This window comes from Pseudomonas sp. I2, from assembly GCF_040984075.1.
GTDB lineage: Bacteria > Pseudomonadota > Gammaproteobacteria > Pseudomonadales > Pseudomonadaceae > Aquipseudomonas > Aquipseudomonas guariconensis_B.
Genome location: NZ_JBCGFQ010000024.1, coordinates 1 through 92592, shown reverse-complemented (window position 1 = coordinate 92592; position 92592 = coordinate 1). Strand labels below are relative to the sequence as shown.

Here is a 92592-nt window from a genome sequence, read left to right as displayed (position 1 = left end):
GGGCAGTGCGTCATGGTAGCAGCTAGCGGCAAGCTGCAAGCTGCAAGCTGCAAGAAAAAGCATGCCTGCGCAGATTTTGATTTTTGCTTTTACTTACAGATCCCCGCTGTGCTTACCCCGGGTTACCGAGGCCCTGCCAATGCCGCGCGCCGACGAAGATGAAACGCAGCTGCTGGGTGATCTTTTCCTGGGGCGTAAGCGCTTGCGGGTCGTCGGGGCCTGGGCTGTCGATCAGTTCCGGCAGGGTGGCGAACACCGTCTTGACCACCAGGTCGGCCATCACCGCCAGGGCGGCGGCATCCAGGTGCTGCCAGCGGGGCATGCGGGCGAGGTCGGTGGCCAGGTCGGCGCTGATGTCCTGGCGCAAGCGGGCGATGGCCTGGCGCACCGCCTGGGAGCCGCCGTACTGCTCGCGGGCGAGGAACAGGAACTGGGCGCGGTGGGCGGCGACCACATCGAGGAAGATGCGCACCGAGGCGTCGGTGATGCCGCCCAGCTCGAATTCGTTTTGCCGCACCAGACGGATGGTTTGGCGGAAGGTCGCGTCGACCTCGGCGACCAGGGCAAGGCCCAGCGCGTCCATGTCGGGGAAGTGTCGGTAGAAACCGGTGGGCACGATGCCGGCGGCCTTGGCCACTTCGCGCAGGCTGATGCTGCCGAAGCCACGGCCGCTCTCCATGAGCTGGCAGGCGGCATCCAGCAGGGCCTGGCGTGTCTGTAGCTTCTGTTCGGCGCGCGGCAGCATGGGGCGGGCTTCTGTGGTTGTACGGCTGGGCATTCTGGATAAAAAAACGAAGCCCGGTCAATGGACCGGGCTTGGGGGAGAGCAGGCACTGCGCGGCGGGTTGTTGTTCTTGGCCATGGCGATCAGCTCATGCGGCTGATTTCGATCAGGCGGTCGGAGCCCCCTTCGGCGACACGGTTGTTGCGCTCGATCAGGCGGTCGGAGCCACCCTCGGCGACACGGTTGTTGCGCTCGATCAGGCGATCGGAGCCCCCTTCGGCGACACGGTTGTTGCGCTCGATCAGGCGGTCGGAGCCCCCCTCGGCGACGCGGTTGTTGCGTTCGATCAGGCGGTCGGAACCCCCTTCGGCGACGCGGGCGGCACGTTCCTGCAGACGATCAGCGCCACCCTCGGCCAAGGTCTTCAGCGGTTGGGCGATTTCGGCCGAGCTGGTACGGGACTCGGCGCTCAGGTGCTGTTCTTCGGCTGGCAGGGCGAAGGCATTGGCGGCCAGGATGGACAGGGTCAGGCTCAGCAGCAGGTGGCGTTTCATGATATCGGTGCTCCTCTGGGGGCTGGAAAGTGGGTACGAAGCCAATGCTACGCTCGGTAACGCCAGAGAAAAGTTCATACGGATAATGGTGACAATCGACCGCGTTGATACAGGGTCGTGAAGGCTCTAAGGCAACGCTTTCAGAGGATTTGAAGGCAATGTGCTAGCAGGTTTTTCAGCTGACGCCGGATCTGTTTCTCGGCCAGAAACTGAGAAAAGGGTCAGGAAAGTCGTCATTCCAGGGGTGGTGAATTAAACCCAGCGGACTTTCATCAGTCCGACATAATGTGTGCCATCGTCACGCCCGCTTTGTGCCATGTCGTCGTCAGGAGAATCACGCAATGATGCGTCCCGTCAGAATCCTCACCTGGAGCCTCGCCAGCCTGTTGACCCTGTTGGCGATACTGGTGGTGGTGATCGCCACGTTCGACTGGAACCGCATCAAGCCGCTGCTCAACGAGAAAGTCTCCGAGGCCCTGCACCGGCCGTTCGCGATCAACGGCAACCTCGCCGTGCAGTGGCGTACCGAGCCGCAGGAGGGTGGTTGGCGGGCCTGGGTGCCCTGGCCGCACTTCATCGCCGAAGACCTGACCCTGGGCAATCCAGACTGGCTGAAGACGCCGCAGATGGTCGGCCTGGAGCGCGTGGAGTTCCGCCTGTCGCCCGTGCCTCTGGCGTTCCAGCAGATCGTCATCCCGCGCATCGACCTGACCAAGCCCACCGCCAGCCTTACCCGCCTGGCCGATGGCCGGGCCAACTGGACCTTCGACTTCGGGCCCGAGGACGAAAATGCCGAGCCGTCCAAGTGGGTGCTGGACATCGGCGCCATCGGCTTCGACCAGGGCAACGTCAGCTTCGACGACCAGATCCTGAAAACCAGCATGAAGGTGCAGATCGACCCGCTGGGCAAGCCGATCCCGTTCAGCGAGATCGTCGGCAAGGCCAGCGCCGAGAAGGCCGGGGGCGCCCAGGACTATGCCTTCGGCCTCAAGGCCCAGGGCCGCTACAAAGGCCAGGCGGTGTCCGGCACCGGCAAGATCGGTGGCCTGCTGGCGCTGCAGGATGCCAGCCAGCCGTTCCCGCTGCAGGCCGACGTGCGCATCGGCGACACCCGGGCGGCCCTTGCCGGTACCCTGACCGACCCACGCAACCTCGGCGCGCTCGACCTGCGCCTGCGCCTGTCCGGCAGCAGCCTGGGCAACCTGTATCCCCTGACTGGCGTGACCTTGCCGGACACGCCGGCCTATTCCACCGACGGCCACCTCACCGCCAACCTGCAGGATCCGGACGGCGCGCGGTTCCGCTACGAAGGCTTCAACGGCAAGATCGGCGACAGCGACATCCATGGCGACCTGGCCTTCGTCGCCAGCCAGCCGCGGCCGAAGCTCGCCGGCAACCTGGTGTCCAACCAACTGCTGTTCAAGGACCTGGCCCCGTTGATCGGCGCCGACTCCAACGTCGAGCAGAAGGCCCGTGGTGGCGCCAGCAAGCAGCCGGCAGGCAAGGTCTTGCCGGTGGAGGAGTTTCGCACCGAGCGCTGGCGGGCGATGGATGCCGACGTTACCTTCAGCGGCAAGCGCATCGTGCACAGCGAGCAACTGCCGTTCAACGACCTGTCCGCCCGTGTCTTGCTCGAGGACGGCCTGTTGCGCCTGGAGCCGCTGCGCTTCGGCGTCGCCGGGGGCAACCTCAATGCCAACATCCGCCTGGACGGTCGCACGGTGCCGATGCAAGGCCGCGCCCGGCTGACCGCCCGGGGCTTCAAGCTCAAGCAACTGTTCCCCAGCTTCGCGCCCATGCAGACCAGCTTCGGCGAGCTCAACGGTGATGCCGACCTGGGTGGGCGCGGTAATTCGGTGGCGGCCCTGCTCGGCACCTCCAATGGCGACCTGCGCCTGCTCATCAACGATGGCGCCATCAGCCGGGGCCTGATGGAAATCGCCGGGCTCAACGTGGGCAACTATGTGATCGGCAAGTTGTTCGGCGACGAGGAGGTGAAGATCAACTGCGCGGCGGCCGACGTGGGCATCAAGGATGGCCTGGCGACCACGCGGTTGTTCGTCTTCGATACCGAGAACGCGATCATCCATGTCGACGGTACGGCCAACTTCGCCAGCGAGCAGTTGGACTTGAAGATCACCCCCGAATCGAAGGGCGTGCGCTTGTTCTCGCTGCGTTCGCCGTTGTACGTGCGTGGGCCGTTCGCCAAGCCCAGCGCCGGGGTGCAGGCGGTGCCGCTGGCCCGGCGAGGCGCCGGGATGGTGGCGCTGGGCGTGGCGATCGGCCCTGCGGCGGGGCTACTGGCACTGATCGCGCCGAGTGGCGACGAGCCGAACCAGTGCACGCCGTTGCTCGAACAGATGCGGGCCGGCAAGGCGCCGGCGGCGGTGAAGGGGCGCAAGTAGGTTCGGGCAGGGGGCTGGCAAACGCTGGGGCCGCACAGCGGCCCCAGTGGATCACAAGCCTTTGAGCAGGTCCGCCATGTCGTCGGCGTGCTCTTCTTCCTGGGCCAGGATGTCTTCGAAGATGCGCCGGGTGGTCGGGTCTTTCTCGCCGATGTAATGGATGATCTCGCGGTAGCTGTCGATGGCGATGCGCTCGGCCACCAGGTCCTCCAGGACCATCTCTTTCAAGGTACTGCCCGCGACGTACTGGGCGTGGGCGTTCTTGCTCAGGTTGTCCGGGTTGAAATCCGGCTCGCCACCGAGCTGGACGATGCGCTCGGCCAGCTTGTCGGCGTGCTCGGCCTCCTGGTTGGCATGCTCGAGGAACTCCTCGGCGGCGACGCTGGCCTTGATGCCGCTGGCCATGAAGTAGTGGCGCTTGTAGCGCAGGGTGCAGACCAGCTCGGTGGCCAGCGATTCATTGAGCAGGCGCAGGATCCTGTCGCGATCGGCACTGTAGCCCTCGGTCACGGCGCCTTGCTCGACATGCTGGCGGGCGCGCTCGCGCAGGGTCTGCACATCGGTCAGTTCGGTAGCGTTCATGTTCATCTCCGAAAGGATCAGGGTGGTCACGGGGTGTCAGGGAGGGCTCACGCGCCGGGTACGGCCTCGCGGTCCTCTTCTCGTTGCTGGCAGGTCTTGAAGCCCTTGGCATCGACATGGCCGGTGGCGTCGAAGCGTACGTAGTAGGGCTGCTGGTGGCCGTCGCGGTTGAGGATGTAGTCGTTGCAGGTGCCGCCATGGGGCAGGTCGCTCACCTTCGACGGGCTGCCGCCGATGGCGATGACCTTCTGCATGGTCATGCCGTTCTCGACCTGCTTGACCAGCGGCTCGTCGCGGTAGGTGACGTAGTCCACCGGGTTTTCCGGGCGGCTGCCGCAGGCGGCCAGGGTCGCGCCCGCCAGAAGGATTGCCAGGGTCTGCTTGTACATGGTCCCGCTCCTTGCTCAGGGTCTGTTCTGGTTGGAGCCGCATGGCGCGCCAGGAGTTCGATTGCGATGCCTGGCCCCGGCCCTGTAGTGTTGGCCGACTGACCAAGGAGAGGGAGAGGGAGAGGGAGAGGCCATGAACCAGGACCTGGCCACGCGCTACCCACTGGTGCTGGTACCGGGCATGCTCGGTTTCGTGCGGGTGCTGCTCTATCCGTACTGGTATGGCATCGTTCCGGCGCTGCGCCGGGGTGGAGCGCAGGTATTCCCGGTGCAGGTGTCGCCGCTGCATGCCAGCGAAGTCCGTGGCGAACAGCTGCTGGCGATCATCGAGGACATCTGCCGGCGGACCGGGGCCGAACGGGTCAACCTTATCGGCCACAGCCAGGGGGCCCTCAGCGCCCGCTACGCGGCGGCGAAGAGGCCCGACCGGGTGGCGTCGGTGACCTCGGTGGCCGGGCCCAACCAGGGCTCGGAGCTGGCCGACTACTTGGCGCACAAGGCCCCGGGCGACTCACCCCAGGGGCGGATACTCAAGGCTGTGCTGCATGGCCTTGCGGTGTTGCTGGTATGGCTGGAAACCGGCTGGCGGCGCGAGCCGCTGCCGATCGACGTGCACGCCTCGCACCAGTCCCTCACTAGCGCCGGCGTGGCCCTGTTCAACCAGGCTTATCCACAGGGCCTGCCGACCTCCTGGGGGGGCGAGGGCCCGGCCGAGGTCGATGGCGTGCGCTATTACTCGTGGTCCGGCACCCTGCAACCGGGGCGTACCGACCAGGGGCGCAACCGCTTCGACGGCAGCAACCGCTTCTGCCGGTTGTTCGCCCGCACCTTCACGCGCGAGAAGGGCCAATGCGACGGCATGGTCGGGCGCTACAGCTCGCACCTGGGCCAGGTCATCGGCGACGACTATCCGCTCGACCACCTGGACATCGTCAACCAGTCCCTCGGCGCGGTGGGCAAGGGCGCCGACCCGGTGCGGCTGTTCACCGAGCACGCTGCACGGCTCAAGGCCGCAGGCTTGTAGGGAGATGTAAAAATTCTTGTCTACACTCTGCACGACGACCGTGCAGCGGGCACGGAGACAAGGAGACCACTCCATGAAAGTGCTGCAAGTGCCGTTGTTGGTGTTGGGTGTGTTGATCAGCGCGCAGGGATTCGCCGCCACCGCCCAGCAGGAAAAGATGAAGACCTGCAATGCCGAAGCCACCGAACAGGCCCTGAAAGGGGATGAACGCAAGGCGTTCATGAGCAAGTGCCTCAAGGTCACCCAGCAGGAGAAGATGAAGACCTGCAACGCCAACGCCACTGCCAAGGCCCTCAAGGGCGATGAGCGCAAGGCGTTCATGAGCGACTGCCTGAAGAAGAAGTGAGCTGCGCCGAGTCACTATGTTTGTAGGACGAAGGCTGGCAGACTGCGGGTCTTTTCTGTTGTCTGCCGTTGAGGCTGTATGACCTTCACCCCTCGCCAGATCACCCTGGCCAGTTGGATCATCGTGCTTGCCGGCCTGCTGCTGGCGCTCCCCCTGAAGTTGCTGCCCAGCCTGCTGGCCGGCCTGCTGGTGTTCGAGCTGGTCAACATGCTCACCCCCAGGCTGCAGCCGTTGATCGCCGGCCAGCGTGCGCGCTGGCTGGCCGTGGCCCTGCTCGGCACGCTGGTGGTCAGTACCCTGACCTTGGTGTTCGCCGGGGCCTTCAGTTTCCTCCTGCACGAGGCCGAGAACCCCGGTGCTTCGCTGGACAAGTTCATGGCCCTGGTGGAGCGGGCGCGCGCCCAGTTGCCGCCGTTCATCGACGGCTACCTGCCGGCCAGCGCTGCGGAGTTCAAGGTGGCCATCGGCGACTGGCTCAAGAGCCACCTGGGCGAGCTGCAACTGGTGGGCAAGGGCATGGCGCACATGTTCGTCACCCTGCTGATCGGCATGATCCTCGGTGCCATCGTCGCCTTGCAGCGCATTCCCGACATATCCCGGCGCAAGCCCCTGGCCGCGGCGCTGTTCGAGCGCCTGAGCCTGCTGGTGCAGGCGTTTCGCAACATCGTCTTCGCCCAGATCAAGATTTCCCTGCTCAACACCTTCTTCACCGGCATCTTCCTGGCGGTGGTGTTCCCGTTGTTCGGGGTGCACCTGCCGCTGACCAAGACCTTGATCGTGCTGACTTTCCTGCTGGGCCTGTTGCCGGTGATCGGCAACCTGATGTCCAACACCCTGATCACCATCGTCGGGCTGTCCCTGTCGATCTGGGTGGCGGTGGCCGCCCTGGGCTACTTGATCGTGATCCACAAGGTCGAGTACTTCCTCAATGCGCGGATCGTCGGCGGGCAGATCAGTGCCAAGTCGTGGGAGTTGCTGTTGGCGATGCTGGTGTTCGAGGCGGCATTCGGCTTGCCGGGCGTGGTGGCGGGGCCGATCTACTATGCCTACCTCAAGAGCGAGCTCAAGCGTGCCGAGCTGGTCTGAAGTGGCGACTCCACCGGCCTAATGTTGTTCACTTAAGCCATTGGGGCCGCCTTGCGGCCCTTCGCGGGCAAGCCCGCTCCCACAAGTACGCTGCAAATGCACGATACTGTGGGAGCGGGCTTGCCCGCGAAGGGCTGCAAGGCAGCCCCAATCGATGTCACATCAGACTTAAGTGAACAGCATTACCCCACCGGCCTGCTTTTACTTGCAGCTTGTGGCTTGTAGCTAGAAGCTTCAGAGCGCGCCGTAGCGTTTGCGGGCTTCGATCGCCAGGCCGCTGCCGATGCTGCCGAAGATATTGCCTTCCACGTGGCGGGCGTTGGGTAGCATCGCCGCGACGCTGTTGCGCAAGGCCGGGATGCCGCTGGAGCCGCCGGTGAAGAACACCGTGTCCACCTGGCTTTCGCGCACGCCGGCCTTGGTCAGCAGTTCGCCGACGCTGCCACGCACACGCCCCAGCAGCCCCTCGATGGCATCCTCGAACAGCGCACGGGTCAGGTCCACACCCAGCGCCGGTTCGATGCGGCCCAGGTCGATGTGCCGGCGCTCCTGTTCGGTCAGCTCGATCTTGCTGGCCTCCACTTCCATGGCCAGCCAGTGCCCGGCACGCTGCTCGATCAGCTTGAACAGGCGATCGATACCCAGGGTGTCCTCGATGTCGTAGCGCATGCTGCCCAGGGCCAACTGGGATTTTTGCGAATACAGCGCGTTGATGGTGTGCCAGGTGGCCAGGTTCAGGTGGTAGCTGGTGGGCATCAACGCCTGGCTTTTCATCCGGCTGCCGTAACCGAACAGCGGCATCACGCCTTGCAGGCTCAACTGCTTGTCGAAGTCGGTACCGCCGATGTGCACGCCGCCAGTGGCGAGGATGTCGCTGTGGCGCTCATCGAGCAGGTGACGCTCGGGCGACAGGCGGATCAGCGAGAAGTCCGAGGTACCGCCGCCGATGTCGACGATCAGCACCAGTTCCTCACGGTCGATGCCCGACTCGTAGTCGAACGCCGCGGCGATCGGCTCGTACTGGAACGAAACCTCCTTGAAGCCGACCTTGCGCGCCACCTCGGCCAGGGTATCCTCGGCCTCCTGGTCGGCGGCCGGGTCTTCGTCGACGAAGAACACCGGGCGGCCCAGCACCACCTCGTCGAAGCTGCGGCCGGCATTGGCCTCGGCGCGTTTCTTCAGCTCGCCGATGAACATGCCCAGCAAGTCCTTGAACGGCAGGGCGGTGCCCAGCACGCTGGTGTCGTGCTTGATCAGCTTGGAGCCGAGCAGGCTCTTGAGCGAGCGCATCAGGCGTCCTTCGTAGCCCTCCAGGTATTCGTGCAGGGCCAGGCGGCCGTATACCGGACGGCGTTCCTCGATATTGAAGAAGACCACCGAGGGCAGGGTGATCTTGCCGTCTTCCAGGGCGATCAGCGATTGCACGCCGGGGCGGTGCCAGCCGACCGTGGAGTTGGAGGTGCCGAAGTCGATGCCCAAGGCACGGGCCGGGGATACGTCAGACATGGGGGGGAAGGCTTCCGGAGGCAAAACGGCCGCGCAGTTTATGCCAGTGGCCAGCAGAATCAAGACCGATCGTCTGCTCTGGAGCAACCCCAAGCGGGCCTTGAAAGGCTATGCTTGACCCTTATCTTCAGATGCAACGCACACATTCTGAACGGTGATCCCCTAGATGGACTTCAAAGACTACTACAAGATACTCGGCGTCGAGCCGACGGCGGACGAGAAGGCGATCAAGACCGCCTACCGCAAGCTCGCGCGCAAGTATCACCCCGACGTCAGCAAGGAGCGCGACGCCGAGGAGAAATTCAAGGAGGCCAACGAGGCCTACGAAGTGCTGGGCGATACACAAAAGCGCGCCGAGTACGACGAGATCCGCAAGTACGGCGGCCAGCACGGCCGGCCCTTCCAGGCACCGCCGGGCTGGGAGGCCCGTGGGGCTGAGGGTGGCTTCGAGGCAGGGGATTTCTCGGAATTCTTCAGTTCGATCTTCGGTGCCCGGGGCGGCAACCCCTTCGGCCGTGGTCAGCAACGCAGCGCGGGCAGGCGAGGGCAGGACGTGGAACTGGAGCTGGCGATCTTCCTCGAGGAAACCCTGAGCAAGGAGTCCAAGCAGATCAGTTTCCAGGTGCCGCAGACCAACGCCGCTGGCCAGCGTACCGGCTTCACCACCAAGACCCTCAACGTGCGTATCCCTGCCGGGGTCACCGATGGCGAGCGTATCCGCCTCAAGGGCCAGGGGGCGCCGGGCGTCGCTGGCGGGGCCAACGGCGACCTGTTCCTGACCATCCGCATGGCACCGCACCCGCTGTTCGATGTCGAAGGTCATGACCTGATCATCACCGTGCCCCTGGCGCCTTGGGAGGCTGCCCTGGGCGCCAAGGTGGAGGTGCCGACCCTCACCGGCAAGATCAACCTGACCATCCGCCCCGACAGCCAGAGCGGCCAGCGCCTGCGGGTCAAGGGCATGGGCCTGGCCAACAAGCAGGGCCAGCGTGGCGACCTCTATGCCCAGCTCAAGGTGGTCATGCCCAGCCAGTCGGATGCGGCCGCCCGCGAACTCTGGAGCAAGCTCGCCGAGAAGGCTGCGTTCAATCCGAGGACACAATGGAGTAGTTGATCATGAGCAGCACCCTGATCGTTCAACTGGACATGCGAACCCTCTGTCAGGAGGCCGACCTCACGGCCGACTGCGTGATCGAAATCGTCGAGCACGGCATCGTTGAACCTTCGGGGCGAACGCCGGAGGACTGGTTGTTCGACGACCAGGCACCCTGGCTCGCCAAGCGTGCGGCCAAGCTGCACGAGGAGCTGGAGCTGGAATGGGAAGGCGTGGCGCTGGCGCTGGAGCTGCTGGAAGAGGTGCAGCAACTGCGCAGCGAGAACAGCATGCTGCGCCAGCGGTTGGGCAGGTTCATCCAGATGTGAGCGGATTGGGGCCGCCTTGCGGCCCTCGCCTCAGCGCTTGGGTTCGGCCCCCGGGTCGAGCATCAGTTGCATGAAGGTCAGGTCCAGCCACTTGCCGAACTTCACCCCTACCTGTGGCATCTGCCCTGTCACCACGAACCCCAGCCGCTCATGCAGGCGGATCGACGCCGCGTTGCCGCTCTCGATGGCGGCGACCATCACATGCTTGCCACATGCCCGCGCCCGCTCCACCAGCGCCTGCATCAGCAGCGGCCCCAGGCCCTTGCCGCGCTGGTCATCGCGGATGTAGACCGAGTGCTCCACGGTATGCCGAAAACCCTCGAACGGCCGCCAGTCGCCGAACGAGGCGTAGCCCAGCACGCCACTGTCATCCACCGCCACCAGGATCGGGTAGCCCTGCTGCGCCCGGGCCTCGAACCAGGCCTGGCGGTTGGCCAAATCGACCGGCGTTTCGTTCCAGATCGCCGTGGTGTTGCGCACGGCGTCGTTGTAGATGTCGAGGATCCCCGGCACGTCGTCGGGCAGGGCGTCGCGGATTACGTGGTTCATGACAGCGTCTCGCAGGGTGGATCGGTGCAGATTAAATGGTTACCAGGCCGCGCACACCTTCAGCTTGCATGTTTTCGCCACGGCCACGCTGGACGATCTCACCCCGGGCCATCACCAGGTACTGGTCGGCCAGGGCCTCGGCGAAGTCGTAGAACTGCTCCACCAGCAGGATGGCCAGGTCGCCGCGATCGGCCAGTTGGCGGATCACCGCGCCGATCTCCTTGATCACCGACGGCTGGATGCCTTCGGTGGGTTCGTCGAGGATCAGCAGGCGTGGGCGGCTGGCCAGGGCACGGCCGATGGCCAGTTGCTGCTGCTGGCCCCCGGACAGGTCGCCGCCACGGCGTTGCTTCATCTGCTCCAGCACCGGGAACAGTTCGTAGATGAAGGCCGGTACCTCGCGCGCCTCGCGGGCGGGGAAGCGCGACAGGCCCATCAGCAGGTTTTCCTCGACGGTGAGCCGCGGGAAGATCTCGCGGCCCTGCGGCACATAGGCGATGCCAGCCTGGACCCGCTGCTGGGGCTTGAAGCGAGTGATGTCCTGCTGCTCCCAGTGCACGCTGCCCTCGCGTGCCGGCACCAGCCCCATCAGGCAGCGCAGCAGGGTGGTCTTGCCCACGCCGTTGCGGCCGAGCAGGCAGGTGACTTCGCCGACCTTGGCCTCGAAGGACAGGCCGCGCAGGATGTGGCTGCCGCCGTAGTACTGATGCAATTCACTGATTTGGAGCACTTCGACATTCCTCGTTACTGGCAGATCCGAGCGGCAAGCTGCAAGTAAAAGCCGCTCGGGACATCTTGCCGCTTGGCGCTTGAGGGCGCGTCAGCGCCCGAGATAAACCTCGACTACCCGTTCATCCGCCTGCACCTGCTCCAGCGAGCCTTCGGCCAGTACGCTGCCCTGGTGCAGCACCGTGACATGGTCGGCAATGCTGCCGACGAACCCCATGTCATGCTCCACCACCATCAGCGAATGCCGGCCGGCCAGGCCCTTGAACAGTTCGGCGGTGAACTCGGTCTCGGCATCGGTCATGCCCGCCACCGGTTCGTCGAGCAACAGCAACTGCGGCTCCTGCACCAGCAGCATGCCGATCTCCAGGAACTGCTTCTGCCCATGGGACAACAGGCCCGCCTGGCGCTGCGCCAGTGGCAGCAGGCGCAGGGTCGCCAGCACCTGCTCGATGCGCTGGCGCTGTTCGCCCGACAACCGCGTGACCAGGCTGGCCCATACCGACTTGTCCGTCTTGAGTGCCAGCTCCAGGTTCTCGTAGACGCTCAGGGCTTCGAATACCGTGGGCTTCTGGAACTTGCGGCCAATGCCGGCCTGGGCGATCTGGTACTCGCTCAGGTGCGTCAGGTCGAGGGTGTCGCCGAAGAACGCGCTGCCGGTGTCCGGGCGGGTCTTGCCGGTGATCACGTCCATCAGCGTGGTCTTGCCGGCGCCATTGGGGCCGATGATGCAGCGCAGCTCGCCAACGCCGATGTACAGGTTCAGCGCGTTGAGCGCCTTGAAGCCATCGAAGCTGACACTGATGTCCTCCAGGCTCAGCACCGTGCCATGGCGCGCATCGAGGCCGGCGCTGCGGCGCTGGCCGAGGCCGATGGCGTCGCGGCCGGCACCGAGCTGATCGAACACCGGTTCGAGCATGAATTCCGGATGCACCGGGGGCACGCCTTTCATGGCTGGCTCCTTTTCTTCAGCAGGCCGACCACGCCCTTGGGCAGGTACAGCGTGACCAGGATGAACAGGGCGCCGAGGAAGAACAGCCAGAACTCCGGGAAGGCCACGGTGAACCAGCTCTTCATGCCATTGACCAGGCCTGCGCCGAGCAACGGGCCGAGCAGCGTGCCACGCCCGCCCAGGGCGACCCACACGGCGGCTTCGATAGAGTTGGTCGGCGACATCTCGCTGGGGTTGATGATGCCCACCTGCGGCACGTACAGGGCTCCGGCCAGGCCGCACAACACGGCGCTGAGCACCCACACCAGCAGCTTGAAGCCGCGTGGGTCGTAGCCGCAGAACATCAGGCGGTTCTCGGCATCGCGCAGCGCGGTGAGCAGGCGGCCGAACTTGCTTTGGGTCAGGCGCCAGCACAGGTACAGACTGCCCAGCAACAGGGCCACGGTGAGCAGGAACAGCACTGCCCGGGTGCCCGGGGCGGCGATGTCGAAGCCCAGCAGGGTGCGGAAGCTGGTGAAGCCGTTGTTGCCACCGAAGCCCGTCTCGTTGCGGAAGAACAGCAGCATGGCGGCGAAGGTCAGGGCCTGGGTCATGATCGAGAAGTACACGCCCTTGATCCGCGAACGGAAGGCGAACCAGCCGAACACCAGGGCCAGCAGCCCAGGGGCGAGCACCACCAGGCACAGGGCCCAGGCAAAGTGCTGGGTGCCGGCCCAGTACCAGGGCAGCTCGCTCCACGACAGGAAGGTCATGAACCCGGGCAGGCCGTCGCCCGCCGCCTGGCGCATCAGGTACATGCCCATGGCGTAGCCGCCGAGGGCGAAGAATAGGCCGTGGCCCAGGGACAGCAACCCGGCATAGCCCCAGACCAGGTCCAGCGCCAGGGCGACGATGGCGTAGCAGAGGATCTTGCCGACCAGGGTCAGGGTGTAGGCCGAGACCTGCAGCGGGTGCGTCGCCGGTAGTAGCGACAACAGCGGCAGGGCCAGCAGCACCAGGACGACGACGGCGCCGATGGCCAGTGCCAGGCGTGGCCCGGCCTTTTGCGTGGCAGTGACAAGCAGTGGCTGGTTCATCAGTCGATTACCCGTCCCTTGAGGGCGAACAGGCCTTGCGGACGCTTCTGGATGAACAGGATGATCAGCGCAAGGATGAGGATCTTGCCGAGCACCGCACCGATCTGCGGCTCCAGCAGCTTGTTGGCGATCCCTAGGCCGAAGGCGGCCCAGAGGCTGCCGGCGAGCTGGCCGACACCGCCGAGCACCACCACCAGGAACGAGTCGATGATGTAGCCCTGGCCAAGGTCGGGGCCGACGTTGCCCACCTGGCTCAGGGCCACGCCGCCCAGCCCGGCGATGCCCGAGCCAAGGCCGAAGGCGAGCATGTCCACCCGGCCGGTGGCGACGCCGCAGCAGGCAGCCATGTTGCGGTTCTGGGTCACGGCGCGTACGTGCAGGCCCAACCGTGTGCGGTTGAGCAGCAGCCAGGTGAGCAGCACCACGGCCAGGGCGAAGCCGATGATCACCAGGCGGTTGTAGGGCAGCACCAGGTTCGGCAGCACCTGGATGCCGCCGGACAGCCAGGCCGGGTTGCCCACTTCGACGTTCTGCGCGCCGAACAGCAGGCGGATGGCCTGGATCAGGATCAGGCTGATGCCCCAGGTCGCCAGCAGGGTTTCCAACGGCCGGCCGTACAAGTGACGGATCACCGTGCGCTCCAGCGCCATGCCGACCCCGGCGCTGACGGCGAAGGCCACCGGCAGGGCGATCAACGGGTAGAACTCGATGGCCCCGGGGGCGTGGCGCTGCACCAGTACCTGGACCAGGTAGGTGGTGTAGGCGCCCAGCATGAGCATCTCGCCATGGGCCATGTTGATCACCCCCAGCAGGCCGAAGGTGATCGCCAGGCCCAGGGCCGCCAGCAGCAGGACCGAGCCCAGGGACAGGCCGCTGAAGGCCTGGCCGAGCAGCTCGCCGACCAGCAACTTGCGCTTGACCTGGGCCAGGCTGGTTTCGGCGGCGGTACGTACGGCCGGGTCGCTTTCCGCGTCCGGTTGCAGCAGGGCCTCCAGGCGCGTGCGGGCCAGCGGGTCACCGGTTTCGCCGAGCAGGCGCACGGCCGCCAGGCGTACCGCAGGCTCGCTGGCGCCCAACTGCAGGTTGGCCAGGGCCAGGCCGAGGGCGGCATGCACGGCGGCGTCCGGCTCGCTGGCCAAGCGCCGGTCGAGGAAGGCCACCTGCGCCGGCTGCGCGCTCTTTTGCAATTGACGGGCAGCGGCCAGGCGCAGGTCGCTGTCGTCGCTGAACAACTGGTGGCTGGCCAGGGCGTTGTCGATCAGCCCGCGCAGTCGGTTGTTCAGGCGCACCTTGCGGGTGTCGCCTTCGGCGATGCGGCCCTGCTTGAGCGCGCTCAGCAGCGCCAGCCGCGAGGGCTCGGGTTGCGCTGCCCAGCCCAGGAGCAGGCGGGCCTGTTCGTTGGCTTTGGCGGCGAGGAAGAATTCGCCCTCGCTGGCCTGGGTTGCCAGGGGCAGCAGGAGCAAGAGCGTGAGCAGGAGTCGGTACATGAGGGTATCCCGGATCAGCGGTGAATTCATCGCCGGCAAGCCCACCACGACGCCGCAGCGCTTGAGGGCAGTGGGCGCGGGCTTGCCGGTGACTGGGCCGCAGAGCGGCCCCTGGGCACTCAGTTGCCTTTCACTGCATAGTCAGGCCGCTTTTCGTTGCCCGGAATGAACGGGCTCCAGGGCTGCGCCCGCAACGGCTGTTCGGTTTCCCAGACCACGCTGAACTGCCCGTCGTCCTGGATTTCGCCGATCATCACTGGCTTGTGCAGGTGGTGGTTGCTCTTGTCCATGGTCAGGGTGTAACCCGACGGTGCCTGGAAGCTCTGCCCGGCCAGGGCCTCGCGGACCTTGGCGACCTCGGTGCTGCCGGCCTTCTCCACGGCCTGTGCCCACATATGGATGCCCACGTAGGTGGCCTCCATCGGGTCGTTGGTCACCGCCTTGTCGGCGCCCGGCAGGTTCTTGGCCTTGGCATAGGCCTTCCAGTCGGCGACGAAGCGTTGGTTGACCGGGTTGTCCACCGACTCGAAGTAGTTCCACGCCGCCAGGTGGCCCACCAGTGGCTTGGTGTCGATGCCACGCAGCTCCTCCTCGCCCACCGAGAACGCCACCACCGGTACCTCGGTGGCCTTCAGGCCCTGGTTGGCCAGCTCCTTGTAGAAGGGCACGTTGGAATCGCCGTTGACCGTGGAGATCACCGCCGTCTTGCCGCCGGCGGCGAATTTCTTGATGTTGGCGACGATGGTCTGGTAGTCGCTGTGGCCGAACGGTGTGTACACCTCTTCGATGTCCTTGTCGGCCACGCCCTTGCTGTGCAGGAAGGCGCGCAGGATCTTGTTGGTGGTGCGCGGGTAGACGTAGTCGGTGCCGAGCAGGAAGAAGCGCTTGGCTTCGCCGCCGTCTTCGCTCATCAGGTATTCCACCGCCGGGATGGCCTGCTGGTTCGGTGCCGCGCCGGTATAGAAGACGTTGGGCGACATCTCCTCGCCCTCGTACTGCACCGGGTAGAACAGCAGGCCGTCGAGCTCCTCGAATACCGGCAGCACCGACTTGCGCGACACCGAGGTCCAGCAGCCGAACACCACCGCGACCTTGTCCTGGGTCAGCAACTGGCGGCTCTTCTCGGCGAACAGCGGCCAGTTCGAGGCCGGGTCCACCACCACGGGCTCCAGCAGCTTGCCGTTCACCCCGCCCTTGGCGTTGATCTGCTCGATGGTCATCAGGGCCATGTCCTTGAGCGACGTCTCGGAGATCGCCATGGTCCCGGACAGCGAATGCAGGATACCGACCTTGATGGTCTCGGCGGCCTGGAGGGTCCAGCTCAGACCCATGGCGGCCAGGCTGGCGCTGAGGGTGACGGCCTTGATCAGACTGCGACGCTTCATGTGCTCTCTCCGTTGAGTTCGGTGGGGTGTGGCGACTCGGGGAGGGCGATTGCAAGGGCTGTGCCGAAGGCGCAAAGGCTTGAGGCAGGCGGGGTTGGCGACGATCTGGGGCACCGGGGCGGTCCAGCTTGGTGCCTGCAGGGCAGGTGTGCACGGCATTGGGGCCGCGAGGCGGCCCCAAATGGGCCTCAGTTGTCCTGCACACCGCCCACCGTTCTACGCAGCTGGCGTTTGCTGCGCACGAACTGGTAGGTGACCGCCAGGATCACGAACCACAGCGGCGTGACCACCAGGGCCGCACGGGTGTCGTCTTCCAGGCTCAGCAGCACCAGGATGAAGGCGAAGAACGCCAGGCACACGTAGCACATCACGCGCCCGCCAGGCATCTTGTACTTCGACGACTCATGCAGGGCGGCGCGCTGCTTGCGGTAGGTCAGGTACGACAGCAGGATCAGCGTCCAGACGAACATGAACAACAGCGCCGAGACGGTAGTGACCAGGGTGAAGGCCTCGACCAGGTCGGGGATCACGTAGATCAGCACGGCACCGAGCAGCAGGCAGGTGCAGGAGAAGTACAGGCCGTTGGCCGGCACGGCGCGGCGCGACAGTTTCTCGAAGGCCTTGGGCGCGTCGCCCTCCTGGGCCAGGCCATAGAGCATGCGGCTGGTGGAGAACACGCCGCTGTTGGCCGAGGACGCGGCCGAGGTCAGCACCACGAAGTTGATGATGCTCGCCGCCGCCGGCAGGCCAGCCAGGACGAACAACTCCACGAACGGGCTCTTGCCCGGCACCACGTCGCGCCACGGGGTGACGGCCATGATGGCGATCAGCGCCAGCACATAGAACACGATGATGCGGACCGGGATCGAGTTGATCGCCCGTGGCAAGGTGCGCTCGGGGTTCTTCGCCTCGGCGGCGGTGGTGCCCACCAGCTCGATGCCGACGAAGGCGAACACGGCGATCTGAAAGCCCGCGAAGAAGCCCATCAGGCCATGAGGGAACATGCCGTCGTCGTTCCACAGGTTGGCCAGGCTCGCGGTGCGGCCAGCCGGCGACTCGAAGCCGCTGACGACCATGTACAGGCCGGTGGCGACCAGGCCGAGGATGGCGACGATCTTGATCATGGCGAACCAGAACTCGATCTCGCCGAACATCTTCACGGTGATCAGGTTCAGCGACAGCAGCACGCCGACGCAGGCCAGCGCCGGTACCCACTGGGGCAGGTCGGGAAACCAGAACTGCGAGTAGGCGGCGATGGCGATCACGTCGGCGATGCCGGTGATGACCCAGCAGAACCAGTAGGTCCAGCCGGTGAAATAGCCGGCCCAGGGGCCGAGCAGGTCGGAGGAGAAGTCGATGAACGACTTGTAGTTCAGGTTCGACAGCAGCAGTTCGCCCATGGCGCGCATGACGAAGAACAGCATGAAGCCGATGATCATGTAGACGAAGATGATCGACGGCCCCGCCAGGCTGATGGTCTTGCCCGAGCCCATGAACAGGCCGGTGCCGATGGCGCCACCGATGGCGATCAGCTGGATGTGGCGGTTGGTCAGGTTGCGTTGCAGGTGCTGGTCATCTGCTGGTGTGGGAGAGGTCCGTGTCATGGGCTTGTATTCCATCGAGGGTCGGTCTTGTTGTCGGGAAGCCGGGTAGGCTAACACGCGTGTTCCGGTCGGGGGACGCGGCAGATCGACTCCAGCGGGGATCGCGCAAGGGGCTGCTGCGCAGCCCAATCGCGGGCAAGCCCGCGCCCACAGGGGCGGCGCCGCTCTCGAGGGCAGCGGTTACCTGTAGGCGCGAGCTTGCCCGCAATGGGCCGCAAAGCGGTCCGGGGCTCAAGCCCTGGCAAGCACCTTGCGGCGCACCGCCAGGCTGTCGACCAACCACATCACCAGCATCGACACCCCTACCAGCGGGAAGGCGAGGCCCAGCACCAGCATCACCCCCACGGCGGTCTTCCAGCGCGGCAGGTCATGCCGCAGCGGTGGCACTCCCAGCCCACCGACCGGCCGGCGCTTCCACCACATCACCAGGCCACTGACCGAGCCCAGCAGGATCATCAGGCACACCACCAGGATGATGAACTGGTTCAACGGCCCGAACATCCGCCCCTCATGCAGCATCACCCCGAGTTCGGTGGCACGGGCGACCGGGCCGTAGTCCTGCCAGCGCACATCGGCCAAGACCTTGCCAGTGTACTGGTCCACATGCAGGGTGGCGTCGTTGCGCGGATCGTCGGCGAACACCGCGACAGTGAACACCCCATCCGCCGTGGTCGGCAGGGTGATGCTGTAGCCGGGCTCGACCTGGCGTGCGCTGGCGATGTCCTCGACCTGCTGCAGGCTCACCTGCGGCGCGGCCGGTGCGCTGGCCATGGCGTGGTGCCTGGCATGCTCGGCATGGGCGCCGGAGACCGGCATCGGCGTGTTCTCCAGGGCCCAGGGCACGGTCTGGCGGTGGGCCTGGTTGAGCGCGCCGGCCTGCTGGTCGGAGGTGGGTACGTCGTTCCACATGGCGGCGGGAAAGCGGTTCCACAATTCGGCGTACTGCTTGCCCCACAGGCCGGTCCAGGTCATGCCGCTGAGCAGCATCAGCAACAGCAGGGCCGAGCCCCAGAAACCGCTGACTGCATGCAGGTCGCGCCACAGCACACGGCCGCGTGCCGACAGGCGGGGCCACAGCACGCCGGCGCCGTTGCGCCCGCGCGGCCACCACAGGTACAGGCCAGACACCACCAGCACGATGCCCCAGCCGGCGGCCAGTTCCACCAGGCGATCGCCCAGTGTGCCGACCATCAGCTCGCCATGCAGGGCGCGGGCGATCGCCTGCAGGTTGTTCTTGCCGTCCTGTTCGCCGAGTACCTTGCCGCTGTAAGGGTCGACGAACACGTTCAGCTCGCGCCCGCCGTCGTGCACCACGAACTGTGCGCTGCGCTCGGCATTGAGCGGCGGCAGGTACTGCCCCACATGCCCTTGTGGATAAGCCTGGCGCACCTCGGCCAGCAAGGTGTCGGCGCCTTGCCGGTGATGGCCGGCCTCGACCACCATCAGGTCGCGGTACATCAGCGGGTCGAGCTGCGGCTTGAACAGGTAGACGATCCCGGTGATCGCCAGCAGGATCATGAACGGCGCGACGAACAGCCCGGCGTAGAAATGCCAGCGCCAGGCCAGGTTGTAGAAGGAGATGCGTGGTGTGCTCATGGGAACCTCCCCATATGACCAGGTTGGGGCGCGGTGCTGGCCGCGCCCGGTTCGTTGTTGTCAGAAGCTGATGTCGACCTTGGTCCAGAAGGTCCTGCCTGGCTCGTTCACCGGCCGCGGGTCCGTGGCCGGGTAGCCGAACCCGGCGTTCCCGGCCAGGTTCAGGTGCTCGGCGTAGGCCTTGTCGAACAGGTTGTCGACGCCGGCGCTGAGCTTGAGGTTGCGGCTGACCTTGTAGGCGCCGTTGAGCGAGAACACGCCGAAGCCGGCGCTCTTCTCATAGTCCTTGCCGACCACGTTGCCCTGGTTCTCGGCGATACGGTTCTGCGCCGCCACCAGCCGCCACAAGGCACCGACGCTCCAGGTATCGCGGCTGTAGGTCAGGCCCAGCCGGCTTTCCAGGGGAGGCATCTGCGGCAGCGCCTTGCCATCGCTGCTGTTCTTGCCCCAGGCGTAGGCCAGGGTGGCGTCGGCCTTCCAGCGCTCGGTCAGCTTGTAGGCCGCGCCCAGTTCGCCACCCATGATGCGGGCGTCGATGTTCTGGGCTTGGGAGCTGAGCATGCCCATCATGCCGGGACGGTAGTCGAACAGAATGTAGTCGCGGACCTGCCCGATATAACCCGAGGCCCAGGCTTCCAGGCGCTCGTCGCGGTACTGCAGGCCGAAGTCGAGCTGGGTGGTCTTTTCTGGCTTGATGCCGTCGAAGGCGTTGGCCGCGCCGTCCGGAGCCAGCTTGGGCGAGAACAGCTCCCAATAGTCAGGGAAACGCTGGGCATGGCCGAGGCCGATGTAGGTGGTCGCCGGGATCGAGGCCAGGTCGTGCTCGTAGCGCACGAAACCGCTGGGCAGGGTGTCGGCGCGGGTGTCGCCTTCGGTGGCGCTGCCTTCACGCAAGTCCCTGGCCGAGGCTCGGTCGAGGCGCACGCCAGTGACCAGGCGGTCCTCGCCGGTGGCGTACCAGGTCAGCTCGCCGAACGCACCGTAGTTGTGGAAGTCGGCGTCCTTGGTCCAAGGCTGGCCCTTGTGCGCATCCACCCCCATGCCACCGCGCGCGCGGTGTTCGTTGGTCTGTGCGTCGATGCCGCTGACCAGTTGCACGTCGGCCCAGCGCCAGGTGGCCTTGATGCGCGCGCCCAGGGTGCGACGGTCGACGTTGCTGACCATGGGCATGCCCATCATGCCGCTGCCCGACGGGGTGCGCAGGCTGTAGTTGTCCATCACGTGGTCGGCGTAGTTGTAGTAGACCTGCGCCTCGACCTTGTCGAGCACCTCGCCGAGGTTGGACTTCTCGAAGCGCAGGCCCAGGCTCTCGCGCTTGAACTGCGAGCCGTCCATGCCGCGCCCGGCGTAGCGGGCCTCGCCGTCGCCCTTGCCGGCGGTCAGCTCCAGCAGGGTGTCGGCGTCTGGCGTCCAGCCGAGGGTGACATCGCCGTTCCATTTGTCCCAGCGCGACGGCACGGTGTCGCCATTGCCGTCCTCGTAGTCGTCCGAGCGCGACTGGTTGCCGACGAAGCGCGCATAGGCCTGGCTGTTGCCGGCGGCGGCGTCCAGCACCTTGTCGAAGCGGCCATTGGAACCGGCCAGCAGGCTCGCGTCGACGCGGCTGCCCAGTTCGCCGAAGCGTTCTGGTTCGCGCTCGAAGAGAATGGTCCCGGCCGAACCGCCGGGGCCCCAGATCACGCTTTGCGGGCCCTTGATCACGGTGAGGCGGTCGTAGGTTTCCGGCGAGATGTAGGAGGTCGGGGCGTCCATCCGGTTGGGGCAGGCGCCGAGCATCACGCCGCCGTTGGTGAGGATGTTCAGGCGCGAGCCGAACATGCCGCGCAGCACCGGGTCGCCGTTGGTGCCGCCGGAGCGGATCGCCGAGAAGCCGGGGATGGTCTTGAGGTAGTCGGCGCCGTCGCTGGCCGGCACGGGCTGGCGTGGGTCCTTGGGGTTGGTGACCACGGTCAGCGGCGAACTGGGCGCGATGGCGGTGATGACCGTGGGGCTCAGTTCGGCCGGGTCGTGCTCGTGGCCTTCGTGGCCGGTTTCGGTGGCCAGGGCCTGGGGCGCGAGCAGCGAGCCGCAGAGCAAGGCGATGGTCCCACGCAGGGACAAGGCGAAAGCAGGGGTACAGCCGGACATGGAATTTTCCGTCGATCAGTCGTGAGTGGGCGCGAAGCCTCCTGGCTCCGTGCGACAAAAAAGTGTTCAGACGCTGATCGGGAGGGGCGGCGCGCGGCTGCGCGCACCGGGGAACACGGCCTGCCGGGCATGGCCCTGGCGCGTTGGGGTGAAGAGGTGCGTGGAGGGAATGACGAGGCCGACGCTGAGCGGGCTGAGGGCTTGGGGCAGGGCTGGGCAGTTGAACAGCAGGCTGCAGTAGCCGCACTTTTCCCAAAGGGCATGCTGGTGGCCGTCGCCGTGATGCGCGTCATCGCCATGGTGATGGCCGGCGGACATGGACATGTCCATCGGCATGGGCATGCTGGCGTGGTGCTCCATCGGCATCGACTGGGAGACCAGTGGGCCGATGAAGATCATCCACATGGCGAACAGGCTCAGCCAGCCGCCACCGACGCGCCTGCGAACAGGGCGGGTGGAGCGGGTGATCCGGTTGCGCGGCAGGCTCATGGCGAGCGCCCGTCAGCGGTCAGTGCGCGTGGTCGTGCCCTGGCTGATCGGCCGGCGGCTGCTGTTGCACGGCGACCTCGACGGTGATGTCGCCGGCCTTCTCGAAGTGCAAGGTCAGCGGGAAGCGCTTGCCATCGACGAGCAGGCTGCGGTCCTTCGGTTGCATCAGCATCACGTGGTAGGCGCCGGGGGAGAAGGTCAGGTCCTTGCCGGCGGGGACGAGCACGTTGGGCACCTGTTGCATCTTCATGGCGCCGCTGGCGGCCTTGGCGTGTTCGTGCAGTTGCACGTCATCGCTCAGCGGGCTGTCGGCGCCCAGCAGGCGGTCATCGGCCTTGCCGTTGTTGTGCACGATGAAGTACGCGGCCACGTTGGGGGCGTTCGGTGGCAGCTGCAACGACCAGGGGTGGGCGATGTGCAGGTCGCCCTGGGTGTATTCATGGGCGTTGGCGAAGGCGCCGGGCAGCAGCAGGGCGGCCAGGACGAGGGCGTGCTTGAACATGGTTGAGATCTCCGGTCTGTTCGGGTTCAGGGCGACGGTGCGGTGAACTCAAGCCAGGGGAGAGGCGCGGGGATTGAGCGCGGGCCATTGCTGGCGCGGTGTGGGCTGGTAGGCGGCAAGTTGGGGGGCATGGCCCAAGAACTGCGCCGCAGGACTGCGCAACTGCGGGGCATGGCCCGGCAGGGCCAGCAGCGGCGCGGTGCCGGAGCAGCACCAGCAGTGCTGCATGGCCGAATGATCGTCGCCTTGCTGGCCAAGGTCGATCTTGGCCAGGGCCTGTACATCGACCTTGGCCTTGCCGGCGACGCTGGAACAGAAGGCACCCCACAGCAACTGCTCGGCCGGCCCCTTGGGCGCGGCCGAGGACAGCGGCATGGCCAGCAGGTTGAACAGCACTGCCAAGCAGGCTATCCAGGCGATGTGCCGACGTGAGGTCATGGAGAGATCCGGTCAGGAATCAGGTGGTCATTGTAAGGCCGAGTATAGGAAAAAATGCCGGGGTGCGGTGAAGTGCCGCAGGCTGGGCGTGCCGTATAAGGTCGGGGTGTTGTGCACAGAGCGGTCGATGGGCAGAGGGGCCTGTGGGGCTTGCCCCCATGATGGTCAGTTCACTGCCATTTTGGGGCTGCAAAGCAGCCCCAATGCCGCACCGGTGTCTGGCAAGGGCTTGCCCGCGAAGAACGTTGCTCGATCAGACCGCCTTGTTGCGCCCCAGCAGCCCGCGCACGGTCTCCTGCAGGTCGGCGGGCAGCACCACGACCTTGGCATTGTCGCTGCTCGCCAGGTTCTCCATGGCGCCGATGTAGCGCTCGCCCAGCAGGTACATGGCCGGCACGGTCTCGCTGCCGACCGCTTCCTTGACCAGCGAGATGGCCCGGGCCGAGGCCTCGGCCAGGTTGATCTGCGCCTCGGCGTCCAGCTTGGCCGCCTGCAGGCGCGCCTCGGCCTCGAGGATCGCGGCCTGCTTGGCGCCTTCGGCGCGGGTCACGTCGGCCTTGCGCTCACGCTCGGCCGCCGCCTGGCGCTCCATGGCGACCTGCATGTTCTCCGACGGCTTGATGTCCTGGATCTCCACGGAGCGCACGGTCACGCCCCAGTCCTCGGTCTGCTCGGACATGGCTTCGCGCAGGCGCGCCTTGATCTGCTCGCGGCTGGACAGCGCTTCGTCCAGGTCCATGGCGCCGACGATGGCCCGCAGCGAGGTCATGGTCAGGCTGGTGACGGCGAAGGAGAAGTTCTGCACGCCATAGGAGGCCTTCTGCGGGTCCACCACCTTGGCGAAGCACAGGGCGTTGGCGACGATCACCGCGTTGTCGCGGGTGATGATCTCCTGCTCCTGCACGTCGAGGATGATGTCCTTGGTCGGCAGGCGGTAGGCGACCACGTCCATGTAGGGGATGACGATGTTCAGGCCGGGCTTGAGCGTGTTGTGGTAGCGGCCCAGGCGCTCGACGATCCATTCCTCGCCCTGGGGCACGATACGTACCCCCTTGAACACGGTGACGAGGACGAACAGGGCCAGGGCGGCGACGACGATGAGGCTGGTCATGGGGTGAACTTCCTTTTAATGCGGGTTCAGGCCCGGGTGACCCGGGCGGTGTTGCCTTCGATGGCGGCCAGGCGCACGCGCTCGCCGGCGGGGATCTCGCTGTCGGCGATGCACACCCATTCCTCGTTGCCGAGCACAGGCTTCTGGAAACGCACGCGGCCTTTCTGGAACTCCGAGACGCCCAGGGTCAGCAGGCCGACCTCGCCGATCACGCTGTCGGCGGTCCAGCGTACGTCCGGCTTCTTGCGCCGGAACAGCTTGAACCACAAGGCGGTGGTGACGGAGGAGAGCAGCACCCAGAGCAACACCTGCATGTCCAGCTGCAGGCTGGGCGCGAGCAGGGCGATCAACGCCACCAGCACGGCACCGATGCCGAACCAGAGGATGAAGAACGTCGGCAGGACCAGTTCCAGCAGGATCAACGCCACGCCGAAGACGAGCCAGATCCACCATTGCATTTCCATATGGGCAAGGCCTTCCAAGAGAGGGGGAAAGAGTTTAAGGCATGGGGGCGGCAAACGGCCATCCGATGCCGCCCGCTGTGCAGGGAAGGTTTTCCGTTTTCGCTGTCAGGGGATTCGCTGGAGCGGGTCAGTTGGCTGACGCCAGTCAGGCTCCCACGCGCAAGATGGCGAGCTTCCCTGGCAATGAACGTCCGTTCTATGCCGAGGTGCACATACATCAATGGAATCTATGTTACACCCGAGCGGATACGAAGCAGCCAATGGCCTCCCGCAACAGGCGAACATCCGAGAACTCGCGATCCACGCCAGGCAGCACCGGCCGCTTCAGCACCAGTACCGGCACGCCCCGTTCCCGGGCCACCTCCAGCTTCGGTTCGGTGGCGGCGCTGCCGCTGTTCTTGCTCACCAGCACATCGATCCGCCGTCGTTCGAACAGCGCGCGCTCGTCCTCGAGGCGAAACGGTCCACGGGCGCCGATCACCTCGCAGCGTGCGTTGCCCGGGCAGGCCTCCAGAGCACGCAGGGTCCAGAACTGCCGTGGCGGGATCTCGTCCAGGTGCTGCAGGGGTTCGCGGCCGAGCGTGAACAGCGGGCGCTGGAAGGGCGCGAGGGCTTCGATCAGCTCGGCCCAGCCCGCCACCTCGCGCCAGTCGTCACCGGGTTGCGCCTGCCAGGCCGGACGGCGCAGGGCCCAGCAGGGGATGCCCACGGCTTGCGCGGCCTGCGCGGCATTGCGGCTGATCTGCGCGGCGTAGGGGTGGGTGGCGTCGAGCAACAGGTCGATGCCGCCCTGGCGCAGGTAGGTCGCCAGCCCTTCGGCGCCGCCATAGCCGCCGACCCGCACCTGGCAGGCCAGGTCCTGGGGGACGCGGCCGATGCCGGCCAGGCTGTAGACATGCTCAGGGCCCAACTGGCGAGCGATGGCCAGCGCCTCGCTGATGCCGCCCAACAGCAGGATGCGCCTGCTCATTGCACGCCCGCCTGGCCGACGATGCCGCCTTGGCGGTCGATGGCGAACACCTCGACCTGCACCTGGGCGGGCACCACGCTGCGGGCGAAGGCCAGAGCATGGGTGCACACCGCATCGCCCAGGGGCACGCCTGCCGCATGGGCCAGGGCCAGGGCCTGCTGGCTGGTGTTGGCGCCGACGATCGCCGCCTGCAGGGCCGCGTCGGCGCCGATGTGTGCCGCCCAGCCGGCCAGTTGCGGCAGGTCGATGCTCGAACTGCGGCTGTGCAGGTCCATGTGCCCGGCGGCCAGCTTGCTGATCTTGCCGAAGCCGCCGCACAGGCTCAGGCGCGCCACTGGCACCTTGCGCAGGTGCTTGAGCACCGCGCCGACGAAGTCGCCCATCTCGATCAAGGCGATTTCCGGCAGGCCGTAGACCCGGCGCATGGTGTCCTCGCTGGCATTGCCGGTGCACGCGGCGATATGCGTGTAGCCATTGGTATGGGCGACATCGATGCCCTGCTGGATCGAGGCGATGTAGGCCGAGCAGGAGAACGGCCGGACGATGCCGCTGGTGCCCAGGATCGACAGCCCACCGAGGATGCCCAGGCGCGGGTTCATGGTCTTCAGGGCGAGCTGCTCGCCGTCGCGCACGTTGACCGTCACTTCGAAGCCGCCATCGTAGGCGCAGGCATCGGCCAGTTGTTGCAGGTGCTCGCTGATCATCCGCCGTGGTACCGGGTTGATGGCGGGCTCGCCCACCGGCAGGACCAAGCCTGGGCGCGTGACGGTGCCCACCCCCTTGCCGGCGACGAAGCGGATGCCGGGCTCGGCGAGCAGGCGCACCTGGCTGTAGAGCAGGGCGCCGTGGGTCACGTCCGGGTCGTCGCCGGCGTCTTTCAAGGTGCCGGCCTCGGCGCTTTCGCCCTCGCGGCGGCAGAACTCCAGGCGCATCTGCACCTGCCTGCCCTTGGGCAGGGTGATGCGCACGGCATCGTCGCACTGGCCGGTCAGCAGCAGGCGCGCCGCGGCCAGGCTGGTGGCGGTGGCGCAGCTGCCAGTGGTCAGGCCGCTGCGCAGGGGCGCGGGCCGTTCGCGGGTTTCTTCACGCATCGGCGGGCTTCACCACCTCGAGCAGGGTGATCGGCAAGGCCTGGCGCCAGGTGTCGAAGGCACCCAGCGGCTGGGCCTGGGCCACATGGATACGGGTCAGCTCGCCGCCATGGGCCTGGCGAAAATGCGCCAGGGCCAGTTCGCTCTGCAGGGTCACGGCGTTGGCCACCAGCCGTCCGCCGGGGCGCAGCCGTTCCCAGCACAGGGGCAGCACGCCTTCACGGGTGACTCCGCCGCCGATGAAGATCGCATCGGGCCGTTCCAGGCCGACCAGGGCTTCGGGCGCCTTGCCTCGGACCAGTTGCAGGCCGGGCACGCCGAGCTCATCGCGGTTGTACTCGATGAACGCCTGGCGGCCTTCGTCGGCCTCGATGGCCAGGGCACGGCAACTGGGGTGGGCGCGCATCCACTCGATGCCGATGGAGCCACAGCCTGCGCCCACGTCCCAGAGCAGTTCGCCTGGGGTGGGCGCCAGGCGGGCCAGGGTGATGGCGCGTACGTCGCGCTTGGTCAGTTGGCCATCGTGGCGCAAGGCGCTGTCCGGCAGGCCGGCGGTGCAAGGCAGGCGAGGTGCGTCGGGTGCGGCGAGGCATTCGAGGGCCACCAGGTTGAGGGCGGCGACTTGCGTATGCGGCCAGTCCTCGGCGGTACCGGACAGCTGACGCTCCTGTGGCCCGCCGAGGTGTTCCAGGACATGCATCCGGCTCGGCCCGAAACCGCGCTCGCGTAGCAACGCGGCGATCGCGGCCGGGCTGTCGCCGTCATTGCTCAGGACGAACAGGCGCACGCCGCTGTGGAGCTGGGCGTTGAGCGTGGCCAGGGGGCGGGCGACGATCGACAGCACCTGCACCTCCTGCAGGGGCCAGCCCAGGCGGGCGGCGGCCAGGGCGCAGGAGGACGGCATCGACAGCACCTGCATTTCCCCGGCGGGGAGCTGCCGCGCCAGGCTGGCGCCGACGCCATAGAACATCGGATCGCCGCTGGCCAGCACGCAGACCGGCTCGCCGCGCAGGGCCAGCAGCGGGGCCAGCGCGAAGGGGCTGGGCCAGTGGTTGCGCTCGCCGACCACGCAGCGTGGGAGCAGCGCCAACTGGCGCGGGCTGCCGAAGATCCGCGAGGCCGAGAGCAGGGCGCGGCGGGCCTGTTTGCCCAGGCCGCTGAAGCCGTCTTCGCCGATGCCTACTACTGTCAGCCAGGGGGTCATTGTTTGCTTGCTCATCCATCAATCGGGGGCGCGAAGCGGTCCCGGAATCATCACGCTCGACCGCCGGTTTTTCATGCCGTCGAGCAAAGCAGGCATAATACCGCGCCTTCTACACTCAAGCGCACTTTCACGATTGCCGGATGCCCCTTTGACGCAGGTCCTCGCCCCCGACGTTTCGCCCCGCCCCTCGGCCTGCCCGGGGTTGTGGCGCATCGTCACGGCCCGTGACGGCGGGATCTGTCGGATCAAGCTGCCCGGTGGCGTGCTGCTGGCCGACCAGGCCGACGCCGTGGCCGATGCCGCCGAGCGTTTCGCCGGCGGTGTGATCGAGGCGACCAACCGTGGCAACCTGCAGGTCCGTGGCATCGGCGCCGACCACCACGGCCTGCTCGACGCCTTGCTGGCCGCCGGCCTGGGCCCACGCGAGGCGGCTGGCGACGATGTGCGCAACCTGATGCTCAGCCCCCTGGCCGGCCTCGACCCCCTCATGCTGCTCGATGTTCGCCCGCTGGCGGCGCAGCTCCTGCGGATGCTGGAAACCACCCCGCGCCTGCACGAGCTGTCGGCCAAGTTCGCCGTGCAGCTCGATGGCGGCGAAGGCCTGGCGATGCTCGAACACCCCCATGACCTATGGCTGTCGGCCGTGCGGCTGGAGCAGCGTACCTGGCTGGCCTTCGGCCTGGCGGGTTGCCCGGCGCAGCAGCGGGCATTGGGCGCCGTGCCGGTGGAGCAGGGCCTGGCCCTGGTTCGCGCGGTGCTGGAGCGCTTCCTCGACCTGGCGAGGCCGGAGCAGTCGCGGATGCGCCATCTGCTCGATACGTGCCCGGCCGACGCCTTCGTCGCGGGGCTGGGGCTGGCTATCCGGCGTGATGCGGCCGTGCTCGCTTGGCGGCGCCCGGCATCCCGGGCCAAATGGCTGGGTGTTTTGCCCCAGCGCCAGGGCCTTGCCCTGGGCGTCGCCCCGCCCTTGGGGCGCCTGACCCCGGCCATGCTGCGCGGCGCTGCCCGGCTGGCGCGCGAGGCCGGCGATGGCAGCCTGCGCCTGAGCCCCTGGCAAAGCCTGCTGCTGCCCGGCTTCGACTCTGCGCGTGCCCACGAGGGCCTGGCCGAACTGGCGGCGCTGGGCCTGCTGTGCAGCGCCGGGCAACCGTTGGCGCGCCTGGTCGCCTGCACCGGCAGCCGTGGCTGCGCCAAGGCCCAGGCCGATACCAAGGCCGATGCCGTCGTGCTCGCCGGCCTGCTGCACCAGGGCGGCCCGGGCAGCGTGCACCTGTCTGGCTGCCCCCGTTCCTGCGCCGTGGCCCATGTCGCCCCGGCCACCCTGCTGGCCCGTGCACCGGGCCGTTACGACCTGTATTTGCGTGATGCGCGCCTGCCGGGATTCGGTGTGCTGCGCGCGACCGACCTCACCCCAGAAGAAGCAGGCGCCCTGCTCGACCTGCCCACGGAGCACCTTGATGATTGACTACATCCGCGATGGTCAGGAGATCTATCGCAATTCCTTCCGGATCATCCGCGAGCAAGCCCGTCTCGAGCGGATTCCCGCCGACCTGGAGAAGCTCGCCGTGCGGGTGATCCATGCCTGCGGCATGGTCGAGGCCATCGATGGCCTGCAGTTCTCCGAGGGCGCTGGCCGTGCCGGGCGCGAAGCCCTGGCCAAGGGCGCGCCGGTCCTCTGCGACGCGCACATGGTCGCCGAAGGCATCACTCGCGCACGCCTGCCGGCCCACAACGAGGTGATCTGCACCCTGCGCGACCCGAGCGTGCCGGACCTGGCCCGCGAGCTGGGCAACACCCGTTCGGCGGTGGCCCTGGAACTGTGGCGCCCGCACCTGGAGGGCAGCGTGGTAGTGATCGGCAATGCCCCGACCGCGCTGTTCTACCTGCTGGAGATGCTCGACGCCGGCGCACCCAGGCCGGCACTGATCCTCGGCTTCCCGGTGGGCTTCGTCGGTGCGGCCGAATCCAAGGCCATGCTCGCTGCCGACAGCCGTGGCGTGCCGTTCGTGATCATGCAAGGCCGCCTGGGCGGCAGCGCCATGGCCGCCGCCGCCGTCAACGCCCTGGCCACGGAGGTGGAGTGATGCAGCCACGTGGACGTCTGCTCGGCCTGGGCGTCGGCCCCGGCGACCCGGAGTTGATCACGGTCAAGGCCCTGCGCCTGCTGCGCGAAGCGCCGGTGGTGGCCTACTTCGTGGCCAAAGGCAAGCGCGGCAATGCCTTCGGCATCATCGAGGCGCACCTGCAACCGGCGCAAACCCTGCTGGCGTTGGTCTACCCGGTGACCACCGAGGTGCTGCCGGCACCGTTGTCCTACGAGCAGGTGATCAGCGACTTCTACGACGAAGCCAGCCTGCAGGTGGCGGCGCACCTGGATGCTGGCCGCGACGTGGCGGTGATCTGCGAGGGCGACCCGTTCTTCTATGGCTCCTATATGTACCTGCACGACCGCCTTGCCCAGCGCTACCCGGCCGAGGTGGTGCCGGGCGTCTGCTCGATGCTCGGTGGCGCCTCGGTGCTGGGCGCGCCGCTGGTGTATCGCAACCAGAGCCTGTCGGTGTTGTCGGGCGTGCTGCCCCACGACGAGCTCAAGCGTCGCCTGGCCGATGCCGATGCGGCGGTGATCATGAAGCTGGGGCGCAACTTCCCCAAGGTGCGCCAGGTGCTGGGCGAGCTGGGGCTGGAGCGGCGTGCGCTGTACGTCGAGCGGGCGACCATGGCCAACCAGAAGATCGTCCCGCTGGACGAGGTGGACCCGCAGTCGTCGCCGTACTTCTCGCTGATCGTCGTGCCGGGTGAAAAATGGCAGGGATGAACATGCACAAGGCACCCGCCATCGTCGTGCTCGGCCCCGGCAGCCTGGCCACGGCGCGGCGTATCCAGCAGTGTTATCCACAGGCGTTGATCCATGGCCTGCAGGGCCGTGTCGAGGGCGTCGACGTGCAGTACCTGCGCTTCGGCGACACCCTGCGCCAGCTCTACCAGCAGGACACCCCGATCATCGCCCTGTGCGCGGCGGGCATCGTCATCCGTAGCCTGGCCCCGCTGCTGGACGCAAAGGGCGCCGAGCCGCCGGTGCTGGCGGTGGCCGAGGACGGCAGCGCCGTGGTGCCGCTGCTCGGTGGCCTGGGCGGGGTCAACGCCATGGCCCGGGTGCTCGGCGAGGCGCTGGGCGTGGCAGCGGCGATCACCACCAGTGGCGAGCTGCGCTTCGGCACGTGCCTGCTCGATCCGCCCGAGGGTTATGCCCTGGCGGATCTGGAGCAGGGCAAGCGTTTCGTCTGCGACCTGCTCGCGGGCGAGGCGGTACGTATCGAGGGCGATGCGCCCTGGCTCGAGCAGGCGCAGTTGCCGGCAAGCGACAGCGCCCAGCGCATCATTCATGTGGGCTGCGCCGCGCGCCCGGCCAGCCGTGACGAACTGCTGATCCATTCGCGCTGTGTCGTGGTGGCTGTCGCTGCCGGTGTCGCTGACCTGACGCAGCGCGTGCGGGCCGCGCTGCAAGCGGCGGGCATCGCCGAACCTGCGTTGGCCTGCCTGTTGGCGAGCGAAGCCGACATGGCCGAGCCTGCCTTGCACGAGGCTGCGCAAGCGCTGGGCGTTGCCCTGCGTTTCGCCCCCGCTGCGGCGAGCCCGGCGCAGATGCTCGCCGAGGCGCTGCCCCAGGCACGCCTGGAGAGCGCCGGCGCTCTGGCCTTGGCCATCGCCGCTGCGCCGGTGGCGATCGAACGGATCGGCCGCCGGCGTGGTCGCCTGGCCGTGATCGGCCTGGGCCCAGGCGCCGCCGAGCTGATGGTGCCGGCGGTCAAGGCCGAACTGGCCCGCGCCCAGGACGTGCTCGGCTACGAGACCTACGTGCGCATGGCCGGCCCGTTCCGCGACGACCAAGTGCTGCACTGCACCGACAACCGCGAGGAGATGCAACGCGCTCGCCATGCGTTCGCGCTGGCGGCCCAGGGGCGCTCGGTGGTGGTGGTGTCATCGGGTGATCCAGGCGTGTTCGCCATGGCCGCCGCGGTGCTTGAGGCGCTGCACATGTCCACCGACCCAGCCTGGCACCGGGTCGAGCTGCAGGTCCTGCCGGGGGTATCCGCCTCCCTGGCCACGGCTGCCCAGGCTGGCGCACCGCTGGGCCACGATTTCTGCGTGATGTCGCTGTCGGACAACCTCAAGCCTTGGTCGATCATCGAGCAACGCCTGGACCTGGCGGCCCAGGCCGACCTGGTGCTGGCGTTCTACAACCCGATCTCCCGGGCCCGGCCGTGGCAGCTAGGGCAGGCGCTGGACATCGTGCGTCGGCACCGCGCTGCGCACACGCCCGTGGTGCTCGGCCGCGACATCGGCCGGCCGGGGCAATCCCTGCGGGTCGTCACCCTGGGCGAGCTGGTGCCCGAGATGGTCGACATGCGCACCCTGGTGCTGGTCGGCTCGTCCACCACGTGCGTGTTCGAGACTGCCGGGGGCGGCCAGTGGGTGTACACGCCGCGCTGGTACCCTACGGCACCAGGTAACCCTTGATCCCGGTGAAGATGATCTGCGCCGCCAGGGCGCAGACGAACAGCCCCATCAGGCGGCTGACGATCTGCAGGCCCTGGTCGCCGAGCAGGCGTTCGATGCGGTGCGAGAGGTAGAGCACCAGGCCCACGGTGAAACTGGCCAGGGCGATGCTGACGATGGCCAGCAGCTTGTCGTCCCAGTGCGGCTGGCTCACCCCCATCACCAGCAGCGCACCGATGGTGCCGGGGCCGACGGTCAGGGGGATGGTCAGCGGCACGATGGTCACGTCCTGCTGCACGTTGTCGGCCTGCACCGCCGACTTGCCCTGGGCCATGCCCAGGGCGGAGATGAACAGCACGCTGCCGGCGCCGATGCGGAAGGCGTCGGCGGTGATGCCGAACACGCCGAAGATCACCCGCCCGAACAGGTAGAGCAGCACGCTGGCGATCAGCACGGCGATGGCCACGCGCCAGGCCAGTTGCTTGCGCTCCTTGCTGGAGTGGCCGCGGGTCAGGCTGATGAAGCACGACAGCACGAAGAATGGGCTGTAGAGCACGAGCATCTTCAGGTAGACGCTGAACAACTCATGGAACATGGTCCGGATCCATGGCGGGGAGGGTGTGGGCAAGTGTATCAGCAGTCGCAGCGGCGGCGCGGCAATCGCGGGGAGCGCCCCTGAATCTCAGGATGTCTGCAACGGGTCCGAGGTGGCGGCCCGCTGGCTCGCCCAGAACTGGATCAGCTCGCGCAGTTGCGACAGCTCCACCGGCTTGGCCATGTGCCCGTCCATGCCGGCCAAGCGCGCACGCTCCTTGTGCTCGCTGAGAATGTGCGCGGTCAGCGCCACCACCGGGGTGCGCTGGCGCTGGTTGGCGGTTTCCCAGGCGCGCAGTTGCTGGGTGGCCGAAAAACCGTCGAGCACCGGCATCTCGCAGTCCATCAGCACTAGGTCATAGCGCCGCGCCTTCATTGCCTGCAAGGCTTCCTCGCCGTTGCTGGCGGTATCCGGCTCGAGGTTGAGCTTGCCGAGCATGCCACGGATGACCTTGGTCGAGATGCTGTTGTCCTCGGCGACCAGCACGCGGAAATCGCTGGGCAGGTCCAGCGGTGGTGGCGTGCCGGCCAGGGAGGGTGGGGCGGCTTGCTCGCGGCCTCGCTGGGCCAGCTCTTCGGCCAGGGTGGTCTTGAGGGTATAGCCGGCCACCGGCTTGGCCAGGATGCGCTTGACCCCGGCGTTGCGCGCGATGATCTTGCTTGGCGCATTGCTGATGCCGGTGAGCATCACCACCAGGATGTCGTGGTTCAGGCTCGGGTCTTCCTTGATCTTGGCCGCCAGTTGCATGCCGGTCATGCCGGGCATGTTCTGGTCCAGCAGCACGGCATCGAAGTAGTCGCGCAGGTGCGCCTTGGTGCGCAGCAGGGCCAGGGCCTCCTTGCCCGAGGGCACGGCGCTGACGTTCATGCCCCAGGCACTGCACTGCTGCACCAGGACCTTGCGGCAGGTGTCGTTGTCGTCCACCACCAGCACCCGCGCATCGCGCAGCGGGCCGTCCAGGTCGGCAGGCGGCTGCTCCAGGCGCAGCGGGTCGAGGGGCAAGGTCAGCCAGAGGGTGTTGCCCATGCTGGTGCTGCTCTTGATGCCGAACTCGCCCTGCATCAGGCCGATCAGTTGCTTGGCGATGATCAGCCCCAGGTGCCCGCCGAGCTTGCTGCTGGAGAGGAACTGGTGGCTGTGCAGCTCGGCTTGCAACAGGGCGTCGCGCTCGGCCGAGGGCATCGGTTCGCCGCTGTCCTGTACGGCGATGCGCAGGCGCGGGACATCGCCGCGCTGGTCCAGGGCCACCACCAGCAGGATCTCGCCTTGCACGGTGTTCTTCAGGGCGTTCTCCAGCAGGCTCGACAGGGCCTGGCGCAGGCGCGTCGGGTCGCCGCTGACGACCCGCGGCACCTGGGGCTGGGTGAAGCTGATCAGCTCGATGTTCTGCTGCTCGGCCTTGGCCCGGAAGATGTTGAGGCAGTCCTCGATCAGCGCGTTGAGGTCGAACTGCACATCATCGAGCTCGATCTGCCGGGACTCGAGCTTGGAAATGTCGAGAATCTCGTTGATCAGGGTCAGCAGCTCGTTGCCCGCGCTGTGGATGGTCTGCACGTAGTCGCGCTGCTTGACCGACAGCGGCGTGCCGAGCAGCAGCTCGGTCATGCCCAGCACACCGTTCATCGGCGTGCGGATCTCGTGGCTGATCTTGGCCAGGAACTCGGCCTTGGCGTTGATCTCGGCATCGCTGGCGGCCAGGGCGCGGCTGGCGCGGTAACGCTCGTCGCTGATCTTGCGCAGGCGTTCGCTGACCGCCAGGTTGAGCAGCAGGCCGCTGGCCACGGTCAGGCCCATGAGGATGCACAGCAGCCAGGGCGTCGAGGTGCGGGTGAGCCCCAGCAAGGCCGGCAGCAGCACCAGGCCGCCGAGGTTGAACACCAGCATGGCGACGGTGAACAGGCGCGCCGGCCCGTAGCCCTTGTACCAGTGGTAGGCGCTGGCCAGCAGCATGCTCACGCTGCCGAGGGCGAGCAGGGCGTAGGTCATCAGGTTGAGCGGCAGGGTGTCGACGAACAGCAGCACCAGGCCGCTGACCGCGACGACCAGCATTTCGCCATGCAGCAGGCGGTTGAGCCTGGGCGAGCTGCAGGGGCCGAAGAAACGCAGGGTGAAGTACAGCCCGGCAAGTCCCGCCAGCACCAGGGTGAGGTAGGCGGCGGGCGTCTGGGCACTGTGCCACAGCTGCCACCAGGGGCCGCTGAGGTTGAGCAGGATCAGGGCGCTGAGCAGCATCAGGCCGTGGTAGAGGGCCAGGACCAGGGTCGTGCTGGAGCGCGTGTACAGAAAACGGATCAGGTTGTGCAGGATGAGCATGGCCAGCCCGCCGAACAGCAGGCCGAACAGCAGCGGTTGGCTCTGGTCGGTGGCGGCCGAGGCCGCATCCTCCAGGCTGATGGCTGGGCGCAGCTGATGCTCCGAGACCAGGCGCACGTAGATGTCCAGCGCATGGGGGCTGTTGGGCAGGGGCAGCACATGGTCGCTGCCGCGCAGGGTGGGGCTGGCATTGCCGCCCTGGCGCCCGTGGTGCAGCTGGCGCAGCAGTTTTTCGCCATCCAGGGCGTAGAGGTCCAGGCGTGACAGGTCGGGGGCGAAGATGCGCAGCAGGCGCTCCTGCTCCCGGGGCTCGAGCCGGTAGTGCAGCCACAGGGCCTGGTCGGCAGAGGCGGCGTTGAGCTCGAACAGTTGCAGGGGGCTGAACTGGTTGCGGTAGCGGTCGGAGCGCACGTCGCTCAATTGCAGGTTGGCCTGCTCGTCGAGCAGAACGGACCAGCCACCACCTGGTTCGGCCGAGGCCGGAGGAAGGCAGAGCAGGGTCAGCAGGCTGACGAACAGGGCAATGGCAATCCGAAGCCGACGCAAGACGAAGTCCCTTCTTAGCTGATGTGCCGGATAACAACTATGCGCGGCGCGCCAATGCGAAGGCAAGGCCCCCCGGGGGCCCTGTCGACGAGCCGGAGGCCGTGCGCCCAAGGCGGCACGGCGATCCGGTGCAGGTTACTGCTGGTGCTCACCACGCTCGCGGGCGATGGCCCGGTAGCCGATGTCGGTACGGTAGAAGCTGCCGTCCCACTGGATCTGCTCGGCCAGGCGGTAGGCCTGGCGCTGGGCAGCCTCGACGGTGTCGCCCAGGGCGGTGGCGCAGAGTACGCGCCCGCCGTTGGCCACGACCTGGCCGTCCTTCAGCGCGGTGCCAGCGTGGAATACCTTGCCGTCCAGCTGGGCGGCGGCGTCCAGGCCGCTGATCGCCGCGCCTTTCTGGTAGTCGCCCGGGTAGCCGCCGGCGGCCAGGACCACGCCCAGGCTCGGCTGCGGGTTCCACTGGGCCTCGACCTTGTCCAGGGCCTTGGCGAAGGCCGCCTCGACCAGCAGCACCAGGCTCGACTCCAGGCGCAGCATGACCGGCTGGGTCTCCGGGTCGCCGAAGCGGCAGTTGAACTCGATGACCTTGGGGTTGCCCGCCTTGTCGATCATCAGGCCGGCATAGAGGAAGCCGGTGTAGACGTTGCCTTCCTCGGCCATGCCGCGCACGGTCGGCCAGATCACCTGGTCCATCACGCGCTGGTGCACGTCCGGGGTCACCACCGGGGCCGGGGAGTAGGCGCCCATGCCGCCGGTGTTCGGGCCGGTGTCGGCGTTGCCGACGCGCTTGTGGTCCTGGCTGGTGGCCATGGGCAGCACGTTGTGGCCGTCGACCATGACGATGAAGCTGGCTTCCTCGCCGTCGAGGAACTCCTCGATCACCACGCGCGAACCGGCGTCGCCGAAGGCGTTGCCGGCGAGCATGTCACGCACCGCGGCTTCGGCTTCTTCCAGGGTCATGGCGACGATCACGCCCTTGCCCGCGGCCAGGCCGTCGGCCTTGATGACGATCGGCGCTCCCTTTTCCTTCAGGTAGGCCAGGGCCGGCTCGATCTCGGTGAAGTTCTGGTAGTCGGCGGTGGGGATCTTGTGGCGTGCCAGGAAGTCCTTGGTGAAGGCCTTGGAGCCTTCCAACTGGGCCGCGCCCTTGGTTGGGCCGAAGCAGTCCAGGCCACGGCTGCGGAACAGGTCGACGACACCGGCGACCAGCGGCGCCTCGGGGCCGACGATGGTCATCTGCACGTTCTTCTCGGCGAAGTCGGCCAGTTGCTCCAGGGCGGTGACGTCGATGGCGACGTTCTCGCACTTGGCTTCGGTGGCGGTACCGGCGTTGCCCGGGGCAACGTAGACCTTCTCGACCCGAGGGTCCTGGGCGACTTTCCAGGCCAGGGCGTGCTCACGGCCGCCGCTGCCGATGATCAAAACTTTCATGTCAAAACCTCGATGACGCTGAATTCAGGGGATCTTCGGGCTGGTGGTGGAGCTTGTGGGAGCGGGCTTGCCCGCGAATGCGGTGGTGAAGGTACCATCGTATTCGCGGGCAAGCCCGCTCCCACAGAGATCCCCGCCAGCACGGAGATCCGCGTAACAACTTAGTGGCGGAAGTGGCGCATGCCGGTGAACACCATGGCGATACCGGCTTCGTCGGCCGCGGCGATCACCTCGGCATCACGCATCGAGCCACCTGGCTGGATGACAGCGCTGATACCCACTTTAGCCGCATTGTCGATGCCGTCACGGAACGGGAAGAAGGCGTCCGAGGCCATGACCGCGCCCTGTACCTGCAGGCCGGCGTGCTCGGCCTTGATGGCGGCGATGCGGGCGGAGTTGACGCGGCTCATCTGGCCGGCGCCGACGCCGATGGTCTGGCGCTGCTTGGCGTACACGATGGCATTGGACTTGACGAACTTGGCCACTTTCCAGGCGAACACCAGGTCGTGGATTTCCTGCTCGGTCGGGGCGCGCTTGGTGACGATCTTCAGGTCATCGGCGGTGATCATGCCGATATCGCGGCTCTGCACCAGCAGGCCACCGTTGACGCGCTTGAAGTCCCAGCCGGCGGCGCGTTCGGCTGGCCATTCGCCGCACTCGAGCAGGCGTACGTTCTGCTTGGCGGCCACGACGTCACGGGCGGCCTGGGAGATCTTCGGCGCGATGATCACTTCGACGAACTGGCGCTCGACGATGGCCTTGGCGGTTTCACCGTCCAGCTCGCGGTTGAAGGCGATGATGCCGCCAAAGGCCGACTCGGTGTCGGTGGCGTAGGCCAGGTCGTAGGCCTTGCGGATGCCGCCCTCGTCCTCGGGGACCACGGCCACGCCGCACGGGTTGGCATGCTTGACGATCACGCAGGCCGGCTTGACGAAGCTCTTGACGCACTCCAGCGCGGCGTCGGTGTCGGCCACGTTGTTGAACGACAGTTCCTTGCCTTGCAACTGCAGGGCGGTGGAGACGCTGGCCTCGCCCTTGCGGGCCTCGACGTAGAACGCCGCGCTCTGGTGCGGGTTCTCGCCGTAGCGCATTTCCTGGGCCTTGACGAACTGGCTGTTGAAGGTGCGCGGGAATTCGCTGCGGCCTTCGGTGGACAGGGTGTCCTTCGACTGGTCGATGGTGCCCATGTAGTTGGCGATCATGCCGTCGTAGGCAGCGGTGTGCTCGAAGGCCTTGAGCATCAGGTCGAAGCGCTGGGCGTAGGTCAGGCCACCGGCCTTGAGGTTTTCCAGGACCTGGGCGTAGTCGCTGGCGTTGACCACGATGGCCACGTCCTTGTGGTTCTTGGCCGCCGAACGGACCATGGTCGGGCCGCCGATGTCGATGTTCTCGATGGCGGTCGGCAGGTCGCAGCCGGGCTTGGCGATGGTCGCCTCGAAGGGGTACAGGTTGACGGCGACCAGGTCGATCGGCTTGATGCCGTGCTCGTTCATGATGGCGTCGTCGATGCCGCGCCGGCCGAGGATGCCGCCGTGGATCTTCGGATGCAGGGTCTTGACCCGGCCGTCCATCATTTCGGCGAAGCCGGTGTAGTCGGCCACTTCCACCGCGTTCACGCCGTTGTCCTTGAGCAGCTTGTAGGTACCGCCGGTGGACAGGATCTCGACGCCGAGCTGTTGCAGCTCACGGGCGAACTCGAGGATCCCGGTCTTGTCGGAGACGCTGATCAGGGCGCGGCGGATCGGCAGGCGGGTAGTCTGGTCGGTCATTTCGGATTCCATAACGCGGTGGATTCAGCAAAAAAGGCGCCTCTTTAGGGGAGCCGCCTTTTCTGATTGGGATTCTGGCTTTACAACAGGTCGTACTGCTTGAGCTTCTTGCGCAGGGTGCCACGGTTGAGCCCGAGCATCTCGCTGGCCTTGGTCTGGTTGCCCTTGACGTAGTTCATCACGCTTTCGAGCAGCGGCGCCTCGACTTCCGAGAGCACCAGGTTGTAGACGTCGGTGACGGTGGCGCCTTCCAGGTGGGCGAAATAGTTGTGCAGCGCCTTCTCCACGCTGTCGCGCAGGGTCTGGCCCTCCTCGCTCGGCGTGTTGAGGTGCTGCTTGAGATTGGCGTTGTCGCTCACGGGCGTTGTTCCACTCACTAAAGTCTCGGTCATCATCGTCATGCGGCCACCCCTTGTCCGTCCTCTGTCTCAAGGCTCTGTCGACGCTCGCGGAAAAACGCGCGAACGTTGGCGCACTGCGCTTGTGTGTCTTCCAAAGCGTTGAACCGGCCGCGAAACTCCTTGCCGCCAGGTCGTGTCGCCAGGTACCAGCCAACGTGCTTGCGGGCGATACGTACACCCATCACATCGCCATAGAAGGCATGCAGCGCGGCCAGGTGCTCCAGCAGAATGCGTTCCACTTCTTCCAGCCCCGGGGCTGGCAGATGCTCGCCCGTGCGCAGGTAATGCTCGATCTCGCGGAAGATCCACGGCCGCCCCTGGGCGGCACGGCCGATCAGCAGGCCGTCGGCACCGGTGGCGTCCAGCACCGCCCGGGCCTTTTCTGGCGAGGTAATGTCGCCGTTGGCGAAAACCGGGATCGACACCGCTTGCTTGATGGCAGCGATGGTGTCGTATTCGGCTTCGCCGGTATACAGGTCGGCGCGTGTGCGGCCATGCACCGCAAGCGCCTGGATGCCGGCCTGTTCGGCGATCTTCGCCACGTTCAGGCCGTTCTTGTTCGCCCGGTCCCAGCCGGTGCGGATCTTCAGGGTCACCGGGACCTCCACGGCGCCGACGACGGCATGGAGGATCTCGCTGACCAAGGCTTCATCTCTCAATAAAGCAGAGCCTGCGGCTTTGTTGCAGACTTTTTTCGCCGGGCAGCCCATGTTGATGTCGATGATCTGGGCGCCGGCTTCGACGTTGGCCCGGGCCGCGGCCGCCAGCATCTGCGCATCGCCACCGGCGATCTGTACCGAGCGTGGCTCGGGATCACCTTCGTGGATGCGGCGCAGGCGCGACTTGCGGCTGTTCCACAGGCTCATGTCGCTGGTCACCATCTCCGACACCACCATGCCCGCCCCCAGGCGTTGGCAGAGCGTGCGCAAAGGTTGGTCCGTGACCCCGGCCATGGGCGCGAGGATCAGGTTGTTTCGCAGTGTATAAGGGCCGATGCGTACCGCCGACATAGGTGTTCCCTGTTGTGGGGCCGAATCATTGGAGTCCGAAAAAGGGTTGGCATGATACCCGCTCTCGGTGACCGGATAAAGATGGATTTGGATAAAATCTGAACAGCTCGAGGCTTATAGCGAAAGCTGCAAGCTGCGCGCTTCAAGCGGCAAGAGAGCGGGGGCCGGAGCACCGTGCGCTTTCTCGCGAGGCCTGCAGCTCGTCGCTTATGAGGGCTGCAAGAGACCGTAAGCCGAGGCTTGGTGCGCTTTTTCTTGCAGCTTGCGGCTTATTCGGGGGAGCGGAAGCTGAGGCTGTAGTTCACCGCCTTGGGGCCGGGGTCGAGGATGTCGAGGGCGATGTGGATCGGGGTCTGGCTGGGCATCTCGCCGCGCCCGGCCAACTCGCCCGAGAGGTACTCGCTGGGCTTGAAGCGACGGCTGGCGATGAGCTGGCCGTTGAGGTCGGCGAAACGCAGCTCCAACAGCGGGAACGGCTGGGCGAAGGGCGCGCGGTTGTAGATGATCGCATCGACGATCAGCGCACCCTTGAAGTCCGGGTGGCTGCGCACCACCAGGTTGCTGCTCTTGATCCGCGAGATGTCCACGCGGGTCGGCACCTGGCAGCCGAGCAGCGGGCACAGTTGCTGGAACCAGGGGCGGTACTGGTCCTGGCGGGCCATCTCGTCGAAGTGGTACCAGACGTACTGGAACGCCAGCAGGCCAGCGGCCAGCAGGGTCAGCACGCCCCACAGCAGGCGCTTGGCCCAGTTGGGGCGGGGCTTGTGCCAGTCGAGCTGCAACGGGTCGTCGACCACGTGTACCAACGGCTCCTTGCGCGTCGGGCGCTCGGGCCGGGCGGCCAGCCCCGGCTCCAGCCGTTCGTCGGGCAGGTGGCGGGCATCGTCATCGTCGTCGTGCGCCGACAGATGGAGGCCACGTTCCTCGTCGTCCAGTGCCGAAAGCCCCATTTGCGGGACTTCGTCGTCGGTCGACAGGCGTTCGTCCCGCGGGTCGGAAAGCGGGGCGAAGGTGTGGGGCTCTTCGTCGTCCAGGTCCAGGTTGCTGCCCAGGGTCGGCTCGGTGCGATCGCCCGGTGCTGGCTCCAGGTCGAGGTCTTCCTGTTCGACCAGTACGGGGGCGGGCTCGTCGACAGGGTGCAGCTCGGGCTGCTCGTCGGTCGCGGTGCCGAAGGGGGCGTCGCTGTGCGCTTCGTCGTCGGGGGCGTCGCGGCGGGCCTGCAAGGCCTCGGCGCGTGGGGCCTCCTGGCGTTCGGCTGGGGTATCGCGTTGTTCGAGGCGGGCCAGCTCCTGGTCCAGGTCGAGGTCATCCAGCGCCTGCGCCGTGAGGGTCCAGTCCTCCTGGTCCACGACCGGGCGCTGGCTGGCCGGCTGTGCCGCCGGCTCAGGTGTTGGCTCTGGCGCTGCGGCCGGGGCCGGAGCCGCTTGCGCGCCTGCGGCGCGGTTCTGCTCCAACAGTTGCTTGGCGGCATTGAACACCTGCAGGCAGTGGCCGCAGCGCACCACGCCACGGGCCACGCTCAACTGGTGGTGAGTGACGCGAAAGCTGGTCTGGCAATGCGGGCACTGGGTGACGAAACTGTCGGTCATGCGGCGATCCGGAGGGCTGGTGCAGGGATTTATTCTAGGCCTGCCGGGCGGCGGCGACCACTGATGCGCACCCAGCCGTCGCGCTCGACGATCGGGTCGAGCTCGAAGTCGGCGGCATAGGCGGCGGCCACTTCCTCACCTTGTTCGGCGAGGATGCCGGAGAGCGCCAGCAGGCCACCGGGGCGGACCAGGCCGGACAACTGCGGGGCCAGCGAAACCAGAGGGCCGGCGAGGATGTTGGCGACCAGCACGTCGGCCTGCAGGGCCGGCATCTGTTCTGGCAGGTACAGGGCCAGCCGCTGGTCGGCGATGCCATTGCGCCCGGCGTTGTCACGCGAGGCCTCCAGGGCTTGCACGTCGATGTCGGTGCCCACTGCCTCGCGGGCGCCCAGCAGCAGGGCGGCGATGGCCAGGATGCCCGAGCCGCAACCGAAGTCCAGCACCTGGGTGCCTTCGAGCTGCTGGCCGTCGAGCCACTCCAGGCACAGGGCGGTGGTCGGGTGGGTGCCGGTGCCGAAGGCCAGGCCCGGGTCCAGGAGCAGGTTCACCGCGTCCTTTTCCGGGGCCTCGTGCCAGCTCGGGACGATCCACAGGCGGCGGCCGAAGCGCATGGGCTGGAAGTTGTCCATCCAGCTGCGTTCCCAGTCCTGGTCCTCGATCACCTCGGCGTGGTGCTCCGGCAGCTCGACGCCGGTCAGCAGGCGCAGGTGGGCGAACACCTGCTCAGGCTCGGCATCGGCCTCGAACAGGGCCAGCAGATGGGTGTGCGACCACAGCGGGGTGGTGTTGAGGTCCGGTTCGAAAATGGGCTGGTCCTCGGCGTCCATGAAGGTCACCGAGACGGCACCGACTTCGAGCAGGGCGTCTTCGTAGGTTTCGGCTTGTTCCGGGCTGATGGCCAGGCGTACTTGCAGCCAGGGCATGGCGGGCACCTTTGGTAAATCGACAGGGGCAGCCCAGGGCTGCGCGAAGCCTGGCAGTTTACTTGAGTGCGTGGGGTTTGTGCAGGACGGTTTGGCCGGGCGCGGGCAATGGGCCGCGCCGTGGCCGGGAGGGCAGCGCCTGGTCAGGGGTGCCGGTGCATCCCGCGCTCGATGTCGTCGATCAGTGCCTTGGCGAAGCCGCTGAGAATCCGCGCGGCGCTGCCGGCGATCAGGTCGCCTTCCATCTCCGCCTCGGTGGACAGGTGGCGGATGCAACCCAGCAGCACCGACAGCTCGCAGAGGGCATGTTCGAGAGAGACGCCGGGTTGGATACGGAACAGCTCCATGAAGGTTTCGCGGCTGGCGGTCGAGCAGGCTTTCGGGGCTGGGGCATCGTTGAGGGGGATGGGCAAGATGGGGCGGGTCGGGGACGGTCTTCTTCATGATGGATCTCCAGTGCGTGGCAGGAGCGACCACCTGGATCTTTCTCACGGACAAAGGTGGCAGCCGTACGCGGGGTGAGAAAACCGGTGCACTGGAAACCCGGCCAGACCGAAGTCTGCCCGCGCATGGCTGCCATGAAGCGATGCCGTAGCAGTGCAGGTCGGGTTTCTCACACCCGGTCGCCAAATGTGACGACCCGGTGAAGTTATCCCCATGGTATTGCCCTAACAATGCGGCGGTTTCCGGCAGTTGCGTAGGATAGTTCGCCAGACATGGTGGGCTGAAGTGTTTGGTTCCAAGTTCGGAAATGTCTGACAAGGTTGAGATTGCTGGGGCCGCTTCGCGACCCATTCGCAGGCAAGCCCGCTCCCACACAGGCTGTGTTGCCCATTCGGTCCCTGCTCTCTGCGCGACAGCGCAGCCCGATGGGCTGGGTAATCTCCCCACAGGCACAGCGCCGCTCTCACGGGCAGCGGTGAACCTGTGGGAGCGGGCTTGCCCGCGAATGGGCCGCGCAGCGGCCCCCTGCACACTCAGTGCTTGCGCAGGAACGCCAGCACCTGTTGGTTCACCTGCTCCGCCGCTTCCATCTGCACCATGTGCCCCACCCCCGGGATCACCACGACCTCCGCCTCCAGCCCCTCGGCATGGCTGGCCGGGATGATCGCGTCCTCGCTGCCCCAGACCACCAGCACCGGCAACTGGCCCAGCACGCCGCGCAGGTCGTGGCGCTGGCGGTCGCCGTCGGCGATGGCCGCCGCCAACTGGCGCAGGGCCGTGTCGACGCCCTCCAGGCGCTTGAACTTGAGCATGTCCTCGAGCATTTGCCGGGTCACCAGCCCCGGGTCGGCGAACAGTTGGCTCATCTGCGGCTTGAGCGCGTTGCGGTTGCCGGCCTCGACGAAGCCTTGCAGGTACCGGCCGTTGATCGCCTGGCCAAGCCCCGCGCTGGCGATCAGGCCCAGGCTGGCCACCCGCTGCGGCGCCAGGCGCGCGACGTTCAGGCTCACCGCACCGCCCATGGAGTGGCCGACCAGATGGGCGCGGGGGATGTCCAGGTGATCGAGCAGGGCCAGCACGGTTTCGCTCAGTTCATCCAGGTCGCCCCGTTGCAGGGCCTTGGCCGATTCGCCATGGCCAGGCAGATCGAGGGCGATGACCCGGCGCTCGGCAGCCAGGGCCGGGTGGTTGAACAGCCAGTTGTCGAGGTCGCCACCGAACCCGTGCACCAACACCAGCGGCGTGCCGCCTTCGCCCAGCTCGAACCAGCGCAGCAGGCGGCCACCGACCTCGGCCTTCTGCGGGGCCGGCCCCTGGGCCTGCTCGCCGCCCTCGGCGACGAACTCGGCCTGGAAGCGTTGCACCACGGCGTCGATCTCGGACTCCTGGGCCTCTCCCTCCACCACCACGGCGAGCAGGGCGCCCACCGGCAGGGTCTCGTCGGGCTTGGCCACCTGGCGGCGCAGCACGCCGCTGAACGGGGCTTCGACGCTGCTGCTGATCTTGTCGGTCTCGACGTCCAGCACTTCGTCGCCCTTGTTGATTTCATCGCCTTCCTGCTTGAGCCAGGTGTCGACCCGGCCCTCGGTCATCGACAGGCCCCACTTGGGCATGGTCAGCGTATGGATCTGGCTCATGCGGCACTCCTCGCGGCTTCGATCACCTTGCGTACGGCGGCCTCGATCTTCGCCGCGTCAGGGATGTACAGGTCTTCCAGGGCATCGGAGAAGGGCACCGGGGTATGCGGTGCGGTGACCATCTCGATCGGCCCCTTGAGGGCGCCGAAGGCCTTCTGCGCCACCAGCGCGCTGATGTCGGTGGCCATGGAGCAGCGCGGGTTGGCTTCGTCGATCACCACCAGGCGGCCGGTCTTCTCCACGCTTTCGAGGATGCTGTCTTCATCCAGCGGGCTGGTGGTGCGCAGGTCCAGCACTTCGCAGTCGATGCCCTGGCGGGCCAGGTTATTGGCCGCCTCCAGCGCCACGTGGACCATCCGCCCGTAGGTCACCAGGGTCACGTCGTCGCCATCGCGCAGGAAGTTGGCTTCGCCGAAGGGCACGCTGTAGACCTCTTCCGGGACCTCGCCTTGCATGCCGTAGAGCAGCTTGTGCTCGCAGAAGATCACCGGGTCGTTGTCGCGGATCGCCTGGATCAGCAGCCCCTTGGCGTCGTATGGCGAGGAGGGGCAGACCACCTTCAGGCCTGGGATGTGCGTCCACAGCGAGGTGAGCATCTGCGAGTGCTGGGCCGCCGCGCGCAGGCCGGCGCCGTACATGGTGCGCAGCACCAGCGGGGTCACGGCCTTGCCGCCGAACATGTAGCGGAACTTGGCTGCTTGATTGAGGATCTGGTCCAGGCAGCAACCGGCGAAGTCGACGAACATCAGTTCGCACACCGGGCGCAGGCCCTGGGTCGCGGCGCCGACGGCGGCCCCCACGTAGCCGATCTCCGACAGCGGCGCATCCAGTACCCGGCCGGGGAACTGGTGGTACAGCCCCTTGGTCACGCCCAGCACGCCGCCCCAGGCATCGTCCTCGCCTGGCGCACCGGCGCCGCCGGCCACGTCCTCGCCAATGATGAATACCGTGCTGTCACGGCGCATTTCCTGGGCCAGCGCCTCGTTGATGGCCTGCTGGTAGCTGATCTTTCTTGCCATGGTGGTTCTCCTGCTTGTTCTTGTCGGGCGGGCTCAGGGGTAGGCGACGTAGACGTCGCTGAGCAGGTCGGCGGGCTGCGGCTTGGGGTCGGACTTGGCGCGGCGCACGGCGTCGTCGATCAGGGCCTCGATGCGGGCGTCGATGGCATCGAGCTGGCCGAGGGTCAGCAGGCCGGCGTGGGTGGTCTTGTGGCGAAACTGCAGCAGGCAGTCGCGGCTTTCGCGCAGGTTCTTCACCTCGTCCGGGGCCCGGTAGGTCTGGGCGTCGCCTTCGAAGTGGCCGTAGTAGCGGCTGAGCTTGACCTCGATCAGCGACGGCCCTTGCCCGGCGCGGGCGCGCTCGATGGCGGCGCCGGCGGCCTCGTGCACGGCGAAGAAGTCGAAGCCGTCGATGGTCACGCCAGGCATGCCGAAGCCGGCGGCGCGGTCGGCGATGTGATCGCACGCCACCGACCAGGTCGAGGCCGTGGCCTCGGCGTAGCCGTTGTTCTCGGCGACGAAGATGCACGGCAGGTTCATGATCGAGGCCAGGTTCATCGCCTCGAACACCGCGCCTTCGTTGGAGGCCCCGTCGCCGAAGAAGGCCACCGACACATCGTCGCGGCCCTTGATCTTGGCGGCCAGGGCGGCGCCGGCCACCAAGGGGGCGCCAGCGCCGACGATGCCGTTGGCACCGAGCATGCCCTTCTCCAGGTCGGCGATGTGCATGGAGCCACCCTTGCCGCCGCACACGCCGGTTTTCTTGCCGTAGATCTCGGCCATCATGCCGTACACGTCGACGCCCTTGGCGATGCAGTGGCCGTGGCCGCGGTGGGTCGAGGCAATGCAGTCGCTGTCGCGCAGGTGGGCCATGACCCCGGCGGCGGAGGCTTCCTCGCCGGCATACAGGTGGACGAAGCCGGGGATCTCGCCGGTGGCGAACTCGACGTGCAGGCGTTCTTCGAAGGTGCGGATGGTGCGCATCACTTCATAGGCATGCAGCAACTGCTCGGAACTGAGGTGAGTGGACATCTTGTTGTTCTCCAGGGTTGTCTCAACATGGGGGTGCAGCGGGGCGCCGGTGGTCGCGGGGGACGACCAGCAGGTGATGACGGGCGGCATGGGCCAGCACGGCCTCGACATCCACGGTCAGGGGGCCGTGAGGGTCGAGGGTGATGGTCGGGGTGTCGTGCTCGGCGAACTCGATCTCCCGTTCGCCGTCCAGAGCCAAGGTGCCGCTGGCCAGGGCCAGGGGGTAGGCCACGCCGGCTTCGAGCGGGCCCGAGGCGCTGATGCCGCAGCCCTGCAGCAGGCCGGGGGCCAGCGGGGCGAGCAGGGCCTGTGCGCTGTCGGCCTCGAGACGCACCCAGGCACCGTGCGGGTCGTGGCGCGACACCGGGCACCACAGCCCGCACAGGGCCGACAGGCCGATGGCATGGGGTTCGGCGAAACAGGCGAAGACTTCGGCCAGGTCTTCGCTGCGGCTGAGGGCGCGGGCACCGATGAAGCGCTGGGGCGACACGGCGACCTCCACCAGCGCCCACTCGCACAGGCCCTGTTCGGGCACGCGCACCAGCAGCCGCTTGTTGCGGCGCAGGCCGATGCCGGCGGGGATCTGGCCGCTGGCCTGCAGGCCGCCGGCCAGGCCCGCGCTGGTGGCCTCGCGCAGTTCGGGAAAGGCGTTGTTGGTGCCGGTGGACAAGGTCAGCAAGGGCACGTCGCCAGCCTCGGCAGCCACGGCCTTGTGGGTCCCGTCGCCACCGAGCACGGCGATCATCGCCACGCCGCGCTCGACCATCTGGCGGGTGGCCAGGCGGGTGTCGGCGACGGTCTGGGTCAGTGGCAGGTCGAGGACTTCCAGGGTGGGCCAGTGCTGGTCACGGGCCAGCGGGCCGAGGCTGGCCTTGAGCACGGCGGCGGCGATACCGGTCATGTCGGTGGGCAGCAGCACCCGGGCGATGCCGGTGGCGCCGAAGGCCGCGAGCAGGCGCTGGATGGCCGAGGCCTTGTCGGTACTGGAGTACAGCCCGGCATTGGCGGTCAGGCGACGCAGGTCGCGACCGGACGCCGGGTTGGCGATGATGCCGATGGTCGGGGCGGGTTGCGGCATGGCGCACCTCGTTTTCTTGTTTGCCAGGGCTTGAGCAAGCGCGGTGCCAGGTTTGCCTGGGCTGCCTGTAAGGCGCGTGGCAGAGCGATCCGGCAGGGTTGCAGGCGAAGCCTGGGCGGTGCCAGGCGAGACGCCGGGTGCCAGCCGGGCGGGGGCGCCGGCGAGACACTGAGACGCTGCGTCTCAAGCGCACCGGTGATCACGCGGCGCTTGTCGGACAATCCGTGGAGGCGCTTAATGGCCGCACAACGACAAGAACACGAGAACCGGAGGGCCCCAATGCTTGCCGCGAACTCCCGAGCCCATGTCGATTGCGTCAGCCGGGTGCTGAAGAACGCCGATCGCCTGCCCCAGGCCCCGGTGCCGACGCTGATCCTCGACTCGTGGCGCCGCTCCATGGAGTTGTACCGCCTCGACCCGGGCTCCTTGCAGGGCCCGCGCATCCTTTCCCAGACACTGCTCAACGAATGCCGCGAACGCGCCGAGCTGTTCCTGCGCATCGCCAGCGATGCGGTGGCGCGGTTGCATGAGCGGGTGCGCGGCGCCGACTATTGCGTGCTGCTCACCGACGCTCTGGGGCGCACCATCGACTATCGGGTGGAGTCGGCGATCCGCAACGACTGCCGCAAGGCCGGGCTGTACCTGGGCACCTGCTGGTCGGAGGGCGAGGAGGGTACCTGCGGGGTGGCGGCGGTGCTGACCAGCAAGGCCCCGGTCACGGTGCACAAGCGCGACCATTTTCGCGCCGCCTTCATCGGCTTGACCTGCACCGCGGCGCCGGTGTTCGACCCCCATGGCGAACTGCTCGGGGTGGTGGATGTTTCCGCCCTGCAGTCGCCCGACGACCGGCGCAGCCAGCACCTGATCCGCCAGTTGGTGGAGCAGACCGCACGGGAGATCGAGAACGCCTTCTTCATGCACAGCGCCCAGGGCCATTGGGTGATGCGCGCCCATGGCACGCCGGGCTACGTGGAGAGCCAGCCGGACTACCTGCTGGCCTGGGATGCCGACGGCCGCCTGCAGGCGATCAACAGCCTGGCCCGCCAGCGCCTGCTGGCGCAGCATGGCCGCTTGCCCGCGCATATCGGCGAGGTGTTCGACCTCGACCAACTGCGCCGCGCCAGCGATGCCTCGGCACAACGCCTGCCAGGTTGGGGCGGCCTCTATGGGCGGGTCAGCGCACCGCAACGGCGTAGCCGGGCAGTGCCGCCGCGCCAGGCCCAGGATGCGCGCATCGAACAGCACCTGCGCCTGGCCACGCGGGTGAAGGATTGCAACCTGGCGGTGCTGGTACTGGGCGAGACCGGCGCCGGCAAGGAGGTCTTCGCCCGCCAGTTGCACCAGCAGAGCCAGCGCCGCGACGGGCCGTTCGTCACCCTGAACTGCGCGGCGATACCCGAGAGCCTGATCGAGAGCGAACTGTTCGGCTACGTGGCCGGTGCGTTCACCGGTGCGTCGAGCAAGGGCATGCAGGGGCTGCTGCAACAGGCCGATGGCGGCACCTTGTTCCTCGATGAAATCGGCGACATGCCGCTTAACTTGCAGACCCGCCTGCTGCGGGTGCTGGCCGAGGGCGAGGTAGCGCCGTTGGGGGCGGCGCGCCGTGAGCGGGTGGATATCCAGGTGATCTGCGCGACCCACCGCGACCTGGCGGCGATGGTGGCCGAAGGGCGCTTTCGCGAGGACTTGTATTTCCGCCTGGCCAACGCACGTTTCGAATTACCGCCGCTGCGCGAGCGGGAGGACCGACTGGGGCTGATCCACCGGTTGCTGGCGGAGGAGGCCGAGGCGTGCGGCGTCGAGGTGGTGCTGGCCGATGCGGCGCTGGAGGCGCTGTTGACCTATCGCTGGCCGGGCAACCTGCGGCAGTTGCGGCAAGTGCTGCGCTATGCCTGCGCGGTGTGCGAGGGCGGCCAGGTAGGGCTGGAGGATCTGCCCGAGGAGGTGCGTAGTGGGTACGCGCCCTCCACTGAAGCGGCAATCTCCAGCCCAGCACGCCAAGCCTTGCTCGATGCCCTGATTCGCCATCGCTGGAAGCCGGCGGAGGCGGCACGGGCCCTGGGAATCTCGCGGGCGACCCTGTATCGACGGGTCCACGAGCACCGGATCGAGATGCCCCGGATGAAGGGTTAGGGGGCCGCCTGGTTTTTCTTGTCGCTTGCCGCTAAAAAAGAACCCCGGCACCAGGCCGGGGTTCTGTCACCTCACACGCACGATCACTCCTGGTTGGCCAGTTTGTGCTCGAGGTAGTGGATGTTGACGCCACCTTTGCAGAAACCTTCATCGCGCACCAGGTCACGGTGCAGCGGGATGTTGGTCTTGATGCCGTCGACCACGATCTCGTCCAGGGCATTGCGCATGCGCGCCATGGCTTCGTCGCGGTCCTTGCCGTAGGTGATCAGCTTGCCGATCAGCGAGTCGTAGTTCGGCGGGACCGAGTAACCGCTGTACAGGTGCGAGTCGACACGCACGCCATTGCCGCCCGGAGCATGGAAGTGCTTGACGGTACCTGGGCTCGGGATGAACTTCTTCGGGTCCTCGGCGTTGATCCGGCACTCCAGCGAGTGGCCACGGATGACCACGTCTTCCTGGCGGATCGACAGCTTGTTGCCAGCGGCGATGCTGAGCATCTCCTTGACGATGTCGATACCGGTGACCATCTCCGAGACCGGGTGCTCGACCTGAACGCGGGTGTTCATCTCGATGAAGTAGAAACGACCGTTCTCGTACAGGAACTCGAAGGTACCGGCACCGCGGTAGCCGATCTCGATGCACGCCTGCACGCAGCGGGCGAACACTTCCTGGCGGGCGTCCTCGTCGATACCCGGGGCCGGGGCTTCTTCCAGCACCTTCTGGTGACGGCGCTGCAGGGAGCAGTCACGGTCGCCCAGGTGGATGGCGTTGCCCTGGCCGTCGGAAAGCACCTGGACTTCCACGTGGCGTGGGTTGGTCAGGAACTTCTCCAGGTAGACCATCGGGTTGCCGAAGGCGGCACCGGCTTCGTTGCGAGTCAGCTTGGCCGCGGCGATCAGGTCTTCTTCCTTGTGCACCACGCGCATGCCGCGACCACCACCGCCACCGGCGGCCTTGATGATCACCGGGTAGCCTACCTCGCGGGCGATCGCCAGCGCGGTTTCCTCGTCTTCCGGCAGCGGGCCGTCGGAGCCCGGCACGGTCGGCACGCCGGCCTTGATCATCGCGTCCTTGGCCGAGACCTTGTCGCCCATCAGGCGGATGGTGTCGGCTTTCGGGCCGATGAAGGCGAAGCCGGATTTCTCCACCTGTTCGGCGAAGTCGGCGTTCTCGGCGAGGAAGCCGTAGCCTGGGTGGATGGCGGTGGCGCCCGTCACTTCGGCAGCGGCGATGATCGCCGGGATGTGCAGGTAGGATTCGCGGGACGACGCCGGGCCGATGCACACGGACTCGTCAGCCAGGCCCAGGTGCATCAGCTCGCGGTCGGCCGTGGAGTGTACGGCGACGGTCTTGATACCCAGTTCCTTGCAGGCACGCAGGATACGCAGGGCAATTTCGCCGCGGTTGGCGATCAGAACTTTTTCCAACATCGCAGGCTCTCCGCGGTTCAAACGATGGTGAACAGCGGCTGGTCGAACTCAACCGGCTGACCGTCTTCCACCAGGATGGCGTCGATGACACCGCCGACATCGGCTTCGATGTGGTTCATCATCTTCATGGCTTCGACGATGCACAGGGTATCGCCTTTCTTCACGGTCTGACCGACTTCGGCGAAGTTGGCCGAGGTCGGCGAAGGCTTGCGGTAGAAGGTGCCGACCATCGGCGAGCGAACCACGGTGCCTTTGAGGGCCGGTGCGGCGGCAGCGGCTTCGGCGACCGGCGCGGCGGCAACCGGGGCTACGGCAGCGGCCACGGGCGCGGCGACCGGCGCCGGGGCGGCGAAGAACTGCTGGCCGGCCGGGGTCTTGCTGTGACGGCTGATGCGAACGGACTCTTCGCCTTCCTTGATCTCCAGTTCGTCGATGCCAGACTCTTCCAGCAGTTCGATCAGCTTCTTGACTTTACGGATATCCATTAATCATCAACTCCCAAGGTTCGGTCGGGGACGTAATTGAAAACGTGTCGAAAACGTTTTTCCAAACCCCGGCCCGAAGGGGCCGAGGCCTTGTGTCATCAGGGCTGTGCGTTGGCAGCCAGGTATTCCAGCGCAGACTCCAGGGCCAACCGGTAGCCGGTGGCGCCCAGGCCGCAGATCACCCCTACGGCGACATCGGAGAAGTAGGAGTGATGACGGAACGGTTCGCGTTTGTGCACGTTCGAGAGGTGCACTTCGATGAATGGGATGCTCACCGCGAGCAATGCGTCACGTAATGCGACGCTGGTGTGGGTGAACGCCGCCGGATTGATCAGGATGAAGTCCACGCCTTCGTTGCGGGCGGCGTGGATGCGGTCGATCAGTTCGTACTCGGCATTGCTCTGCAGGTATTGCAGGTGGTGACCGGCGGCGCGGGCACGCTGCTCCAGGTCCTGGTTGATCTGGGCCAGGGTCACGGCGCCGTAGTGGCCCGGTTCGCGGGTACCGAGCAGGTTGAGGTTGGGGCCGTGCAGCACCAGTAGGGTCGCCATCTGCGGATTCCTTGATTTTGTAGGGCAATACGACATAGCGCGGCGACTATGCCGCAAGAGCAGAGGAGTGTCCAGTTCCCGGCAATACGCAGCACGATGTCCGAGGTTCGCGCAAAGTATGTGACCAGATGATTAAATCTGGTCACCGCTGCAATGAAAAATCCCGCCTCGCGGGAAGTTATAGACCCAGATCGCTGCGCACGCGCACCAGATGATTGGCAAATTCCGTGGCATTTATCTCGCCAATGACCCGATCAGCGGTCATTTCGCTGCCGTTCGCTGCAAAGAACAACAGGGCCGGTGGGCCGAACAGCTGGTAGCGGTCGAGCAGGGCGCGTTGCTGGGCGTTGCTCTCGGTGATATCGAAGCGCAGCAGCTTGAAGGCGCCCAGTTGCGCCTGGACCTGCGGGGCATTGAGCACTTCGTGCTCGATCACCTTGCAACTGATGCACCAGTCGGCGTACCAGTCCAGCAGCACCGGCTGGCCGGCGGCCTTGGCCTCGGCCAGGGCGGCATCCAGCGCCGCGGGCGTGCTGAGGGTCTGCCAGGCACTGGCCGTGCTGGCGGCCGGGTTACCGGCGCTGCTCGCGGGCGTGGGGGGTGGCAGCGGGCGCAGTGGGTCGCCGCGACCGCTCAAGGCGCCGTACCAGCAGGCCAGGGCATAGACCAGCAGGGCCAGGCCGAGCAATTGCGCCAGGCGCTGGCGGGGCGTCTTGACCACGAATTCCAGGGCGCCGAGGAACAGCGCCACCCCGGCGGCCAGCAGGCCGACCAGCAGCAGTGTCACGGGGCCAGGCAGCACGCGGCTGAGCAGGCCGATGGCCAGGCCCAGCAGGAGCACGCCGATGGCGTTCTTGACCGTGTTCAACCAGGGGCCGCTCTTGGGCAGCCAGGCCGCGCCACCGGTGGCCACCAGCAGCAGGGGGGCGCCCATGCCCAGGCCGAGGGCGAACAGTTTCAATGCCCCGCCCAGGGCATCGCCGCTGGCGCTGATGTACAGCAAGGCGCCGGCCAGCGGCGCCGATACGCAGGGCGATACCAGCAGGCTGGAGAGCACGCCGAGCACCGCGGCGCCCAGCAGCGAGCCGCCCCGGGTGCGGTTGGCGAGGCTGTTCAGGCGATTGCCCAGGGCCTGGGGCAGCTTCAGCTCGAACAGGCCGAACATGGCCAGGGCGAACAGCACGAAGAACAGCGCGAAGGGCACCAGCACCCAGGCCGACTGCAGGCGTGCCTGCAGGTTGAGACTGGCGCCGAATACGCCCATCAGCGCGCCGAGCACGGCGAAGCTGGCGGCCATCGGCAGCACGTAGGCCAGCGACAGGGACAGGCCGCGCCAGCCACCGACCTGGCCGCGCAGCACCACCCCAGAGAGGATCGGCAGCATGGGCAGCACGCAGGGGGTGAAGGTCAGGCCGACACCGGCGAGGAAGAACAGCAGCAGCGACTGCCAGCTCCAGCCCTTCTCGTCGCCGAGGGGAAGCGCGCCGGGCTTGCCGCCTTCGCCGCCGATGCTCAGCCGTTCGGTTTCCGGGGGGTAGCACAGGCCCTTGTCGGCGCAGCCCTGGTAGCCCACCAGCAGGGTGAAGGCGCGCAGGTCCGAGGCGTTGCGCGGCAGTTCGATGTCGAGCACGCCGTGGTACACCTCGACGTCGCCGAAGAACTCGTCGTGCTTGGCTTCGCCGTTGGGGATCCGCGGTGCGCCGAGGACGATGTCGGTGGGTTCGGTATGGAACTGGAAGCGGTGGCGGTAGAGGTAGTAGCCGTCGGCGACGACGAAGCGCAGCTTGATGGTCTGGGCATCGGCATGCACCAGGCTGAGCTTGAAGGCTTCGTGGACGGGCAGGAAGTCGGCGTTGTTGGACGACGAGGCGGCCCCGAGGGTGGCGCTGGGGCGGTTGTCGAGCAGGCCGCTGGCGAAGGCGGGGCTGGCCAGCAGCAGGAACAGCAGGAAAAACAGGCGGCGCATGGCGGACTCGCGAGGTGGAACCTGGGCGCATGATAGCGGAGTTGCCTGGGGTTGGGGGCGAAGCTGCAAGCTCCAAACCGCAAGCTGCAAGCTGATCGGCGCCGCTTGTCATGGCTGTGCTCGGTTCAAATGGGCGCCGCCTGCTTTTTCTTGCAGCTTGTAGCTTGCCGCTTTTTCTTGCCGCGCCTCAGAGGCGAAACGCCCGCACCGCCGTATTCAGCTCGCCACCCAGCTTGAGCAGTTGCTCCCCTTGCTCGCGTCCTTCGCCGATACGTTGCAGGTTGTCTTCGCCCAGTGCGTGGATCCGCTCGCTGTGATCGCGGATCTCGCTCACCGCGCCGCTCTGCTGTGCGGTCACGTCGGCGATGCGCACTGCGGTATCGGCAATGGTGCGAATGGCGCTGACGATCTCGTCCAGCGCACCATCGGCGGCCTGGGCCTGGCTGGCGGTGGTCTCGGCGTGTTCCAGCTGGGCGCGCATACCCTCCACCGACTCGCGGGCAGCCTGCTGCAGGCGGTCGATCAGCGCCTGGATCTCGCTTGTGGCACCTGTGGTGCGCTGGGCCAGCGAGCGCACCTCATCGGCGACCACGGCGAAACCTCGGCCCATCTCGCCGGCTCGCGCCGCCTCGATCGCGGCATTGAGGGCCAGCAGGTTGGTCTGCTCGGCGATGGCGCGGATCACCGTCAGTACACCGCCGATCGTGGCCGACTCCTCGGCCAGTTGCTCGATCATCTGCGCATTGCCCTGGACCTCATCCACCAGCGCGCGCAAGCCGGACAGGCTCTGGCCGATCACCGCCTGGCCCTGTTCCACCGCGCGGCCGGCGTCGCGGCTGGCGTCGGCGGCCGAGCTGGCATCGCCGGCGACTTGCTGGATGGTCGCCTCCAGCTCGCCCAGGGCATCGCGGATCTGCGCAGTGTCGCCGGCCTGGCGCTCGGCGCCGTGGTGCAGGGCGGTGCTCATGCCGGCCAGGGCGTGGCTGCTGCCGGCCACCTGCTCGGCGTTGTGGCGAAGGGTGCCGACCAGCTCCACCAGGTACTGGCGCAGGCGGTTGAGCGACGCCTGGATGTCGTGCAGCTCGCGGTTGGTACGGCCCAGGGCGATGGCCTCGGCGAAGTCGCCCTCGGCCCAGCGCGACAGCGCCGGGGCCAGGCCGGTCAGGGTACGGGCCAGGCGGCGCTGGAGGGTATCGACGAGCAGGGCGATCAGCAGGATCAGGCCGATCATCAGGCCCTGGATCAGGCGCACTTCGCTGGCGATCGTCGCGTGCTGGCCGCGCACCTGCGGCTCCAGGCCGGCGATGGCCTGTTGCACGGCGCCCAGGCGCTCGCCAGTGCTGGCGGCCAGGGCGGCGCGGCGCTCGATCTGCTCGCGGGTGCGCTGCAGTTCGGCAGGGTAGCGGCCCAGCAGGCTGTGCAGCTCCCGTTTGAGGCCCACCGCGACATCCTCGCGTTGATCGCTGGCTTGGGTCTCCAGGCCCATCAGGGCGGCGAAGTCGTCGGCGTTGGACTCGGCGGCGCGGGTCACGCCCAGCAAGGGCAGGCTGTCGATCACCTGGGCCTGGGCGCGGATCGCTTGCAGTTCGCGTTCGACTTCGTCGGCAAGCTCGGCGCGGCCACTGCTGACCAGCTTGTCCCGGGCCAGGGACAGGCGCCCCAGGTGCAGGCTGGCGTCGAACAGTGGCACGAGGTAGCGCTCGGCCTCGGGGTTGGCGCTGTCGCGCGCGTAAGTGGCCAATTGCTCGAAGTTGGCGCCAAGTTCACGCTCGGCCTGCAGCAGCAGGGCCTGGGGATCGCCGGCCAGCTTGCCGGCGGCGAGCAGCTCGTTGGCGGTGAACGCTTGCAGGTGGTCCAGGCTGGGGCGCAACTGGTCGGCCAGCGCTTCGGGCCAGTCGGCCAGGGCTGCCTGCAACTGCGTGTTGGCCGCCATGGCTGCGGCGTGGCGCAGGGCGTCGCCGCTGCCCAGGTAGGCCTGGATGTTGCTCGCCGCATCGTTCTGGAACTGCTGCGACAGGCCCAGGTAGCGCTCCATCAATTGGTAGGGACGCTCCAGGGCGCGTTGCGACCACCACAGGGTCGCAGCCAGGGCGATACAGACGGTCACCAGCAGCAGGGTGTTGAAATTGGTCAGCCACTTCAGGCGCATAGCCGAGAACTTCCAGCGGGGATGGAGAGGTAGGTGCCTGAAGTTATTGCGGTTTTGTGACGAGGTGATGACGGAGGCGGATAAAAGTGGCGTTTTGCCTTTATTCGCTATTGCTGTTCACGGGCACGCCCGATGGCCCGGCTATTTGGGGGCCTGGGTCATTGGTCGCTTATGCATACGCCGGTGTCTGCTTTATAGTGCTGCCACGCGGGCTTGCGGTGGCACCCTGGCCGAGGCTGGAGGTCCAAGCCCCTGAACGTCGTGACTGATTAAGGATATAGCCATGCTGGACTGGAAAAACCGCGAGGCCAAGGCCGAGCCCCGCGAGCGGGTCGATGCCCGTGGCGCTGCTACCCGTAGTTACCTTGGCGGCCTGTGGAGCCGTGCCCTGGGCACCCTGATCGGCCTGTACCTGCTGGTGTGCATCGGCCTGAGCTGGTACTGGAGCCAGGAGCCGGACCTGTTCCCGGTGCAGCAGAACGCCCAGGCCGCGGCCGAGCGCAGCAACCAGCAGATGGTGGTTGGCTATACCACCATCGAGACCCTCAAGACCGTGGCCGGCACCTTGCTGGACAAGCCGGGCGGCTATATCTCCAACGACCGCTTCCCGCCTGGGCTGTGGATGGACAATATGCCCAGCTGGGAATACGGCGTGCTGGTCCAGGTGCGCGACCTGGCCCGCGCTCTGCGCAAGGACTTCGCCCGCTCCCAGTCGCAATCCACCGAGGATGCCGACCTGGCCAAGGCCGAGCCGCGCTTCAACTTCGACAACAAGAGCTGGATCCTGCCGTCCAGCGAGTCGGAGTTCGAGGAGGGCCTCAAGTCGCTGACCCGCTACCAGTCCCGCCTGGCCGCCGGCGACCAGGGCGCGATCTTCTATACCCGCGCCGACAACCTGAACAACTGGCTGGGCGACGTGGCCACGCGCCTGGGTTCGCTGTCCCAGCGCCTGTCGGCCAGCGTTGGCCGGGTCAAGCTCAACAGCACCCTGAAGACCGAGTCGGTGGTCGCAGGCCAGGCGCCGCAGGTCGACGAAGAGCTGGTGGAAACGCCCTGGCTGCAGATCGACAACGTGTTCTACGAGGCCCGTGGCCAGGCCTGGGCGCTGTCCCACCTGCTGCGCGCCATCGAGGTGGACTTCGCCGATGTGCTGGCGAAGAAGAACGCCACCGTCAGCGTACGCCAGATCATCCGTGAGCTGGAGGCCTCCCAGGAGGCACTGTGGAGCCCGATGGTGCTCAACGGCAGCGGCTTCGGCATGTGGGCCAACCACTCGCTGGTGATGGCCAACTACATTTCCCGGGCCAACGCCGCGGTCATCGACCTGCGTCAACTGCTGTCGCAGGGCTGAGGATGGCCATCAGCCCAGCCGAGGCCGCGCATCGTGCGGCCTCGGATCGTGAATCGGTCGCCTGGGTCGACGAGGCCGACCGCCTGCTCGGCGCCCTGCCACGGGCCGAACTGCGCGAGCGTGGCCTGATCGGCCGCTGCACCTTCATCCTGCTGTTCAACAGTGCCGGCGAGCTGTGCGTGCATCGGCGCACCCTGAGCAAGGCGCTGTATCCCGGCTACTGGGACGTGGCTGCCGGGGGCATGGTGGCGGCCGGGGAGAGCTACGCGGAGTCGGCGGCGCGTGAACTGGAGGAGGAGCTGGGCATCGGTGGCGTCGAGTTGCGCTTTCATGAGCGCTTCTACTTCGATCAGCCCGACAACCGCCTGTGGTGCGCGGTGTTCTCGGCGGTTTCCGATGCGCCGCTGCGGCTGCAGCCGGAGGAGGTCAGCGAGGCGCGTTTCGTCAGCATCGCCCGGGCCGAGGCCGACAGCCTGGTCCAGCCGTACTGCCCCGACTCGCTGGCCGCCTTGCAGCGCTACAAGGCAGGGTTGCGTTAGTGTTTGGGGCACGAAGCGGCCCCAGGATTGCCAAAGCACCGCTCGACTGACTGGCCTACCCGCGAAGGGGTCGCAAAACATTCGTAAAATGGCGCATCCGGGTACTTAGCAACCGGCGGATTTATCGTTAAACTGCGCGCCCTTTTCGGGCTGCCGCAGGACCTGCGGCAGTAGCGCTGCCCCTGCCAGAGTGGGGCTTCGCGGTCGGCCCTGGCTCCAGGCGTCGACCAGTTTTTGTCCTCAGCAAGAGGAACAAAAGTGGCCAAGAAAGCTTCTTCCTTCGCCGCCCTTGGCGGTCTTGTGTACTCCACCGATGCCGGTCGGCATTGCCCGGACTGTGGCAAGCCGGTGGACGCCTGCATCTGCAAGCAACAGGTCATCCCCGCAGGGGATGGGATCGCCCGTGTGCGCCGCGAAAGCAAAGGCCGGGGCGGCAAGACCGTGACCACCATCAGCGGCGTGCCGCTGCCCCTGGACCAGCTCAAGGAGCTGGCCAGCAACCTCAAGCGCCGTTGCGGCACCGGGGGCGCGCTGAAGGATGGGGTCATCGAGATCCAGGGCGACCACGTCGAGCTGCTGCTCGCCGAGCTGGCCAAGCAGGGCTTCAAGGCGAAGAAATCCGGCGGCTGATGCCGGTTGCGCGATTTTTTGCCCTGGGCTTTCTAAACTCGTTCCCGTAGCCAGGGTCTATCCCTGGACACGGGCGAATCGTCATTTTCAGTTTCTACACTGCATCCGCCTCCTGCGCGGGGCAGTGTCTTCGACTTTATCTACAGGGGACTTGAATGTCCGTACGACGCACACGCAAAGACGATGGCAGCCAATGGACCGTGGCCGACAGCCGCAGTGTTTACGGTATCCGCCATTGGGGCGCTGGTTATTTCGCCATCAATGAAGCCGGGCGCGTCGAAGTGCGCCCCAACGGCCCGGACAGCGCGCCGATCGATCTCTATGCGCAGATCGACGAGCTGCGCCAGAGCGGTCTTTCCCTGCCGCTGCTGGTGCGCTTCCCCGACATCCTGCAGCACCGCGTGCGCCAACTGACCGGCGCCTTCGATGCCAACATCGCGCGCCTGGAATACCAGAGCAAGTACACGGCCCTGTACCCGATCAAGGTCAACCAGCAGGAAGCGGTGGTGGAGAACATCATCGCCACCCAGAACGTCTCCATCGGCCTGGAGGCCGGCTCCAAGCCCGAGCTGCTGGCGGTGCTGGCGCTGGCGCCGAAGGGCGGTACCATCGTCTGCAACGGCTACAAGGACCGCGAGTTCATCCGCCTGGCGCTGATGGGCCAGAAGCTCGGCCACAACGTGTTCATCGTCATCGAGAAGGAGTCCGAGGTCGCCCTGGTGATCGAGGAGGCTGGCGAGCTCAAGGTCAAGCCGCAGGTCGGGCTGCGCGTGCGCCTGTCGTCGCTGGCATCGAGCAAGTGGGCCGACACCGGGGGCGAGAAATCCAAGTTCGGCCTGTCGGCCGCCCAGTTGCTCTCGGTGGTGCAGCGCTTCCGTGAGGCCGGCCTCGACCAGGGCATCCGCCTGCTGCACTTCCACATGGGGTCGCAGATCGCCAACCTGGCCGACTACCAGCACGGCTTCAAGGAGGCCATCCGCTACTACGGCGAACTGCGCGGCCTGGGCCTGCCGGTGGATCATATCGATGTCGGTGGTGGCCTGGGCGTGGACTACGACGGTACTCACTCGCGCAACGCCAGCTCGATCAACTACGACATCGACGACTACGCTGCCGTCGTGGTCGGCATGCTCAAGGAGTTCTGCGACGCCCAGGGCCTGCCGCACCCGCACATCTTCTCGGAAAGCGGCCGCGCCCTGACCGCGCACCACGCCATGCTGGTGGTGCAGGTGACCGACGTGGAGAAGCACAACGACGAGGTGCCGACCATCGAGAACAAGGAAAGCCTGCCCGAGAGCGTGCGCTGGCTGGCCGACCTGCTCGGGCCGACCGACATCGAGATGGTCACCGAGACCTACTGGCGCGCCACCCACTACATGAGCGACGTGGCCGCCCAGTATGCCGATGGCAAGGTTTCGCTGGCCGAGAAGGCCCTGGCCGAGCAGTGCTACTTCGCCCTCTGCCGGCGCTTGCACAACTCGCTCAAGGCTCGCCAGCGCTCGCACCGCCAGGTGCTCGACGAGCTCAACGACAAGCTGGCCGACAAGTACATCTGCAACTTCTCGGTGTTCCAGAGCCTGCCCGACACCTGGGCCATCGGCCAGGTCCTGCCGATCCTGCCGCTGCATCGCCTGGACGAAGAGCCCCTGCGCCGCGCCGTGTTGCAGGACCTGACCTGCGACTCCGACGGCAAGATCAACCAGTACGTCGACGAGCAGAGCATCGAGACCAGCCTGCCGGTGCATGGCGTCAAGGAGGGCGAGGACTACCTGCTGGGCATCTTCCTGGTCGGTGCCTACCAGGAGATCCTCGGCGACATGCACAACCTGTTCGGCGACACCGACTCGGTGAACATCTACCAGAACGCCGATGGCAGCGTGTACCACGCCGGCATCGAGACCCACGACACCATCGAGGACATGCTGCGCTACGTGCACCTGTCGCCGGAAGAGCTGATGACCCACTACCGCGACAAGGTCGCCAGCGCCAAGATCAGCGCACGGGAGCGCACGCAGTTCCTCGATGCCCTGCGCCTGGGGCTGACCCGGTCTTCGTATTTGTCTTCGTGATCCAAGGGGGCCGCTTTGCGGCCCTTTCCGACCGGTCCGGCGTCCCGCAAGGCCGCTCCCATACGAGGAAGACGGTGGGTGTTCAGCGCACCCACTGATCCCTTTGCTGCAGTCGCCAGCCGAGCCAGCCCAGGCTCACCGCCCGCAACCCCATGAACCCCAGGAACGCCAGCCACAGCCCGTGGTTGCCGAGCCCGCGCATGCCCAGTGCCAGGGGCAGGGCGAGCAGCACGGAAAGCAACATGGCATTGCGCATTTCCCGTGCCCGGGTGGCGCCGATGAACAGGCCATCGAGCAGGTAGCTCCACACCGCGACCAGCGGCAGCACGGCGAGGTAGGGCAGGAAGGGGTAGGCGGCCGCGCGCACGCTGTCGATATCGGTCTGCAGATCGATGAACAGGTGCCCACCGAGCAGGAACAGCACGGCGAAGCCCAGGCTGGTGAGCAGCGACCAGCCGCAGGCCACCACCATCGCGCGGCGCAGGGCGTCACGGTCGCGGGCGCCGATGGCGTGGCCGCACAGCGCTTCGACGGCATGGGCCAGGCCGTCGAGGGCGTAGGCGGTGAGCATCAGGCCATTGAGCAGCAGGGCGTTGGCCGCCACCGTGGCTTCGCCCAGCCGCGCGCCCTGGACGGTGACCAGCAGGAACACCAACTGCAACGCCAGGCTGCGCAGGAAGATGTCGCGGTTGACCGACAACAACGGCCGCCAGGCCTGCCAGCGCTTCAGCGCCTGCCAGGCGATGCGCCCGGGGTAGGCGCGTAGGGCCGGGCGGGTCAGGGCCAGGCCCAGCAGGGCGGCACTCCATTCGGCGATCACCGAGGCGCGTGCCGAGCCCAGGACACCCCAGCCCAGGCCGAGGACGAACCACAGGTTGAGGACGATGTTGAGCAGGTTGGTGACCAGCAGGATCGCCAGGGGCGCACGGGCGTTCTGGGTGCCGAGGAACCAGCCGACCAAGGCATAGCTGGCCAGGGCTGCCGGCAGACCGAGCAAGCGGGTGTGGAAGAAGTCCTCGGTGGATTGCTGCAGCGCTTCGCTCGGTTGCATCGCGTGCAGCGCCAGTTGGCTGAAAGGTAGGGCCAGCAGGCCGATCAGCAGGGCGAAGGCGAGCGCGAGCAGCAGCCCCTGCACCAACACCTGGCGCAGCGCGGCACCATCGGCGCGCCCGGCGGCCTGGGCGGCGAAGCCGGTGGAGCCCATGCGCAGGAAACCCATCAGCCCGACCATGAAGGTGAACAGGGTGGCGCCCACCGCCACCGCACCCAACTGGTGGGCATGGGGCAGGTGGCCGATCACTGTGCTGTCGACCAAGGCCACCAGCGGCACCGAGACGTTGGACAGGATCATCGGTGCGGCCAGGGCCCAGACCTTGCGGTGGGTACGGCGGTCGCGCCAATCGGTGGACAGTTGGGACATGCGGGCTCCTGGGCAAGCGTGGGCTGCCTATCCTCGACTGGCGCTTCGCGGGCAAGCTCCGCAGGGCATGAGCCGATCACACAGGATGTGATGTGCAGGGCCATGGGGAGCGGGCTTGTCCGCGAAGTGCCGAGCGCGTGATTCCATACACCGCACTGGCTAGGCAAACGCGCATTCTAGCGGCCGGGCCGCAGGTACGCCCCCTGCCGTTGCGCTATAGTTGCGCCCTTACGTACATGCTGCCGAAGAGTTTCCTTCCCATGCTCGACAAAGGATTGTTGCTGGCCTGCGTGCTGGCCCTGCTCAGTGCCTGTGATTCTTCCTCGCCGGACAAGCAGCCCGCGCCCGCCGAAAAGCCGGCCGCCACTGCCCCTGCCGAAACCGCCGCACCCAGGCAAGAAGACCCGGCCGCCCTCGCCAAGCGCTACGAAGGCCGTGAGCTGACCGTGCTGGACGTCTCGGAGGTCCAGCTCGACGGCGCCAGCAGCCTGTCGATCAGCTTCTCCGCGCCGTTGGATGCCAACCAGGACTTCGCCGCCAAGGTGCACCTGGTCGACACCGTCAAGGGCAAGGTCGACGGTGCCTGGGAGCTTGCCGAGAACCAGATGGAGCTGCGCCTGCGCCACCTGGAACCCCAGCGCAAGCTGGTGCTGACCGTCGACAAGGGCCTGCTGGCGGTCAATGGCAAGCGCCTGGAGAAGGAGTCGATCAGTCGCCTGGAAACCCGCGACCTGCAACCCACCGTGGGCTTCGCCAGCCGTGGTTCGCTGCTGCCCACGCGCCTGGCAGAAGGGCTGCCGGTGATCGCCCTGAACGTCGACAAGGTCGACGTGGAGTTCTTCCGCATCAAGCCGGACATGCTCTCCAGTTTCCTGGTCAACTGGGGCCGCAACAGCAGCCTGTACGACTACCAGTCGAAGGAGACCCTGGAGATGGCCGACCTGGTCTACAGCGGCCGCTTCGACCTCAACCCGGCACGCAACACCCGTGAAACCGTGTTGCTGCCGATCGCCGGGATCAAGCCGTTGCAGGAGCCAGGCGTGTACTTGGCGGTGATGCGCGCCTCGGGTACCTACGACTACTCGCAGCCGGCGACCCTGTTCACCCTCAGCGACATCGGCGTTTCCGCCCACCGTTACCGCGACCGCCTGGACGTGTTCGCCCAGGCCCTGGAGGGCGGCAAGGCACTGGCAGGCGTGAACCTGGAACTGCACGACGGCAAGGGCAAGCTGCTGGCCCAGGCCGAGACCGACGGTCGCGGCCATGCCCAGTTGCCGATCACGCCCAAGGCCGACACCCTGATCGCCACCCAGGGCGTGCACACCACCCTGCTGCGCTTGAACACCGCTGCCCTGGACCTGGCCGAGTTCGATATCACCGGCCCCCAGGCCAACCCGCTGCAGTTCTTCATCTTCGGCCCGCGCGACCTGTATCGTCCGGGCGAGACCGTGCTGCTCAATGGCCTGCTGCGCGACCAGGACGGCAAGCCGGTGAAGGCCCAGCCGGTGACCGTGGAGGTCCGCCGGCCCGATGAGCAGGTCAGCCGCAAGTTCGTCTGGGAGGCCGATGCCAATGGCCTGTACCAGTATCAGTTGCAACTGGCGGGCGAGGCGCCGACAGGTCGCTGGCAGTTGTTGCTCGACCTGGGCGGCGGGCGCAAGCAGGTCCATGAGTTCCTCGTCGAAGACTTCCTGCCCGAGCGCCTGGCCCTCGAGCTCAAGGGCAGCAGCACGCCGCTGAGCCCGGAGCAGACGGCCCATGTCCACGTCAATGGCCGCTACCTCTATGGCGCCCCGGCCGCCGGCAACCGCCTGAGCGGGCAGGCCTACCTGCGCCCTCTGCGCGAGGCGGTACCGGCGTTGCCGGGCTACCAGTTCGGCTCGGTCACCGAGAGCGAGCTCAACCAGGACCTGGAACTGGACGAAGTCACCCTCGACCAGGCCGGCAAGGCCCGTCTGGACATCGAGAGCCGCTGGGCCGAGGCCCGTTCGCCCCTGCAACTGACCGTCCAGGCCAGCCTGCAAGAGTCTGGCGGCCGGCCGATCACCCGCCGTCTCGAGCAGCCGATCTGGCCAGCCGAGCGCCTGCCGGGGCTGCGCGGCCTGTTCGACGGCGACGAGACCGATGGCGATGCCCCGGTGCAGTTCGAGTTCCTGGTGGCCGACCGCGAAGGCCACAAGCTGGCCGCCGATGCGCTCAAGGTGCGCTTGGTCCGCGAGCGCCGCGACTACTACTGGAACTACTCCCAGAGTGACGGCTGGAGCTACAACTACAACGAGAAGTTCCTCACCCAGAGCGAGGAGACCGTCAGCGTCAAGGCCGGGGGTACCGCCAAGCTGAGCTTCCAGGTCGAGTGGGGACCGTACCGGGTCGAGGTGGAAGATCCGCAGACCGGGCTGGTCTCCAGCGCGCGTTTCTGGGCCGGCTACCGCGCCCAGGACAACGCCGAAGGCGGTGCGGTGCGCCCAGACCAGGTCAAGCTGGCCCTGGACAAACCGGCCTATGCCGACGGCGCCACCGCCAAGGTCACCGTGACCCCGCCAGCCGCCGGCAGCGGCTACCTGATGATCGAGTCCAGTGACGGTCCGCTGTGGTGGCAGGAGATCGAGGTGCCTGCCGAGGGCAAGGCCTTCGACGTGCAACTGGACAAGAACTGGGCGCGCCATGACCTGTACATCAGCGCGCTGGTGATCCGCCCCGGCGAGCGCAAGGCCAACGCCACGCCCAAGCGCGCCGTGGGTGTGCTGCACCTGCCACTGGAGCGCACCGAGCGCAAGCTCGCCCTGACCTTGCAGGCGCCGGAGAAGATGCGGCCCAAGCAGCCACTGACGGTGAAGTTCAAGGCCGCCAATGCCGATGGCAGTACGCCCAGGCACGTGCATGTGCTGTTGTCTGCGGTGGACGTGGGCATCCTCAACATCACCGACTTCAAGACCCCCGACCCGTTCGCCAGCCTGTTCGGCCGCAAGGCCTACGGCGCCGACCAACTGGACATCTACGGCCAGTTGATCGAAGCCGGCCAGGGCCGCCTGGCGAGCCTGGCATTCGGTGGCGACGCGGCCATGGCCAAGGGCGGCAAGCGCCCCAACACCACGGTGACCATCGTCGCCCAGCAGAGCCTGCCGGTGACCCTCGATGCGCAGGGCGAGGGCCAGGCCACCGTCGAGATCCCCGACTTCAATGGCGAGTTGCGCCTGATGGCCCAGGCCTGGAGCGACGATCGCTTCGGCATGGCCGAAGGCAAGACGGTGGTTGCCGCACCGCTGATCGCCGAACTGTCGACACCGCGCTTTCTCGCCGGCGGCGACCGCACCAGCCTGGCCCTGGACCTGGCCAACCTGTCGGGGCGGGCCCAGCAGTTGAGCGTGCAGGTCAGCGCCGGGGGCCAGTTGAGCCTGGCCGGCGAGGGCTCGCAGAGCGTCAGCCTGGCCGAGGGCCAGCGCAAGACCTTGCTGATCCCGGTGCAGGCCCAGGGCGGCCTCGGCCAGGGCAAGGTGCAGGTGCGGGTCGAGGGCCTGCAATTGCCGGGTGAACCGGTCAACGCCTTCGAGCGTGAGTGGACCCTGGGCATTCGACCGGCCTACCCAGCGATGCTCAAGCACTATCGCGTCGCCTTGAAGGACCAGCCCTGGACCTTGCCGGAAGGCGACCTGGCGGCGTTCGAACCGGCCGGCCTGGAAGCCAGCCTGGCGCTTTCCAGCCGCCCGCCGCTGAACCTCGCCGAGCAGATCCGCGCCCTCGAGGCATACCCCTACGGCTGCCTGGAGCAGACCGCCAGCGGGCTGTACCCGTCGCTCTATGCCGATGCCGAGAGCCTCAAGCGCCTGGGCATCAAGGGCGAGCCGGCCGATGTGCGCAAGCGCAAGATCGAGATGGGCATCGAGCACCTGCTGGGCATGCAGCGCTACAACGGCAGCTTCGGCCTGTGGAGCTCGGACAGCGAAGAGGAATACTGGTTGACCGCCTATGTCACCGATTTCCTCCTGCGCGCCCGCGAGCAGGGCTTCGGCGTGCCGGCCGAGGCGCTGAAGAAGGCCAACGAGCGCCTGTTGCGCTACGTGCAGGAGCGCAACCTGATCGAGGTGGACTACAGCCAGAACGCCGATCACACCCGCTTTGCCGTGCAGGCCTACGCGGCCCTGGTGCTGGCGCGCAACCAGCAGGCTCCGCTGGGCGCTCTGCGCAGCCTGTTCGAACGGCGCAGCGATGCCCGCTCCGGCCTGCCCTTGGTGCAACTGGCGGTGGCGCTGGACAAGATGGGCGACAAGCCTCGTGCCCAGCAGGCGCTGCAGGCAGGCCTGGGTGCCGGCCGCAGCGAGGGCTGGATGGCCGACTATGGCAGTGCCCTGCGTGACCAGGCGCTGATCCTGGCATTGCTGCAGGAGAACGAGCTGGCCAGCGACCAGGTCGACCAGCGCCTGTTCGCGCTGTCTGACGAACTGGCGGCCAATCGCTGGCTGTCGACCCAGGAGCGCAACGCCCTGTACCTGGCCGGCCGCGGCCTGCTGGGCAAGCCGGAAGGCCAGTGGCAGGCACGCCTGGACAGCGCTGGGGAGGTTCGCGCGTTCAACAATGCCGAGTCGGGCATGAAGCTCGAAGGGGCGCTGCTGAGGTCGCCGCTGACCGTGCAGAATGAAGGCAGCGAGACGCTCTACCAGCAACTGACCCTCTCCGGCTATCCGCGTCAAGCACCGGCGGCAGGCGGCAATGGCCTGGAGATCCGCCGTGAGTACCTGGGCATGAACGGCCAGCCATTGGACCTGCGCAACCTGCGCAGTGGCGACCTGGTGCTGGTGCACCTGGCGCTGAAGGCCAGTACCCAGGTGCCGGATGCGCTGGTGGTCGACCTGCTGCCGGCGGGCCTGGAGCTGGAGAACCAGAACCTGGCGCAGAGCGCTGCCAGCCTGGACAACGCCAGCAGCACGGTGAAGCAGTGGCGCGAATCGATGCAGAACGCCAACGTGGTGCATCAGGAGTACCGCGACGACCGCTATGTGGCGGCGCTCAAGCTCGACAGCTATGGCACCACGCACCTGTTGTACCTGGCCCGGGCGGTGACGCCAGGCACCTACCGCGTGCCGCCGCCGCAGGTGGAGTCGATGTACCGGCCGAACTTGCAGGCGGTCGGGGAAGGGCAGGGGGAGGTGATCGTTAGAGGTCGCTGACGTTCGAGCTTCGAGCCGCAAGCTGCAAGCGGTAAGAAAAAACAGCCGGCGCCGGCCAGTGCGGGCAGTGGTGACTTTCAGATTTTGGGGGCGTTGCGCGCCCCATCGCCGGCAAGCCCCACAGGGGCTTGTGGTGTTCGCGAATCATGTGCCATGCAGCGGGCCTTGTGGGAGCCGGCTTGCCGGCGATGGGCTGCAAAGCAGCCCCACTGCCGCCTAACAGGCTGGCCAGGCTGCTATTGGCCTTTCTTGCAGCTTGTGTTCCGCTACTAGTGCACCACCCAGCTCAACACCCACAGCCCGAGCAGTAACCAGATGATCCCGAGGATGATCGAGGCACGCATGAACGCGCGCACCGCCGAGTACAGCAGCATCAGGCCAATGACCAGCGCGAGGATGCTGACCAGCGAGGTGTCCATCCCCAGCGTGCGTGCCAGGCCATCGATGAAATTACCCCCGGCGTTGGCCAGCAGGTTGAACAGGCCGCTCAATCCGTCGACGATGAAGCGGATCAACGAACCCAGTGCCTGGCCCAGCCACTCGAAAAAACCTTCTACATGCATAGTCGCTTCCTGATGATCGAATCGGCGTGGGTGCCGTTCCCAAGCCTTTGGCCATTAGCTGGCCAGGTCGGTTCCCGATGCCAATGTTAGCCTGCCTGCGTACGCGCACCGCAAGGGCCCTGCGGGGCGTCGGCGTGGCCGGCCTGGTGGCCGTGGCGCTGCTGTGGCTGGCTGACCGCCTATGGCCCTTGCCCCTGCCAGGCGACGACCAGGCGCGGGTGGTGCTGGCCGAGGACGGCACACCGCTGTGGCGTTTCGCCGATGCCGAGGGCGTATGGCGCTACCCAGTCAGCCCTGACGAGGTGTCGCCGCTGTACCTGGAGGCGCTGCTGACCTATGAGGACCGCTGGTTCTACCATCATCCCGGGATCAACCCGCTGGCCCTGGTCCGGGCGGCCTGGCTCAACCTGCGCGGTGGGCGTGTGGTCTCTGGCGGCAGCACCTTGTCGATGCAGGTGGCGCGCCTGCTCGATCCGCACGACCGCACCCTGGCAGGCAAGCTGCGCCAGCTGTGGCGCACCGTGCAACTGGAGTGGCACCTGTCCAAGGGCGAGATCCTGCAGCTCTACCTCGACCGTGCCCCCTTCGGCGGTACCTTGCAGGGCGTGGCGGCGGCCAGCTGGGCGTACCTGGGCAAGTCGCCGAAGCACCTCACCCCGGCCGAGGCGGCGCTGCTTGCCGTGCTGCCCCAGGCCCCCAGCCGGCTGCGTCCCGACCGCCACCCCGAACGTGCCCAGCGCGCCCGCGACAAGGTCTTGCAGCGCCTGGCCGAGTACCAGGTGTGGCCGGCCCGGCTGATCGAGGAGGCGCGTGAGGAACCCTTGCTCCTCGCGCCGCGCCAGGAGCCAGCCCTGGCGCCCCTGCTGGCCCGTCGGCTGAACCGCCCGGGTAGCCCGCCGTTGATCCGCACCACCCTCGATGCGGCCTTGCAACGGCGTCTGGAAGACCTGCTGCTGGGCTGGCGGGCCCGGCTGCCGGAGCGCACCTCGGCGGCGTTGCTGGTGGTCGAGGCAAAGACCATGGCGGTGCGTGCCTACCTGGGCTCGCTCGACCTCAACGATGCACGCCGCTTTGGTCATGTGGACATGGTCCATGCCCTGCGCTCGCCCGGCTCGACGCTCAAGCCGTTCCTCTACGCCATGGCCCTGGACGATGGCCTGATCCATTCCGAGTCGTTGCTGCAGGATGTGCCACGGCGTTACGGCGACTATCGTCCCGGCAACTTCTCCATGGGCTTCAGCGGCCCGGTCTCGGCCAGCTCGGCCCTGGCCCTGTCGCTCAACTTGCCGGCGGTGCAGTTGCTGGAGGCCTACGGGCCGAAGCGCTTCGCTGCGCAGATGCGCATGGGCGGCATGCCGTTGATGCTGCCGCCCCTGGCCGAGCCGAACCTGTCGTTGATCCTCGGCGGGGCAGGTAGCCGGCTGGAGGACCTGGTCGGCGGTTATGCGGCACTGGCCCGCGAAGGCAAGAGCGCGCGTATCCGCCTGCAGCCCCAGGACCCACTGCTGGAGCGGCGGCTGCTGTCGCCCGGTTCGGCCTGGATCGTTCGCCGTATCCTCAGCGGCCAGGCCCGGCCGGACCGCGATCGGCATGCCGAGCTGGTGCCGCGCACGCAACTGGCCTGGAAGACCGGCACCAGCTATGGCTTTCGCGATGCCTGGTCGGTCGGTGTGGGGCCTCGCTACCTGATCGGCGTGTGGATCGGGCGCCCCGACGGTACCCCGGTGCCCGGCCAGTTCGGCCTGGCCTCGGCGGCGCCGTTGATGTTGCAGGTGCATGACCTGCTGAGCAACCGCGACAGCCAGCGGGGCATCGCCGCGCCGGCGGAGCACATACCGGCGAGCGTTGGCGTGGCGGCGATCTGCTGGCCGTTGGGCCAGCCCATGCCGCGCCAGGCCCCCAACTGCCGCCGCCAGCGTTTCGCCTGGACCCTCGACGGCACCACCCCACCGACCTTGCAGGCGGCCGACCAGCCGCTGGGGTTGGGGTTGCGCGAGACGGTCTGGGTCAATGACCAAGGGCTGCGGGTCGATGCCAGTTGCAGCGGCGCCCAGGCCCGCGACGTGGCGCTGTGGCCGGCGCCACTGGAGCCCTGGCTGCCTCGTGTAGAGCGCCGTGCCGCACGCCTGCCGGCGCTGGACCCCGCCTGCCCGCCACAGGTACCGGCCAGCGCGCCGCCGTTGTCGATCGTCGGGGTGCGCCCCGGCGACAACCTGCGCCGTCCGGCCACCAGCCGCGAGCCTTTGCAGCTGCACGTCTCGGCACTGGGCGGCGGCGGCCAGCGCTGGTGGTTCCTCAATGGCCGGCCCCTGGGCGAGACCCGTGGCCAGGACAGCCTGCTGGTGCGTTTCGAACAGGCCGGGCACATCGAGCTCAGTGCGCTGGATGAAAGCGGTGAGACGGCGCGGGTGGAGTTTCAGGTGAACGAGTGAAGGGGGCGGGGCGGCGATGGGCTGCGAAGCAGCCCCAGTGTCACTTGACTGACCGGTTTGTCCCGCGAGTGGTCTGGTTTGATGCCTTGCAGCCTAGGACTTGCCCTACGCGATTTGTCGATCGCCTTCCGATTGCATGGGAAATCCCACCCCTCTTATGGCTGAAATGCGTCGCTGTCTGGTCCGCTCTCCCTACACTCCCGAAACCTTCGTTGAATGCATTCTGAAGCAGGGGCTGCCGCAGACGGCCAGCGCCCTGAATGACTACATCATGCTCATATGAGCTTCATTGCCCCACCACCTGCATCCTCGGTTTGGGAAACAGATTCTCCAGGGTCTCCAGCAACCGTGCGTGATAGATCGGCTTGCGGAACAGGTCGAGCACCTGCAGGCGCAGCAGGTCGCTGACATCTTCCAGGTCCGCATGGCCGGACATGACGATCACCGGCAGGTGCTGGCGGTCCGTGTGGTCGCGCAGGCGCTTGATCAGGCCGATGCCGCTCTCCTCGGGCATGCGCAGGTCGGTGATGACCAGGGCCACGTCCGGGTGGCGGGTGAGCTGTTGCAGGGCTGCCTTCACGGAGGTCGCGGTGTGGCAGCAGAAACCTTCGTTCTCCAGCAGTTCGGCGAGTTCGAGCAGGGCCTCTTCCTCGTCGTCGACCAGGAGGATCTGTTGACGCAAGGAAGAGGTTGGCATGGTCGTCTCCAGTGGATGGGGAAAGATGCCTGCATTGGGGGCGGGCGATCATTAACCAGCATCAGGTGTTATGGCTTCCGAGATGGTTGTCATGATGCTATCCACATGCCCCGAGATATCGCCGACGAACCCCGCCAGCACCACCGCGACCATCGCCGCGATCACCGCGTACTCGATACCGGAAGCTCCGTCCTTGCGTTTCAGGAAGTTCTTGCAGTGGAAAAGGATCTGTTGCAGCAACATGGCACAACTCCTTGCGCGATCAGCGGCGGTAGGCGGGGCCATATGGGTGATGCCCCTTTGCCATCATAGGATTGCCAAGCTGCGCGAAGCTGCAAATGTAAGAAAGCATTATCTCTAAAGTATTGGTTTGAAACGGCCGCGCTAAGTTTCTGTTTTTACAGCGCGTCAATTTTTCGGCTGCGAAAAAGCCCGCCGGCTCATGGCGAATCGTCGACGCTGCGCTACCGTGCAATAGCAAAATAATTACTTTTTGCCATCATTGGGTGCCAGGCGCAGGGAGGGCGGAAATGAGCAGTCGCTTGACCATGATTCTCGCCGTCTTGTTCCTGTTCGCCGCGGTGCTGGCCGGCTACTGGGGACTGGTTCTCAGCCGGCCGCCGGTACCGGCGGTGCAACCGGCCACCGTGGTGGCCGAAGCACCCGTGCCACAGGTCGCCCCGGCACCGGTGAGGCCAGAGGAGCCGCCACGCTCGCCGATCGTGGTGCTGCGCCGCGACGTCGCCGCCCACACGCCATTGACCGAGGACGACCTGCTGGTGGAGCGCCTGCAGGTCGTGCCCGAGGGTGCGTTCCAGCGGCTCGAGCAGGTGCTCGGGCGCAGCAGTGCACGCCCGCTGGCGGCGGGCAGTTGGCTCGACGAAACCAGCTTCCAGGCCGGTGGGCCGCTGGCGCGGATGATCCGTCGGCATGAGCGCGCGGTGGCGGTGGCCGTGGACGAGGTGATCGGCGCCGCTGGGCAGGTACGGCCAGGCGACTATGTCGACGTGCTGCTGTTCCTGCGTGAGGAAAACAACAACCCGCAGGCCACCGCCCAGGTGGTACTGCCGGCCTTGCGCGTGCTCAGCGTCGGCGAGCAGATGGGCCTGGCCAACGATGGCCGCCCGGCGCAGACCGCCGAAGAGCAGAAGGCGCGCCGCGAGTCGTTGGGCAACGCCACGCGCACCGTGGCCCTGGCCGTGCCCGAGGCGTTGGCCAGTCGCCTGATGCTGGCGGCCCAGGCCGGAACCTTGCGCCTGGCGGTGCGCAGCGCCGACGAACACTTGCTGGCGCGCTACTGGTCCGACCCCGAGGCCACGCCCCAGGTGGCCAATGCCCACCGCGATCTCTATCGCTTCAGCCAGCTGTCCCAGGTGGCGCCAGCCAAGGCGCCGTCCACCCGCACTGCGCCGGGCATGCAGGTCATCCGGGGTGCCCAGCCCGACGCTACCCACAAGACTCCCTGACCCAGCAAGGATGCCGCCATGCGTAGTACCGCGCGGATATTCAGACAGTTGTGCCATGCCCTGCCATTGATGGCGATGCTGCCGTTGGCCGAGGCGGCCAGCCAAGGCTGCGCGGCGTTCGCCCAGTTACCCTCGGTGATCGAGATGGACCAGGGCCTGCAGCAGGAGCTGCGTTTGCCGGTGGCCATCAGCCGGGTGGCGGTCGGCGAGCCGAAGGTCGCCGACGTCCAGGCCAGTGGCGAGCGTGCCGTACTGCTGACCGCGGTGGCGCCGGGCAACACCAGCCTGATGCTGTGGACCGCCTGCGCCCCGGCACCGCACCGGGCCATGTTGTTCGTCAAGGGGCGGGCCAGCGTGGACATGGCCGAGGGCGCGCTGTTGCCGTCCCAGGACCCGCAGTTGCCCAGCCAGGTGCAGGCCGATATCCGCTTCGTCGAGGTGCAGCGGGTCAAGTACAAGGAAGCTGGGGCGCGGTTGTTCTTCAAGGGTTCGAACAATAGCCTGATCGGCTCGCCCGGCACGGTACCCAACACTGTCGTGCGCCCTGACCATGTGCCGGGGATCCAGACCAGCGCCAACCCGGTGACCTACGCGGACGTGCGTCCGGGTATTCCTCTCGACAACGGTGTCTTCAACATCGTCTGGGGCGGCGGTAGCAGCCGCTTCCTGGCGATGATCAACGCCCTGGAGAACAGCGGCTTCGCCTATACCCTGGCGCGCCCCAGCCTCACCGTGCTCAGCGGGTTCACCGCGAGCTTCCTGGCGGGCGGGGAAATTCCTATCCCGGTACCGAGCAGTGGCAGCGACAACGTCTCGATCGAGTACAAGGAGTTCGGAGTACGCCTGGCGCTGACCCCGACGGTGATCAGCCGCGACCGCATCACCCTCAAGGTGGCGCCGGAGGTCAGCGAGCTGGACTACAGCAACCCTGTGAACATCGCCGGCACCCTCGTCCCGGGCCTGAAGGTGCGACGCACCGACACCAGCATCTCCCTGGCCGATGGCGAGAGCTTCATCATCAGCGGCCTGGTCAGCAGCAACACCCGCTCTGCCGTGGACAAGTTCCCGGGCCTGGGCAACCTGCCGATCATCGGCGCGTTCTTTCGCCAATCGACGCTCAACCGCGAAGACACCGAGCTGCTGATGATCGTCACCCCACACCTGGTCCAGCCACTGGCGGCCAATGCACGGCTGCCACAACTGCCAGGCGAGCACTTGCGTACCTACGACCCCAGCTGGGGCCAGCTGTTCTTCCTGGAAAACGGCAACTTCGACGGCCGTAGTGGGTTATCACGATGAGCGAGAGCCTGAACCAGACCTACCTGGCCATCACCCGCAACGAGGACGACCTGCACTGGCTGCAAGGCGCCTTGGCGCCGCTGGGCCAGGTGATCGGCGCCAGCGGCGGCAGCCTCGACGAGTTGCTGGCGCTGGTCGATGTGACCTTCAGCAACCTGGTGTTCATCGGCCTGGACCGTGAGCAACTGGTCAACCAGTGCGCCTTGATCGAAGGTGTGCTGGAGGCCAAGCCGATGCTGGCGATCGTTGCCCTGGGCGATGGCATGGACAACCAGTTGGTGCTGCACGCCATGCGCGCCGGGGCACGCGATTTCGTCGCCTACGGCTCGCGGGCCAGCGAAGTGGCCGGGCTGGTGCGGCGCCTGGGCAAGCGCCTGCCGGCGGTGGCCAGCAACCCCAGCCTGGGTGGCCTGAGCGTGCTCTACGGTGCCCAGCGTGGCGCCGATGGTGCACTGCTGACCACCCACCTGGCGCGAGTGGTCCAGGAGAGCGGCCAGCAGACCCTGCTGCTCGACCTCGGCCTGCCGCGCGGTGACAGCCTGGCGCTACTGGGGCTGGAGGCGTCGTTCTTCTTCGGCGATGCCCTGCGCCACTTGCGCCGCCTCGATGCCACCCTGATCGACAGCGCCTTCACGGCCGACAAGGGCGGCCTGCGCATCCTCGCCTACGCCGAGAGCGACGTGCCGCTGGCGCAATCGAGCACCGCCGAGCTGTACATGCTGCTCAGCGCCTTGCGCCAGCACTTCCAGCACATCGTGGTCAACCTCGCCGGGCAGGCCGACAGCGAAGCCCTGCGGACCATCGTCAGCCATTGCGACAAGCTGATCCTCTATACCGACCAGAACATCCTCGACTGCCGGCGCAACCTAGAGGTGCTGGAGCAGTGGCGTGACCGTGGCATCAAGCTCGAGCATGCCGGCCTGTTGGTGGACCGCTACCTGCGCCAGGTGGCGCCGGATGCCGATGCCCTGGCCAAGCGCTACGGCCTGCCGTTGCTCAAGGTGCTGCCCTACAGCCCCGAGGTGCGCCTGAATGCCAAGAACCAGGGGGCGAGCCTGTTCGAGCTGGCGCCGCGGGAAAGCCTGACCCAGGCCTTGCGCGGCTTGGGCGAGCGCCTGGCGCGGCGCTCGGAGAACCTGGCGACACCCACCTTCACCTGGTTTCGCCGCCTGTGGAGCAGCAAATGAGTGGCGACGAACCCTTCGGCGGGCCGCGCCATGCCGCGGCAGACCCGCAGGCACTCAAGCGGGCCCTGCACCGTTTCGTCATCGATGCCATCGAAGACAGCGGGCGCAACCTGCTGGAGGGCGCGCGGCCGGCCCTGACCCAGTTCGTCGTAGAGCAGGTGGGCGACTATGTGGCGCGCCTGCACCTGGCCTTGTCACGCTACGAGATGGAGCGCCTGGCCGAGGAACTGGTCGACGAGCTGACCGGCTATGGCCCGCTGGAAGTGCTGCTGCGCGATGCCAGCGTCACCGAGATCCTGGTCAACGGCCCGTACCGGGTGTTCGTCGAGCGCGCCGGGGTGCTGCAGCAGACCGACCTGCGTTTCATCGACGCCCATCATGTGGAGCGGGTGATGCAGCGCATCCTCGCCCCGCTCGGCAGGCGCCTGGACGAGTCCTCGCCCATGGTCGATGCGCGCCTGCCCGACGGCAGTCGGGTCAATGCCATCATCCCGCCGGTGGCGCTGGACGGGCCTTGCCTGTCGATCCGCAAGTTTCGCCAGGACATGCTCAAGAGCGCTGACCTGCTGGCCACCCGGGCCATCGACCAGGCCATCTTCGACTTCCTCGAGCGCGCCGTGGGGCGGCGCTGCAACATCCTGGTCAGCGGCGGTACCGGCACCGGCAAGACCACCCTGCTCAACATCCTCAGCCAGATGATCGCCCCCCAGGAGCGCCTGGTGACCATCGAGGACGTCGCCGAGCTGCAGTTGCACCACCCTCATGTGGTGCGCCTGGAAACCCGCCCGCCGAACGCCGAGGGCCACGGCGAGATCAAGGCCAGCGAGCTGATCCGCAATGCCCTGCGCATGCGCCCGGACCGTATCCTGCTCGGCGAGATCCGCGGCGCCGAGGTGCTCGATGTGCTCACGGCGATGAACACCGGGCACGACGGCTCGATGAGCACGGTGCACGCCAACACCGCCCAGGACGCCCTGCTGCGGCTGGAAACGCTGGTCGGCCTGACCGGGCGGCAGGTCGCCGAGAAGACCCTGCGGCAGATGATCTGCGCGGCGCTCGACGTGGTGATCCAACTGACCCGCCTGGCCGATGGCCGGCGCTGCGTCAGCGAGGTGCTGGAAGTGGTCGGGGTGCGGGATGACGTCTATGTCACCAATACCCTGTTCCGCCTCGACCGACGCAGCGGCGAGGGCTTCCTGCGCGAGGCGCCGAACCCGGCGGGCGCCAAGCTGCGCCATGAGGGGGTGTTGTGATGGGGCCGTTGTTGCTCGCGCTGTCGCCGCTGTGCCTGGGCATCGCCGTGCTGCTGCTGCGTCTTGGCCTGCACAAGCGGGGCGAGGAGCGCATCCTCCAGCGCCTGGGGCGGGCCTACCAGGCCGTGCGCACGGGCAATGCCAGGCGCGACTGGCTCGACCCGCTGCTGCAGCGTGCCGGGCTGGCCCATGCCGGCTTCAGCCTGCGGCCTTGGCTGCTGGCCTGGTTCGCCCTGGTGCTGGCGGCCTGGCTGGTGTCTGGTTGGGTGGCGGCGCTGGCGCTGTTGCCGGGCATGCCGCTGCTGACCTACCTCTACCTGCACGGGCGCTACCGCCGGCGCCTGGGGAAGATCATCGAGCAGTTGCCGGGGCTGCTGGACTACAGCGTTCGCAGCCTCAAGGCCGGGCGCACGCTGAGCGACGCGGTGCTCGGTGGTATCGACGGCACCCGCGAGCCCTTGCGCTCGGCCATGGGCCGGGTGCGGCGCAACGTGCAACTGGGCGTGCCGCTGGAGGACGCGGCAGGTGAACTGGCCGAGCTGTACGAGCAGGACGAACTACGCCTGTTCGCCCTTGGCCTGCGTATCAACCAACACTATGGCGGCAACGCCAGCGAGTTGCTGGAAAACCTGATCAAGCTGATCCGCGAGCGCGAGCAGGGGGCCCGGCAACTGCGGGCCATGACCGGGGAGACACGGGTCACCGCCTGGATCCTCGGTGCCTTGCCGCTGGCCATGGTCGGCTACTTCCTGCTGGGCAACCCCGGTTACCTGCTGGCCATGTGGCGTGACGACCACGGTCAGTGGATGCTGCTGTTCGCCTTCGCCCTCCAGGCCCTGGGTTGCCTGGTGCTGTGGCGCATGATGAGGCGCTTGTGAACATGGCCTTGCTGCTGTGCGCCCTGTGCCTGTTCGTGGCGTCCGCGCTGCTGGGCCTGCAGGCGGCGCGCCAGTGGCGCGCCCGGCAATTGGTCGCACGTCGCCTGCAAGGGCAGATGGCACGGGAGGAGCGCCTGGGGGACTGGTTGCACTGGTTGGGTAGCACGGCACTGGGGCGACGTTTGCAGACACTCGACGGCGAGACCCAGGCCCTGCTCGACCGGGTCGGTTGGCGGCGCAGCCGTCAGCGGGCGTTGTTCGCCGCCGTGCAGTTGGGGCTGCCGTTGCTGGCCGTGGGGATGACGTTGCTGTTGCAGCATGGCCTGGTGGGCGAAGGCCCAGGGCACTGGCTGGTGCTGCCCTTGTGCGCCCTGGGTGTCGGCTACCTGTTGCCCAAGCGCCTGCTGGCGGTGGCGGCGCAGCGGCGTCAGCAGCGCATTGCCCTGGAGGTCAGCCTGCTGATCCCGTTGCTGCGCATCCTGTTCGAGACTGGGCTTGCGGTCGAGCAGGCCTTGCGGGTGCTGAGCCAGGAGGGCCGCGGCCTGCTGCCGGAGATCAGCGAGGAGCTGCGCCTGGTACTGCAGCGGGTGGATTCGGGCCTTGCCCTGGGGCCGGAGCTGGAAAAGAGCGCCCACCTGCTGGCGGTGGACGAATTCATCGATACCTGCGTGATCCTGCGGCAGTTGCTGGTGCAAGGCAGCGGCGGGATGAAATCGCTGCAGGCGCTCAAGGCATTGCTCGACGACCGCCGCCTGACCCGCTTGCAGGAGCGGGTGTCGAAGATGTCGGCGAAGATGTCGGCGGTGATGATGCTGTTCTTGTTCCCGGCCTTGCTCATCGTCCTGGCCGGGCCGGGCTTTACCGCGCTGGCGCGGGCCTTGGGATCCTGAAGGGAGGGGAGGCGGATGAAAGCGCTGTTGTTGTTCACCGGGTTGTTGCTGCTCGCCGGTTGCGCCGGCCAGCCACCTGATGGCCTGGCCCGGCTGCTGGGCGCTGCCCAGTGCGGCAAGCCGGACGCCAACCAGCAGTTGGCCCTGAACCTGGCGGATGAAATGCTCAACGAAGGCCGGCCCCATGCCAGCCTGGCGCACCTGCAGCAGTTGCCGGATGCGCTCGACCAGGTGCGCCTGCGCAAGGCCAAGGTCTTGCGCTTGCTCGGGCGCAGCGAGGCCGAGCCGCTGTACCGTGGCTTGCTCGGTGGTTGCCTGGCGGCCGAGGGCGAGCATGGCCTTGGCCAGCTCGCCTCGGCCCGGGGCGACGATGCCCAGGCCCTGCGTCACCTGCAGCGGGCCGTGCGCCTGGCGCCGACCGACGAGAAGGTGCGCAACGACCTGGGCGTGGTGTTGATGCACCTGGGCGATCACGAGCAGGCGCGTTTCGAGTTTCTCACCGCGATCGAACTGAAGGACGACAACACGCTGCCGGCGGTCAACCTGGTGACCCTCGCGCTGGTCCAGGACAACTGGCAGCAGGCTGCCGACCTGGTGGCCCGGTTGCGGCTCAGGCCCGAACAGTTCGCCGAGGCCCAGGCCCGGGCGACGCAGTTGAAGACGACCGGGCGTGGCGCGACGCCGCTCGGTTGAATCCAAGGGAGGAGATGCCCATGCTCAAGTGCGTGATCCTGTTGGTCGGCCTTGCCGGCCCCCTGGCAGCGTTGGCCGAGGAGCCGGCGCAGACGGCCACCGAAGCGCTCTTGCAGGTGCAGGCGAGCAACCAGCAGGCCTCGCCGACGCCACAGGTGCAGACCGCCCGGGAGCGGGAGCAGGCCCTGCAGCGCTGGCTGGACAGCTACAAGTACCCGATCCCCGAGGTTTTCCGCTGGCAGTCGGTTGGTTCGTCGGGTGACTGAGCTGGCTCATCTGGTACCGCTTCGCGCCCCATCGCCGGCAAGCCGGCTTCTGCGTCGATCTCAAGAGCGGCGCGGGCTCTATGGGAAATCTGGGAGCAGGGACCGAAAGAGCAACAGGACCCTGTGGGAGCGGGCTTGCCCGCGAAAAGGGCGCCGCCATGCTAGTAATGCTGTTCACTTAAGCCATTGGGGCCGCCTTGCGGCCCTTCGCGGGCAAGCCCGCTCCCACAGGGGCCGCGTAAAGCCACTATCAGTTCTCTGCGTGACAGCGCAGCTCAAAGGCTGGGTAATCTCCTACAAGTACGCTGCAAACCTCAAGGAATGCACGATCCTGTGGGAGCGGGCTTGCCCGCGAAGGGCTGCAAGGCAGCCCCAATCGATGTCACATCAGACTTAAGTGAACAGCATCAGCCGCCGTGCCAGGGGCTTTCAATGGGCCGTAAAGCGCTGGTGCACCGGTGACGAACGCGGCGTCAGCGCCAGGGCCAGTTGGGTACGGTTGTGCATGTGGGTCAGGCGCAGGACCTGGGACACGTAGAGCTTGACCGTGTTCTCGGTGATGCCCAACTCGCAGGCGATCTGGTAGTTGGTCTTGCCCTTGCTCACCAGCCTGGCGACTTCCAGCTGGCGCGGCGAGAGCTTCTCGAAGTTCGGCGGCAGTTCGGCCTCGGCCTCCTCGGGATCGCCGGCACGGCGCTGCACACCCAGGCCACGGGCCTTTTCCAGGTCGTGGTAGAGATCGTCGATGGACTCGGCCAGCTCCTGCAGGCGCTGGTTCAGCTTGCCCAGCTCACGCAGGTTGCGCTGGCGCTCCAGCAGCGCCTGCTCCTGGCGGCGCACGCCCTCGAGCAGCTCGTCCAGGTCGATGGGCTTCTGGTAGTAGTCGGCGAAACCTTCGCGCAAGGCGCGGATGACATCCTGCTTTTCGGCCCGCCCGGTGAGCATGATCGCCTCGAACATGCGCCGGCGCCCGGACAGCGCTTTCAGCATGCGGACCAGCTCGATCCCATCGCGTCCGGGCAGGTGCAGGTCGCACAGCACCAGGCCAATGCCGTCATCGGCCTGGTAGCGCTCGATGGCCTGCTCCGTGGAATGGGCCGGGACGCAGCCGTAGCCCTGGTACTCGAGAAATTCACACAACTGCTCGACGATCAACGCCTGGCCGTCGACGACCAGTAGCTTCACCTCACTGATGGATTTGTTCACGATCGACTCCCTGTTCGACTCGGTCCTGCTCCTGGGCCAGAGAGACTGGCCGCTAAAGACACTAGTCGCACTTTGCGAGTATGTACACGGGCTGTACGACGAATCTGGACCGAGTAGTCATTTACGGGATCCAGACGGCCGTCAGCAGGAAGCCCGCCAGCACGAAAGGCGCGAAGGGTTGTTTCTCGTCGACCTCTTCGGCCAGTTGCTGCAAGCGTTTCCTCACCTTGGGGCTGAGCAAGGCCAGCAGGCGACGCCTGGCGAGCATCCAGGCCAGCACGGTGATGCCGGCGCCGATGAAGGTGCCGAGCACGTACTGGTGGCTGGTGGCCAGGGCCAGGGCGCCCATCAGCTTGACGTCGCCGGCGCCGAAACGGCCAAGCATGTAGCCGGGCAGGGTAAGCAGCATGACGATGGCCAGCGCCCAGCCGGCATCGCTGGGATCGGCGCCGATCCAGCTGTGGCCGGTGGCGAACAGCCAGGCCAGCGCAGCTGCGGCGACACCCAGTGTCAGGGCGTTGGAAAGCTGTCGTTCACGGATATCTTGTTCGGTGCACAAGGCAAGCCACATCAGGAGAACAATGCTTTGCATTGGCAAATTGCCATCCCTATTCGTTGAACGGTTCTATGCTGTCAGTCAGGTGTCATAGTCAGGGTAGACGCGAACATGAAAGCAAGCCTGGCGGGACGGCAAAAAGGTGCGGCAGCCATCGAGTTCGTCGCCGTTTTCATGGTGTTTTTCGCGGTGTTCTATGGCTTGGTCAGCCATGCGTTGCCGATGCTGATGTTGCAGTCGTTCAACCAGGCCAGCAGCGAGGCGGTGCGTCGCTGCGTGGCGCTCGACCCGGGCGGCGAGCATTACCGAAGCGACGTCGACAGCCTTGCCCGGGAGGTGGTCGGGCAGCAACTGGCCTGGATGCCGGCGGCCCTGGGTTTCAGCGTCGTCACCGATACGAAGGTCACCTGGAGCGGCGACAACCTGCTGACCGTCTCGATCGACTACCCTCGCGAGCGCCTGGTCCGCGTACTGCCGGTGCTGGTGCTGCCCTTGATCGGTGAGGTGCCACGCCTGCCCGAACGCCTGCAGGCCGAAGCGAGCCTGCAACTGTGAGCGGCCTGTTCGATCGCTGGCGTGCGGCGCCACCGAGCGCGCACGAGGCCGAGGTGCCACTGGCGGTGGGCCTGCAACTGTGGCTCGATGCCCAGGGCGCGGTGCAGCGTCTGTCTGGCCCGTTGCGTACCCTGCTGGCCTTGCCCGCCCACGGTGGCGGGCGGGTGCATGACTACCTGGAGCGGCACAGCTGGCTGGTGCTCGAAGGCGAGCCGGCCGACTGGCAGGGGCTACCCCTGGACCTGGATTTCCACACCGTCATGGGGCATCCCCTGCACACCCGTGGTTGGCTGATGCGCCACGGTGACGGTTGGTTGCTGCAACTGTTCGATATTGGCGACCTGTTGCTCGAGCGTGCCCACGCCAATGAGCAGCAAGGCCTGCGACAACTGGCGGGAGAGGTCGGCCGCGCCGTGCGCGAATGCGGCGAGGAGCACCTGGCACAGTGCGTGGTGGAGCAGTTACAGCGTCTGGCTGAGTGCTGGCATGCCCCGGCGTTGCGCCTGGTGCTGCGCGAGCCGGCTGGCTGGCGCAGCTTCGCCAGCAACGACGCTGACTGGCCCTGGCCCGAAGACACGCGCCTGCAACCTTGGTTGACGCGGTTGCCGGCCCAGGCGTTGCTCGACAGCCGCGAGCATCCCGAACTGCTGGCGCTGTGCGGGGGTGTCTCGCTGTTCCTGCTGCCTTACTGCCAGGGGGCTGAGGCCGAGGCCTGGCTGCTGTGCGCCGGTGCCCAGGCGCTGCCGCAGACAGCGGCGGCGCAGGGGCTGCTGCAGGCTCTGGTCGAGCCGTTGCTGGGCCGCCATCGGCAGGCCCAGCTGCTGCGCCAGACCCACCACCTGGAGGCGTTGCAGCAACAGCTGGGGGCGGGGTGGTGGGCGTGGCCGCTGCACGGCCCCCTGCATCTGGATCCGTACCTCGCTGCCAGCCTGGGCCTGGCGCGTGAACCGAGCCTTGAGCAATGGCTGGCACGTGTGCACCCGGCGGATCGCGAAGCGGCGCAACTGGCGCTGGAGCAGGCCCGCAGCAGCGGGGAACTGAGCCTGAGCCTGCGTATGCCGGGCGACGATACCCTGGCGGCGCCACGCTGGTTCCATTGGGTCGGGCGCTTGCAGGGGCGGCAGTTGCGCGGATTCTTGCTCGATATCAGCGCACTCAAGGCGCAGGAGCTCCAGGCCGGTGCTGCGCGGGCGCGGCTGGAGAACCTGATCGCCAGTTCGCCGGCGGTGATCTACATCCAGCGTTACGCCGACGGTGCGCTGTACAGCGAGTTCTTCAGTGCCAGCCTGATGCCGCTGCTCGGTTGGGCCGCGGACAGCGAGCAGGCACGCCAGCCGGGCCTGGCGGTGCATCCGGACGATCGCTCGCTGTGGCTGGAGCGCACCCGCAGCTTGTTACGCGACGGCCAGGCGCGCTGCCGCTACCGCCTGTGTGACAGCCGGGGCGGCTATCACTGGGTGCTGGACGAGGCACGCCTGCTGCGCAACGATCTCGGCCAGCCGCTGGAGGTGGTCGGCCTGTGGCTGGATGTCAGCGAGGCGACCGAGGCCGCCGAGCGGGTGCGCCAGAGCGAGGAACGCTATCGGGTGCTGGTGGAGGATTCGCCGGCGATGATCTGCCGCTACCGCCCGGACCTGGCCCTGCTGTTCGGCAACCGGCCGCTGGCCGACTGCCTGCGCTGCACGCCGGAGCAACTGCTGGGCATGAACCTCGGGCAGTGGATGTCCGATGCACAGCGTGGCGAGTTCCTCCAGCGGCTCCAGGCCCTGACCCCCGAGCAGCCGGTGAGCAGTGCGCAGGTCTGCCTGCAGCTGCCTGGCCACGAGCATGCCTGGTGGGTCTGGGCCGACCGTGGCCTGTTCGACGACCAGGGCCGGTTGTTGGAGGTGCAGGCGGTGGCGCGTGACAACACCGAGGTCCGGCGCAGCCAGCGCCAGCTCCTGCAAGGCGCCAAGATGGCGACCCTCGGCGAGCTGACCACTGGGTTGCTGCACGAGATCAACCAGCCCCTCAACGTCATGCGCATGGCCACGGTCAATGCCTTGAAACGGTTGGACAACGGCGCCGCCGAGCCGGCCTACCTGCAAGACAAGCTGCGCCGCATCGAAGCCCAGGTCGAACGCACGGCACGGTTGGTCGACCACATGCGGGTGTTCGGACGTCGCTCCGAGGTCGAGCGCCAGCGTTTCAGTGCCTGGGCGGCGGTGGAAGGGGCGGTGGCCCTGCTCGACGAAGGTCTGCGCGGCAAGGGGGTGACCCTGCGCATCGAGCCTCCGCAGCAGCAGCCGCTGGTGCTGGGGCACCAGGATCAGCTCGAACAGGTGTTGATCAACCTGATGGTCAATGCCCGTGACGCGCTGCTCGAACAGCGCCGGGACGCGCCGTGGATCTGCATGCGCCAGTCGTTGCAGCCCGGGGAGTTGTGCCTGTGGGTGGAAGACAACGGCGGCGGTATCGATCCCCAGTTGCAGGCACGGATCTTCGAGCCTTTCTTCACCACCAAGCCGGCCGGTGTCGGCACGGGCCTGGGGTTGTCGGTGAGCCATGGCATCGTCGAGGGCATGGGCGGCAGCCTGAGCGTGGCCAATGGCGCCGAGGGGGCGTGTTTTCGGATCAGCCTGCCGCTTCACTGCACCAGTTGAGCGCGACCGCTGGAGCAGGTCAGGTTGGCACCGACTTCGGCGTTGACCAGGTCGATGCCGAGCACCTTGAGCAGGGCATTGACCAGCGGGTCGAGCAACGGGCTCAGGAGGTTCCGGATCAGCGGCTCCAGAATGTTCTTCACGCCGTCCAGCAGCCCGGCGGTGAGCACCAGAAGCTCGCCCAGGCCGCTATTGGCGGTGGGTTTGTAGGCTTCCAGGCGGATGCCCGCCAAGGTGTCGCCGAGGCTGCCGACGACCTGGCTGTCGGCCATCGACAGGTAGCGGGGCGGCTGCCCGATGTCGGGCGGCTCGCTGGCGTCCTTGAACAGCAGGGGCATTGCCGTGGCGCCACTGCCCAGCACCTTGCTGTCGATGCGCAGCCCGATGCCGCCCCCGGCGAAGGGCACGCGCGTGCCGCATATCGGCGGCAGGATCAGCAGGCGGCTACAGACGTTGGTCCCGATGTCGATCAACGGGAGCGCCTTGACCGTGGGGGTACCTTGGCTGAAGAACGTCTCGGGGGGCTCGAACTTGCCGACCGCCAGCCTCACCGCTGCCTTCTCGGCAAGCACGCTCAACTGCTTGGGCGCGCAGCTGTAGCTGGCTGGTGGGCCGGGCCTGAGGCGGGCGGAGGCTTTGGCCGCTTCCAGGCCGATATCGATGTGCAGCTTGCCGTCCAGCAGCTTGATGTCGCTGACCTTGCAAGGAATACCCAGGGCGCAGGTGAGTGAATGCACCGTGCCCAGCAGGTTCAGGTTGAGCAGGTTGTTGAGTACGTTGGTCAGGGGCGCCGCCAGGTCGAGGACGGCGTTGGCCAGGCCGGCGATGCCTGACAGCAGCGGCAGGTCGAGAGAGACCAACGCTCGTACCTGCGCGGTGTGAACCGCGATCTCGTCGCTTCGCGGATCGCCTGCTGCGGAGACCTGCTGCGGTTCGATCACCTTCAGGCGTATGCGGCCATTGACCAGGCCCAGCACACTGAGAGGCAAGTCGATGTTGGCGGCGTTTTCGCTGGTCGCAAGCTGGACCACACCCTGCACCAGTTGCAGCAGTTGGACACTGGCATCCAGCCCGGCCTGGGTGGTGCCGTTCTGGATGTCGAGAATCCTGCCCAGCTTCAGGAGCGTGCCATTGCCGCTGCCCACGGCCACCTTGCCGAGGTTGGTGATGACCTCAGCGGCGGCACCGCTCTGCTGCAGCACCTTGACGGCCGCTTGCAGCAGTTGCGTGGCAGTGGCATCGGCGTTGAGCAACTGGTGGTAATCGCCGATGTCCAGGCCCAGGTCGATGGCCAACTGGTCGAGGTAGCGCAGCAGGTTGATATCGGCGTCGGCTAGGCCTTGCCAGCCCGCCACGTCCAGTTGCACATGGCTGCCGAGGGCGCCGAGCAGGGCGTTGAGTATCGCCGACTGACGCGAGTCGACTTTCAGCAGGGTGCTGCGGATGCTCAGCATGGCCTGGGGTGGCCGGGGCATCGAAGCCACTGCGCTGGCGCCGAGGGTCGTGGTCAATGGCAGGTCGCTGCCTTGCACCAGGGTGAAGGCACTGGCGGCAATGCTCGTGGGCACCGTGTTGCGTACCTCGACCTTGATCGCTTCGTTGCGCGAGGTGTCGGAGGTGAAGATGCGCAGGTTGCGGGCATCGGTCTGCAGGTAGCCACAGCTGGCCACGAGGGGGTTGCCGGGGGCATGGCCGTTGCGGGTGGCCGCGGCGCGGGCGAGGGTGCTGGCCTGGGGGCCGTTGCCATTGCAGCCGGCGTGCTGCCCGGCGGCTTCCAGCGCGGCCATGTCGGCGATGCGCTGTAACTTGCGCTGCTCGAGGTAGAGCCTGCCGCTGTCGACCACCAGCAGCAGGAACAGCAGGGCCAGGCCGAGGGTCAGGGCGGCCATCAGGCCGATCGCGCCGCGTTGGCGCACAGCGGAACGGGGAACCACGGGCACTCCTTTGCAGGCCATCGGCCACGCAGCGCAGCGGCGATGAAAGGAGTGTAGTCAGGGTGATGGCAAATTGCCTTGATCGAGTGGCCGTCAGCGCCTCAACGCGGTGGATAGTTGCTCATCAATTGCGCGACGGTCTTCTGGATCGCGGCATTGCGCTCCTGCGGGCTGGGCGGATAGTTGTTCATGATCTGCTCGGCACTGCCGCGCCAGACCAGCTTGCCGTCGCGCCCATCGAACAGGTCGACCTGGATGGTCGCCACCTTGTAGTCGACGCTGCGGGTTTCGTTGTACATCGGCCCGCCCCAGTAGCCTCCCCAATAGCCGCCCCAGGCTCCGCCGTAGTTGGTGGTGATCTGCTGCTGGCGCTGCTCGACGATCAGGTAGGTGCGCACCCTGACGTCTGGCCGGGCATTGGCCTGCGCCGGGCGCAGGCCGCGCTGGTCGAGCTGGTCGGCGACGGCCTGGCGGATGCGCTGTTCGGTCAGGTCGCTCTTGATCCGCGGATCGTCCGGGCGGTACTGCAATGCCGGCTCCTGCCAGGCCCAACTGCGGTACCCGGCGAAGTCGCGGCTGGCGTCGAAATCCTGGGTGACGTTGTTGCTCGCGCACGCGGCCAGCAGCAGCGTGAACGACAGCAGAACGAGGCGGCGCAACATGATGGTTCTCCGGTGCAGGTTAACTGGGAGGATAGCCGTCGAGGGCCTTGTGCACCGATTCGCGCAAGGCCTTCTCGCGGTCGCGTGGCGAGCTCCTGTCGCTGCCGCTCTCGGCGCTGGCGCTCCATACCGGCTGGCCATCGCGGGCATCGAACAGGTCGATCCGCACCACCATCACTTCGACCTCGTAGGTGCGCACGATCGGCACGCTGCCGTAGGCCCCGTAGCCGTGGCGGTAGCCGCCGTAGCCGATGCCGCCATAGGGGTACGGGCCGTAGTAGGGGTCGTAGTAGTCGTAGTCGCGGACCTGGCGCAGGCGTCGCTCCAGGCGCATGTCGGCACTGACCAGCAGGTCGGCGCTGCCACCCCGGGCCGGGCGCAGGCCGTGCTGGTCGAGGGCGCTGCTGATCGCCTCGGCCAGTTGCGCCGGGTCGGCACTGGCACTGGCGCTGGGCAGTTGGCCGTTGCGCCAGCTCCAGCTGCGATAGCGCCCGTAGTCACGAGGGGCTGCCGGGTAGGCACTGGCATCGAAGGTGCTGGCCGCCTGGGGCGGGGCTGGCGGCAGGGGGCGGCCGCTGGCGACATAGGGGTTGCTGCCCTGGCAGGCAGCCAGGGCGAGGGGCAGCAGGGGCAGGCACAAGAGACGGTACCGCATGTGTTCCTCCCGGCAGGCGGGTCAGTGCGGGCGGCAGACCCAGTGCAGGTAGCGGCCCAGCCCGGCGAAGCTTGGATGTCGGCGGTGGGCCAGCTCCATTTCCAGCAGGTCGAGCAATTCGGCCTTGGCCTGGAACTCCTTGGGCATGTAGTCGTGGAAAATCCGCACACCACTTTCGCTTTCGACCTGCCACATGGGTTCAAGTTGCGCCTTGAGCTCGCGGGGATCAAGGGGTTTTTGCGGGGTCAGGCTCTGCTTCTCGCCGGCCAGGCGGTTGCTGCGCAGCTTGCGGAAATGGCCCTTGAGCAGGTTGCGGTAGATCAGTGCGTCGCGGTTGTAGAACGCCAGCGACAACCAGCCGCCTGGGGCGGTCAGCTGGTGCAGCACCGGCAGGATGCTCTCGGGTTCGGCCAGCCATTCCAGCACGGCATGGCACAGGACCAGGTCGAAGGGTTCGGTCAGCTGGCCAAGCAGGTCCTGCCAGGGTGCCTGGATGAAGGTGGCCTGCTGGCCTGCCTCGGCGAAGCGTGCCCGAGCACCGTCGAGCATGGGGGCGGCGGGCTCGGCGAGGGTCACCTGATGGCCGCGCTCGGCCAGCCACAGGGCCATGTGGCCGAGGCCGGCGCCGATATCCAGCACGCGCAGGGGGCGATCGGGCAGGGCCTCGGCCAGGTCGGCCTGGAGTACGGCCAGGCGGATGGCACCCTTGGCGCCGCCATAGATCTTCTCGGCGAAGCGGCTGGCCAGCTCATCGAAGTGACGGTCGTTCATCGGGCGAAACGCCTCTCGCTGTCGGCCAGTTTGGCGCGCACCACCTGTTCCATGTCCAGGCCCAGTTCGCTGCACAGCAGCAACAGGTACAGCACCACGTCGCCGACCTCCTGGCCGGCATGGGCGAGTTGCTCGGGGGGTAGCTGGCGTGACTCGTCCTCGCTCAGCCACTGGAAGATCTCCACCAGCTCGGCCATCTCCACGCTGGCGGCCATGGCCAGGTTCTTCGGGCTGTGGAAGCCGCGCCAGTCGTTGGTGTCGCGGATCCGGTGCAGGCGTTCGGTCAGTTCTTGCAGGTTCATCGGGGGCTCTCCTCTTGGCGCATAGCTTCGGATGAGCCTTTGTGCAAAGCAAGTGCATTGGGGCCGCTTCGCGCCCCATCGCCGGCAAGCCGGCTCCCACAGGGGCCCTGCAAACCGCATCATGCGTGGTCGACTCGCACCTTGCGGGAGCTTGCCGGCGATGGGCTGCAAGGCAGCCCCAATGCCGCTTGGCTCTAGAGCGCGCGCCACCGCCCGAGCATGTGCACCCGTTCGCCATGCCCATCCAGGCGCAAGATACCTTCCGGCCCGGCCTCGCTGGCGCTGAGCACCACCTCGGACGGCAAGCGCACCGGCTTGCGGAAATCCACCTCGAAGGCATAACCGCTGGCCGGCAGGTGGCCTTGCAGCGCGGCCATCGCCATGGCCTTGCTCCACATGCCATGGGCGATGGCCTTGGGAAAACCGAACAGGCGGGCGCTGGGGGCGCTCAGGTGGATCGGGTTGTAGTCGCCGCAGACGTTGGCATAGCGCCGGCCGATGTCGCGGTCGGCATACCAACGGGTGACCTCGGGCAGGTTGCCGGGCTCGAGCTCCGTTTCCTCATCGGCTTGCCCGTCAAGCTGCAGGCCCCGCACCAGCATGCGGCTGCTCTCGCGCCAGAGCGGGCCTAGCGCATCCTCGGCTTCGGTGACCAGGTCGAAGGTGCCGCCCTTGGCATGGGGTTTCAGAGCGTCGACATACACCGCGAAACGCAGGCCATCGACCCCACCCAACGGGCGATACACCTCGATGGCATTGTGCAAGTGAACCAGGCCGAGCAACGGGAAGGGGAAGTCACGGGCCGTCAACAACTGAAGTTGCAGGGTAAAGGCCATGACATGGGGATAGGTCGGCGGCAGTTGGCCATGGTCGGCGAAATGGCAGAGTCGTCGATAAGCCGACAGGTTGTCGGGCTGCACCCGCAGAAAACAGCGCAGGCCGGTCTCGGGTAGGCGGGTGCCGTGGATCTTGCGTTTGCCCAGCGCCCGCAGGTAGAGGCTGGCGCGCGATTCGGGGGTGTGCAGGTCATGCCATTGCCGGTTCATGTTCAGGCCCCCATCAGTGCCTGGCCGCAGACCCGCAGGACCTGGCCATTCACCGCACCGGAGCCGGGTTGGCTGAGCCAGGCCACGGCCTCGGCGACATCCTGGGGCTGCCCGCCCTGGCCCAGCGAGCTCAGGCGGCGCCCGGCCTCGCGCAGGGCCATGGGCATGGCGGCGGTCATGTGGGTCTCGATGAAGCCCGGCGCCACGGCATTGATGGTGCCGCCGCGCTCGGCCAGTTTCGGCGCCCAGGCCTGGGCGAAGCCGATCAGGCCGGCCTTGCTCGCCGCATAGTTGGCCTGGCCGCGGTTGCCGGCGATACCGCTGACCGAAGCGAGTAGGGTGATGCGCGCGTCTTCGCCGAGGGCACCGGCCTCGTGCAGCGCCTGGGTCAGCAACTGGGGCGCCTTGAGGTTGACCGCCATGACCGCGTCCCAGTATTCGGGCGTCATGTTGGCCAGGGTCTTGTCGCGGGTGATGCCGGCGTTGTGGACCACGATGTCGATGCCTTCGGGGAGGGCGTCGAGCAGTTTCGCCGGGGCATCGCTGGCACAGATGTCCAGGGCCAGGGCACGGCCGCCGAGGCGGGCGGCGAGGGCGTCGAGGTCCTGCTGCGCCGGTGGTACGTCGAGCAGGGTCACCTCGGCGCCATCGCGGGCCAGGGTTTCGGCAATGGCCGCGCCGATACCCCGCGCCGCGCCGGTTACCAGGGCGCGACGCCCGGCCAGGGGGCGGGTCCAGTCCTCGACCTGGCTGGCGCAGGCCTCCAGGCGCAGGACCTGGCCGGAGACGAACGCGCTCTTGGGCGAGAGGAAGAAGCGCAGGGCGCCTTCGAGCTGGTCCTCGGCGCCGGCACCGACATACAGCAGTTGCGCCGTGGCGCCGTTGCGCAGCTCCTTGCCCAGCGAGCGGCTGAAGCCTTCCAGGGCGCGCTGGGCTACGCTGGCCAGCGGGTCGTCGAGGCTTTCTGGCGCGCGGCCGAGGATCACCACGTGGGCACAGGGGGCGAGGCTGCGTAGCAGGGGCTGGAAGAACTCGCGCAACTGACGCAGCTCGTCGCTGTCGGACAGGTGGCTGGCATCGAACACCACCGCCTGGAGCCTGGGGCCGAGCCCGGCGACCCAGGCCGGGGCTTGCAGGCCTTCGACGTTGAAGCTGTAGAGCTCGGTGGTCAGGCGTGCGGCGATGGCCTCGAGCGTGCTCGCCAATGGCCCGCCACCCAGCACCAGTGCGCCTTCCACCGGCCGCAGGCGGCCAGCCTGCCAGCGCTGCAAGGGGGCCGGGCGAGGCAGGCCGAGGGCATCGACGAGGCGGCGGCCCAGGTTGGAGTTGGCAAAGCCGAGATAGCGATCGCTCATGTACGGTTCTCCCTGAAGGCAAGCATGCAAGTGTGGACCAAGTTTGCGGGCGGGACGTTCGAATGCGGTAAAAAGACCTAGGCTGTACGGATCGAAATTGTTTCAGGAGGAACATACGCATGCGCTCACCTCGCCGGGTCGCGATCCTGGGTGGCAACCGAATCCCCTTCGCCCGCTCCAACGGGGCCTATGCCAATGCCAGCAACCAGGCGATGCTTACCGCCGCCCTCGAAGGCCTGGTCGAGCGCTATCGCCTGCATGGCCTGCGCCTGGGCGAGGTGGCGGCAGGCACGGTGCTCAAGCATGCCCGTGACATGAACCTGACCCGCGAGTGCGTGCTCGGTTCGCGCCTGTCGCCGCAAACGCCGGCCTACGATATCCAGCAGGCCTGCGGCACGGGCCTGGAGGCGGCGCTGCTGGTGGCCAACAAGATTGCCCTGGGGCAGATAGAGTGCGGGATCGCTGGCGGCGTCGATACCACCTCCGATGTTCCGATCGGGGTCAACGAAGGCCTGCGTCGCATCCTGTTGCAGGCCAATCGCGGCAAGCACCTGGGCGAACGGCTCAAGCCTTTCCTCAAGCTGCGTCCCAGGCACTTGAAGCCCGAGTTGCCGCGCAATGTCGAGCCGCGCACCGGGCTTTCCATGGGCGAGCACTGCGAGCGCATGGCCCAGGGCTGGCAGATCGGCCGCACCGAGCAGGACGAGCTGGCCCTGCTCAGCCACCAGCACCTGGCGGCGTCCTTCGTCGAAGGCTGGCATGACGACCTGCTCACGCCCTACCTGGGCCTGACCCGCGACAACAACCTGCGTCCGGACCTGACGCTGGAGCAGTTGGCCAAGCTCAAGCCGGTGTTCGACCGCAGCGGCCTGGGCACCCTGACCCCGGGCAATTCCACGCCGCTGACCGACGGCGCCTCGCTGGTGCTGCTCGGCAGCGAGCAATGGGCCGAGGAGCGTGGCCTGCCGGTGCTGGCCTACCTGGTCGATGGCGAAACCGCCGCGGTGGATTTCGTCAAGGGCCAGGAGGGGCTACTGATGGCCCCGGTGTATGCCGTGCCGCGTCTGTTGGCGCGCAATGGCCTGACCTTGCAGGACTTCGATTACTACGAGATCCACGAGGCCTTCGCCGCCCAGGTGCTGTGCACGCTCAAGGCCTGGGAGGACGAGGAGTACTGCCGCACTCGCCTGGGGCTGGAGGCGCCGCTGGGGGCGATCGATCGCAGCAGGCTCAATGTGAAGGGCAGCTCGCTGGCGGCGGGGCATCCCTTCGCGGCCACGGGCGGGCGGATTTTGGCGAACATGGCCAAGCTGTTGGCCAAGGC

The 92592-nt window shown here is 67.2% G+C and carries 81 protein-coding genes; 28 read left to right on the top strand and 53 right to left on the bottom strand.

Annotated features, from left to right (window positions below; all coding sequences use genetic code 11):
• Positions 1-112: 112 nt before the first annotated feature.
• Both WCE05_RS14350 and WCE05_RS14345 read right to left on the bottom strand, forming a co-directional pair.
• Positions 113-745 (bottom strand): TetR family transcriptional regulator, encoded by a 633-nt coding sequence (locus tag WCE05_RS14350; RefSeq protein ID WP_225790595.1) that lies wholly within the window; start codon positions 743-745, stop codon positions 113-115.
• Between the two features lie 122 nt (positions 746-867).
• Positions 868-1278: a phage infection protein gene (locus WCE05_RS14345; protein ID WP_368816088.1), complete on the bottom strand. Its 411-nt coding sequence runs from the start codon at positions 1276-1278 to the stop codon at positions 868-870.
• A 341-nt stretch (positions 1279-1619) separates the two neighbouring features.
• Here WCE05_RS14345 and WCE05_RS14340 point away from each other — a divergent pair, with 341 nt between their 5' ends.
• Positions 1620-3683: an AsmA family protein gene (locus tag WCE05_RS14340; RefSeq protein ID WP_368816087.1), complete on the top strand. Its 2064-nt coding sequence runs from the start codon at positions 1620-1622 to the stop codon at positions 3681-3683.
• Between the two features lie 51 nt (positions 3684-3734).
• Here the strand turns inward: WCE05_RS14340 and WCE05_RS14335 are convergent, their stop codons facing one another.
• A complete protein-coding gene (locus WCE05_RS14335; RefSeq protein WP_368816086.1) occupies positions 3735-4265 on the bottom strand; it encodes a bacterioferritin in 531 nt (176 codons plus the stop codon).
• 47 nt (positions 4266-4312) lie between these two features.
• Entirely contained in the window at positions 4313-4654 is a 342-nt protein-coding gene (gene osmE / locus WCE05_RS14330; RefSeq protein ID WP_225790599.1) for an osmotically-inducible lipoprotein OsmE, read from the bottom strand.
• 133 nt (positions 4655-4787) lie between these two features.
• Here osmE and WCE05_RS14325 point away from each other — a divergent pair, with 133 nt between their 5' ends.
• The 3 genes from WCE05_RS14325 to WCE05_RS14315 all read left to right on the top strand — a co-directional run bounded on the left by WCE05_RS14325 (position 4788) and on the right by WCE05_RS14315 (position 7110).
• Complete coding sequence (locus tag WCE05_RS14325; RefSeq protein ID WP_225790600.1) at positions 4788-5678, top strand: triacylglycerol lipase; 891 nt, start codon at positions 4788-4790, stop codon at positions 5676-5678.
• 73 nt (positions 5679-5751) lie between these two features.
• On the top strand, positions 5752-6024 hold the full coding sequence (locus WCE05_RS14320) for a PsiF family protein (protein ID WP_225790601.1): 273 nt from the start codon (positions 5752-5754) through the stop codon (positions 6022-6024).
• A 78-nt stretch (positions 6025-6102) separates the two neighbouring features.
• Positions 6103-7110, top strand: coding sequence for an AI-2E family transporter (locus tag WCE05_RS14315; RefSeq protein ID WP_225790602.1), 1008 nt, complete (start codon positions 6103-6105; stop codon positions 7108-7110).
• Between the two features lie 234 nt (positions 7111-7344).
• Here the strand turns inward: WCE05_RS14315 and WCE05_RS14310 are convergent, their stop codons facing one another.
• Complete coding sequence (locus tag WCE05_RS14310; RefSeq protein WP_368816085.1) at positions 7345-8616, bottom strand: Hsp70 family protein; 1272 nt, start codon at positions 8614-8616, stop codon at positions 7345-7347.
• 166 nt (positions 8617-8782) lie between these two features.
• On the opposite strand from WCE05_RS14310, the gene cbpA reads away from it, so the two are divergent.
• Together cbpA and WCE05_RS14300 are read left to right on the top strand one after the other, a co-directional pair.
• Complete coding sequence (cbpA, locus tag WCE05_RS14305) at positions 8783-9730, top strand: curved DNA-binding protein (RefSeq protein WP_225790604.1); 948 nt, start codon at positions 8783-8785, stop codon at positions 9728-9730.
• 2 nt (positions 9731-9732) lie between these two features.
• Positions 9733-10038 carry a chaperone modulator CbpM gene (locus WCE05_RS14300; protein WP_225790605.1) on the top strand — a complete coding sequence of 102 codons (306 nt, stop codon included), beginning with the start codon at positions 9733-9735 and terminating at the stop codon, positions 10036-10038.
• Positions 10039-10068: 30 nt separating this feature from the next.
• Here the strand turns inward: WCE05_RS14300 and WCE05_RS14295 are convergent, their stop codons facing one another.
• From WCE05_RS14295 to cbiE, 17 genes are all read right to left on the bottom strand, one after another.
• Positions 10069-10587: a GNAT family N-acetyltransferase gene (locus WCE05_RS14295; RefSeq protein WP_225790606.1), complete on the bottom strand. Its 519-nt coding sequence runs from the start codon at positions 10585-10587 to the stop codon at positions 10069-10071.
• 31 nt (positions 10588-10618) lie between these two features.
• On the bottom strand, positions 10619-11317 hold the full coding sequence (gene urtE / locus WCE05_RS14290) for an urea ABC transporter ATP-binding subunit UrtE (protein ID WP_253080997.1): 699 nt from the start codon (positions 11315-11317) through the stop codon (positions 10619-10621).
• A 90-nt stretch (positions 11318-11407) separates the two neighbouring features.
• Complete coding sequence (gene urtD / locus WCE05_RS14285) at positions 11408-12265, bottom strand: urea ABC transporter ATP-binding protein UrtD (protein WP_253080998.1); 858 nt, start codon at positions 12263-12265, stop codon at positions 11408-11410.
• A complete protein-coding gene (gene urtC / locus WCE05_RS14280; RefSeq protein WP_253168063.1) occupies positions 12262-13341 on the bottom strand; it encodes an urea ABC transporter permease subunit UrtC in 1080 nt (359 codons plus the stop codon). The genes urtD and urtC overlap by 4 nt, the downstream gene beginning before the upstream one ends.
• On the bottom strand, positions 13341-14828 hold the full coding sequence (gene urtB / locus WCE05_RS14275; RefSeq protein ID WP_225790610.1) for an urea ABC transporter permease subunit UrtB: 1488 nt from the start codon (positions 14826-14828) through the stop codon (positions 13341-13343). The genes urtC and urtB overlap by 1 nt, the downstream gene beginning before the upstream one ends.
• 119 nt (positions 14829-14947) lie before the next feature.
• Positions 14948-16213, bottom strand: coding sequence for an urea ABC transporter substrate-binding protein (gene urtA, locus WCE05_RS14270; protein WP_225790611.1), 1266 nt, complete (start codon positions 16211-16213; stop codon positions 14948-14950).
• A 188-nt stretch (positions 16214-16401) separates the two neighbouring features.
• Entirely contained in the window at positions 16402-17817 is a 1416-nt protein-coding gene (cycA, locus tag WCE05_RS14265) for a D-serine/D-alanine/glycine transporter (protein ID WP_368816084.1), read from the bottom strand.
• Between the two features lie 231 nt (positions 17818-18048).
• Positions 18049-19413 (bottom strand): PepSY-associated TM helix domain-containing protein, encoded by a 1365-nt coding sequence (locus WCE05_RS14260; RefSeq protein ID WP_368816083.1) that lies wholly within the window; start codon positions 19411-19413, stop codon positions 18049-18051.
• A gap of 60 nt (positions 19414-19473) precedes the next feature.
• A complete protein-coding gene (locus tag WCE05_RS14255) occupies positions 19474-21540 on the bottom strand; it encodes a TonB-dependent copper receptor (RefSeq protein WP_368816082.1) in 2067 nt (688 codons plus the stop codon).
• A 66-nt stretch (positions 21541-21606) separates the two neighbouring features.
• Positions 21607-22029 carry a DUF2946 domain-containing protein gene (locus tag WCE05_RS14250; RefSeq protein ID WP_225790615.1) on the bottom strand — a complete coding sequence of 141 codons (423 nt, stop codon included), beginning with the start codon at positions 22027-22029 and terminating at the stop codon, positions 21607-21609.
• Positions 22030-22048: 19 nt separating this feature from the next.
• The gene (locus WCE05_RS14245; protein ID WP_225790616.1) at positions 22049-22531 is read right to left on the bottom strand and encodes a copper chaperone PCu(A)C; all 483 of its coding nucleotides are present in this window, start codon (positions 22529-22531) and stop codon (positions 22049-22051) included.
• 48 nt (positions 22532-22579) lie between these two features.
• Entirely contained in the window at positions 22580-22969 is a 390-nt protein-coding gene (locus WCE05_RS14240) for a DUF2946 domain-containing protein (protein WP_225790617.1), read from the bottom strand.
• Positions 22970-23222: 253 nt separating this feature from the next.
• Complete coding sequence (locus tag WCE05_RS14235) at positions 23223-24080, bottom strand: SPFH domain-containing protein (protein WP_368816081.1); 858 nt, start codon at positions 24078-24080, stop codon at positions 23223-23225.
• Positions 24081-24106: 26 nt separating this feature from the next.
• A complete protein-coding gene (locus WCE05_RS14230; protein ID WP_225790619.1) occupies positions 24107-24544 on the bottom strand; it encodes an NfeD family protein in 438 nt (145 codons plus the stop codon).
• Between the two features lie 232 nt (positions 24545-24776).
• The gene (locus WCE05_RS14225) at positions 24777-25514 is read right to left on the bottom strand and encodes a cobalt-precorrin-6A reductase (RefSeq protein ID WP_225790620.1); all 738 of its coding nucleotides are present in this window, start codon (positions 25512-25514) and stop codon (positions 24777-24779) included.
• Positions 25511-26605: a cobalt-precorrin-5B (C(1))-methyltransferase gene (locus WCE05_RS14220; RefSeq protein ID WP_225790621.1), complete on the bottom strand. Its 1095-nt coding sequence runs from the start codon at positions 26603-26605 to the stop codon at positions 25511-25513. Before WCE05_RS14220 ends, WCE05_RS14225 begins: the two co-directional genes overlap by 4 nt.
• Positions 26598-27809: a precorrin-6y C5,15-methyltransferase (decarboxylating) subunit CbiE gene (gene cbiE, locus WCE05_RS14215; protein WP_253081014.1), complete on the bottom strand. Its 1212-nt coding sequence runs from the start codon at positions 27807-27809 to the stop codon at positions 26598-26600. Before cbiE ends, WCE05_RS14220 begins: the two co-directional genes overlap by 8 nt.
• 133 nt (positions 27810-27942) lie before the next feature.
• Here cbiE and cobG point away from each other — a divergent pair, with 133 nt between their 5' ends.
• From cobG to cobJ, 4 genes are read left to right on the top strand one after another with little or no spacing between them, the layout of a single operon-like run.
• On the top strand, positions 27943-29274 hold the full coding sequence (gene cobG, locus WCE05_RS14210; protein ID WP_368816080.1) for a precorrin-3B synthase: 1332 nt from the start codon (positions 27943-27945) through the stop codon (positions 29272-29274).
• On the top strand, positions 29267-29893 hold the full coding sequence (locus WCE05_RS14205) for a precorrin-8X methylmutase (protein WP_368816079.1): 627 nt from the start codon (positions 29267-29269) through the stop codon (positions 29891-29893). The genes cobG and WCE05_RS14205 overlap by 8 nt, the downstream gene beginning before the upstream one ends.
• Positions 29893-30624 carry a precorrin-2 C(20)-methyltransferase gene (locus WCE05_RS14200; RefSeq protein ID WP_225790624.1) on the top strand — a complete coding sequence of 244 codons (732 nt, stop codon included), beginning with the start codon at positions 29893-29895 and terminating at the stop codon, positions 30622-30624. Before WCE05_RS14205 ends, WCE05_RS14200 begins: the two co-directional genes overlap by 1 nt.
• A gap of 2 nt (positions 30625-30626) precedes the next feature.
• On the top strand, positions 30627-32327 hold the full coding sequence (gene cobJ / locus WCE05_RS14195) for a precorrin-3B C(17)-methyltransferase (protein ID WP_368816078.1): 1701 nt from the start codon (positions 30627-30629) through the stop codon (positions 32325-32327).
• Here the strand turns inward: cobJ and WCE05_RS14190 are convergent.
• The 13 genes from WCE05_RS14190 to WCE05_RS14130 form a co-directional block, all read right to left on the bottom strand.
• Entirely contained in the window at positions 32305-32901 is a 597-nt protein-coding gene (locus WCE05_RS14190; RefSeq protein ID WP_225790626.1) for a MarC family protein, read from the bottom strand. The two genes, cobJ and WCE05_RS14190, sit on opposite strands and share 23 nt — an antisense overlap.
• An 87-nt stretch (positions 32902-32988) precedes the next feature.
• Positions 32989-35760, bottom strand: coding sequence for a hybrid sensor histidine kinase/response regulator (locus WCE05_RS14185; protein WP_253081003.1), 2772 nt, complete (start codon positions 35758-35760; stop codon positions 32989-32991).
• Positions 35761-35895: 135 nt separating this feature from the next.
• Positions 35896-37191, bottom strand: a complete 1296-nt coding sequence (purD, locus tag WCE05_RS14180; RefSeq protein WP_225790628.1) for a phosphoribosylamine--glycine ligase — start codon at positions 37189-37191, stop codon at positions 35896-35898.
• Between the two features lie 161 nt (positions 37192-37352).
• Positions 37353-38960, bottom strand: a complete 1608-nt coding sequence (gene purH / locus WCE05_RS14175) for a bifunctional phosphoribosylaminoimidazolecarboxamide formyltransferase/IMP cyclohydrolase (protein WP_253081005.1) — start codon at positions 38958-38960, stop codon at positions 37353-37355.
• Between the two features lie 80 nt (positions 38961-39040).
• Complete coding sequence (fis, locus tag WCE05_RS14170; RefSeq protein ID WP_008093076.1) at positions 39041-39361, bottom strand: DNA-binding transcriptional regulator Fis; 321 nt, start codon at positions 39359-39361, stop codon at positions 39041-39043.
• The gene (gene dusB / locus WCE05_RS14165) at positions 39358-40371 is read right to left on the bottom strand and encodes a tRNA dihydrouridine synthase DusB (protein WP_225790630.1); all 1014 of its coding nucleotides are present in this window, start codon (positions 40369-40371) and stop codon (positions 39358-39360) included. The genes fis and dusB overlap by 4 nt, the downstream gene beginning before the upstream one ends.
• Before the next feature lie 269 nt (positions 40372-40640).
• Positions 40641-41960, bottom strand: a complete 1320-nt coding sequence (locus WCE05_RS14160) for a DUF3426 domain-containing protein (protein WP_368816077.1) — start codon at positions 41958-41960, stop codon at positions 40641-40643.
• Between the two features lie 29 nt (positions 41961-41989).
• Positions 41990-42883 (bottom strand): 50S ribosomal protein L11 methyltransferase, encoded by an 894-nt coding sequence (gene prmA / locus WCE05_RS14155; RefSeq protein WP_368816076.1) that lies wholly within the window; start codon positions 42881-42883, stop codon positions 41990-41992.
• A 143-nt stretch (positions 42884-43026) separates the two neighbouring features.
• Positions 43027-43230: a DUF3077 domain-containing protein gene (locus tag WCE05_RS14150; protein WP_368816090.1), complete on the bottom strand. Its 204-nt coding sequence runs from the start codon at positions 43228-43230 to the stop codon at positions 43027-43029.
• A gap of 630 nt (positions 43231-43860) precedes the next feature.
• Positions 43861-44964, bottom strand: coding sequence for an acetoin dehydrogenase dihydrolipoyllysine-residue acetyltransferase subunit (locus WCE05_RS14145; RefSeq protein WP_368816075.1), 1104 nt, complete (start codon positions 44962-44964; stop codon positions 43861-43863).
• Positions 44961-45983 (bottom strand): alpha-ketoacid dehydrogenase subunit beta, encoded by a 1023-nt coding sequence (locus tag WCE05_RS14140; protein WP_368816074.1) that lies wholly within the window; start codon positions 45981-45983, stop codon positions 44961-44963. Before WCE05_RS14140 ends, WCE05_RS14145 begins: the two co-directional genes overlap by 4 nt.
• Before the next feature lie 33 nt (positions 45984-46016).
• Positions 46017-46994: a thiamine pyrophosphate-dependent dehydrogenase E1 component subunit alpha gene (locus tag WCE05_RS14135; protein WP_368816073.1), complete on the bottom strand. Its 978-nt coding sequence runs from the start codon at positions 46992-46994 to the stop codon at positions 46017-46019.
• Positions 46995-47016: 22 nt separating this feature from the next.
• On the bottom strand, positions 47017-48072 hold the full coding sequence (locus WCE05_RS14130; RefSeq protein ID WP_368816072.1) for an ATP-NAD kinase family protein: 1056 nt from the start codon (positions 48070-48072) through the stop codon (positions 47017-47019).
• A gap of 279 nt (positions 48073-48351) precedes the next feature.
• Here WCE05_RS14130 and WCE05_RS14125 point away from each other — a divergent pair, with 279 nt between their 5' ends.
• Positions 48352-50205 (top strand): sigma-54-dependent Fis family transcriptional regulator, encoded by a 1854-nt coding sequence (locus WCE05_RS14125; protein ID WP_225790507.1) that lies wholly within the window; start codon positions 48352-48354, stop codon positions 50203-50205.
• An 83-nt stretch (positions 50206-50288) separates the two neighbouring features.
• On the opposite strand, the gene accC is transcribed toward WCE05_RS14125, so the two are convergent.
• The 5 genes from accC to WCE05_RS14100 all read right to left on the bottom strand — a co-directional run bounded on the left by accC (position 50289) and on the right by WCE05_RS14100 (position 56786).
• Positions 50289-51635 carry an acetyl-CoA carboxylase biotin carboxylase subunit gene (gene accC, locus WCE05_RS14120; protein WP_225790506.1) on the bottom strand — a complete coding sequence of 449 codons (1347 nt, stop codon included), beginning with the start codon at positions 51633-51635 and terminating at the stop codon, positions 50289-50291.
• A 17-nt stretch (positions 51636-51652) separates the two neighbouring features.
• On the bottom strand, positions 51653-52120 hold the full coding sequence (gene accB / locus WCE05_RS14115; protein WP_225790505.1) for an acetyl-CoA carboxylase biotin carboxyl carrier protein: 468 nt from the start codon (positions 52118-52120) through the stop codon (positions 51653-51655).
• 98 nt (positions 52121-52218) lie between these two features.
• On the bottom strand, positions 52219-52671 hold the full coding sequence (aroQ, locus tag WCE05_RS14110; RefSeq protein ID WP_070090423.1) for a type II 3-dehydroquinate dehydratase: 453 nt from the start codon (positions 52669-52671) through the stop codon (positions 52219-52221).
• Positions 52672-52849: 178 nt separating this feature from the next.
• Positions 52850-54637, bottom strand: a complete 1788-nt coding sequence (locus WCE05_RS14105) for a protein-disulfide reductase DsbD (RefSeq protein ID WP_368816071.1) — start codon at positions 54635-54637, stop codon at positions 52850-52852.
• Between the two features lie 187 nt (positions 54638-54824).
• On the bottom strand, positions 54825-56786 hold the full coding sequence (locus WCE05_RS14100; RefSeq protein ID WP_368816070.1) for a methyl-accepting chemotaxis protein: 1962 nt from the start codon (positions 56784-56786) through the stop codon (positions 54825-54827).
• 283 nt (positions 56787-57069) lie between these two features.
• Here WCE05_RS14100 and WCE05_RS14095 point away from each other — a divergent pair, with 283 nt between their 5' ends.
• The 4 genes from WCE05_RS14095 to speA all read left to right on the top strand — a co-directional run bounded on the left by WCE05_RS14095 (position 57070) and on the right by speA (position 61375).
• Positions 57070-58137, top strand: coding sequence for a DUF2333 family protein (locus WCE05_RS14095; protein WP_225790502.1), 1068 nt, complete (start codon positions 57070-57072; stop codon positions 58135-58137).
• A gap of 2 nt (positions 58138-58139) precedes the next feature.
• Entirely contained in the window at positions 58140-58676 is a 537-nt protein-coding gene (locus WCE05_RS14090) for an NUDIX hydrolase (protein WP_253081008.1), read from the top strand.
• 258 nt (positions 58677-58934) lie between these two features.
• Complete coding sequence (locus WCE05_RS14085) at positions 58935-59306, top strand: translation initiation factor Sui1 (protein WP_225790500.1); 372 nt, start codon at positions 58935-58937, stop codon at positions 59304-59306.
• Between the two features lie 155 nt (positions 59307-59461).
• The gene (speA, locus tag WCE05_RS14080; protein ID WP_225790499.1) at positions 59462-61375 is read left to right on the top strand and encodes an arginine decarboxylase; all 1914 of its coding nucleotides are present in this window, start codon (positions 59462-59464) and stop codon (positions 61373-61375) included.
• Between the two features lie 82 nt (positions 61376-61457).
• Here the strand turns inward: speA and WCE05_RS14075 are convergent, their stop codons facing one another.
• Positions 61458-62795 carry an MATE family efflux transporter gene (locus WCE05_RS14075; protein WP_225790498.1) on the bottom strand — a complete coding sequence of 446 codons (1338 nt, stop codon included), beginning with the start codon at positions 62793-62795 and terminating at the stop codon, positions 61458-61460.
• A gap of 260 nt (positions 62796-63055) precedes the next feature.
• On the opposite strand from WCE05_RS14075, the gene WCE05_RS14070 reads away from it, so the two are divergent.
• The gene (locus WCE05_RS14070; RefSeq protein WP_368816069.1) at positions 63056-67960 is read left to right on the top strand and encodes an alpha-2-macroglobulin; all 4905 of its coding nucleotides are present in this window, start codon (positions 63056-63058) and stop codon (positions 67958-67960) included.
• 269 nt (positions 67961-68229) lie between these two features.
• Here WCE05_RS14070 and WCE05_RS14065 read toward each other — a convergent pair whose 3' ends face one another.
• On the bottom strand, positions 68230-68523 hold the full coding sequence (locus tag WCE05_RS14065) for a hypothetical protein (protein ID WP_225790496.1): 294 nt from the start codon (positions 68521-68523) through the stop codon (positions 68230-68232).
• 77 nt (positions 68524-68600) lie between these two features.
• Here WCE05_RS14065 and pbpC point away from each other — a divergent pair, with 77 nt between their 5' ends.
• A complete protein-coding gene (pbpC, locus tag WCE05_RS14060; RefSeq protein WP_368816068.1) occupies positions 68601-70955 on the top strand; it encodes a peptidoglycan glycosyltransferase PbpC in 2355 nt (784 codons plus the stop codon).
• Positions 70956-71241: 286 nt separating this feature from the next.
• Here pbpC and WCE05_RS14055 read toward each other — a convergent pair whose 3' ends face one another.
• Complete coding sequence (locus WCE05_RS14055; protein WP_225790492.1) at positions 71242-71652, bottom strand: response regulator; 411 nt, start codon at positions 71650-71652, stop codon at positions 71242-71244.
• Between the two features lie 51 nt (positions 71653-71703).
• Positions 71704-71895 (bottom strand): Flp family type IVb pilin, encoded by a 192-nt coding sequence (locus tag WCE05_RS14050; protein WP_225790491.1) that lies wholly within the window; start codon positions 71893-71895, stop codon positions 71704-71706.
• 287 nt (positions 71896-72182) lie between these two features.
• On the opposite strand from WCE05_RS14050, the gene cpaB reads away from it, so the two are divergent.
• The 8 genes from cpaB to WCE05_RS14010 all read left to right on the top strand — a co-directional run bounded on the left by cpaB (position 72183) and on the right by WCE05_RS14010 (position 79584).
• Positions 72183-73118, top strand: a complete 936-nt coding sequence (gene cpaB / locus WCE05_RS14045) for a Flp pilus assembly protein CpaB (protein WP_225790490.1) — start codon at positions 72183-72185, stop codon at positions 73116-73118.
• A gap of 69 nt (positions 73119-73187) precedes the next feature.
• Positions 73188-74417, top strand: coding sequence for a type II and III secretion system protein family protein (locus WCE05_RS14040; RefSeq protein ID WP_368816089.1), 1230 nt, complete (start codon positions 73188-73190; stop codon positions 74415-74417).
• On the top strand, positions 74414-75604 hold the full coding sequence (locus WCE05_RS14035; protein WP_225790489.1) for a pilus assembly protein: 1191 nt from the start codon (positions 74414-74416) through the stop codon (positions 75602-75604). Before WCE05_RS14040 ends, WCE05_RS14035 begins: the two co-directional genes overlap by 4 nt.
• Positions 75601-76857: a CpaF family protein gene (locus WCE05_RS14030; protein ID WP_225790488.1), complete on the top strand. Its 1257-nt coding sequence runs from the start codon at positions 75601-75603 to the stop codon at positions 76855-76857. The genes WCE05_RS14035 and WCE05_RS14030 overlap by 4 nt, the downstream gene beginning before the upstream one ends.
• Positions 76854-77735: a type II secretion system F family protein gene (locus WCE05_RS14025; protein ID WP_368816067.1), complete on the top strand. Its 882-nt coding sequence runs from the start codon at positions 76854-76856 to the stop codon at positions 77733-77735. Before WCE05_RS14030 ends, WCE05_RS14025 begins: the two co-directional genes overlap by 4 nt.
• 2 nt (positions 77736-77737) lie before the next feature.
• Positions 77738-78625: a type II secretion system F family protein gene (locus WCE05_RS14020; RefSeq protein ID WP_225790486.1), complete on the top strand. Its 888-nt coding sequence runs from the start codon at positions 77738-77740 to the stop codon at positions 78623-78625.
• Positions 78626-78640: 15 nt separating this feature from the next.
• Positions 78641-79318 carry a tetratricopeptide repeat protein gene (locus WCE05_RS14015; protein ID WP_368816066.1) on the top strand — a complete coding sequence of 226 codons (678 nt, stop codon included), beginning with the start codon at positions 78641-78643 and terminating at the stop codon, positions 79316-79318.
• A 20-nt stretch (positions 79319-79338) separates the two neighbouring features.
• Complete coding sequence (locus WCE05_RS14010; RefSeq protein ID WP_253081013.1) at positions 79339-79584, top strand: DUF3613 domain-containing protein; 246 nt, start codon at positions 79339-79341, stop codon at positions 79582-79584.
• A 429-nt stretch (positions 79585-80013) separates the two neighbouring features.
• Here WCE05_RS14010 and WCE05_RS14005 read toward each other — a convergent pair whose 3' ends face one another.
• Together WCE05_RS14005 and WCE05_RS14000 are read right to left on the bottom strand one after the other, a co-directional pair.
• Positions 80014-80790, bottom strand: a complete 777-nt coding sequence (locus WCE05_RS14005) for a response regulator transcription factor (protein WP_225790483.1) — start codon at positions 80788-80790, stop codon at positions 80014-80016.
• A gap of 121 nt (positions 80791-80911) precedes the next feature.
• A complete protein-coding gene (locus WCE05_RS14000) occupies positions 80912-81382 on the bottom strand; it encodes a prepilin peptidase (protein ID WP_225790482.1) in 471 nt (156 codons plus the stop codon).
• Positions 81383-81457: 75 nt separating this feature from the next.
• Between WCE05_RS14000 and WCE05_RS13995 the strand changes: the two genes are divergently transcribed.
• Together WCE05_RS13995 and WCE05_RS13990 are read left to right on the top strand one after the other, a co-directional pair.
• Positions 81458-81901: a TadE/TadG family type IV pilus assembly protein gene (locus WCE05_RS13995; protein WP_225790481.1), complete on the top strand. Its 444-nt coding sequence runs from the start codon at positions 81458-81460 to the stop codon at positions 81899-81901.
• Positions 81898-84543, top strand: a complete 2646-nt coding sequence (locus WCE05_RS13990) for an ATP-binding protein (RefSeq protein ID WP_368816065.1) — start codon at positions 81898-81900, stop codon at positions 84541-84543. The genes WCE05_RS13995 and WCE05_RS13990 overlap by 4 nt, the downstream gene beginning before the upstream one ends.
• Here the strand turns inward: WCE05_RS13990 and WCE05_RS13985 are convergent.
• The 7 genes from WCE05_RS13985 to WCE05_RS13955 all read right to left on the bottom strand — a co-directional run bounded on the left by WCE05_RS13985 (position 84528) and on the right by WCE05_RS13955 (position 91268).
• Positions 84528-86477: a pilus assembly protein TadG-related protein gene (locus WCE05_RS13985; protein ID WP_253168069.1), complete on the bottom strand. Its 1950-nt coding sequence runs from the start codon at positions 86475-86477 to the stop codon at positions 84528-84530. The two genes, WCE05_RS13990 and WCE05_RS13985, sit on opposite strands and share 16 nt — an antisense overlap.
• 101 nt (positions 86478-86578) lie before the next feature.
• Positions 86579-87139: a DUF4136 domain-containing protein gene (locus WCE05_RS13980; protein WP_225790478.1), complete on the bottom strand. Its 561-nt coding sequence runs from the start codon at positions 87137-87139 to the stop codon at positions 86579-86581.
• 19 nt (positions 87140-87158) lie between these two features.
• Positions 87159-87794 carry a DUF4136 domain-containing protein gene (locus WCE05_RS13975; RefSeq protein ID WP_368816064.1) on the bottom strand — a complete coding sequence of 212 codons (636 nt, stop codon included), beginning with the start codon at positions 87792-87794 and terminating at the stop codon, positions 87159-87161.
• A 21-nt stretch (positions 87795-87815) separates the two neighbouring features.
• Positions 87816-88565 carry a methyltransferase domain-containing protein gene (locus WCE05_RS13970; RefSeq protein ID WP_225790476.1) on the bottom strand — a complete coding sequence of 250 codons (750 nt, stop codon included), beginning with the start codon at positions 88563-88565 and terminating at the stop codon, positions 87816-87818.
• Positions 88562-88867, bottom strand: a complete 306-nt coding sequence (locus WCE05_RS13965; RefSeq protein WP_225790475.1) for a MazG-like family protein — start codon at positions 88865-88867, stop codon at positions 88562-88564. The genes WCE05_RS13970 and WCE05_RS13965 overlap by 4 nt, the downstream gene beginning before the upstream one ends.
• Positions 88868-89061: 194 nt before the next feature.
• Entirely contained in the window at positions 89062-89913 is an 852-nt protein-coding gene (locus tag WCE05_RS13960) for a MaoC/PaaZ C-terminal domain-containing protein (RefSeq protein WP_225790474.1), read from the bottom strand.
• Between the two features lie 2 nt (positions 89914-89915).
• The gene (locus WCE05_RS13955; RefSeq protein WP_253080412.1) at positions 89916-91268 is read right to left on the bottom strand and encodes a 3-oxoacyl-ACP reductase; all 1353 of its coding nucleotides are present in this window, start codon (positions 91266-91268) and stop codon (positions 89916-89918) included.
• A 119-nt stretch (positions 91269-91387) separates the two neighbouring features.
• On the opposite strand from WCE05_RS13955, the gene WCE05_RS13950 reads away from it, so the two are divergent.
• On the top strand, positions 91388-92592 hold a 1205-nt coding region (locus WCE05_RS13950; protein WP_368816063.1), incomplete at its 3' end, for an acetyl-CoA C-acetyltransferase.

Coding starts and splice junctions, on each gene's coding strand:
- WCE05_RS14320 (WP_225790601.1), top strand. CDS start 5,752: ATGAAAGTGCTGCAAGTGCCGTTGTTGGTGTTGGGTGTGTTGATCAGC.
- WCE05_RS14315 (WP_225790602.1), top strand. CDS start 6,103: ATGACCTTCACCCCTCGCCAGATCACCCTGGCCAGTTGGATCATCGTG.
- WCE05_RS14240 (WP_225790617.1), bottom strand. CDS start 22,969: ATGACCTCACGTCGGCACATCGCCTGGATAGCCTGCTTGGCAGTGCTG.
- urtD (WP_253080998.1), bottom strand. CDS start 12,265: ATGAAAGGCGTGCCCCCGGTGCATCCGGAATTCATGCTCGAACCGGTG.
- WCE05_RS14300 (WP_225790605.1), top strand. CDS start 9,733: ATGAGCAGCACCCTGATCGTTCAACTGGACATGCGAACCCTCTGTCAG.
- urtB (WP_225790610.1), bottom strand. CDS start 14,828: ATGTACCGACTCCTGCTCACGCTCTTGCTCCTGCTGCCCCTGGCAACC.
- WCE05_RS14310 (WP_368816085.1), bottom strand. CDS start 8,616: ATGTCTGACGTATCCCCGGCCCGTGCCTTGGGCATCGACTTCGGCACC.
- WCE05_RS14340 (WP_368816087.1), top strand. CDS start 1,620: ATGATGCGTCCCGTCAGAATCCTCACCTGGAGCCTCGCCAGCCTGTTG.
- WCE05_RS14090 (WP_253081008.1), top strand. CDS start 58,140: ATGGCCATCAGCCCAGCCGAGGCCGCGCATCGTGCGGCCTCGGATCGT.
- cbiE (WP_253081014.1), bottom strand. CDS start 27,809: ATGACCCCCTGGCTGACAGTAGTAGGCATCGGCGAAGACGGCTTCAGC.
- WCE05_RS14295 (WP_225790606.1), bottom strand. CDS start 10,587: ATGAACCACGTAATCCGCGACGCCCTGCCCGACGACGTGCCGGGGATC.
- purD (WP_225790628.1), bottom strand. CDS start 37,191: ATGAAAGTTTTGATCATCGGCAGCGGCGGCCGTGAGCACGCCCTGGCC.
- WCE05_RS13980 (WP_225790478.1), bottom strand. CDS start 87,139: ATGTTGCGCCGCCTCGTTCTGCTGTCGTTCACGCTGCTGCTGGCCGCG.
- WCE05_RS14065 (WP_225790496.1), bottom strand. CDS start 68,523: ATGCATGTAGAAGGTTTTTTCGAGTGGCTGGGCCAGGCACTGGGTTCG.
- WCE05_RS13965 (WP_225790475.1), bottom strand. CDS start 88,867: ATGAACCTGCAAGAACTGACCGAACGCCTGCACCGGATCCGCGACACC.
- WCE05_RS14150 (WP_368816090.1), bottom strand. CDS start 43,230: ATGGAGCTGTTCCGTATCCAACCCGGCGTCTCTCTCGAACATGCCCTC.
- speA (WP_225790499.1), top strand. CDS start 59,462: ATGTCCGTACGACGCACACGCAAAGACGATGGCAGCCAATGGACCGTG.
- WCE05_RS14140 (WP_368816074.1), bottom strand. CDS start 45,983: ATGGCAAGAAAGATCAGCTACCAGCAGGCCATCAACGAGGCGCTGGCC.
- WCE05_RS14220 (WP_225790621.1), bottom strand. CDS start 26,605: ATGCGTGAAGAAACCCGCGAACGGCCCGCGCCCCTGCGCAGCGGCCTG.
- urtC (WP_253168063.1), bottom strand. CDS start 13,341: ATGAACCAGCCACTGCTTGTCACTGCCACGCAAAAGGCCGGGCCACGC.
- WCE05_RS13970 (WP_225790476.1), bottom strand. CDS start 88,565: ATGAACGACCGTCACTTCGATGAGCTGGCCAGCCGCTTCGCCGAGAAG.
- WCE05_RS14095 (WP_225790502.1), top strand. CDS start 57,070: ATGCTGGACTGGAAAAACCGCGAGGCCAAGGCCGAGCCCCGCGAGCGG.
- WCE05_RS14255 (WP_368816082.1), bottom strand. CDS start 21,540: ATGTCCGGCTGTACCCCTGCTTTCGCCTTGTCCCTGCGTGGGACCATC.
- WCE05_RS14100 (WP_368816070.1), bottom strand. CDS start 56,786: ATGCGCCTGAAGTGGCTGACCAATTTCAACACCCTGCTGCTGGTGACC.
- WCE05_RS14325 (WP_225790600.1), top strand. CDS start 4,788: ATGAACCAGGACCTGGCCACGCGCTACCCACTGGTGCTGGTACCGGGC.
- WCE05_RS14235 (WP_368816081.1), bottom strand. CDS start 24,080: ATGACCAGCCTCATCGTCGTCGCCGCCCTGGCCCTGTTCGTCCTCGTC.
- WCE05_RS14335 (WP_368816086.1), bottom strand. CDS start 4,265: ATGAACGCTACCGAACTGACCGATGTGCAGACCCTGCGCGAGCGCGCC.
- accB (WP_225790505.1), bottom strand. CDS start 52,120: ATGGATATCCGTAAAGTCAAGAAGCTGATCGAACTGCTGGAAGAGTCT.
- WCE05_RS14020 (WP_225790486.1), top strand. CDS start 77,738: ATGGCCTTGCTGCTGTGCGCCCTGTGCCTGTTCGTGGCGTCCGCGCTG.
- WCE05_RS14200 (WP_225790624.1), top strand. CDS start 29,893: ATGCAGCCACGTGGACGTCTGCTCGGCCTGGGCGTCGGCCCCGGCGAC.
- WCE05_RS14160 (WP_368816077.1), bottom strand. CDS start 41,960: ATGACCGACAGTTTCGTCACCCAGTGCCCGCATTGCCAGACCAGCTTT.
- WCE05_RS13955 (WP_253080412.1), bottom strand. CDS start 91,268: ATGAGCGATCGCTATCTCGGCTTTGCCAACTCCAACCTGGGCCGCCGC.
- urtA (WP_225790611.1), bottom strand. CDS start 16,213: ATGAAGCGTCGCAGTCTGATCAAGGCCGTCACCCTCAGCGCCAGCCTG.
- accC (WP_225790506.1), bottom strand. CDS start 51,635: ATGTTGGAAAAAGTTCTGATCGCCAACCGCGGCGAAATTGCCCTGCGT.
- WCE05_RS14245 (WP_225790616.1), bottom strand. CDS start 22,531: ATGTTCAAGCACGCCCTCGTCCTGGCCGCCCTGCTGCTGCCCGGCGCC.
- osmE (WP_225790599.1), bottom strand. CDS start 4,654: ATGTACAAGCAGACCCTGGCAATCCTTCTGGCGGGCGCGACCCTGGCC.
- WCE05_RS14075 (WP_225790498.1), bottom strand. CDS start 62,795: ATGTCCCAACTGTCCACCGATTGGCGCGACCGCCGTACCCACCGCAAG.
- WCE05_RS14130 (WP_368816072.1), bottom strand. CDS start 48,072: ATGCCGCAACCCGCCCCGACCATCGGCATCATCGCCAACCCGGCGTCC.
- WCE05_RS14350 (WP_225790595.1), bottom strand. CDS start 745: ATGCTGCCGCGCGCCGAACAGAAGCTACAGACACGCCAGGCCCTGCTG.
- WCE05_RS14145 (WP_368816075.1), bottom strand. CDS start 44,964: ATGAGCCAGATCCATACGCTGACCATGCCCAAGTGGGGCCTGTCGATG.
- WCE05_RS14125 (WP_225790507.1), top strand. CDS start 48,352: ATGCTTGCCGCGAACTCCCGAGCCCATGTCGATTGCGTCAGCCGGGTG.
- WCE05_RS14015 (WP_368816066.1), top strand. CDS start 78,641: ATGAAAGCGCTGTTGTTGTTCACCGGGTTGTTGCTGCTCGCCGGTTGC.
- WCE05_RS14040 (WP_368816089.1), top strand. CDS start 73,188: ATGGCGATGCTGCCGTTGGCCGAGGCGGCCAGCCAAGGCTGCGCGGCG.
- WCE05_RS14050 (WP_225790491.1), bottom strand. CDS start 71,895: ATGTTGCTGCAACAGATCCTTTTCCACTGCAAGAACTTCCTGAAACGC.
- pbpC (WP_368816068.1), top strand. CDS start 68,601: ATGCCAATGTTAGCCTGCCTGCGTACGCGCACCGCAAGGGCCCTGCGG.
- WCE05_RS14035 (WP_225790489.1), top strand. CDS start 74,414: ATGAGCGAGAGCCTGAACCAGACCTACCTGGCCATCACCCGCAACGAG.
- fis (WP_008093076.1), bottom strand. CDS start 39,361: ATGACGATGATGACCGAGACTTTAGTGAGTGGAACAACGCCCGTGAGC.
- cpaB (WP_225790490.1), top strand. CDS start 72,183: ATGAGCAGTCGCTTGACCATGATTCTCGCCGTCTTGTTCCTGTTCGCC.
- WCE05_RS14205 (WP_368816079.1), top strand. CDS start 29,267: ATGATTGACTACATCCGCGATGGTCAGGAGATCTATCGCAATTCCTTC.
- WCE05_RS14225 (WP_225790620.1), bottom strand. CDS start 25,514: ATGAGCAGGCGCATCCTGCTGTTGGGCGGCATCAGCGAGGCGCTGGCC.
- WCE05_RS14105 (WP_368816071.1), bottom strand. CDS start 54,637: ATGCGCCGCCTGTTTTTCCTGCTGTTCCTGCTGCTGGCCAGCCCCGCC.
- WCE05_RS14230 (WP_225790619.1), bottom strand. CDS start 24,544: ATGGAAATGCAATGGTGGATCTGGCTCGTCTTCGGCGTGGCGTTGATC.
- dusB (WP_225790630.1), bottom strand. CDS start 40,371: ATGTCGGCGGTACGCATCGGCCCTTATACACTGCGAAACAACCTGATC.
- purH (WP_253081005.1), bottom strand. CDS start 38,960: ATGACCGACCAGACTACCCGCCTGCCGATCCGCCGCGCCCTGATCAGC.
- WCE05_RS14010 (WP_253081013.1), top strand. CDS start 79,339: ATGCTCAAGTGCGTGATCCTGTTGGTCGGCCTTGCCGGCCCCCTGGCA.
- WCE05_RS14345 (WP_368816088.1), bottom strand. CDS start 1,278: ATGAAACGCCACCTGCTGCTGAGCCTGACCCTGTCCATCCTGGCCGCC.
- prmA (WP_368816076.1), bottom strand. CDS start 42,883: ATGCCCTGGCTGCAAGTACGCCTGGCCATCAGCCCGGAACAAGCCGAA.
- cobJ (WP_368816078.1), top strand. CDS start 30,627: ATGCACAAGGCACCCGCCATCGTCGTGCTCGGCCCCGGCAGCCTGGCC.
- cbpA (WP_225790604.1), top strand. CDS start 8,783: ATGGACTTCAAAGACTACTACAAGATACTCGGCGTCGAGCCGACGGCG.
- WCE05_RS14190 (WP_225790626.1), bottom strand. CDS start 32,901: ATGTTCCATGAGTTGTTCAGCGTCTACCTGAAGATGCTCGTGCTCTAC.
- WCE05_RS14250 (WP_225790615.1), bottom strand. CDS start 22,029: ATGAGCCTGCCGCGCAACCGGATCACCCGCTCCACCCGCCCTGTTCGC.
- WCE05_RS14055 (WP_225790492.1), bottom strand. CDS start 71,652: ATGCCAACCTCTTCCTTGCGTCAACAGATCCTCCTGGTCGACGACGAG.
- WCE05_RS14260 (WP_368816083.1), bottom strand. CDS start 19,413: ATGAGCACACCACGCATCTCCTTCTACAACCTGGCCTGGCGCTGGCAT.
- aroQ (WP_070090423.1), bottom strand. CDS start 52,671: ATGGCGACCCTACTGGTGCTGCACGGCCCCAACCTCAACCTGCTCGGT.
- cycA (WP_368816084.1), bottom strand. CDS start 17,817: ATGACACGGACCTCTCCCACACCAGCAGATGACCAGCACCTGCAACGC.
- WCE05_RS14030 (WP_225790488.1), top strand. CDS start 75,601: ATGAGTGGCGACGAACCCTTCGGCGGGCCGCGCCATGCCGCGGCAGAC.
- WCE05_RS14135 (WP_368816073.1), bottom strand. CDS start 46,994: ATGTCCACTCACCTCAGTTCCGAGCAGTTGCTGCATGCCTATGAAGTG.
- WCE05_RS13995 (WP_225790481.1), top strand. CDS start 81,458: ATGAAAGCAAGCCTGGCGGGACGGCAAAAAGGTGCGGCAGCCATCGAG.
- WCE05_RS13975 (WP_368816064.1), bottom strand. CDS start 87,794: ATGCGGTACCGTCTCTTGTGCCTGCCCCTGCTGCCCCTCGCCCTGGCT.
- WCE05_RS13960 (WP_225790474.1), bottom strand. CDS start 89,913: ATGAACCGGCAATGGCATGACCTGCACACCCCCGAATCGCGCGCCAGC.
- WCE05_RS14000 (WP_225790482.1), bottom strand. CDS start 81,382: ATGCAAAGCATTGTTCTCCTGATGTGGCTTGCCTTGTGCACCGAACAA.
- WCE05_RS14070 (WP_368816069.1), top strand. CDS start 63,056: ATGCTCGACAAAGGATTGTTGCTGGCCTGCGTGCTGGCCCTGCTCAGT.